Genomic DNA, 114,704 nt, shown 5'->3' with positions numbered 1-114,704 from the left:
GCTGGACAGCCACTTTTGAGCGGCGACTTTCCAATTAGCGGTATGACGATGTCAGGCCACGATTTTCTTGATGCAATCCGCGATCAAGGTGTTTGGGACAAGACTAAAAATCGCCTCAGCAAGGCAGGTGGCTGGACGCTCGACCTCGTTCTTGCTGTTGCAAAGGAGGAGTTAAAGCGGCGGCTTGGTTTAGGTCTTCAGGATCTGTGATTTACACTACCTTCATCCTGCGTGCCCCGCCTCTATGATCGACATGAACGGCCCTTTGCTGCCGTTCGTCAGTCATTCGGGACGCTGCGTTGCGGCCCGTCGAAGCGGCCATTCGTGCAACTTGCAGCATTTGCAGGGGACGAGTGGCGGCTCAGCGGACAATGCAGCGATCTAAATAATTCGACTGAACGTCTGCTTTTGCGGCTTGGGGGTCTATGCCCAAGCACTTCGATACTTAGCTGGCCCCCAATTTTCGATTTCAGAGAGGGAAGGTACAGCAAACACCGCAGCGTCCACCTTTGCAGCAGAACTTGCATCCTTGAGGAAGTGCAGAACCGTCTTGTTGCTCGAATGTCGTCGCTTTTGCACTGTCAATATCGAACATTATTTCGACATCGCTATTGCTGCAGCCCGCTTCCATTGCTGCATCAAAAGCTTTGCCAGCGATTTCTAAGAATTCTTCACGTGTCACTACAATTCTCCTCTGTGTAAAGTAGTCTTCGCATAAATTTGGTTAATTGCAAACTTGAAAGCTGCCGTTCGTTGGCCGTGCAGCAATCGCCAGAATGGGCTCCAAGCAGACTTGCGGCGGTGCAGCACTCCATTCTGAGCCATCAGCACCCCTGAGGCGTTGCCCGATGACCGGTTGCAGCCCCAAAGCGGACATGGCGGTAAAGTGGAAGGTCGCTTCGGTACTGAAGAAAATCCTTGTTTAAGTGTCAGAGTTGGGTCGCGCCGGATCAAGCGGGAAAGCTTTCAATCGTGGCACACCAGTAAGAGTGTCATCTCGCGACCTGACTAGGATCTGAGATACCGGATCATATTCAATATTGGCGGGAAGCATCGCTTTGGCAACTGGCGGATGCGAGACCGCAATGGTCTGATAGTTCTTCTTCACCCAATTGGACAAGACTTTCGCAAGCGGCCAAAAATCTCTCTCCAGGGGATCTTTGCGGTGCATTTTCTCATCATAGAACCCTAGAACGTTCAGACAGAAACGGGTGTATCCCGCTCCCTTGTAGTTAGGACCGAATTCGTCCATCCGCTTTACTTCATCCCAAATCATCCGACGAAGCTTTCGACGAACCATTTTCATCAGCTTCGTATCTTGCACCTCATGGCCGTTGATGGGAGACCACACAGTATTGTGCTGGACGTCCCACATTCTGAATTCCTTGGTATTGATCTGAGCGGCGTTGAAAATAACTTCGAAATAAAGAGATGCAAGATCCGAGGATAGATCACTCCCGTAACGAAAGTCATCACTCCTGTTGAAGTCGACCCAACCATCTGCTTTATCAAATGCCTTAACTAAATCTTTCAAAAAGTCATTTGCCTCGTTTGCGATCCAGGTTGGGTTATGAGAGCTGAACACATCACTGTATTTTTCTTCGGAGCCGATATTTTCAAAGGCTTTTTCCGTCGTTGTCAGAATGTAGCGGATACCTTGAGCATGCCAGTTCGCTCTCCCCTTGGACGTCAAACCATCTACGTATAGCCGCGCCATACCAAAGTACGTTCTCCAAGTATCCTTGTCCCAGTCGCGGGCGTAAGGGTAGTGTAGGTCTAGCGGTGACTCCAAGCCCAGCTCGTAACTTTCGAGCAAGTGCCAATTCCAAAATACTGAGCGCGTGATTGGTTTCGCTTCTCCAATGTAGCCCTGGCCAAGCCACTCATTCTCTACCCTCAAGGCCGATCCGGGTTTGGATAACATTGCCACGACTGTACGCTTCACCATGAGGTGTATTGGAACATCCAGCCTTTCTAGATCGACCGCCACCTCCACCAAATGTGCTGGAAACGAGGGGATTTCTTCCGCAACAACTTCGCAAAATCTTGTGTCTGATAGAAGCCCGTTGAGAAAATGAGCTTCAGTTTGTAGCTTTGAAAATTTGACCGGTTTTTTGCTATCTATAGGATGTCGCTTTCTGCGCGGCGTATGGCGTATTAGTCTCGGTGCTTCGCGCATGAGTTCGCGTGCCAATGCCAGCATTTCTTCTCTGCTGCCGTTCGCAATGTAGAAATATGTTTCCCGAAAGAATCGATGGGCAGTAAATCGAGAAAAACGTGGAGGGATGATGAAGCAGATCTTCATCCAATACAGTATCAGCAGCGCGATAACCGTTGTAATCAGATAGTTTACGGTATTCGGGTTCATGAATGATGGAATTCGGATGCCATACAAAATGAGACCTTCAATTACGAACATGATAATGCCCGACAAAACGAGCGTTCCGAAGAACACAGGTCTAAATGGCACCATTGCTGTGGCTTGTCTGATTTGAAATTTGGGGCTGCTGAGTGTGAACACCGCAACTGAAAACGCAAGGATTCCCAGAAAGCCGCCTACATCGAGAAACGGATCGTAATTATCACGCGTGTAATGTGTGAGGTTTTCAAGCCACCAGGTCTTTAAGCTGCTGAACCAAGTAGAGATACTAGATTGAAAAGTATCGGGCATTTTCGGTCCATTTTACTAGGTGCTGCTCACAAGCATACTAACCACAACGCTGATCGGGTTCTATAATCTTGGCGGCTTGCAGTGAAACAAGCAGTTCCGCTTTGAGCCGATACGACATCAATCTGTGATGAAAGCTCACAACTTTGCAAAATCTGCTTCCTGCGCGCAGCCAACCTTGGTGCGCAGCGCAGCTTAGGTCTTCGGTCGGCTACAGCTTGAATGGCCGCTTTTTCAATTCTGCCACAGAATCTTCGCAGACGCAGCTAAGGACCGGTTTCCGCCCCTTGCGGCGGCCGAAGAGAACGGCCCATACCGGACATTGGTGGTATCTAATGGTGCTGCGGCGCAGCTTCATCAATCCGGTCATTCGCTGCGAGCGCACTGTCCATGCGAAGGCGAAAGCGCAGGGCTGGAGGCGGTCCTGTATTCAAAAGAAAAGTGCAGCCTTTCCGTGATCTTGTGGCCCTGCCCGGAAGAAGAACACGCCGTCATGGGTCATCTGCTTTGACTTCTTAAGATAGAGGAAGATCGCGCAGTCGGTCATTCCCTCGAAATTGCTCGAAATCTCCATGGCAAGCATCCGCGCTTCGTTTCTGAGGTCATCCTCGGCCAAAATGGGCTTGTTCAGGAACATGGTCGCCACAACGTATTGCTGCGAGCCGACGGCGTAGTTGGAAACTCGCGGCTCTTTACCGCCGCCTCCGCGCCTCCAACTTCGGATGCGTTTCTGGAGTTCGAGCAGCGAGGGTGGCGGCTGGTTCAGAATCGCGCAGATGATATCAAACCTATGGCGCACGGTGCCGACCGTGCTTGTGTAGATTTCTTCGACTGTCTTGGTCCAAATCGGTGGCAGGCTTATCCCGATAACTTCAGCTCTGGCTCTCTCCGGATTCGGCGTCCGGTTAACCCTTACCGTATCGTCGGAATCGCGGAACATGATCCGCTTATCCGGCGGCGCTTCTCCGAAAAGACAGAAACCATTGGTCAGGTACATTGACAACAGGTCCTGCTCGTCGCCGTCGAAGTCAAATTGCTCTCCGATCCGGAACCGTCTGGTCAGGTAGTGAACAAACGAGACTTCCGAATCCAGGAACTTCGAGAGCATGAACAGTTCGCCAATGGAAAGGACCGGTGCCCAGATGTAGTTATTGCTCACGAGTCCGGCTTCGAGAAAGAAGTGCTTGCTGCTTGACAGGGCGGCAAGATGTTCCAAGCACACGCTGTAGCTGAATGCGATTTTCGGTTTGTCCAGGTCGATCTTCACGGGTCGCCCGCCGACTTTTTCCCAAAGCTTCGCGGTCTTGCCATGTTCGTTCAGGTATCTTTGAAGCCTCTGCGACTGCTGCCAAGGTTCAACGAACAACGATTTAACGTTTTTCAGCAGGCTCTTTTCCGCGCCGCGTCGTGCCGCCGGGCTGATCTTGCCGGACTTCGCCTCAAATGCAAAAATGAAATTTCCGACAACTGCAACAACGTCGTTCTCGTATCTAATACCTGTGTCCGGATCATCCCATAGCACGCTGCGGTATATCTCAGCGCTTGGCATCGCCTGTTTCAATGTTGCAGCTATCGCATCCTCAAGGAAGTCAGAGCGGGCGTCGCTGTACGCACCCAGCAAGTCCGTCTTGCCATCAACAATAAGCCGCTCAATAATCCTGAATGGGTAACTGAACGGAAAATACTGGATTGCAAGAAAGAAGTTACCATCAGGGCGTGCGATGAACGGCTTATCCCATACCGGGTTGTCCATGACGAAATGCTCAAAATTCTTTCCCGCCAACTCGCCGGGGCGAAGGGACAGCGATTTAATCAACGGAACGCATTCCGTCCCAAACTCCCTGATCAGTTCATCCTTCTTAAGAATGAACAACCAAGGCGTCGAAAGCTCGGAGAGCTGGTAGCCCAGGTGTTTCATGTCATCAAGGGGCCGCTGCTTCAGTTTGCAGCGTTCCCACATTCGATTTGTGGCTGGGCTGAGAGAGCAGAAATACTCAATGTGAGCGATTGTTTCTTCCTGAGAGACAGCCCTCATCATCTGGCCAATGTGTGACATGAAATCATGAAGGCGCTTCGCGACCAGCTGCGAAATCCCGATCAGCATTTTGAACTGGGTAGCGAAGTCTGTAGCGACGTTTCCCTTCCTGTCGATCCGTCCGAGAATATCAGCGGCGATTTCTGCACAAACGTCCTGGTCGAAGGGAAATCTGTAGTAGATCGTCTGCAACTTGGTGCGCCACGTTAGAACCTTGATGGGGTCTTTCGGGTCCACCAGATTAGATTGCTTCTTTGAGAACGCCTGGAACAAGCGGGCCAAGGCCTTCCAGTGCCTGGAGAAATTCCCGGGCGACGTAGGCACACTGCTGGAATGGATGGGCATTGTCAGGAACAGCGCCTGAAATGCTTCCAGCGCGGCAAGTTCGATAGTCGGATATCTGTTCTTGAATACGAGGGTTTCTGTAAGGCACTGATGAGCGGTTTTTCCGAGAGCAATATCGATATCGCGGCAACCCAGGAAGGTCTCAAGTTTGGTCTTCTTAGCTTGGAATTCCGCGTCCCAGTCGACAATGCCTTCGTCTGTATCCTCGTCCTGATCGTGCCATTGGTCAGTCAGATCGTATCCGTGGATGTAAAGCTCGTTTTTCACCATCGCCACGCAATAATCCTTGTTGCAGTATGCTTTTAGCTTATCGATTGGATACACCGGCGGATAGTGCCCCGCTGCGCATGGTCTTTCATTTGCAGAAAACTCAATGAAACGCCCGCACCGGACATTTTTTGGTGTAAGAAAACTTGTCGTTCGATGACCGCTTTGACACTGTTAGCCGTGTTTTTCGCACATGCAGCCAATGGCTTCTTTCCGCCCTTGCTGTCAATGCTATCGCCTCCAGGTCAGTTTTTCAGCGGTTGCCGCGAACGGCGGAAAAGTCCCGCACTGGGAACTTTCGGACGTAGTGCAAAGAAGGTTCGCATCTCCATCGCCTTACCTCACCACCGGCAGATCCGTCAGTCGCGTCGTATAGCGCGGGCTGCGATGATCTGCGCGCAACTGCCATGACCTCTTCATGCCTTCGCTGGCGAGCACCATCGTCTTTTTTCCGAACCGCCCGTTCACATCGTCCAACGCTGACATGAGTGCCGGGGACGTCGGTTTGACGCTGTCGAACAGCGTGCGCGGCCGGTCCTCGAATGGCAGAAGGTCATCCAGCATGATCCCGGCTTTCGTAAATCCGAACCTCTGGGTGTCGATCTTCGGCCAGGCCGCGAGCGCACAGCGCTTGGCTGCGGCCACGAGGTCAAACGTGTCCGACGACATCGGCGTCAGCCGCGTCGACCGCGATCCGGCATACTGTGGACGGTCAGGCCGGTGCCGGTTGGTGTGGTAGAACACCGTCAGGGTGCCCGCGACCAGACCATGCTGTCGAAGCTTTTCGGCCGCGCGCGTTGCGTGGGCCGTGATGGCTTGGAACAGCGTGTCGAAGTCAGTCATAGGTGTGCCGGCCGACCGGGTAACGGCCATGCCCTTGCGTTGCGGTTCGACCTTGTCGAATGCGATGCAGGCCTCGCCTTGCAGTTCGAGAACCGTCCGCTCCAGCACGACGGTTCCCAGCGCCCGCGCCTGGCGCAGCGGCATGTCGCGAAGATCGCCAGCGGTATTGAACCCGATACCGCGGAGCTTGGCTTCGGTCTTGCGGCCGATGCCCCAGATGTCACCGACCGGCACCATGGGCAGCAGCCAATCCGCCAGCGTCGGGTCCATTATGTCCAACACGCCCGCAAAGATCGGATTCTTCTTCGCGATGTCATTAGCGCACTTTGCCAGCGTTTTCGTCGGGGCAATGCCGATCCGCACCGGAACACCCACACGCCGCAGCACATCGCGGCGCAGCGCGCGTGCATGCGCGGTGCGATCCCGGAATCCAGCGAAGTCCAGAAAGCATTCATCGATGGAGTAGATCTCGACGTTTGGCGTGTAATCCTCGTAGACCTCGACCACCCGGCGGCTGATGTCGCCATAAAGCGTATAGTTCGACGAGAACACGCGGATCCCATGCGCTTCAACCTTGTCCCGGATAAGGTGCAGCGGTTCGCCCATCTTGATACCAAGTGCCTTGGCCTCGTCGCTGCGGGCCACCGCACAGCCGTCGTTGTTTGACAGCACGATGACCGGAACGTTCTTCAAGGTGGGGTCAAAGATCCGCTCGGCGCTCACATAGAAGTTCGCGCTGTCGCTGATCGCGATGCGCCGTGTCACGCCAGATCATACCGCCGCACGATCCCGGCGATGACGCCCCAGATCTCGCTATCTTCCGACAGCTCGATTTCCGGAAATGGCTCACGACTGTTGGCCGGTGCCAGAAAATACTTACCTTCTCGTTTGCGCAGGATCTTTGCCGTAACAGCCCCCTCGACTACGGCCAGAACGGCTCGTCCAAGGCGGCGTTTGCCAGCGCGGTCCACTGCGATGATGTCACCGTCACGTATGCCGACATCCCACAGACAGTCGCCCTCAACACGCCACCAGAACGTTGATGCCGGATGGCGCACGACCCAAGCGATGGGGTCGATCTCGTCTTCGAGATCGTCTCCCGCAGGCGACGGAAACCCTGCGCTGGCCCGAAGGAGCGGCAATGGAATGACGTGACCCTCCGCCAGAACGGGGGCGTCGATTTGGAAGACTGGCATCTGCGAATCCTTGCATGTTCTACTTCTGTTCTACATATCTGCTACCGGTGTCGGACCTGTCAACCGAGCCGCGGCCGACCGTCTCGGAATCTTTGCCGGACCCCTCAGTAGATCGTGAGCTTGTTCAAAATGACGCAGAGGCTATGATGACCACCCACTTCCGGAGCAACGGGATGAAACACGACCCGCGCGGTCAGGCGCGTGGCATCGAGCGGCTGTATCTTGATTTCGACAGCTTCTTTGCCTCTGCCGAACAGCACTTCAATCCCGACCTTCGCGACCGCCCGCTGGGCGTAGTCCCCTTGGATTCACCGCATACCGGATGCATCGCGGTCAGCCGTCAGGCCAAGGCCCTCGGCGTAAAGTCCGGTGCGACCATCGCGAAAGCGCGAGAGATCATCCCAGATATGATCTTCGTCGTGGCCCGGCACGATGTTTATGTTCGCCTGCACAAGCGTATCCTCGACGTCATCGAGACGGTCGTGCCAGTTGCGCACGTCAGATCGATCGACGAGGTCGTCTGCAACCTACTGCCATCAGAAGGCAACCGCGCCGAGGATCTGGCGCGACAACTGAAGACCGCGCTCGCGTCAGCGTTCAGCGAGGTGCTGACCTGCTCGATCGGAATGGCACCGACGGAATTGCTGGCCAAGATCGCGGCGGAGATGCACAAGCCGGATGGTTTTAAGCTGATCCATGCGTGCGACTTGCCGCAAGCCCTCTCATGCGTTGACCTTGGAGATCTGCCCGGTATCTCCAAAGGCATGCGCGCACGGCTGGACGCAGCACATGTGCGCGACTTTGACGGTCTTTGGGCATTGGCACCGAAACAGGCGCGCGCGATCTGGGGTAACGTCGAAGGCGAGAGATTCTGGAACGGGCTGCATGGGTATCATTTGGAGCGTCCTCCGACACAAAAGAGCATGTTCGGGCATAGTCGCATCCTGCCGCGGGACTGGCGCAATCCGGAGAAGGTCAAGATCTGCGCCCGGATGCTGACGGAAAGCGCTGGTCGCCGGGTGCGTCGGGCTGACGTGCGCGCAACGCGACTGACGCTGAGCTTTAAAGGGGGCGCAAGGACGGCGTCAAACAAGCGGTCCGCCGGTCAGCGCTGGGACTGGGAGACATCGTTCCTGCCCGCCCGTGATGACCATACGTTCTTGGTCGCACTTGCCGGTGGTCTGTCAGAGGCAGAGCGCAGGATGCCGTTTCAGCCGCGGTCAGTCAGCGTGATGATCCACGGCCTGATCGGCAAAAACGAGGTGATGTCAGATCTGTTTGCGGAGTCGCCCAGCGATTCAGGTGGCACGTGCCATACCGCGGACCGGAAAAGGTGGGAACAAGTCAGCGATATGATGGACGGCTTGCGTGCCAAGCTGGGCCCCCAGGCCCTCTCCATCGGACCGCAAACCGAAATCCCGGGCGGTTACGTTGGCGCCAAAATCGCGTTCGGTCGGATTCCGGACGATGCAGATTTCAGCGGGAGGCCCGTGGCCGATCAGGACACGCACTTTGCTTCGTTCTGATTGCGGCATGGCGTAAGGTCTACATTGCTGCCGGACCTCAGCAGACTTTCAGACAACGCGCGGCGAAGGTCTGGAACGAGCCCAGACTCACCGATGCTGCGGTGCGCACGAATGTCGGCTTCCGTCCGACCGCGTCACGCCTTGATGGAGTTAGTCAGCTTCCACCAAGTCACTTCGGGCATCCCGAATAATCATCCAAGATGAATGCAGAAACAGCCCTGCAATGGCGAACGCGACAATAAGATCAGGCCAGGCACTGCCAAGCCACGCGACCAGCCCGGCGGCGATTACCACGGCAAGGTTGCCGATGGCGTCGTTGCGCGAGAACAACCAGACCGCCCGCATATTGGCATCGCCGTTGCGGTGCTTCAGCAACGGCAGGACCGCGAGTATGTTCACGATCAACGCCCCCACAGCGAAGGCTCCCATCAACCCGGCTTCGGGCGTCGTCTGATTGAGAACGCGCCAAAAAGTGCTGCCGACGACGCCAAGGCCCAGAAGCCCCAGAAACACTCCTTGGATCATCGCGGACCGCGCCCGCCACGTCAGGCTCCAACCGATGGCGAGAAGGCCCAAGAACGTGATCGCGCCGTCACCCAGAAAGTCGAGCGCGTCCGCCTTTAGCGCCTGTGACCCGGACAAAAAGCCGCCGAACATCTCGACGACGCCATACCCGAGGTTCAGCGCGACCACGATCCAAAGGGCGCGGCGATAAAGTGGGTCCTTGTAGGCTGGATCGGACGATGTATCGCCGTCCTCCATCTTCTCGAACCCATAGCCAGTCGCGTCGAGCGCGGGCTGCACTTTCGGCAAGTCTTCCGCTGCGATCTGCAACGTGATGATATGGGTCGCGGCAGACACTTTCACATCGCCGGTCGCCACGCCCGCCGACCGGGCCGCGCGCTCGATCTCGGCCGCATCCTTAGCGCAATCCATGCCCTGCACCCGCATCCGGATGGGCGAGGATGCTGTCGGCAATGTGCTGTTGTCGGGCTGGCTCATGTGCGATCCTATTCGAGGTGGCGGGCGAAAGAGATCGCCTCTAACGTATCAGTGGATAATGATATGACAGCGCAAAATATTCAAGACGATCTTTCGGCACCCGATCCCTTGGAACTGCGGGCAAAGCTCTTCCGGGGTCTCGGCGATCCCAGTCGTTTAGCAATCCTGGACGCATTGATATCAGGTGAAAGCAGCGTGCAGGAAATCGTCGGTTATACCGGGCTGGGGCAGCCCAACGTCTCGAACCATCTGCGCTGCCTGCTGGAATGCGGGCTGGTCAGTCGCCGCAGCGAGGGCCGGTTCGTTAGATATAGTCTGGCGGACAGGCGGGTCGCTGGGCTGATCCGTGATGCGGATCAGCTTCTTGCCTCGACCGCTACCGGTATCGACAACTGCGAGCGCTACACCGAGTAGTCAGGGTCCTGTCGGCTGGGAAACCCGAAAAACCTCGGCCTCCGTTTCCGATACGTGCGGTAGGGCGCGCCATAGATCTCTTCCAGCCACGGCTCTTCGGCGAACGCAGCGAGCGCAAAGGCAATCACACCGCCTATCGCGATGATCCATGCTGCGGGAGAGGCCGACAAGATCGCCCATCCAACCAGAATGCCCATGTCTGCCACGTATTGCGGGTTTCGCGACCAGAGGTAGAAGCCATCGGTCTTTAGCTCGGCCGCCGCGCCACTGGTTGCATCGAGGCCGATGCCCAAAGCCGCAGGCCAGACAACGGCGTTGCCCGCCAGGATCAGGGGCAGGCCCGCGCCCCAACGAAGCCAGAGCGGCCAATCCAGAGCATTCCATTCGGCGAGGCCCACGGCAATGCCAGCTCCGAAAACCGCGAGGGTGGGTAGCCAGACCATGAGTTGGCTGAGCCAGTTCACCCGTTGGGGGGGCCAGAGACGACGCTTTGGGAAAAGGATCGACCAGATCAGCATCACGATCAGAGCGACTTCGCAGACGAGCGCGACGATTAGCGCGGTGGAAGCGAAGTCGCTCATCCGTATCGCTCCTCGCCATGTCCGCGCCCGCCGAACTCGGACGGGTTGTCGCAGGCGTGACGCGCGCATTCCAATTCCAGCGTCGTGTGCGTGATATCGAACCGTTCAGCCAGTGCCGCTTTGATCTGGTCCTTGACGGCATCGGCATCACTCCAGCGACCCTCGGCAATGACGATATGCGCGTCCAATGCGGCGCTGTGTTCATCCATCTGCCAGAAATGCGCGTGGTGAATGTCCGTTACGCCGTCGATCCCGCGCACGGTTTCGAGAACCGCGTCCATTTCGATCTCCGGCGGCGAGCCGAGCATCAGGATACGGATCACCGGGCCGATCTCCCGGAACGATTGCCACAGGATGTAGCCCGCAATCAGCACCGTCACGAGCGGGTCGATCAGCCGCCAGTCGTAGAGCAGGATCAGTGTCCCCGCGACGATGACCGCGACGGAGCCGAGCGCGTCGGCCACGTTGTGCAGGAAAGCGGCGCGGATGTTCACGCTGGATTTAGACATGGCGTAGGTCAGCGCCGCCGTCGCTGCGTCCACGACCAGCGCGATGCCCGCAATGATGACGATCAGCCAGCCCTCAACCGGCTGCGGGTCGGCAAAGCGCATCGCGGCCTCGTAAAGTAGGTAAAGGCCGATTACGATCAGCGTCGTGTAGTTGATGAGTGCTGCGACAACCTCGACCCGACCGTAGCCGAACGTCATGTCCGCGTCCCTTGGCCGCCGCGCGATCTTGCGCGCGCCGAACGCGATGATGAGCGATATCGCGTCGGAAAAATTGTGCAGCGCATCCGCGATCAGCGCCAGCGAGCCGGACAAGATGCCGCCGACGATTTGCGCGACCGTCAGACCCATGTTGACCGCAATGGCGGCGATGAGCCGGCGGTCGCCCGCTTCTGGATCGATGTGGTGGTGGTGACCGTTGGCCATGACGGCGCCTTTCGATTCGTGTCATTGCAGATTAGATACGATCTACAGCGACTGTAGGTTCAAGGGGTGGCATGAAAGAATATTCAATCGGACAGATGTCGCGCCGGACCGGTGTAAAGGTGACAACGATCCGCTACTACGAAAGCCGGGGGTTGATCCCGCCGCCCGCGCGCACTGGCGGCGGGCAGCGGCGCTACGACGCCGCCGCGCTTGAACGGCTGGCCTTCCTGCGTCACGCGCGGGAACTTGGCTTTGGCCTCGATGATATCGCCGACCTGATGGCGCTTGCCGCAGCACCGTCACAGGACTGCGCACCCGCCAATCAGATCGCGCGCAAGCAACTGATGGCCGTGGATCGACGGCTTGCCATCCTGACACAACTGCGCACCGAACTGGCGCGGATGGCCGATGCGGACGATCCGGGCCACGCCGGTGATTGCCGCGTGATCCAGGTTCTCGGCGATCACCGACACTGCATCGGCGCGCATAGCGTGTAGGGTCCCACTTTGAGTTTGTCAGCTCGCTAAACGGCATTTTCCCTGCAGAGATGGGAAAGCTCAAGATCTCTGGGACCGCCGGCAAATTTCGTTCTCGGCGTTCTGAAATCGAGTTGAGGAAAAGGTGCTTTTGGGGGATAGCGGATCGGGGCCTGGATACTCCAAGCCCCGATTACTTGTTCACATCTCCGGCACGAGTGCGGCAACGCTATACATACCGTCTTCGCCCTTGATCAGCATCATCGTTACAGCCTGACCATCCGCGATCTCGTCCATGACTTCGGCGTTCTCTACCAAGGTCATGTCCATCGTCATTGCGGGCCAGCCAATCTCGGGGATTGGCTCGTGGCTGACGTTGACAGTTCCTTCGCCGAACGAATTGACGACTGCTTTCACGTGAACAGCGCCCTCAAGCATCGCCTCGTCCATTGCCATGTCGCCGTGGTCCATCTCGCCGTGGTCCATCGACATCGTGCCGTGATCCATGCCGGTTGTCTCGGTGGTCTGAGCAAAGGCCATGCCTGCGCTCAGGGTCAGTCCTGTGGCCAAAATCAGTGTCTTTTTCATCGTCGTTTCCTTCTTGGGGTTGGGGTTTGGGTTACGGAACTGGGCGGTCATTCGCCCGGCACCGCTTGGGGTGGGACAGCGGACGCGTCATGCGCTGCGGTCCGTCGTTCGGCATTGACCCGGTTCAACGCAAAGCGTTTCCAGATCACAAAGACTGCGGGAATGACCAGCAGGGTCAGCAGGGTCGCGGTCGCCATACCGCCGACCATCGGGGCGGCGATGCGCTGCATGATCTCTGAGCCGGTGCCATGGCCATACATGATCGGGATGAGCCCGGCGAAGATCGTGGCCACGGTCATCACCTTGGGCCGAACGCGCAGCAGCGCGCCTTCGAACACGACCTGTTCGACATCCATCGGCGTCAAATCACGCTGCTGGGTTGCGGCCAGGTTCCTGCGCTTGTCCCACGCGAGATTGAGGTAAAGCAGCATGACGATGGCGGTCTCTACAGCGACCCCGGCCAGAGCGATAAATCCGACCAACACCGCGACGGAGATGTCGAAGCTGAGATACCAGATCAGCCAGACCCCACCCGCCAAGGCCACTGGCAAAGCGGCAAGGATGATGGCCACTTCCGTCACGCGGCTGAAGGCCATGAACAGCATGAGCGTGATGATCAGCAGCGTTGCCGGCGCTACGAGCGTCAGCCGGTCCTGCATCCGTTCGATGTATTCGTATTGTCCCGACCAGGCGATGGAATACCCCGACGGCAGATCGACGGTGCGGGCGACAAGATCGCGCGCCTCGTTCACGTAGCCGCCCAAGTCGCGCCCTGCGATATCGATAAAGACGAACCCGGTGCGCCGCGCGTTTTCGGAACGGATCATGCCGGGACCGTCGACGATGTCGACCTCTGCAATCGATCCCAACGGGATATGGGCACCTGACGGCGTGACGACCGGCAGATCGCGCAGACGTTCGGGGCTGTCGCGCCATTCCTGTGGATAGCGCAGGTTGATCGGAAAGCGTTCAAGTCCTTCGACGCTTTCTGACACCTGCATGCCGCCGATCGCGGTCTGCACGACATCCTGCACATCCCGGACGCTCATCATGTATCGGGCGGCCGCATCGCGATCGACGTTGATTTCGATAAAGCGACCACCAACGGGGCGCTCGGCATAGGCAGAGGCTGTGCCGTCGATCCCAGCGACAGCCTGTTCCACCGCGATGCCGATGGTTTCGATCACGGTCAGGTCAGCGCCAGATATTTTGACGCCGACGGGGGTTTTTATGCCGGTCGCCAGCATGTCGATGCGGTTCTTGATCGGTTGTATCCAAACGTTGGTGACACCGGGGATCTGCACGGCGCGGTCCAGTTCGGCGCGGATGCCGTCCATCGTCATACCATCGCGCCATTCTGCCTCTGGCCGCAATTGGACAGTAGTCTCGATCATCGTCAGGGGCGCAGGGTCGGTGGCGCTGTCGGCGCGGCCCAGCTTGCCGTGGACGGTCAGCACTTCGGGCACTGTGGCGATCAGTCGGTCGGTCTGTTGCAGCACCTCGCGCGCTTTGCCGATGGATACGCCGGGATAAAGCGACGGCATGTAAAGGAAATCACCCTCATTCAGTTCGGGCATAAACTCTGTGCCGATACGCTGCAGGGGCCACGCCATTGACCCTACCAGCGCTACGGCCAGCAATGTCGTCGCATAGGGCCAAGCAACTGCGGCATCCAGAAAAGGTCGGTAGATCCAGATGACAAAGCGGTTCAGCGGGTTCTTGTGTTCCGGTAGGATCCGGCCACGCACGAAGTAGCCCATCAGCACAGGGACCAATGTGATCGACAGGATCGACGCGGCGGCCATGGCGTAGGTCTTTGTGAACGCAAGCGGCTTGAACAGGCGGCCTTCCTGGCTTTCCAGCACGAACACGGGCAGGAAACTGACCGCGATGATAGCCAGCGAAAAGAACAGGGCCGGGCCGACTTCCTCGCAGCATTCGGTGACGATCCGCCACCTGTTCTGCGGCGTCAGGGGCTCTTTTTCAATGCGCCTGTGCATCGCCTCGATCATGACGATGGCGGCATCGACCATTGCGCCGATGGCGATGGCGATGCCACCAAGGGACATGATATTGGCGTTCACCCCCTGCAGCTTCATGATGATGACGGCGGCGAAAATACCCAATGGCAATGAGAGCACGATCACCAGCGATGACCGGATGTGCAAAAGGAAGGCCGCACAAACCAGAACAACGACGATAAACTCTTCCAGCAGCTTGTCGGACAGGTTTTCGATGGCGCGTTCGATCACACCGGCGCGGTTGTAGGTCGTGACAATCTCGACGCCCTCGGGCAGGTTGGGGCGCAGCTCCTCGATCCGCGCCTCGACGGCCTTGATCGTGGACAGCGCGTTGCCCCCCCAGCGCAGGATCACGACACCGCCGACGGCGTCGCCCTGACCGTCGAATTCACCCACACCGCGCCGCAGTTCCGGCCCCAGCCGGATGTCGGCCACGTCACCCAGCGTGACGGCCGCACCGCGTGCATTGACGATAAGCGGCGCACTGGCCAGATCGGATAACTCGTCCACGTATCCGGTCGAGCGGACCATATATTCCGCCTCGCCCATTTCGATCACGCTGCCGCCGGTTTCGCGGTTCGCGCCCTGGATGGCATCGCGCACTTGCGCCAGCGTCAGGTCGTAGGCGCGCAGCTTGTTAGGGTCGATGACGACCTGATACTGCTTGACCATACCGCCGATGGTCGCGACCTCTGATACGCCATCGACGGTCTGAAGTTCGTATTTCAGGAACCAGTCCTGAAGCGTGCGCAACTCGGCCAGATCGTGATTCCCGGTCCGGTCGATCAGCGCATATTGGTAGATCCAGCCAACGCCCGTCGCGTCCGGCCCCAGTTCCGGCGACACCCCTTCGGGCAGGTTCGACGTGATCTGACCAAGATACTCCAGCACGCGGGTCCGCGCCCAGTAAAGGTCCGTGCCATCCTCGAACACGACGTAGACGTAGCTGTCGCCAAAGAACGAAAATCCGCGCACATCCGTGGCACCCGGCACCGCCAGCATTGCCGTGGTGATTGGATAAGTTACCTGATCCTCGACCACCTGCGGGGCTTGGCCCGCATAGGGCGTCTTGATGATGACCTGCACATCGGACAGGTCGGGGATTGCGTCGACGGGGGTCGCGCGCACGGCCCAGACGCCCGCGATGGCGATCATCACGGAGATCGCAAGCACCAGAAACCGGTTCGCGATCGACGCGCGGATGATGGCGGGGATCATTGGCCGACCTGCCGGTCATTGGCGATTCCGACCAACGTCAGACTGAAATCCGCGTTGCGCGCCATCAGAAGCGTCACGTCCTGCCCTGTCGGCAGATCCACCGCCGCCAGCGTCGATGCCACGTCAAAGTCCATTGTCATGCCAGGCATCCCAATGGCTACCATCGGACCGTGGGTGATGTTGGCCATGCCTGTATCGGGGTCTATGGCGTTGATCGTGCCGGACACTTCCATTGGAGGTTCCGGTGCTTCGACTTGCGCCAGCACCATCGTCAAACCATCGGGACGGTCGAATGTCAGGGTGGTCTCCACGCCGATAGGCAAGGTTGCGGGGTCAACAGCGTCAGTTAGATCGAAATCCATCGTCATACCGGGCATGCCGGTTTCGGTGATATTGCCATGGGTGATGGTGGCGCGTCGGGCGGCGACATCGACGGCGTCGATCGTGCCCGTAACTGTTATCGCTGCGGCGGACTCTGGGTCTGGCGAGGCTGCCGGGGTTTCTGCCATGGCCATTTCCATCGAACCATCCGCAGGGCGGACGTCGACGATCAGATAGGTATCCCCATCTTTTGCCAGATCAAATTTTACGGGCGTGCCGACCGTGACGCCGGCCGGATCTATGCCCATCACGGGCATGTCCATCACCATCGCGGGCCAGCCCAAGTCGGGGATCGGGTCGTGGTTCATCGTTAACTTGCCGTCGGCGGTGACGGCTTCGACCACGCCCGTCCCGGTCGCGGCGATGCCGTCGTCGCGACCCAGATCGGAGAGATACAGCAGTCCGCCAGCGCCCCGAGCGATCTGAAAAGCCACGTCCTGTCCGTTTGTCATCCGATCCACATCTACGTCGGCGCGAACCGGAAAGTCAGTCGTCATCGCTGGCCAGCCGATTACATCGAGCGCTGCGTGTTTGATCGTCGCCATTCTGGTGTCCGGATCGAAGGCCATCAGAGTTCCAGCACCCTTTGCGGGCGCCGCGTCCGTCGGTGCCATACGCATTAAGCCCGCACTGAGGGCACTTTCGCTGTCGATCAGGAACTGAGCAGAGGCCACGACTTCGTCGCCGGCCGCCAGTCCCTGCACGATTTCCGTGCGGCCGCCTTCGTCGAAATCGTCGCGCAGGCCGGTGGTGACCAGGCGTGGTGCAAAGGTGCCTTCGCCGGTTTTCAAGATAACACGCTCCGCGCTGCCCGTGCGGATAATCGACTCTGTCGGGACGGTCAGTGCAAGGCGCGAGGCGTCGGGTGACAGCGCGACAGAGGCAAACATGTTGGGCTTCAACAATCCTTCGGCGTTGTCCACGACCAGTCGCACGGGCAGTGTTCGCGTCTTGGCGTCGAGCTCTGGATAAATGTAGTCGACGCGGCCTTCGAAGACGCGCCCATTCATATGGTCGAACCGGATTGCGGCAGTCATATCGTCGGTCAGGCGGTCGATATCACGCTCGAACACATCGACGACCAGCCAGACGGTCGCGAGGTCGGTCAGAGAAACCGCACGCGTATTGGGTTGCAGAAACATGCCATCCGCTGCCTCGATCCCGATGACGACGCCGTCTTGCGGGGCATAGACCGCCAGGTTGCGGGCAACTTCGCGGGTGGACTCGATCTCTTCGATCTGGCGGTCGGACATGCCAACGCTGCGCAGGCGGTTGCGCGAAATTTCGACGATACGGCTATTCCCGTCCTCAAGGGCGCGAATGTGGTCCGCGCTGGCTGATCCAATTTCAGGAGAGAACATCGAGAACAGCAAATTTCCCGCTTCCACAAGATCACCGATCGCACGCACCTCGAGGTCCTCGATCCAACCTTCGACGCGGGTGTGAACATGGCTGGTCAGGTGCTCGTCATAGCCGACATAGCCGACAGTCTGGATGGTCTGCGAAATGTCCTGCGCGGTGGCAACGGCCGTGCGCACGCCGATGGCGTTGATTTCCGCCGGGGATAAGGTGACTGTTGACGGGTCCGCCGCGGGTGCGTCGCCTGCGTAAACCGGGATCAGGTCCATGCCCATGGGCGATTTGCCGGGGGTGTCCATGCGAAAATTCGCGTCCATCGGTGCGACCCAATACAGGATCTCTGGCCCTGTGTCGTCCGTGGCATCATCGCGGTTGAAGTAAAATCGTTCGGCCGAAAGACCGCCGGCCAGTCCAGCCGCAAGTGCCAGAATGCTAAGTGCTGCGTAGCGTCCGCTCATCGTCATGCCCCTTCGCGGCCCATAAGTTCGGACCGGTGATCAAGATCTATTTCAGAGGTGGCGCTGCCCAACGGGACAGCACAAACCCAAGTTTCTGATCAGGCGTGTTTGGGGGGTTTGCGCAGCGTCGCAGGGTCGATGCCGACAGGTGCTACATTCTGGGGCAGCACGTTTTCGACAAGGATTACGATAGGATGCGCTTCGCCTTGCAACATAGTGAGAGGCATAGCGTAAAAGCAGATCATGCCCGCGCAGGCATCGCTCGTGCCATGGTCCATCGTCGTTGCCTCTCCGACGCTTGCATGGTGTCCGTCCGCAATCGTGTCGGCCACGACCTCCTCAGCGTCCATGCTCATTCCAGCATGGACAGCTTGCGGAGCAAGCAGGCTCACGACGGCAAACAGCACCGTAAAGTGCCGCAGGATCGCGAACGCGCGTGATAGCAGTGACAACGACATGCCTTTGAGATGACTGCGGCGGCGAAAAACTGCAAGTCACAAAATCAACAGATGTTGTTTCAAATGCCATCACGATGCAAACCCAGGCTTCTTCGCGACGACTCAAAAAAAGGGGCGTCGCTATGCTGGGCAAGGATATTGTGCCGGACGCAGGCATTGCCCCGACGCCGCGGATCACGACCACGGTCCGTTAATTTGCACTTGAGCGATCTTGCGCTGCACACGAAGGACAGTGGCTCGCTTCTGGACAAACGGTTTTACGAGAGAGGGTGTGTTTTCATAGAGTAGGTTCGTTCGAATAGACATGATGCAATTCATACAGCCTTCTGGATATGCCCGTATGGGCAGCACCCGACTTGAAGCAAGGTTTGCAGATGCGTCTGAAAGTTATCGTTTTCATTTTCGCCATCGCTGTCTTCCGCGGTTCGGCCCCTTTTATTGGTTCAAACGATGCATTCCGTTGATGGCGAACGGATGACCCACGCGGCGCATGATCACGATCGCCCGTTAAGGGACGCAATGTTGACAGAGCCGGGGCCAGGCGCTTTTGAGGCTCTTTCCGAAACCGTGCACGTGATGGAAAATGACCCGGCAACGGACTGGGCTCGCGTCGATTTGGCAGTTTTCGTGCTCATCCGGTCGAAATGGATGGACTGGTAGCAGACACTGTCGTGACAGAGACAACTTTGCCCGAGGGGCTGCCCGCGTTCGTGACCGGTAATGCAGAGACGCTGGAAACACGTCGCTGAATGCCCGTCGCACACGCCGCATAGCGTGCGAAGGACGCCCGTGGGACAGTGGTGGCCGAGCCCATCAATTACGGATGGATTCTACGGTAACGGGCGATGATTCCGACGTCGTCTTCCGCATCAACAGGCTGGGCTTTCTCGATCTGATGGCGGGCCAAGACCACCACCTTGAACATCGCCTGATGATTGCCCTCGGGGACGGTGCGCACACACATTGAGTCCCGCGACAGGATGCAACTCAGTTTGCCACTTGCAAATTCAAGCATACCCCATGTAGGTATCGTGCATGGGTTTGATCCGGCTTCTCCTTGTCGTAATGCTTGCGTTGTCCGCTTCGGTCTCCGGGGCGATGGACGCGGGCCACTCGGCTGCGACTGAGCATCGCCACGCGACGGTGAACGAAATAGCGGACGATCAACCGGTCTGTTGTTCGGACAGCGCGGAGCGCAGCCAGACCTGCCATGCCCTTCCCGCACTGCTGCCCGTCGCGGGCTTGCAGGATACCGCTCCCGCGACCTGCGGGGATGTCTTTGTCACCGCAAGCCTGCGTCTGACGGGGATCGCGCCTTCCGGTCCGCTCGACCCTCCGCGCGCGGTGTGATGTGCGCCGCGTCTCTCGGGGCGCGGTTTTCAAATCTGCAATCACATCTGAACGGGCTTTGCCCGCGCGATTTTCTGTCGAGAGGACATGACATGAAACCGATCAAGACACTTCTCACCTTCGTTCCAGCCGCTGTTATCACGATGAGCTTTGCCACCTTTGGCGCGGTCGGGTTGGCCCACGCCGACAGTCATGGCGGCATGATGGACCACGGCACGATGGACGTCACGAAAAGTCCGACCTGCGGCTGCTGCGGCGCCTGGGTCGCTCTGGCCCGCGAAGAGGGCTACGACATCGCGGTCACGGATACTGCCGATGTGGCCAGCGTCAAAGTGGACAACGCCGTGCCCGGCCCGATGTGGGCCTGCCATACCGCAATGATCGACGGCTACGTGGTCGAGGGCCACGTGCCGTTTGCAGCCCTTGCCAAGCTGCTGGAACAGCGCCCGGATATCACCGGGATCGCCGTGCCAGGAATGCCCGGCGGGTCCCCCGGCATGGGGAACGATCCCGCGGCCCGATATGACGTGATGGCGTTCGGCGGCGATGCGGGCCAAGGCGACGTCTTTTACCGGGCCGGTCTATGAACCGGATCGCCGTGCTGGGCGTCGGGACAGCGGTTCTTGCGGGCGCTGCTGTCCTTGCCTTTGGCTGGGGCACGTCCGCACCGGCCGGGACCGAACTGGATGATCTGGACCCCGACGTGGTGGCCGTTGGGCAGGACGTTTACGCAGACAACTGCGCGTCCTGCCACGGTGCTGACCTCGAAGGTCAGCCGAACTGGCGCTCGCCCGGTGCGGACGGGAGACTGCCCGCGCCGCCGCATGACGAGACCGGACACACCTGGCACCACGACAGCGACACGCTGTTTCGGCTCACGAAATACGGGACAGGCGCGCTGATCGGCGATCCTGACTACGAATCCGACATGCCCATTTACGAGGGTATTCTAACGGACGCCGAAATCTTCGCCGTTCTCAGCTACATCAAATCGACATGGCCCGCGGGCATTCGCGCGGCACACAGCGAACGGGACTCATCAAAATGATCACGAAACGAAATATGCTCCTCGGCGCAGGGCTTGTCCTGGCAGCGCCGGCATTCGTGCACCGTGCACGGGCGCAGGGAATGATGGATGGCGGTATGTCCGGGGAAACGATGGAGGGCTCGCACACATCCGCTGCGGGCACGTTGCAGGCGGGTGAACCTTTCCGTCACTTGCCGGAAATCGACGCACGTGGCGGGACCCTTCGCCTGCGGGCCATGTCGGGCGAAACCCGCTTCGGCAGCGGAGCGCTCACACCGACGATGGGCTTTGAAGGATCCTATCTGGGACCGACCGTCAGGGTGCGACGTGGAAAAACCGTGGATGCGATGGTCACCAACGGCACGGGTGGCCCCGTTTCCACGCATTGGCACGGGCTGAACGTGCCCTCCAACGCGGATGGCGGCGCGCCGCAGTCGGTGATCGCCCCCGACGCCAGCTGGCGCGCGACACTGCCGGTTGCGCAACCCGCCGCAACGCTTTGGTATCACACGCACGTTCACGGACGGACCGCGCCGGACCAATGGGCGGGCCTTGCCGGGGCGCTGATCGTCGATGACGACGACAGCGACGCGCTGGGACTTCCATCGACGCCCGGATTGGACGATTTCGTTCTGATCCTTCAGGACAAGCGGTTCGATGAGGACGGTCGGGCCGTATACCAACCCGACATGATGACGATCATGCACGGTTATCTGGGCGACGCCGTCCTCGTGAACGGTCAGTTCGCGCCGGCCGCACGGACGCCCGAGGGCCCGGTGCGGCTGCGCTTCATCAACGCGTCGACTTCGGCTCAGCACCGGATTTCATTTCCGCGACCGGCAACACTGATCGGCGTGGATCAGGGCCTTCTTCCGCGACCCATCGAGATCGACGAGGCGACGATCGCGCCAGGCGAACGGATCGAGGTGGTCGTCGATATGAGCGACGGCGGCAGCGCGCCGATCTCGGTGACTGCGTCGCTGATGGGCGGCATGATGATGGGCATGATGGGAAACGACGGCGTGCAGCATACGTTGCTGACGCTCACCGCCGATCCCGATGCACCGGCGACGGGTCGCGTCCCCGAACGATTGACCGCAGATCTCGAACCGCTGTCGGCACCGGTCGCCGAACGGTCTTTCGTTCTGCAGGAAAACATGGGGCCGATGCAGCACGTGCGCGGCATGATGGGGCGCGGCCCCACAATGGCGATCAACGACGAACCCTACGATCCGGACCGGATTTCCTTTACCGCGCGGATCGGAACGGTCGAGCGCTGGACGATAACGGCCGAAGACATGGCACATCCGTTCCATGCCCACGGCGTAAAGTTCCTGATCCCCGACCCCCAACGCCCCGAGGAGACCGGTTGGAAGGACGTTGTCGCTATCGATGGCACCCGCGATCTGCTGGTCGCCATCGAGGCACCGACCACAGGCGACGTGCCTTTCATGTTTCATTGCCACATCCTTGAGCACGAGGATGCCGGCATGATGGGACAGTTCCTGACCGCCTGATCACTCGAACCAAACGAAAGAACCTTTTCATGACACTTAAAAAATATGCCTTCACCACATTGTTTGCATCCGTGTCGGCGACAAGCGTGCTGGCCCACTCAAAGGCTGAGGACACGACACCGGCGCACGAGACGACGGTGGAGACGGTCGAAGTGATTGAGTTGCGCTTCGACGATCCGATGCGCATCACCATGATCAGCCTCACCGGGCCGGATGGCAACGTGGACATCACCCGTGAAACCGGCCTCGACCCGGTGACGGAGTTTCGCGCGATCCCGCCCGAAACCATGCCCGAAGGCGCCTACACCGTAGACTGGCGCGGGCTGTCGAAAGACGGGCACCCGATGCAGGGCGGTTTCGGTTTTATGGTCGCGGACTGATCGGTGGACGGGTTGGCACCGGTCGACGGCTGGGCGCTGCTGGCGATAGTAGCGAAAGCGGCTGGGTATGCGGCGGCGCTCGTTGCCATGGGCGGGCCGGTCTTCGTCGCGGTCTTCCGGTCCGCTTCTGACGACGTGTCGCGTCTTGCACGCCGGCTCGCCGCAGTTGCCGCTTTTGTCGGCATTGCGGTTCTCGCCCTGAGCTTCGGCATTCGATCGGCGCGAATTTCAGGAATGGGATTAGCGGGCGCTGTCAATCCCATGATGCTGGGCCTCGTCTGGGACAGCCCCCTCGGCACAGCGGCGGTATGTCGGTGGGCAGGCAATCTGCTGATCCTCATGGTGCTGTTCGAAGGGACCATCGGCCTGACGGTAAGCCTTTTAGGCGCTTTGCTGGTGGCTGTCTCCTACACGCTGGTCGGTCATTCTCTCGGCGATCCACACTGGCTGCTTGCAACTCTGGTAGGCACGCATCTGGTAGCCGGGGCGTTCTGGGTCGGCGCTCTGGCACCGTTGCACCGCGCGGCAGCGACAACGGGCGGCGCTGCCCTGCTTCACCGCTTTGGCACGATTGCCAGTGGAACGGTGGCAGTGCTCATCGTCGTTGGTCTGATATTTGCCTGGGTGATGATCGGCTCGATTAGCGATCTGTTCGGGACGGCCTATGGCTGGACGCTTATTACCAAGCTCATTGTCGTCGCAAGCCTTCTGGGGCTGGCCGCAAAGAATAAACTCCGGCTCGTGCCGGCACTCGCGTCCGGCGAACCTTCGGCTGCCGGGGGGCTGCGCCGATCAATCCGCATGGAAATTATTGCCGTCGCCCTGATCTTGCTGGCGACAGCTACGTTAACCTCGATCACCACGCCCCCGGTGAACCTGTGACTGGGAAACCAAGAATGACACAAAGCTCACGACGCTCATTTCTGACCGGCGCTGCCGCTTTTGGCGGAACCGCGTTTCTGCCTCGCGCCGTAAGGGCCGATACAAGTCTGCCGGTCCTGCGCGCTGCACCGTCCACGGCACAGCTCGCGCCTGCCGGATACCCGTCCACGCCGGTTTGGGCATATGCAACGGAGGGCGCAGGCGTGATCCCCGGACCAGAAATCCGTATCACGGCGGGCGAGCGCGTCCGGCATCGCCTGGTCAACGATCTACCGCAGCCGACAGCCGTGCATTGGCACGGCATCCGCATCGAAAATGCGATGGATGGGGCTGCCCCCTTGACGCAGGCCGCGGTGCCGCCAGGCGGGACGTTTGACTATGACTTCGTTGCCCCCGATCCTGGCACCTACTGGTATCACTCCCACGACCGTGGCTTCGAACAGGTCGCGCGGGGGCTGGCCGGTCCCCTGATCGTGGACGACCGCGCGCCGTGGCTTGGCGAGCAGGGGGCCGCGACGCGTGAGTTGACGCTGGTTCTGGACGATTGGCTGCTCGATGCGGACGCCGCCATTGTCGAGGACCGGTGGGACGATCTTCATTCAGCCGCACATGACGGTCGGATGTGCAACACCGTCACAGTCAACGGCAGCGCCTATCCGGAACTGCACATGCAACCGGGCGAGCGCGTGCGGTTGCGCCTCATGAACACCGCAACGGCCCGCATTTTGGCGTTGGCCTTGCCGGGTCTCTCACCACATCTGATTGCCCTCGATGGCCATCCGGTTCCGCCACGTGCGGTTGAAACAATCCTGTTGGGACCAGCGCAGCGTGCGGATGTCGTGATCGACATGCCGCTGGCTGCAGACGCCCCGACCGCTCTGCTCCTCGATCCCGGCAACGGGGAATGGGTGGATGTCGCGGCCTTCGTTGCAACAGGCGAGCCACTCGCACCGGTTGAGGATGATGTGCGGCCGCTGCCTGGCTGGGGCACCCTTTCGGCCCCAAACCTCTCCGACCCGCAGCGCGAGGTGCTGCTGATGGAAGGCGGGGCGATGCGGGGAATGAGCGAGGCCGTCTATCGCGGTGAGACGATGGACTTCCGCGAACTGGCCTCGAACGGCATGGTATGGGCCTTCAACGGCGTAGCGCACGGCATGGATGCGCCGATGTTCCGCGCGGCCCTTGGCCGGACGGTGCATCTGGAAATGACCAACCGCTCCGTGTTTCCGCACGCCATTCACCTGCACGGCCATCATTTCGAGGTTCTGGCCCGCAGCGGCGCCCTGAATACACCCGGCGATGTGCGCGACACTGTGCTGATCGGCGCGGATGAAACGCTGGAAATTGCCTTTGTCGCGGACAATCCGGGGCAGTGGATGCTGCATTGTCACATGCTCTCGCATCAGAAGGCGGGCATGATGGGCTGGTTCGAGGTCGCCTGATGTTCTGGCTTCCCCTTTTTGCCGGGGTTGTTCTGGGCGGTGCCACGGTTGCACTCATGGCGATTGGCGACGTGACGAACCAGCGTGGAACCTGGGCCACCACAATGGTGGCTATCGCATCCTTCTATGTGGTTTTCGCCATTCAGTCGGGCGACACGCTGGAAATCGTCGTCCATACCGGACTTGCGACGGGCTTCGCGGCACTGGCGATCGTCGGGGCGCGCATCTCGTCATGGATTCTGGCCGCTGCCCTGCTCGGACACGGGGTATTCGATGTGTTCGCCGGACAGGTGATTGCCAATCCCGCGCCGGGGTGGTGGGGACCGTTCTGCCTCGGGATCGACGTGGTTTTGGCGGCGGCACTTGCCGCGATGCTCTGGCGGGGGCAAGTGCTCGATTGAAAACCCTACCGCGACGCCTTCTGCAACAATCCGATCAATTCATCGAACTTGGCGCGTTGTTCTTCGGGGTCGCCGCTTGCGATCGCGGATTCGACGCAATGGTCCGCGTGGTGTTCGAGGATCAGCTTTTCCACCCCCAGCACGGCGGACCGGATCGCCGCCGTCTGCGCCAGAATGTCCATGCAGTAGCGGTCGCTTTCGACCATTTTGGCGACACCGCGCACCTGTCCTTCAAGCCGTGACAGTCGGTCCAGCGTCTTTTGCTTGTTCGCTTTCATGCGGCGATACTCCTTTTCGGGAACCAAAGGGCTGAAATTCCCGTTGCATACCCCATATGGGTATAGCAAGGAGACAGACAATGGCACATCGGAACGACACTACAATGAACCGATCCAACACGCATCAAGATAGCAATGGCAGCGGCTATGGCCGGTTCCTTGCGATGATCGCCACCTCGACGGTCGTGATGTATGGCCTGATGTATCTGAATACCTATGCCCTTGATCACATCTTCTTTTCGCAGACGCGGATGTGGATGGCGCTCTATATGGGTGGGATGATGGCGATCGTCATGCTCGCCTTTATGCTGGGCATGTATTCCGACCGCAGGGCCAACATCGCCATTTTTGCGGGTGCGGCCATTGCGTTCGCCGCCGGCGTCTACCTCGTGCGGTCACAGGACACTGTGGGCGACGTCGCCTGGATGAAGGCGATGATCCCGCACCATTCCATCGCGATCCTGACCAGCGAACGCGCCGACATATCCGACCCGCGGGTCCGCGCGTTGGCCGATGCGATCATCGAAGCGCAGCGCAGCGAGATCGCCGAAATGAAGCGCTACATCGCGGATATCACAGCCACTGGCGATGCGCCCGCTGGCACCCCCCGTTTTGAACCCTGAAAGTAAAGAGATTCACAATGCCCAAGGACACCCGCAACGCAGCAGACGTATCGTCCGATCCCGCAACCGGCGCGACCGGTAAAACCGCCGTCCTCTATCGCATGGCCCTGCCGAACCACCTGTGTCCGGCAGGGCAAAAGGCGCGCTGGCTTTTGCACAGCAAAGGCTACGAGGTCGACGACCGCCTGTTTCGTGCACCGCCGGAGGTCGATGCGTTCAAGGAAGAATTCGACGTGCCTACCACGCCGCAGGTCTGGATCGAGGGCGCGCGCGTCGGCGGCTATGACGCGCTGCGCCAGAAACTGACAGACTACGACCCGGCCGCCACGACCTATAAACCGGTGATCTATCTCTTTGCCGTGGCCGCCGCGACGGCACTCGCGCTGTCCATCGGCTTTCTGGGCGCGATCACGTGGCAGACGCTTGGCTGGTTCATCTCCATCTCGATGATCCTTCTTGGGATGCAAAAGCTGCGCGATATCGAGAGTTTCTCCACGATGTTCCTGAACTACGATCTGCTGGCGCGCAAATGGGTGCCCTACGCCTACATCTACCCCTGGGTCGAAACGGGTGCGGGTATTCTGATGACCGGCATGCTGCTGACCCCGCTTGCCGCGCCTGCGGCGCTCTTTATCGCGACGGTGGGTGCGATCAGCGTGTTCAAGGCGGTCTACATCGACAAACGAGAGTTGAAATGCGCCTGCGTCGGCGGCAATTCGAACGTGCCCTTGGGATTTGTCAGCCTGACCGAAAACTTGATGATGATGGGAATGGCCATTGTCATGCTGGTCAGACTGATTGCTGGCTGATGGAAAGGAAAGCCGATTGAAAGCGACGGGCACTGCTGGCTGGCGGTGTCCTCGCCGTGTTCGGATGGGTCAAAGGCGTGCCCTATCTGGCCTCGCTCGATCAACCGGATTTTGTATTTGAGGACATTTCCGACCTTGCGCCCTTTCGGCGTTTGCAGGGAGCCGGGGCATCTACGCCGGGCGCGGCGGTCTTTGCTGGTCTCGATATGGGTGAAGCTAAAGCTGAGGATAACAACGAGCTTGGACAGTTTATCAGGTCAAATCAATGCGTTGCCTTCTTTGGTGGCACTACGACCAATACTGTTCCCGTTGCTATGTTCTCGGACTTCGCCTGTCCGATCTGTCGCGTGATGGATGATCGTCTTACTGATCTCGAAGAGAGTGATCCTGGGTCGTTTCAGATTATCCGGCATCAGCTCCCGCTCCTTGGTGTCGCGTCGGCTACTGCCAGCCGCGCGGTCCTTGCTGCCGATCTGCAAGGCCGATACCGAGATATGCATGCGCGACTGATCCGCACCCCGGTAGTAACGGATGAAAGCTACGTCGCGGCCATTGCGGAAAGCCTCGATATCGATGCGGCACGTCTATGTGCCGATATGCAGTCGGATGCCATAGATACACGTCTTAGCACGTCAGCGGCCATCGCCGATGTCTTCGGCTTTTACGGGACACCAGCTTTCGCCGTAGGCAGGACCGTTTTCATGGGCTTGATGGACTCTCGATCACTGAAGAAACTGATCGACGCCGAAAAAGAAAACCCCTGTATGGCGGCGTATAATTCGCTGCAAGGCTCCAATCTCAACAAAAAGCACGACACGACGTGGCTTCAAACTTAACGGATAAATTCATGGACAGCTCTTTTCTTGCAACCTGGCACCAGTCATCAGTGACCGCCCTCGGCCTCTTCTGGACGGCCTTCTGGGCCTTCGGGCTGGGTTATCTAATCTCGGCGATGATCCAGGTCTTCGTAACCCGAGAGAAAATGCAGGACACCATGGGCGAGGATGGCCCACGTTCTGTGGCGCTCGGCACGTTCTTCGGCTTCATCAGCTCCTCGTGCAGCTTTGCCGCACTTTCCGGCGCGCGGGCTTTCTTTGCCAAAGGTGCGGGGCTGGTGCCATCGATGGCCTTCCTGCTTGCCTCCACCAATCTGGTGATTGAACTGGGCATCATCATCGGCATCTTTCTCGGATGGCAGTTTGTTGTTGGTGAATACATAGGTGGCATCCTTCTGATCCTGCTCATGTGGCTGGTCATTCGCATGACGCGCGGTATGGCACCTATCGAAGAAGCACGTAAGAAAGCACAGGAAAGCCAGGCCGACGAAGAGGGCGATACTGACGAAAGCAAAAGCTGGTCCGAAAAACTACGCTCTCGCGAGGTTTGGGCCGAAGTGGCGAAACGCTATTTCATGGAATGGCAGATGGTATGGAAGGACGTGACTGTCGGATTTACCATTGCGGGCATCATTGCGGCCTTCGTGCCAAAAGAGTTCTTCGAGTGGCTGTTCATCGGTGGAGAAGATCCAAACTTTCTGGAGCTGGTCGCACAATCTCTCGTCGGCCCTATCGCTGCGTTCTTCACCTTCATCGGTTCAATGGGAAATATTCCTCTCGCCGCCGTTCTATATGGCAATGGGGTAGCCTTCGCCGGAATCATGGCTTTTATCTTCTCCGATCTCGTGGTCATTCCAGTCCTGCGCGTGCATGCCAAATACTACGGTTGGAAGATGGCGCTCTATATCCTCGGTGTCTTTCTTGTTATTATCGTCGCGACCGCGCTGCTTCTGCATTACGGTTTCGCTGCTTTGGGGCTTCTGCCGTCTGCCGATCAGGTAAAAGCTGTGACGGATCGTGAGTTCTTCGTGATTGACTACACGTTCTGGCTCAACATGGCCTTCCTCGCGCTGTCTGCCGCCTTCGTCGGTTGGAAGGTTAAGAAAAGCGGTTTCGATGCATCACTCGGTAAAGGCTTCCTAGAAAAGCTACTCTTCTGGCTCGCGCTTGTTGCCTACGTCTGGCTCGGCATCGGACTGTTCATCGGATGATCCTCGCGCTGATCATAGGGATTGCCCTCGTGAATCTGGGGGCACTTCTCCACTTTTATGCGCTGAAAGCCGGCGCGCGTGCGATTAACCCAGATCGCCATCCGGTCAAGTGCTTCATGTTCTCGATTCAGATCATAATCGTGTCGCATCTGTTGATTGCCGCAATTTTTGCGGGATCGTTCCACGCTGCCGAGACGTGGTGGCACCTCGGCACTCTATCCTCGGCTAATAACATGGCCGATCCGCTTACATTCATGGATCGCTTCTATTTTTCGCTGGTCAACTACACGACGCTCGGGCGCGGGGATCTTATTCCAACCGGCCATTTGCGCGTTTTGACCGCAATGGAAGCTTTGCTCGGTTTTCTCGTAATAACCGGTTCTGGTGCATTTCTGCTGCGCGTAATTTTCGGGAGGAACCCTTGACGATCAGCGTGAGCTGGCCGTTCTTCATTTCCGACTTTCCTACTGTGAACACGAGATCTTCAAAAGTGTTACTCTAAGATTAGCTTTGCTCTGCATTGCGGTTATCTTACCGCCACATCTTTACGTCGGCTTCAATTGAATGAACGGTCAAAACCCGACTTTTATATTGACAGCATAAATCACCGTTTGTCGGACGACTTACCAAACCAGACATCTGTGCCCCTGCCGCAAACGGCAGTAAAGTCCCCATAGCTGACCTTGTTGCAGATTGCAGCGAACGTCCGGTTTCTGCGCTCGTGCGTTCGACAGCAGAAGCGACATATCTCACCCAACATCCCCCAGCCCACCGCGATCAGACTTCAGTCCTTCGCCGCTCTGGTGGATCAACATGCGATCGGCAAGATACGGCTTGATTAAGTCGAATGCCTCATCCGGTGTGCCCTCCAGCCACTGCGCATAGTCCTCCGGTGCCAAGATCATCGGCATCCGGTCAGGATGGGTGTCCCTAACCAGATCGTTCGGCGTCGTTGTGACCATGGAAGACGTCAGCATCTCACGTGCTTCGCCGCCGTAGTTGCCCTCGAAGGCCCGCCAGATGCCCGCGAATGCGAAGGGTGGCCGAGGCCCATCTCCTCTGACGCCGAACCAAACATAGGTCGCGGGATTGCGGCCCTTGGCCTCGCAAAAGCTCGTGGCCGGGATCAGGCAGCGCCGCTCCTCAAAGCTTTTCCGCCAGAAGGACGACGTGCGCAGCTTATCATCGCGCGCGTTGTTCACAGCTTTCGGCTGGATCGGCTGTCCGGTCTTCTTCGAGACCTGCGGCATCACGAAACCCCAATGTGCATTTTGTAGCCACCGGGAGCCGTCGGTATTTCGTCCCACGACCGGTGCCATGCCTTTTGGAAAGATGGCCGGTAGCGGCTCGGCATTGCCGAGGCCATCGTGTCCCGCGTCGACCGCGAACAGCTGCCGCATCGCGTCCTTGGCCATCGTATTGGAATAGAGATTGCACATGAGCGCACGATAGCCACCCGACACGGGTCAGGCACCTTAAATCGGCTGCAACTCATCGCGTGTGGCGATCTTTGCGGCAGCAGCGGTTATATGCTGAGACGACCACCCACGGAACTTCGATCGCCGCATTTGCTATACTGACCGCAACCACACTTTCACAGGACCTATGACATGGACATCACGACGGCCTCTTTTCCCAGTCGCCTCCTGCCAGGTGCTATTGATCCGAGCCTCGAGGTCTTCGCCATTGGTGATGTGCATGGCCAGGCAGCAGTGCTGGCGGCGATCCTGTCGGAAATTGCTGACATGCCACGTCAGGCTGACACGCGGCGCATGATCGTGTTTCTTGGTGATCTGATTGATCGTGGCCCGGACAGTATCGGCGCAGCTCATCTGGCGATGCAGGCGACGACTCTCACCCAAGCTGACGAAGTCGTTCTGTTGCCCGGCAATCACGAGTTGCTGCTGCTGGAGGTGCTGGACGGCCATGATCCCGACCTTTGGCTAATCAACGGTGGCAAGACGGTCATGGCAGAGATCGACCCCGCCTGGACCGACCGGCCTTGGGCAGAGACACTGGCCGAGTTGCGCGCAGCATTCCCGGCGGAGTGGTTTCTGTCGATTGATATTGCGCCATCGCATCTGCGTGTTGACAGCTTGATCTTTGTCCATGCCGGCCTGGATCCCGAGCAAGACCGGAAATCCTTTCTCAGTCGCGGGCGCGAGATGGATGATACGCACTGGGCCACCATCCGGCACGAATTCACCACGTGGGATCGCGGCTGGGACCGCGATGCAAACGGACAGCCGACAAAGGGACCCACGGTCGTCGTGCATGGCCACACGCCCGCCATCCGGACATCTCTGTCGGAAACCAAGGCAGAGCTGACCCAGATGGACGGGATCGACGGCTACCGGGCGATCTGCCTTGATGCCGGGGCCGCCTACCGTCCCCAGATCGGCTGGGCGCGGTTCTGGTCGGACGCCACAGGCAGTCACGTGCAGATCAGCGCGACATTCACAGCGTAAATTGCCTGCGCTGTTCAATCTTTACCGCTGGATTGATTGCCAACGCGCCACACCGGATCATTGCAAAGCCGATCAGGCTGAGGAAAAGCATCTGTGAATCATCGACCTGGTCAGCAGGGCAGAACGTCCTCATAGGTGAAATCCATGACGATCCCGACCGACAGATTGATCTTCATCGACTTTGAAGCCTGCAGTCTGTCGGCGGACTCTTGGCCGGTTGGCCGAGACGACCGACGGTCTTTTCAGGGCTGAGGTAATTCACCGCCGTGGGACATGGCGCAGCTTCGACGCCGTGGAATACGCCACTCTCGAATGGGTGGATTGGTTCAACAACCGACGCCTGCTGGAGCCTATCGGGAACATCCCATCGGCAGAGGCCGAGGCAAACTTCTACGCAGCTCTAGAAAGATCAGACATGGCTGCGTAACTAAGACAAATCAGCCTCCAGCAAACCCGGCGCGGTTCACACGGCTTGGTCAGCGCTCGATTTAGCGCAAGTTGAACGCAAGTTGAGCGTGCAGTATCTGAGGTATAGCATTTATAATATTGAACTTTATGCGGCTGGCCTGCCCGCTTTTGAGCAACATTATCGCTTTTGACTTTTCCCATCCTCAAAAAGGACGAGGCCTGTCTCCATGTCAAAGCCCAAGCCATACCATGCCACACCGCTGGCAGATTTCCCACGCGCTGCGCTGTGGGCCTCCCAGTCGATGATGGACGCCACAAGACATGATGACGCGTCTGGGCAACTGATCTCGAATGTTCCTGGACGTGCGGCGTAGCGGCGCTCTGGCCAGCGTTCAGCGAAGGTAATTTTTTCGGACATCAGTGCGTCTTTGGTCATCTCAGCGCCATAGAAGTCCAGAACGTCGCCATATCGCGCATTCATAAGTGGCAAGGCCAATTCATTGGGCTTAGACCAAGCTGCAAGGTAGTCGTTGTAGAGCGTTACTGCCATCTCTTCTGGCGAAACGGCCACATCAGAACCCTCGGATAGCGGTTGACCGCGACGCGCGGCACCGAGCGATGCCGCAACGAACACAGGTGATAACGTCGTCTGCGTGTCCTGCAGGCCTTCAAGGCGCGATGCAGGATGCCGCGACAGGTCCACGCAGCTCTCGACCATGTCCTTGATCTTTCCATCACTGACATCAAAGCCAGCGCCGATGAAGGCCCCAGATTTTTCCACAAGACGCACATCGACAAGATCTGATGCCAGTATTGCAGCAAGTTGATCGGCCGGCAGTCCAAAAACCGTAGTGATGGCTTGATCTGCATATGTCTGTGTTTCATGCAGGATGGGCGCGGTATTGAAGCGATCAATCATCACGTTGAAGTCGAAACGTTGCGGAATTTCGGCACCGTCGCTCTGGCCACTCCCCAAGTCAAGCGGGTCCGACAGCAGGATCTCGGATGAGAAGATGACATCGCTGTCGAGGCATTGGACCGTTAGGCGGTTGATGCCGTAAAGGCCGATATGGGTCATGACCAGCTTTATCGCGCCGCCTTTGAGCGTGAATGCGTTATCTTGGTAAGCCCGCTCACGATTGACCACGTTGAACCGCTCCAAGGTGGTAAGATCAACCCAGGTCATATCATCCGGCGCAGTTGCGCCCATCAGGGAGAAAAAACCCGGATCGACATTGGCATCAGACAGCAAAGCCGTAATGTCGGCCGATCTGTTCTGAACGTCCCGCGTCACCTCAGAAAGCCTTACCAAGTCGTCATCAACGAAGCGGAACTGATGCACGCCCAGTTGCGATCCTGCGCTTAGAAACCGGTATGTCCCGCCAACGAAAACATAGGAACATGCCGAGGCGCAAATGCCCGGGTCACCGTCGCGCGTCATCACATCCACAATCACATTGAGATCCATCGCCTGCAGTGTGCGCGCAATGTCCAGTCCCTCCTGAACGCTGCCTCCCGGCGAATTCAGAGACACAACCAGCATCTCGTCACGGCCCGCCGGAAGCGAGGCCGTCAGTGCTCGAACGCGCGCAGTATCGCCCGGCTCGATCCGGCCTTCGATATGCATGTGGTGGGTTCTGCCGTCGAAGACGTCGAACTTGTCCAACGTTATTTCAGCGGCTGAGGCAGCCCCTGCAGCAGACAGAAGCCACGTGGCGACAATGCACGAACGGACCAGCGGCATGTAAATCCCTTAATTATATGGTCCCACTTACTATCATTCATGGATTACAGTCTGACAACCTGCGGAAATGCAAATCCGCTATCTGAGTGCGACTTTGCAAATGCGATCCAAAAGTTAACAAGGTATTTCATGATCAATTCTCGACTTATATCAACCTTCGCTGCGCTCATATGGATGACCGCCCCAGCCAGTGCACAGTCGGTAGCATCAAACTGTCCCACTCCGTCGGCTCTACAGATGGATGCCTTTGAGCGCCCAATGACATTTTCCAGCGCAACTACAAAAGGCAACATGACGACATCGGAGTGGATCGCAGCGACCGGGAAAATCGGACCGGAGACACCGGAGCGTTTCAGAGTCTTCCTTGAAAGTGAGGGTCGGAACTTTCGACAGATCGTCCTGCACTCGCCCGGTGGAAATCTGGCGGCTGGCCTTGAGCTTGGACGAATGATCCGTAGGGCAGGACTATCGACGCATATCGGGCAGACTGCGCGCATCTTCGAGAGTTACAGCGCAAACTGCGACACGTGGTGGGATGAGGTGAACTCCGGCATGTGCGCCAGCTCCTGCGCTTATGCGTTTCTGGGTGGCCGAGAGCGGTTCGTGAATTCGCCCTACTATCCAACCAGCTCGAGCTTGCTCGGCTTCCACCAGTTCTATGGCAGCCCGGACAGGGGAGCAGAGATGCTTTCAGCCGATGAGGTGGCTGCAATCGAGACAAGCACTCTCTCCGTGGCTCAGGCCATCACAGGTCAGATCGTTCTATACGCGATCGAAATGGGGGTGGACCCGCGGATCGTCGCGCTTGCATCGTCGACACCAAGCGATGACCTTTACTACCCGACATCTGCCGAACTCGACGAACTGTCTATCGCATCAGGAGAGGGTCTGAGCGCTTGGTTCATGGAACCCTATGCTGATGGCCTGGTAGCAGCTGCGAGACCTCACCGATCCGATTCCATGCTGGAACAGGTTACGGCGTATTGCCGCGCCGGAAGTGGTGAGCCAAGATTGTTGGTGACGATGAGCTTGCAAACTCCGTCCTACCCGAACCCGGACGATCTTCCACTCAACGCGCTTGAGGTGACGATCAATGGGCAGATGAGCAGCCTCCCCCGACGCGACATGGATGTTCGATACGGCGACGGCACAATCCTCGTCACCGCGTCGATGGGTGGTTTGAAGGACCGGGTTCTCAATGCCAAAGAGATTAACTTCCGGCTTGATGCCGCCCGCGTCATGGGTGGCTTTAATGAAGGCGGAGAACTCGATGACGCGGCACGACAATCCATCGCGCTTGCCTGGAGAAACTGCATTTGATGGTTCTCCAATGGCCGCAGGAAGCAATGGCGAAGCGCCCGTTGCGCGGTCGGCATTCATTTTCTCACATCCGATGGAAACCAATGCTCGGCCGTATCTCAACAAAGCCAGCCTGATTACCGTGGTCTGTGCCAAGGGCAAAACAATTCGCTATGCGAACCAAGTCGAAGCAAAGCCAGCTCGGTGTCAGCAAGCATATAAATCAACTGGAGGTCACCCGGGCTGCGCCATCTGAGAGCTCCGCGCGGATTTCGATTTCTCCAAATGCGCCAATCGGGCGCGTCATTCCTACGATACATCCGAAAAAACATGTATGGGACGCCGGAACGGCTTTGCTGACGGCCAGTATGCGACGATACCTTACAGGAAGCAGAACCTATTTTAGAGATTGCCACATGAGACCATACTTTGTGATCGCTGCTGCTGCCCTTTCCCTTAGCGCGACTGGCCTATCGGCCTGCGAGGCCTCGCTTCAGTTTTTTGAGACGAGCTCGGTCGAAATACTGTCGGATTGCATGACCGAAGAATTTCTGGACAGACGCGCAGAAGACCAGTCGTCAGTCCTGCACCTTGCCGCAGCTGCCGGCACCGATGCGACAATTGTCGATATGATGCGCGACACATTGGCGTTGGAGTTTTGGGAGACCTTGATCGATCGCCAAACCAGTGCCAATGAAACAGCATTGCACATCGCATCCACATACGCGGACGCGCGGTTCGTGACGAGGCTGCTCAGCTACGGGGCTGATGCAAACGCTGTCATCGATTACGAAAACAATCGGTTGAACCCACTTCGCGGAAATCGTGGGACAACGGCCCTTCACCTGGCAGTCGAACGTCCGGATGCAACCGGTGTCGTAACCGCGCTGTTGGCAGGTGGGATCGATCAGACGTGGCGCAAGCGTGACGGTGGCGAAACGGCGGTCTATCTGGCGGCCGGGAATGCGACTGACGTTGATGTCCTTTCGGCGCTGTTGTCCGATGAGAGAGGCGTGCAGGCAATCAACCTTGCCAATGACGAGGGGAACACGCCGCTCATGGTCGCACTTGCGCGAGACCGGCCAATCGAAGCCGTCCGGTTCCTATTGGCGATGGGGGCCGACGCAAACATCGCCAACGCCGACAAGGTCACCCCGCTCCATTTCGCGACCACATACGCTTCTGATCCGGCCGTTGTGATGGCGGTCATGGATGCGACAGATGACGCCTGCGTGGCCGACGCTCAAAACCGGACTGCGGGTCAACTGCTCGATCTTCCAACGTCGCCCCTGACGTCGGATCGCGCGCTCGCAAGACGATTCCATGAAACATGTGTAGAGGCGGCACAATGAGCATAGGGGGCAGGATCGTTTGGAGAATTGGCACATTTGCCATGCGGATGAGTGTCCGCGTGGCAATCCTCATCGCCTTCTTGGCATTCTCTCTGTTCACCAACGCAGCCTTGTTGGTATCGGACTCGATCAGGGACGCGATCCGCAGTGCGGTTGTTCGCCCTCTATCGTCCTTGGACACGCCGGACAGGCGGCGGACGCGCGCACCGGATATCGAAGAGCTTCGGACCCGCAACGTGGTGCTTGGTCAGCAGCTGGATGACCTGAAGCTTGATAATGATAGCCTACAGACGCGCAACGCGAGGCTTGCGAGCCAACTGGATGATGTGGCACTCGACAATCGTCGGCTGAACGCCGAACTGCGACGCACCGCCAGTGATTTAGCGGAAAACCGCGTCGCGCGGGCTCGGGCCGCTGACATTGCGGCAGGTATGGCCCAGAGGACCCAGCGCAGCATTGCCAAGAACTTTGGTAGCATGGCTGCCGAAACGCTTCCGTTCATCGGAGCGGCGGCCGTCGTTGGTTTCACCGCGGCAGAGGTCTACGACGCCTGCCAGTCGCTTCGAGATGTTCGCGAATTGAATGCGCTGTTCGACGGCACAGTGATCGAAGAAATTCCAGCTTGTGGGTATTCGTTGAAGGAGTTGCAGCACGTCATGCTTGGGAACACCGGTCTTGCTGACTGCTCGGTCGGTGCAGAAATGCGAGACCCGATCTGTGATGAACCACCTTCGTTAAACAATCCGGTGCCGACCGAACAGACCAAGCCCGCGATAGAACCCCCTGCGCGTCTCTGACAGAAAGAGACGTTCCGACTGTGATTTTGTCTGACGTCAGCACCCATGGGACAGATTTGTGGATTTGAATAAGGGAGGATTTCTGGTTCACCTATTCGATTAGGAGATCGAGATGGCAAAGAAACCCCAGACGTCGAAAGACGCCGCCGAGAAGGTGGTTAAAAATATCCGCCGTAAGACCCAGCAGACATACTCAGCTGAAGAAAAAATCCGCATTGTAACGGCATGCCTGCGCGGCGAGGAAAGCATCTCGGTGCGATGCCGCCGGAAGGGCATTGCTGAGAGCCTGTATTATAGCTGGTCGAAGGAATTTCTCGAAGCTGGCAAGCGCCGGTTATCTGGCGACACGGCGCGACAAGCCACATCGCCTGGAACGGTATGAGAGTGAACAGCAAATTTACCGCGATGGAGATGCGAACTATGCAAGATGAAGTGATTGTTGGGGAGGCACTGAACGCCGAAAACGAAGTCGTTGCCGCCGAGTTTGAAGAGGTAAAAGCCGACGTCGCAGCGGGCCGAGAACCTTCGCGCAGTGTAAGGGAGTTGCTTCGCTGGTTTGGCGCGCGCCGCAGACGTGGCGGAGTAGTCGAGCGCATCGAAGCAGAACTTGAAGCCGCGGGACTTCAGACCGTTCCTCATTTCACGACGACATGGATCGATGCGCCGGTGATCTTCAAAAAGCAAGAGGCGGAAGCACTTGCAGTTGAGGCCGATCCTATCGTTGCTGCCCAGCCAGACGCCGAGGCCTTGGAGGCTGCCAAACCAGCAGATGTCGCGGACATGACTCATCTCGTGCGCATGCTCGAGGCTGCAAACCGTGCGGTGATTTCGGTCAATCCGCAGGACCCGATCGAACGGGCCGTCACGCTGATGCTGGCCTATGACTTTTCGCAACTGGCCGTCATGACCGGCCCGCGCGATCTGAAAGGTGCAATCAGCTGGAAATCAATCGGAAGCAGGCTCAGCCAACGCAACGAGTTGACCAATGTCAGTGATGCCATGGAGCAAGCGATAGAGGTCTCTGACGCGGGCTCGCTTTTTGAGGTCACGAAAACCATTATTCAGAGGGACTATGTCTTTGTCCGAGCGGCCGCAGACAGAAAAATCACGGGGATCGTGACGGCTACCGACCTCAGTGAGCAGTTCCAAGGTTTGTCGGAGCCGTTTCTTTTATTGGGTAGGATCGAGAACCAAATCCGGAGGCTTATTCAGGATGTGTTCGACGTCGATACCCTGCGCGCGGCCTGTGATGACAATGATCCAGATCGCAAGGCAGTAGTCACCAAAGCGTCCCAGCTGACCTTTGGTGAGTATCAGAGGATTTTTGAGAAGGAGGAAAACTGGGCTCAGCTCGGGTTCGTCGCTTGCCGGAAAACCTTCTGCAAGGAGCTGGATGAGGTTCGCAAGCTTCGCAACGAGATCATGCATTTTCACCCCGATGTGATAGAAGACGGCGATTTCGAGCAGCTTCGCAGGTTTTCGCGTCTTCTTGAGCAGCTTGATCAACTGGCTGGCTGAGGAAAAGCATCTGTGAATCATCTATCTGGTCAGCAGGGCAGAACGTCCTCAATAGGTGAAATCCATGACGATCCCAACCAACAGATTGATCTTCATCGATTTTGAGGCCTGCAGTCTATCGGAGGGCTCTTGGCCAATTGAGGTCGGGCTGGCCTGGATTGAGGATGGCACGGTCCAGAGTTGGTCTTCCCTAATCCGACCTGACCTCGGGTGGGATCCGGATGCGTGGTCGGACGATTCCGCCCATATCCATGGCATTTCCCGGAGCATGCTCAACAAAGCACCCTTGGCAAGTGATGTGGCGCTCCAAGTAATGGACCAACTGCACGGAAAGCTGGCTGTCAGTGACGCGCCCGCGTTCGATCACGCCTGGGCAACGCGTCTGACCGAGACGGTCGGCATTGTCCCAACCACGTTTGTCGACTTCGACAGCGTGCTTGGCGCTCTCTGTCAGGGGGATATGGCGCGTTTGAATGATGTTTTTGCGCATCTCGAGACGATCCATACGCCGCATCGGGCGGGACCGGATGCCGCGCGGCTGGCTCGCGCGGTCCTGCACGGAACGACGGCTGGCAGGACTGCTCCGTAAACGGTGGAGCTTTCACTATGTCAGTCTGTGTAAAGGCTCAACTGGGGTCCACAGCGACCTACCGGCACTGAAACGCTCCGCATGATAGTATCCGCGATCTTGCCTAAAAATTTGAGATATGTTTTGGCTGCACTGCGTATCCTTTAAAATCCAAAGCAATTCGTATGGAGTTTCAAGAGACAGACTGTCGGCCTCTAATCCTGATCTAATACAACTATGGTTTGCGCATTCAGGCCGCCCGCCCAGCACCCCGCACCGCCCGCTGGAACATAAGCCCCATCAGCATATCCCGCGCCTCCTGATCCTGCATGAACGCGTTGCGCATCGCGCCGTCGCGCTTGAATGCTGAGATCGCTCGCCGCATGAACTCGGCGTCAAACCGCGGCCGCACATCGCGCGGGTCATTGTTGCGCAGCATTTCGGCCCAGTCGTCATCGCCAAGGATGTCGTCGTTCACCGTCTCGAACCTGATGTAGTCTTCTTCCGAGAACTCGGTCCCGTGACGGGCATTGAAAGCCTGGATGATCTCCGTGAGGGTCTTGGACTCCTCTTCGGTATAGGGATTGGCCCCGAACCGATCGATCGGGCTCAGCGACTGAGCATCATCTTTCGACAGACTGGCATCCTGCGGATCGCCATCTTTCTGTAGGCGGTAGGCCGCCATCTCCAGCATGTCGTCGGTCACATCTTCCCCCTGCGGGGCCTGGCGCGTCGGCAGGATGCGCTTCAGCCACGATCCATAGACATGCAGCTTTTCGAGGCTCGTATCACCCAAGCGCACGACCTGCGCGATGAACGAGTAGAAACGCAGGAACGACGCCAGCACCTGCCTGAATTCCTCTTGGTCCTCCTCGCCAAGGTTCGTGCTGAAACGCGTCACCGCCTGGCGCACAATCCCTTCAAGAACGGGGCGCTCATCGACGCGTTTGGCTGCCGCCATGAACCGCTCCGTGAACCGGTCAATTTCAGCCTGATCCAGAACGCCGAACGCTTTCAGGCGGGCTTCCAAATTGTAGACTTGGTTCGGATCCGAGATGTCCTCGAGTGTCGTCACATTGTAGTAGGGCTTGAAGGCCGTCTGGATGTCTTCGATCGTATTGCGGAAATCCAGAATGTAAGTGCGCTCCTTGCTCGGATAGATCCGGTTCAGGCGCGCCAGCGTCTGCACCGCCTGCAGACCGCTCAGGCGGCGGTCGATATACATCGCCACCAGTTTGGGCTGATCGAAGCCGGTCTGGTATTTATCAGCCACGACGAGCACATTGTAGTCCCCGCTGTCGAACCTTTTGGGAAGTTCGGTTTCGCCAAAGCCGTTGATGCCCGGCTCCGTATAGCTTTGGCCGTCAACGGTCAGCTCACCGGAGAAGGCCACAAGGGCGCGCACGTCGGTATAGCCGTTATTTGCGATGTAGGTGCTGATGGCTTGGTGCGTGCGCATGGCATGCTCACGGCTTCCGGTCACCACCATGGCCTTACCCTGTCCTGAGATTTCAGGCAGAACATGCCGGCGGAAATGCTCGACAATCACTTCGGCCTTCTGGATCATGGCCGTCTCGTGAAAATCGATGAACCGGGCCACTTTGCGGGACGATTTGCGCTCCAGAAGCCGCGGATCTTCGTCGATCGCTTTTTCCAGCTTCGCATAGGATTGATAGGTCTGGTAGTTGCGCAGCACGTCGAGGATGAACCCCTCCTCGACCGCCTGACGCATCGAATAGAGGTGGAACGGCTCAGGGCCAGCTGGCCCTGTCCGGCCAAACCGCTCCATGGTCACGTTTTTCGGTGTCGCGGTGAACGCCAGATAGGACAGGTTGGCCTGCGGGCCACGCAGACGCTGCAGCTCCAGCAGGGCCTGTTCCGTGGCGTCGATCTCGGCTTCCTCGTCTGTCATGCCACCGTCGGCCAGCACACGGGCCATACTGTCAGCGTGCTTGCCAGACTGGGAGCTGTGCGCCTCGTCGACGATGATCGCGAACCGCTTTCCATCCTCATTGCGCAGCACGGAGAGCTGATCCGTGGCGAACTTGTGGATGGTGGAGATGATGATCTTCGCGCCACGTTCGATGGCGGCCTTGAGCTGCCGCGACGTGCCGTCGATGGCGGCGACGTAGCCCGCTGTGCGCGCGAAGGACTTTACCGTCTGCTGCAACTGGCGATCCAGGATCACCCGGTCGGTCACGATGATGACCGTATCGAATATATGGTTGTCCGCATCATCGTGCAGTGAGGCCAGATGATGGGCGGCCCAGGCGATTGTGTTTGACTTCCCGGATCCGGCGGAGTGCTGGAACAGGTAGTTCTGGCCGGCGCCGTTGGCTTTGGCATCCTGCACCAGCATGCGCACGGCATCGAGCTGTTGGAAGCGTGGCCAAATCGTGGTGCGCTTGACCTGACCACCCGGCTGCTCGACCTCATCGACCAGGACGAACGTGTTCAGGATGTCAAGAAAGACCTCGCGCGAGAAGACAGCCTTTCGCGCACCGATGTCCCGGTAGAGGTAGGCAATGCGGAATTCGTCCTCGACGTCCGGGTTGCCGGCACCGCCGTCACGGCCGCGGTTGAATGGCAAGAACCGCGTCTTGCCGTTGTTCAGCTGCGTCGTCATCGAGACGTTGTCCTGATCGAGCGCGAAATGCACCAAGGCGCCGCGCTTGAAGGTCAGCAACGGCTCTCCGTTCGGCGACCGGTCCTTGCGATACTGCTTTTCTGCCGTCTGGTAGGTCGATCCTGTCAGCGTGTTTTTCAGCTCGAGGGTTGCGATAGGCAACCCGTTGACGAAGAGCACCACGTCAATGGCGTTCTCGTTGCTCACCGCATAGCGCACCTGGCGCATGACCGTCAGCAGATTACCCTCATAGGCGCGCTGGCTCGCAGGGTTCAGGCCGGACGCTGGCTTGAAGGCGCAGAGCGCGATCTTGATGCCCGGCACGATGGTGATGCCCTGCTTGAGGACCTCGAGCGTGCCAACGGCCTTCAGGCGGGCTTCGACCTGGCGGGTCAGGGTTTCTCTCTCCTTGCCCGGATACTGGTCGCAGAGGCGCTTCCACGCGTGTGGCTGCGTGCTCTGCACGAATGCCATGATCATCTGGGGGTCGAGGGCAGTCCGACGGTCGAAGGCCGTGTAGGGGCGTTCCTGCCAGCCTTGGCGCGTGACCAGCTGGTCGACGAGGTAGATCTCGACGGCTTCTTCTGTATGGAGCTTTTCGCGGGAGATGGCGGGACTGGTCATATTTGTTACTCTCTTTTCAAGCGAGGCGCTTACGGAATTGCCTGAAATGGAAATCGAGCGGCCTGGGATGCAATTGATGCACCACTACTCGACCGCGAAGCTTACCGTAGGGACCGTCTGCAAGTTCGGGTGCGACGCAGATCGTCCCGTCGACTGGTCGGATCGACAGGAGGAATCGATCGAACAGCGCATGAACATCGCGGCGCAGCAGCAGGCTATTATCGGCGCGCTCAAATTGGGGATGTCCCGTATGAGGAACAACGTGGGCTGCCTCAAGTGCGTGCAGGACGGGCGTTCTCGTGAAGACGCATCGCCCACCGTGCCTGGCGATGGCCATCCTCCTGAACTGATCCTGATCTGGCCTTGTCCGCCGCAATACCAGGGCGGCTTTGATGGCGTCAGAACCTTCGTGCATTGCCGTAGCCCAAGGATCAGAGCTCAGAAGACTATCTGCTTGCGAAGCACGCTCTTCCGATGGCGCACTGCCAAACTCGGCAATGAGCGCATCAAGGATGGAACGTTCATCGTCCGAAACAACCCACAGGCGTGGCGATCGATCATCGTCGATCCGCTTGAGAACCTCCGACCTCGATTGCTGTCCATCAAGGCGGCGAAATCCGAAAGGGTTCTTCAGCAAAGAGACGTCGTTGAGTGAAATGGCCAGATCATCCCCGCGCGGCAGAACCGATTTTACCGTCGCCGTTGCAGTTAACCCCCGACCATCTCCCCAGTCTGGATGTTCGTGCGCCCAGATGTAGAGCATGTCACCTGCTTCAGGATCGGGCCCGCGCGCCTTGTCGGCGTAGGAGGAAGGCCTTGGGCCGGTCCACGGCATTATGATCGTGTCGTTGTCCCAGTCCCCGGCGCGCGGTTTTGAAATCCCGCTTTCAGGATGAAGCTTGCCATTCATCTGGAGGAGGAACGTCGTCAAGCACCCATCTCCTCTTCAATGGCGTCGAGGCGGCGATCGGCGGTGCCGGACTTGGCGTATGTCTGCACGTCGATCTGGCCAGTGACAGCGGCGGAGATCAGGGCGGCGCGGTATTCGCGGAGGCGGTCAATGGATGTTTGGATACTCCTATGAACCATACGATAGGTGCCAATTGATGCATCCAGTTCATTAACGATCTGGTCTTGCTCATTCAAAGACGGCAGCGGCGTGCGGAACGCCCGAATGTCAGGCATATAGATCGTCTGATGGGTGGATCCCATCATCAAGCGACGGAATTCCGGCTTCATAGCGCGAAGCACATAGTAGAGGAATTTCGGCCGGATTGTCGGCCCGCAGATCCAGCCTGCAAAATCCTGCGTCGTCGCCATAGGCTGCCCCATGATCGCCGCGAAGCCAACTGAAGCAGTTCTCGACAAAACAACCGTATTCTTTGGCAGCAGCCGCGCTGAGGAATTCGCCATACCGAATTCACTGATTTTCTCTGAAGTGTCATAGAGGTAGACATTCTCGCCACTTCTCAATTGCCACACATCTGCAAGTGACAGCCAAGGAATGACGCAGTCTTCCGGCACCCAGTAATCTGGCTCTTTTCTACTTGGCGTGTGGCCGGTCTCCTGACGGGCGACCATCGTGAACTTCGGCGCAAGCCATCCTTCAGGAATGTCGCCGATCCAATCCACGCCAGACCACACCTTGGGACCCGAATGCGAGCGTCCTGTCACTGCCGCGAGGAAAGAGGCCTCTTCTCGGGCCAAGATTAAGTCTCCGAATGTAGCCTTCTTCGCGATCAGCTCATCAATTCGTGCTGTTTCGCGGTCGAGGAAGGCGGCGATCCGTTTTTGGGTAGGGAGGTCAGGAATACGCACGACTCTGTTGAGAGCTTCGGTCCGTTCCAGTCCGGGCACCCCAGTGTCCCGTGTGTTCCGATCCAGCTCGAGAGAAAGCAGAAGGAAATATGAGAAACGCAAATCCCCTTTGCAGGTTCTTTCATCCACATAATATGCAGTGTCTATGCAGAAACTTGGCCTGCTTGCCCAAACAACTTTTCCATGCGAGCCCTTTCGGCCAACGATGATCGCTGGTCCGAGCGTATTTGCCTTCGAATGATTGCCCACAATGCCGTTTGAACCATAAACGGGCACCACTCCTTCTTCCCTTACATCAACGCTCAAGGCATCGCCATAAGTCATTTGTAGATAATGCTTTAGACGCATCACGCCACCACCTCTTTCAGCAGCCCGGCAATCTCCGCCTCCAGCGTCTTAAGCTCCGCATCGATCTCAGCCAGCGGCCGCGGCGGCACATACTGGTAGAAATACCGGTTGAAGTTGATCTCATACCCCACGCGACCGACTTCACCGTCGCGCGGATCTATGTGCGAAACGTCCACCCAAGCATCTGGCACGAAAGGCATGACCTCACGTTCGACATATGCCTCCCAATCCTCATCCAGCGGCACAAGTTCGTGGTCGCGCAGCTTGGGGTCCGCTACAATCCTGCCTCGCGCATCACGCTGAACTTCGCCCTCTTCACTTGGAACCTCGGCACTTGAAACGATCAAAGCGACAAGTTTAGCGTCAAAGTCCCTGCCATCTGCTTCCAGACAAAGCCGAATATGTTGCGCGAACTGCTCCCGGCTGGAGAACTCCACATCATTGCATTTGTCGTAGAGCGTATCGGTAATGCGATTTTGCTGCTCAAGATCGTATTTCTGGAATACTTTGGAAGCTTCCAGTGCTTTGCGCTGATCCGAACTCCCACGAAAAATGACTCGCTTGGGTCGCTCCACCCGGATCTCGCGATACCCAAAATCGGTTGTCTTGAAGATCTTCGACACGTCGCCGTAACCGGCATCGCCGTTCAGATACTCGCCGTAGATCCGCACAATCTCCGCCCGGGCATCATCGCTGATCTGCCGCCGCTTCGATCCCAGCGACTTGCGCATGGATTGCCAGAACCGCGCGCTGCTGGCGTCAATCAGCTGCACCTTGCCACGGCGCGCCGCAACTTTCCGGTTCGTGAGGATCCAGATGTAGGTCTGGATGCCGGTGTTATAAAAGATGTCCGTTGGCAGCGCGATGATCGCCTCCACCAAATCGTCTTCCATCAGCCAGCGGCGAATTTCGCTCTCGCCCGACCCGGCACCGCCAGTGAAAAGCGGCGAGCCATTCATGACGATTCCGATGCGAGAGCCATTCTCGTCGTGGCGCATTTTTGAGATCATGTGCTGCAGAAAGAGGAACTGACCGTCCGAAATCCGAGGTAGCCCGCCGGCAAACCGCCCCTCGTCGCCTTGTTCTTCGCGCTCTTGGCGGATGACGTCGGCATATTTCTTCCAGTCGACCCCGTAGGGCGGGTTCGACAGCATGTAGTGGAATGTCTCGTTCGGATGAGCGTCTTGCGTCAGCGTGTTGCCGTAGGCGATACGCGATGCATCGTGGCCCTTCACCAGCATGTCCGACTTGCAGATCGCGTAGGACTCGCCGTTCAGCTCCTGGCCGAACAGATCGACATTCAGGCCGGGGTTGAGCTCTTTCATGGCCTCTTCCGCCACTGACAGCATGCCGCCCGTTCCGCAGGCCGGGTCATAGACGCGCCTGATGATCTGCTTGCCTGACAAGGCATCGTCGTCATTTGCCAACAGCAGATCGACTAGCAGGCGCACGACTTCCCGCGGGGTGAAGTGCTCACCAGCCGTCTCGTTCGACATTTCCGAGAAACGGCGGATCAGCTCCTCGAAAAGGTAGCCCATTTCGAGGTTGGACACCTCGTCGGGGTGGATCGACAGCTGAGCGAAGCGGTCGAAGACCAGCCAAAGAGATCCCTTGTCGTCGAGGTCTTTCAGAATCTCGGTGAACTTGAACTTCTCAATGAAGATGTCGCGCACGTTGGGGCTGAAGCCGGTCAGGTAGTCCACAAGGTTCGTGCGCAGCTGTGCCGCGTCCTGCTGACGCAGACTGGCAAACGTGAACTGGCTCTGGTTGTAGATCTGCCCGCCGGCCTGTGCTGCATCCGTGAGAATGGTCATCCGCATCTGGTCGTCCATTTCATCCGGCAGGTCTGCCGCCGCATCGAGAACGTCCTGCTTTGTGGATTCCAACAGGAGATCAAGACGCCGCAAGATCGTGAAGGGCAGGATGATCTTGCCATATTCGGACTGCTTGAAATCACCACGCAGAAGATTGGCGATAGCCTCAATGAAGGAGGCGTGTGTGTTGATGGTCTCGCGGCTCATGCCTGATCTCCAGATTCATCTTTTGGACCCAGCCCTGAAGCGTCATCCTGATTTTCGAGATGATTTCTCAAAAGCGCCGCCGCCATACGAAAGCCGTCAACCTGGCTCATGCGATGACGCACGCAGAGTTCCTTAAAAGCCCACCGCTCATCTTCGGTGATCTTCAGGTTGAGGTTGGCCAGTTTGGTGGTCGGCTCTGTCAAAATATCATCCTATCCTCCATGAAAGATACAGCTTTGCAGGATGGAAGAAAGAACGAAATCGTCTAAAAGCGACTTTTTTTGCGGATACTGCAACGAAAAACGCCACCCCTCAGGGTGGCGTTTCATCTTCCAAAAATTCTTCAGCGTTTTCAACGGCTGGCAAAATTAGACCAGCAAAGTGGCAGCCGATTAATGCGAAATGGCAGAGAAAAGCCGCCATTTACATTCACATCACCGGTCCACGGCTAGCCGCACTTTGAAAACCCGCAGCTGGCGCAGGTCATGCAACCCTCCACCATGCGCAGCTCGTAGCTGCCGCAGCTGGAACAGGCCTTGCCGCGGGGGGCGTCGGACAGGTTGATCACATCGGCCTGCGGGTCGCTTTTCAGACCTTGGCCTTCGCCCGTCAGAAATCCGGTCGCGATCATGTGACGCTCGATCACACCGCCGATGGCGGCGAGAATGCTGGGGACGTACTTGCCTTTGACCCAGGCGCCGCCACGCGGATCGAACACGGCCTTCAGCTCTTCGACCACGAAAGTCACGTCGCCGCCACGGCGGAACACGGCAGAGATCATGCGCGTCAGCGCAACCGTCCAGGCAAAATGTTCCATGTTCTTGGAGTTGATGAACACCTCGAACGGGCGGCGGTGACCTGCGATCACCAGATCATTTACCGTGATGTAAATCGCGTGCTCGCTGTCGGGCCATTTCAGCTTGTAGGTCGCGCCTTCCAGCTCTGTCGGGCGGTCCAGCGGTTCGGTCATGTAGACGACCTCGGCGGTTTCGCCGTCGGTCTGAACCTGCACCGGCTTGTCCTCTGACACGCTCAGCACCGAACCCGTGACCGCGTTGGGGCGGTAGGTGGTGCAACCTTTGCAGCCCTGATCCCAGGCCGCCATATAGACGTCCTTGAAATCATCAAAGCTGATGTCCTCGGGGCAATTGATCGTCTTGGAAATCGAGCTGTCGATCCACTTTTGTGCGGCGGCTTGCATACGGACGTGGTCCAGCGGGGCCAGCGTCTGTGCGTTGACGAAATAATCGGGCAGCGGGGCGTCGCCCTTGAGTTCGCGCCACATCTGCACGGCGTAATCCACGACCTCTTCTTCGGTCTTGGTGCCGTCCTTTTGCAGAACCTTGCGGGTGTAGGCATAGGCGAAGACCGGTTCGATCCCCGAGCTGACGTTCCCCGCGTACAGGCTGATTGTGCCTGTGGGCGCGATGGACGTCAGGAGCGCGTTGCGGATGCCGTGGGTGCGAATCGCATCGCGCACATCGTCGTCCATGTCCTGCATGGCCCCCGACGCAAGAAAGGCATCGGCGTCGAACAGCGGGAACGCGCCTTTTTCCTTGGCCAATTCCACCGACGCCAGATAGGCGGCGCGGGCGATCGCGTGCATCCAGCGGTCGGTCTGACGCGCCGCCTCCTCAGAGCCATAGCGCAGGCCGACCATCAGCAGCGCATCGGCCAGACCCGTCACACCCAGACCGATGCGGCGTTTCGCCTGCGCCTCCTGGCGCTGTGCCTCCAGCGGGAATTGGCTGGCATCCACGACGTTGTCCATCATCCGCACGGCGGTCGCGACCAGATCGGTCAGTGCCGCCTCGTCGAGTGCTGCCGCATCGCCAAAGGGATCAGAGACCATGCGCGCCATGTTGATCGACCCCAGCAGGCAAGCGCCGTAGGGCGGCAACGGCTGTTCACCGCAGGGGTTCGTCGCGGCAATGGTTTCGCAATAGTTCAGGTTGTTGGCCGCATTGATGCGGTCGATGAAAATGACACCCGGTTCCGCCACCTCGTAGGTGGATTTCATGATCGCGTTCCAAAGGTCGCGCGCCTTGACGGTGCGGTAGACCTCGCCTTTGAACACCAGATCCCAGTCGGTGTCGGCCTTGACCGCATCCATGAAGGGATCGGTAATCAGCACGGACATGTTGAACATCCGCAGGCGTGCGGCGTCGTGTTTCGCGGTGATGAAATCCTCGACGTCGGGGTGGTCGCAGCGCATCGTGGCCATCATCGCGCCACGCCGCGACCCGGCGGACATGATCGTCCGGCACATGGCGTCCCAGACGTCCATGAACGACAACGGCCCGGATGCGTCGGCGGCCACACCGTGCACGGTCGCCCCCTTGGGCCGGATGGTCGAGAAATCATAGCCGATCCCACCACCCTGCTGCATGGTCAGTGCGGCCTCTTTTAGCATGTCGAAAATGCCGCCCATGCTGTCGGGCACGGTGCCCATGACGAAACAGTTGAACAACGTCACCGCGCGCGCGGTTCCCGCACCGGCGGTGATGCGTCCTGCGGGCAGATATTTGAAATCCGCCAACGCGTTGTAAAACCGGTCCTCCCAGACCTTTGGCTCTTTTTCCACAACGGCCAGCGCGCCCGCGATACGGGCCCATGTATCCTCGACGGTTTCGTCGATGGGGGTGCCGTCTGCTGCCTTGAAACGATACTTCATGTCCCAGATCTGCTCTGCAATCGGGGCTGTGAAACGGGTCATGACGAATCCTTTGAGGTGTGGTGAAGGTGTGCAGGAATAGGTCCCGCGGCGGGCGTGGTCAATTGAAACACCGGTCACCGACCCTACCTGTTCGTCAGGTAAAGAATCGGTTAAACCGGATCTGCATACTACATCTGGGGTGACACATTGGGCAACCACGTAAATCTGGTAAAGCTGTCGGTCGGCACTGAATCCATCGAGAACATGCTTGATTGGCAACGCCTGCGGTCCCAACAGGTCCGGGACGGACGATATTACCACGTGACCCGCATGTGGCCCAAGCGCGAAACGGAACTGCTGAACGGTGGGTCGATCTATTGGGTCATCAAGGGCGTGATCCTGTGCCGCCAGCCGATCATGGACTTGCGCGAAATCATCGGCCAGGACGGCGTGCGCCGTTGCGGGCTGGTGCTTGAACCCGATGTCATCCGCGTTGCCGCTACCCCGAAAAAGGCGTTCCAGGGATGGCGCTACCTGTCCCCCGCCGATGCGCCGCCCGATCTGGCCGAGGGCCGTCAGGCCGAAGAACCGCTGCCCCCCGAACTCTCCAAGGCGCTGGCCGATATCGGCGTCAGATAACCTTGCGTCAGCACAGGTGACAGGCCGCCCCGAGCCGTGCGACGATTTGCGCGAATTGGGAGGTTCACCATGCATATCTATCCGAACAAATTCGATGACGTGCCGCTGCGGGACGTGTCGATCACACAGGCGATCTTTGCCGGGCTGGAAAACCGCAGGTCAGAGGTCGTCCTGACCGATGGACCGACCGGGCGCGCCCTGACGGCGGGCGATGTGATCGACCAGATCCGTGCGCTGGCGGGTGGTCTGCGCGCGCATGGTTTCGGCCCCGGCAAGACGCTGGCACTGATGGCGCCGAACATGCCCGAATACTGCGTCATGTTTCATGCTGCGGCCTATGCCGGTGGCACCGTCACGACGATCAACCCGACCTATACTGCGGCAGAGGTGCGCCATCAGCTGAACGACAGCCGCGCCGATCTGCTGGTCACGGTCGCGATGTTCGCGGACACGGCCAAGGAGGCCGCAGTCGACACCGGCGTGACCGCAATCTACAGCATCGGTGATGCCGTGGGACTGCCCCCCATCACCGATCTGACAGGCGACCCGCTGGCCGATCAGGTGCCCGTCGATCTGGACCGGCATACGGTCGTGCTGCCCTATTCGTCGGGAACAACCGGCCTGCCCAAGGGCGTGATGCTGTCGCATCGCAACCTGGTCGTGAACGTGGATCAGATCATCCACGGCGCGGATTTCAGCCCGGGCGAGGTCGCAGCCGGTTTTCTGCCGTTCTTCCACATCTACGGCATGACCGTATTGATGAACGTCCACCTCGCCGGTGGCGGTGCGCTGGTGACCATGCCGCGGTTCGATCTGGAAATGTTTCTGCGTATCTCGCAGGATCACAAGGCAAGGCGCATGTGGGTCGTGCCCCCCGTGGCGCTGGCACTGGCCAAACACCCGATGGTTGCCGATTTCGACCTGTCCAGCGTCCAGCAGACCTTTTGCGGGGCGGCACCGCTGGGGGCCGATCTGTCCAATACCGTGGGTCAGCGCCTGCAATGCGTCAGCCTGCAGGGCTACGGCATGACCGAATTGTCACCGGTCAGCCATCTGTGTCCGATTGATGACGCAAAACCCGGATCATCGGGCATCGCGGCCCCCAACGTGCAATGCCGCATCGTGGATTCCGAAACCGGGCAGGACGTCGCACCGGGGGCCGAGGGCGAATTGTGGATCAAGGGCCCCAACGTGATGCAGGGCTATCTGAACAACGCAAAGGCCACGGCGGACACCATCGTCGCGGATGGCTGGCTGCGCACCGGCGACATCAGCCGGATCGACGCGGACGGCCATATGTTTGTCGTGGATCGGCTCAAGGAGCTGATCAAGTACAAGGGATTTCAGGTCGCCCCGGCAGAGCTGGAGGCCGCGATCATCGCGCTGGACGGGATCACCGATGTGGCCGTCATCGGCATCCCCGATCCAGAGGCGGGCGAATTGCCGATGGCCTTTGTGGTCGGCGGCGACAATGCCCCTGACGATGACGCGATCCGCGCGCATCTGGCCGCAAACCTGTCGTCCTACAAGCAGGTGCACCGCATCGACCGTGTCACGGAAATCCCCAAGAGCGCGTCGGGCAAGATCCTGCGCCGTTTCCTGCGCGACCGCATTCAGGCAGCGGGCTGAGGCTCACTCGATCCAGCGGTTCCAATCCGCCAATGACCCGGCAAAGGCATTGATATCCACCGGACGTGCCACCCCCGGCACGATCCCGGTGGATGTGTACTGCCAGAACGACCAGCCCTCGCCCGGATAGGTGGTGGCAGGGTGCGCGGCCACCGAGCGCAACCAGAACTGGGTGCGGGGCAATGCCCCCAGCCCCGCGTCGCGGTAGATATCAGGTGCGGTGTAAACCAGTGGACGCCGACCGTAGTGGCGTTCGATGATATCCATAAAGACTTGCGCCTCGGCCCGGACGGTAGCTCCGTCGGGCCTGCGCCGACAGGTCCGCGACCCGTGATTCCATTCCAGATCCAACACATGCGGCAGCGCGTCCCGGTCACGCGGCACATTCGCGATGAACCATGCCGCCTGTTCCTGCGGCGACCGGCAAAAATAGTAGAAATGATAGGCCCCGTAGCGCACGCCCGCCACCTTGGCCCCGTTGCGGTGGGCCGCGAACATCGGATCGACCAGATCACCGCCCTCGGTCGCCTTGATATAGACGAAACGGATGCCCGCCGCCCGCGCGGCACGCCAGTCGATGGCCGTCTGATAGCGCGACACGTCCAGACCGTGCACCGGGTAAAACGCAGGCTGTGTGCCGATGGCGGGATGCGGATCGGCATCGGCAAATCGTGGATTGACGGGCGCATCTTTCAGCCCAGCGCCACCGGTGCCGCCACAAGCGACCAGGCCCGCACATATCAACGAAAGAGACAAAACGCGCAAAGCTGCCATGACACCATCCCAAGAGGTATCAGGCGACTGTGACCTGTCTGCTTGGCTGGCGCTATGACCTGCCGGTCAAACAACCGTGTTGAACTGGCACCTAGAGCCCCAGCGTATGTTCAAGCGCGCGGAAGGTGTCGCGCTGCGCCATGGTCCACCCGGACCGCGACGACCGGAACAACGTCGCCTGACTGGCGTGGATCATGCCGTCGCTGAGGATCTTCAGACCATTGGCCCGCAGGGTTTCCCCGGTCGAGGTGATGTCGGCGATGGCTTCGGCGGTTTCGTTCTTGATCGTGCCTTCGGTCGCACCCTGACTGTCGACCAGCGCATAATCCGCGACGCCTTCGCGGGCGAGGAATTCCCGCACAAGGCGATGATACTTGGTCGCGATGCGCAGGCGGTGCCCGTGCGTTGCACGGAACGCAGCGGCAACCGCATCAAGGTCGTCCACCGTATCGACATCGACCCAGCCTGTCGGCACGGCGATGATCAGATCGGCACCACCGAACCCCATCGGGGTCACCTGGCGCACGGTGCTTTCCCAGTTGGCGAGCTTTTCCCGGACCAGATCGGACCCGGTGACGCCCAGCTGGATGCGTCCAGCGGCCAGTTCGCGCGGAATTTCACCGGCGGACAGCAGCACAAGATCGACACCGTCGATCCCGTCAACGGCCCCGGCATATTCACGGTCAGACCCGGATTTGCGCAGTGTCACGCCCCGTTTGCCGAACCACTGAAACGTCTTTTCCATCAGCCGCCCCTTGGACGGCACACCCAGTTTCAGCATCACATCTGTCCCCTGACGGCCAGCACCAGATCGGGGCGGATCACGCCGCCGACCGCAGGCACATCGGTATCACCCAGCCGGGCGGTCAGCGCGTCATAGCGCCCGCCCGTGGCGACCGGGGGCTGGTGCCCCTCTGCCGCGTAAAACCCGAACACGAAACCATCGTAATATTCCAACGAGGTGCGGCCATAGCTGCCTTCGAATTCCAGCGCGTCCACATCGATCCCGCGCAGATGCAGCGCGTTCAGCCGCGCATGCATCCGGGTCACCGCCGGTTCGATCGCGGGCATGTCGATGGCGATATCGCGCAGACGACCCAGCGCCTGCGGCGCGGTCGCGCGCAGATCGAGGATCACATCCAGCAGTGCGATTTCACTGGCCGAGATGGGGGCCGCAGCCGCGTCTTCGCGCAGGGATGCGATCCTTGCCGCGATTTCAGCACGGGTGCGGACACCTGCAAGTGCGGGTGCGCCGTCCAGCGGATCGGCCAAGGCCAGCAGCGCGGTCCGCGACGCAGGCGGCGGCGTGCGCCCGCCGAACCGGTCCAGCAGCGCGCGAAACCGCCGGGGCCGCCAGATGTGACGCATCAACGCATCCTTGCGCGCCTGCGTGGTCCGCAACCCACGCACGGCCGCCATCAGCACGCCGATATCGCCGGTCGCCGCCCGCAGCGGCAAATCTCCAAGGGCCGCACGGATCGTGGCGAAAACCTCGGCCTCGGCGGCGGCAGGATCGTCACCGCCCATGATCTCGAACCCGACCTGCACGAATTCGGTCGCGCGGCCGGGGTTCACGTCCTGCTTGCGAAACACGCGGCCCGCGTAGGTATAGCGCGCCGGATTGGCGTGGGACTGCATGTGCATCTGCACCACCGGCACCGTGAAATCGGGCCGCAGCACCATTTCGCCCAAGGCCGGGTCGGACGTCAGATAGGACCGCCCGCGAATATCCTCGCCATAGAGGTCCAGCAGCGTATCCGCCGGTTGCAGCACATCCGTATAGACCGTCTGCGCGCCAGCCTTGGCAAAGCAGGCGGACAGGCGGTCGGTTTCAGCCTGTATCGCGCGGCCGTTCACGACTGGTCTTCCAGCATCTGACGGATCCGTGCCAGCATCTCGGTGCGCGGCACCTCGACCTGCTGGGGGCGGTCCTTCCATTCCTCGGCGGTGGCGTCCTTGGCGATCTCGGCCCCCAGGATCAGGTCCTTGATCTGCACGACGTCACGGTCGAATTCGTCGCCGCCTGCGATCACCGCGATGGGGCTGTCGCGTTTATCCGCGTATTTCAGCTGGTTGCCGAAATTCTTGGGGTTGCCCAGGTAGACCTCTGCCCGGATACCCGCCTGCCGCAGTTCTGCGACCATGTTCTGGTAATCGGCCATGCGCGCCTTATCCATCACCGTGACGATGACCGGACCGCTGGCCTTGGTGTCCAGCCGCCCCTTGGCGTGCAATGCGGCCAGCAGGCGATCGACGCCGATAGAGACACCCGTCGCGGGCACCTCTTGCCCGGTAAAGCGTTTGACCAGATCGTCATAGCGCCCGCCCCCTGCGACAGAGCCAAAGTTGCGCGGACGCCCCTTTTCGTCGGTCACCTCAAATGTCAGTTCCGCCTCGAACACCGGGCCGGTGTAATAACCAAGGCCGCGGACGACGGAGGGGTCGATGACGATGCGGTCAGGGCCGTAGCCTTGGGCCGCGAGAAGGTCTGCGATCAGCTCCAGCTCATCGCAACCGGCAACCCCGATCTGGCTGTCACCGACCAATTCGCGCAAGCGCGCAACCGTGGTCGCACCGTCATCACGTTTTGCGTCCATGAAACCGACGATCACCTCGGCAGACGTATCATCCAGCCCAGCACCCTTGGTGAAATCCCCGCTTTCATCCTTGCGCCCTTCACCCAGCAGGGCACGCACGCCTTCGACGCCCAGACGGTCCAGCTTATCAATCGCGCGCAGGACGATCCCGCGTTCGGCGTCCTTGTCGTCGCCTGACAGGCCCGCGACCTCCAGCACACCGTTCAGGACCTTGCGGTTGTTGACCCGGATCACATAGTCGCCGCGCGGGATGCCGACGGCCTCCAGCGTATCCGACAGCATCGCGCAGATTTCGGCATCCGCTGCGACCGACGGCGCGCCCACGGTATCCGCATCGCATTGATAAAACTGACGGAACCGCCCCGGTCCGGGCTTTTCGTTGCGCCAGACCGGTCCCATCGCATAGCGGCGATAGGGCGACGGCAGTGTGTCGCGGTACTGCGCCGCAACCCGCGCCAGCGGTGCTGTCAAGTCATAGCGCAGCGCCAGCCAGTCGCTGTCCTCTTCCCATGCGAACACACCCTCGTTCGGGCGGTCCACGTCGGGCAGGAACTTGCCCAGCGCCTCGACCGTTTCGACCCCGGATGTTTCCAGCGGGTCAAAGCCGTAGCGGTGATAGACCTCTGCGATCCTGGCGAGCATCTCGTTGCGATGCGTGACCTCTGCCCCAAAGTAGTCGCGAAAGCCCTTGGGCGTCACGGCCTTGGGGCGCGGGGTCTTTTTCGGCTTTGCCATCGGATCACCTGTGGGTCTGTCAGTCGCGCGCGACATACCCCGCACGGGCCTGCGGGGCAATGGCTTGGCATGGCGGGCGCAATGACCTAACTCTGGCGCATGGATAACACTGACCTCGAAATACAGATCGCCCACCTGACCCGGTTGGTCGAGGACCTGTCAGACGTGGTCGCACGTCAGGACAAGGATCTGACCATCGCCCTGCGCCGGATCGAAATGCTGATGCAGCGCGAGGCAACCCGCGAGGCCGAAAGCAGCGGCACCGTGCCGCTGGGCGACGAACGTCCGCCGCACTGGTAGGACGGCGATCAGGGCGTTTCGGTGCCGCTGGCCGCGACCGTGCCCTCGTGCAGCAGAAATTCCTTCCATGACTTGCTGCCCGAAAACTGCGGATAGGCGGTCACGAACACGGTCCGACGTGACAGCGCGTCGATCCTGCTGCCGCAAGGCGCGCCCGTGCCGACCCCGCAGAATGCACGTTTGATCGCCTCATAGGCCGTGTCGGTTTCGGAATAACGCTGCTGCGCAGGCGTCCGGGCATAGCGCACACCTTCGTGGGTGCTGACATCGCCGGTCAGCACGAGGGCGGCCGTGAACTGTCTGGCGCAACCGTCGCTGAACCCGTCGATGTAATGCGTGCGCACTGCAGTGCTGGTCGGCGCGGTGTCGTAGACCGTATAGCCAGAGGCCGCGACAACCGGCATGCCCATATCCGCCGTGGCGATGCCACATGTGGTGGCGATTTCGCCAAAGGGCAGCGCGGCCCCCGGCCCCACCTGCAAAGCGTCCACGTCCGACGTGACCAAAGGCGTGCCTGTGCCCAGACCCGCGCCCGCACAGCCGACCAATGCATAGCACCCAAGTGCTGCTATAATTCTCTTCATCATGTCGACCGTCCTCACCTCGATAATGCCGCAGGCCAATCACCCACGGTTACGCATCTTCCACCTCGATCACGCCGCTCAGCGACCGCAAGGCCCCCCTGATCTGCGGATTGACCGGAAAATCCTGTCCCAGATCGACCTCGACCTCGCCGGGCAGGCCGTCCCCCATCAGGCAGAAAAACACCGGACCGCGTGCGCCCTTGACCCGGTCCTTTGTGGCATTGGCCAAGATCGAGGCAACGGACGGGATGGCCTCTGGACCATCGAGGAACACGCGCAAACCGCCACTGACCGCATCGACCACCGCCGTGTCGATCGGGCTGACCGACCTGCCCAGCAGTTTGAGCTGGTCGGATTCCATCGTCGCCTCGCATTGGATCACGACCTGATTGCCGGTTTCCAGATGTTCGCGCGCAACCTCCAGCGTGTCGCTGAACATCGTGACTTCATACTGGCCCGTGGGGTCAGACAGCTGAACAAAGGCAAACCGGTTCCCGCGTGCCGATTTGCGTTCCTGACGCCCCGACACGGTGCCCGCCATTTTCACGATGCAAGCGCCGCGTTCGGCCTTGGCCGTCACCTCGTCCAGCGTCAGCACCTGTTTGCGTTTCAGCGCGCCCATGTAATCGTCCAGCGGGTGACCGGACAGATAGAACCCGATGGCCTTGAATTCCTCTGCCAGCCGTTCGGCAGGCAACCAGTCGTCGCCACCCGCCAGACGCGGTTCGGGCAGATCCTCTCCGGCGTCACCGAACAGACTGACCTGATTGGAATTCTTCTGATCGTGGATCGCCGCCGAATAGCCCACCAACGCATCCAGTGACGCCATCACGCGCCTGCGGTTCGAGTCCAGCACATCGAATGCCCCGGCCCGCGCCAGCATTTCCATCGGGCGCTTGCCGACCCGTTTCAGATCGACCCGGCGGGCAAAATCGAACAGCGTGACGAATTCCCCATCCGCACGGGCGGCCACGATCAGCTTCATCGCCTCGACGCCCACGTTTTTCAACGCGCCCAGCGCATAGACCAGCTTGCCCTCGTGGACATCGAACATCGCCTGCGACCGGTTCACACAAGGCGGGGTATAACCGATGCCAAGCCCCTTTTTCACCTCCTGGAAATAGACACCGAGTTTGTCCGTCAGGTGAATATCGCAGTTCATCACGCCGGCCATGAATTCGACCGGGTGGTTCGCCTTGAGCCATGCGGTCTGATAACTGACGACGGCGTAGGCGGCGGCGTGGGATTTGTTGAAACCGTAGTTGGCAAATTTTTCCAGAAGGTCAAAAACCTCGCGGGCCTTTTTCTTGTCCACGCCGTTGGCGACAGCACCCGATTCGAACTTGGGACGCTCCTTGGCCATCTCCTCGGCGATCTTCTTGCCCATGGCGCGGCGCAGCAGGTCGGCGCCGCCAAGCGAATAGCCCGCCATGACCTGCGCGATCTGCATCACCTGTTCCTGATAGACGATGATGCCTTGGGTTTCCTCGAGGATGTAGTCGATGCTGGGGTGGATCGATTCCAGCTTTTTCTGGCCGTTCTTCACCTCGCAATAGGTGGGGATGTTTTCCATCGGACCGGGACGATACAGCGCCACGAGGGCAACGATATCCTCGATGCAGGTCGGCTTCATCCGTTTGAGCGCATCCATCATGCCGCTGGATTCCACCTGAAACACCGCGACGGTTTTGGCCGCCGCATAGAGCGCGTAGGATTTCGGATCGTCCAGCGGAATGGTGCCGATGTCGTTTTCCGCACCCGCTGGCGGCTGATACAGCGTGTTGCCCTCTGCATCGACGTGCAGCGGACGACCCGATTTCAGGATCAGATCGACGGCGTTCTGGATGACCGTCAGGGTTTTCAGACCCAGAAAGTCGAATTTGACCAACCCGGCCTGTTCGACCCATTTCATGTTGAACTGCGTCGCGGGCATGTCGGACCGGGGGTCCTGATACAGCGGCACCAGCTCGTCCAGCGGGCGATCCCCGATCACGACACCGGCAGCATGGGTGGATGCGTTGCGCAACAGCCCTTCGACCTGTTGGGCATAGGTCAGCAGCCGGTCCACGACCTCTTCGTTCTTGGCCTCTTCGCGCAGGCGCGGCTCGTCCGCCAGCGCCTTTTCGATGCTGACCGGCTTGACGCCTTCGACAGGGATCATCTTGGACAGACGGTCCACCTGACCGTATGGCATCTGCAACACGCGGCCCACGTCGCGCACGGCCGCCTTGGACAGCAGCGCACCAAAGGTGATGATCTGCCCCACCTTGTCGCGCCCGTATTTGTCCTGCACGTAGCGGATCACTTCTTCGCGGCGGTCCATGCAGAAATCGATGTCGAAATCGGGCATAGAGACCCGTTCGGGGTTCAGGAACCGTTCGAACAGCAGGCTGTAGCGCAGCGGATCAAGGTCGGTGATCAGCAGCGCATAGGCCACCAGCGACCCCGCACCGGACCCGCGGCCCGGACCCACGGGAATATCCTGATCCTTGGCCCATTTGATGAAATCCGCCACGATCAGGAAATAGCCGGGGAACCCCATGCCCTCGATGATGCCCAGCTCGAATTCCAGCCGCTTTTCGTAGTCCTCGACAGGGGCCGCATGCGGAATGATGGCCAGACGGGCACGCAGGCCTTCCTGGGCCTGACGCCGCAATTCCGCCACCTCGTCATCGGCGAATTTCGGCAGGATCGGGTCGCGTTTGTAGACCTTGAACGCACACCGCTTTGCGATCTCGATGGTGTTGTCCAGCGCCTCTGGCAGATCGGCGAACAGCGTCGCCATTTCCCGTTCCGATTTGAAATAATGCTGCGGCGTCAGCCGCCTGCGGTCCTCTTGCTGATCGACATAGGCCCCGTCTGCGATGCACAGCAGCGCGTCATGCGCCTCGTACAGGTCGGATTTCGGGAAATACACATCGTTGGTGGCGACCAGCGGCAACCCCTTGGCATAGGCGATCTCGATATGACCACGCTCGGACAGGCGTTCCGCTTCGGGCAGACCGCCGCCGTCAGGGTGGCGCTGCAATTCGACATAAAGCCGGTCGCCAAACAGCGCATGCAGCGTATCTGTCAGTGCCTCCGCCTTGGCGCGCTGGCCCTGCCGCAATAACCGGCCGATGGGTCCGTCAGGCCCGCCGGTCAGGCAGATCAGGCCCGCGTGATGGTGGCTCAGATCGTCGACGGTGATCTGCGGTGCCAGCCCGTCGCCGGATAGATACAGCGCCGAATTCAGCTTCATCAGGTTCATGTAGCCCGCCTCGGACTGCGCCAGCAGCACGATCGGGGCGGGCGCATCCGGCCGCTTGCCCGGTTCGGGCGTGGTATAGCCCAGGCTGATCTGGCAGCCGACGATGGGCTGCACACCGGCCTTGGCCGCGTATTCGCTGAATTCGAGGGCCGCGAACATGTTGTTGGTGTCGGTCATGGCGACCGCGGGCATGCCCGCCGCCTCGACCATGCCCGCCAGTTTCTTGACCGGCACGGCACCTTCCAGCAACGAATATTCGGTGTGGACGCGCAGATGAATGAATCGGGGTGTCTTGCTCATGACGGCAGGTTACGGCGGCGGGCCACCGCGCGAAAGCCCACAAGCGACGTTGACGTGGCATCCCGCCGATGCAATCTGGTGGGGTATGACCCTGCCATTGAACGCCTTTTTCTCGGCCCTTGCCGATCCCACCCGCCGCGCGGTCCTCGAACAGCTGGCGGGCGGGCCAAAGACGGTCACGGCACTGGCGGCACCTCACCCCATCGCGCTGCCCACCTTCATGAAACATCTGGGCAAGCTCGAGGCCGCAGGCCTTGTCCGTTCGGTCAAGAAAGGGCGCGTGCGCACCTGCCACCTGAACACCGATCCCCTGATGGAGGCGCAGGGCTGGCTGGCCTGGCAACGGACAATCTGGGAACGGCGGCTGGGCGAACAGGGCCAGATGGCCCTGATGCTGGACGACACCGATGATCTGGAAAATTCATAAGGGTTTCCGAACATGACCGCAGCGCATGCCCTGTCATTCACCCGCAGCCTGTCTGCGACGCCCGCACAGGTCTGGCGCTGCTGGACCGAACCGGACCTGATCTGTCAGTGGTTCGCCCCGCAACCGGTTCAGGTCACCCATGCCGAAATCGACCCCCGGCCAGGCGGTAGGTTTCGCACTGTCATGGTCATTCCGGATCACGGCGAAATGGCGGCCGCACACGGTTGCATCCTAGTCGCAGAGCCCGGCCAGCGCCTGGTCTGGACCAATGCGCTGGGGCCGGATTTCCAGCCTAACCTGCTGGCCCAGGATGCGACCGATTTCGCATTCACCGCCGAAATCCTGATTGCCCCCGCCCCGGGCGGCTGCACCTACACCGCCACCTGCACCCACGCCACAGCCGCGGCCGCACAGGCGCACGCGGACATGGGGTTTCATGACGGCTGGGGGGCTGCCACCACACAACTGGACACATTGGCCCGGACACTTTGACCCTGCGCCAAGTCCGAAAACAGGAGAACACGATGCGCATCACACTTTGCGCCGCCGCGGCGGCAATGGCCCTGACCGGTTGCGGGCGCGACGGCGACGTCAACCTGCTACCCGGTCTGGGCCAGTTCGAGGTCGTCGGCGTCGAAGACGACGACATGTTGAAAATGCGCGCCGGACCGGGCACGGGCTTTGTCACGGTGCTTGGCCTGCCCAACGGGACGATCGTGAACGTGGAGTCCTGCCAGCCGATGGGCAACACCCGCTGGTGCGCCGTGACACTGGGCGGCATCAATGGCCACGTCTCGGCCGCCTACCTGCAGGAACGCTGACCAGTCAGGCCAAGGGCTGCACGATTTCGATCCGGTTGCCAAAGGGGTCATCGACATAGAACCGCCGCAACCCCGGCAGTACCGTGATCTGCGCGCCCCCAAGGCAGCCTGCGCCGCCACGAGATCATCGACACTCAACGCGGGATGCGCCTTGCGCGCCGGGCGGAATGGGTCCTCGACACCCAGGTGCAGCGACAGCGTGCCACCCGCGAACCAGACGCCGCCCCGCCCGGCAAGGGCGGCAGGCTTTGCCACCTCGGTCAGCCCCAACCGCCCCACATAAAACGCACGCGCCATATCCTCTGCCCCTTCTGGCATGGCCAGTTGGACATGATGCAGCGCCGAAATCCTGAAACCCGTCATCGCAAACTCCTCTGCCGCGCATATTCGCATCCTGCTGCTTCCTGCGCCATGGTGCCGTATCATCTTGCCAAAAATACTCCGGGGGAGGCGCAGCCGGGGGCAGCGCCCCCTCCGCACTTGCCAAATGCAGCCCGATCCGGTTTTCTGTTCACCGGGCCGCGTCTACGCCGCATCGACGCGCCCGTTCCTGCACATCCGGTATCGCGGCGGACAATATTCATGGACATCACCTTTCGCCTCAACGGCGAGGTCGTCACTGCCGACACGACAGCCACGCGCACCCTGCTGGATTGGCTCCGCGAAAATCGCGGACTGACCGGCACCAAGGAAGGCTGCAACGAAGGTGACTGCGGGGCCTGCACCGTCATGGTCACCGACGATCAGGGGGCCCGGGCGCTGAACGCCTGCATCCTGTTCATGCCGCAACTGGCGGGCAAATCGATCCGCACGGTCGAAGGGATCGCAGGTCCTGACGGCACATTGCATCCCGCGCAGCAGGCCATGATCGATCACCACGGCAGCCAGTGCGGGTTCTGCACGCCGGGCTTCGTGGTCAGCATGGCGACCGCACATCTGAACGGCCGCACCGATCATGACGACCAATTATCCGGCAATCTGTGCCGCTGCACCGGCTACGCCCCCATCATTCGCGCGGCCGAGGCGACCGCATCCGCAGAAGTCCCGGTCTGGATGCACGACGCACCCGTAACCGCCGCGGCCCCATTTGCACCGGACAGCGCCGATGCGCTGGCCGCCTGGTATCAGGCGCACCCGGACGGCACGCTGATCGCAGGGGCCACGGACGTGGGCCTCTGGGTCACCAAACAGTTCCGCGATCTGGGCGAGGTGGCGTTTCTGAACCGCTGCGCCGACCTGCAACAGATCACCCAGACCGACGATGCGATCCATCTTGGTGCGGGCGTCACCATGACCCGCGTGCTGGACGCCATCGCACCGCATTATCCATCTTATGCCGCGATGATCCGGCGCTATGGCTCGGTCCAGGTGCGCAATGCCGCGACCATCGGCGGCAATATCGCCAACGGCTCTCCCATCGGGGACAATCCGCCCGCGCTGATTGCCCTGGGGGCTGTGCTGCACCTGCGCTGCGGGGAGGCGACGCGCGACATGCCGCTGCAGGACTTCTTTCTCAGCTACGGCAAGCAGGACCGCGCGCCGGGCGAATTCGTCACCGGCGTCACGATCCCCAAGGGCCGCGCGAACCACCGCGTCTACAAGATCTCCAAACGCTTTGATCAGGATATCTCGGCGGTCTGCGGGGCGTTCGATCTGGATATCGCGGATGGCGTCGTGACGACCGCGCGGATTGCCTTTGGCGGCATGGCCGGCACACCGATGCGCGCCGGGGCGGTCGAGGCGGGTTTGATCGGGCAGCCCTGGACCATCGCAACCGTGGAGGCCGCCCTGCCCGCCTTTGCCGATGATTTCCAGCCGTTGTCGGATATGCGCGCCAGTGCGGCCTATCGCCTGCAAACGGCCCAGAACCTTCTGCGTCGCTACCACGCCGACCTCGCGGGACAGGCCACCAGCCTGCATGCGGTGACAGCATGAGTGTCGCGAAACCCCTGCCCCATGACGCCGCGGCCCTGCATGTGACAGGGGCCGCCCGCTATGTGGATGATATCCCGACACCCGCGAACACGCTGTCGCTGGCCTTTGGCCTGTCGACCTGCGCGCGCGGCACGATCACGGCGATGGACCTTGACGCCGTGCGCGCGGCACCGGGCGTGGTCATGGTGATGACAGCGGACGATCTGGCGCGCGCCTGCGACGTCAGCCCGTCCAACCATGACGAGCCGCTGCTCTCCGACGGCACCGTGCATTATGCGGGCCAGCCCGTGTTCCTGGTGATCGCAGATAGCCATGGTCAGGCCCGCCGTGCCGCGGCGCTGGCGCGGATCACCTATGACGCACAGGACCCGATCCTGACGGTGGAACAGGCCCTCGCCGCCGACAGCCGGTTCGAGGATGGACCGCGCGTCTGGACAAAGGGCGACCCCGACGCCGCCCTGTCCAAAGCGCCCCACCGCCTGCAAGGCCGGATCACCATGGGCGGGCAGGAACATTTCTACCTCGAAGGGCAATCCGCCCTCGCCATCCCGCAAGAGGCGGGCGACATGCTGGTGCATTCCAGCACCCAGCATCCCACCGAAATCCAGCACAAGGTCGCAGAGGCACTGGGCGTGCCCATGCACGCGGTCCGCGTGGCCGTGCGCCGGATGGGCGGCGGTTTCGGCGGCAAGGAAAGCCAGGGCAATGCGCTGGCCGTGGCTTGCGCTGTGGCCGCCGCTGTCACGCGGCGTCCGTGCAAGATGCGCTATGACCGCGACGATGACATGGTCATCACCGGGAAACGGCATGATTTCACCATCGACTACGACGTGGGATTTGACGCAGGTGGCCGACTGCAGGCTGTGGATTTCACGCATTATGCGCGTTGTGGCTGGGCGATGGATCTGTCGTTGCCCGTGGCCGACCGCGCGATGCTGCATGCCGACAACGCCTATTTGCTGGACGCCTGCCGGATCACGTCACACCGGCTGAAAACCAACACGCAAAGTGCCACCGCCTTTCGCGGGTTCGGTGGGCCGCAGGGCGTCGTGGGGATCGAGCGGGTGATGGACCACGTCGCACAGACCCTTGGGCTGGACCCTGTCGCGGTGCGCCGGGTCAACTACTACCGCGCGATGGGCGATGTCGCAGGGGGGCTGTCTGCCCCCCGGCCTGCGGCCCCCCCCGAGAGTATTTCCGGCAAGATGATGCATGCGGACCTTGCATCGCGCGGATCACAGACCGTGGCGGACGATCGGCACGCGGTCGTGGCTGGCGATGTGAATACCACGCCCTACGGCATGGCGGTCGAAGACTTCATTCTGCACGAGATGACCGACCGGCTGCTGGATAAGGCAGATTATGCCGCCCGGCGTGCGGCGATTGCGGATTGGAACGCAGGATCGCCCGTGTTGAAACGCGGCATCGGATTTGCCCCGGTCAAGTTCGGGATTTCGTTCACGCTGACGCACCTCAATCAGGCTGGTGCGCTGGTGCATGTGTATCAGGACGGGTCGATCCACCTGAACCACGGCGGCACCGAGATGGGACAGGGGTTGTTCCAGAAGGTCGCGCAGGTTGCGGCGTCTCGTTTCGGCGTGGATGTGGGTGCGATCAAGATCACCGCGACCGATACCGACAAGGTGCCCAACACGAGCGCGACCGCAGCCTCGTCCGGGGCTGATCTGAACGGCATGGCTGTGGCGATCGCCTGTGACACGATCCGGGACCGGATTGCGGATTGTCTGGCCGCGCTGCACCAGGTCGCACCACAGACGGTGGTGTTCGGGGATAACACAGTGACGGTCGCAGGCGAGTCCATGACTTTTGCGCAAGCGGCCCTGACCGCCTATCAGAACCGGGTCAGCTTGTCGGCCACCGGATTTTACAAGACACCGGACCTGGCCTGGGACCGGATCGCCGGACAGGGACGTCCGTTTTTCTATTTTGCCCAGGGCTGTGCAATCACCGAGGTGGTGGTCGATACCCTGACCGGCGAAAACCGCATCTTGCGCACGGATGTGCTGCATGACGCCGGTGCCTCGCTGAACCCTGCCCTTGATATCGGACAGGTCGAGGGCGGCTATGTGCAGGGTGCGGGCTGGCTGACCATGGAGGAACTGGTCTGGGACGCGGCGGGCACGCTCAGGACCCATGCACCCAGCACCTACAAGATCCCGGCCTGTTCAGATCGCCCGCCGGTGTTCAACGTGGACCTGTGGGACCAGCCGAACCCCGCCGCGACAATCTACCGGTCCAAGGCCGTGGGCGAGCCGCCGTTCATGCTGGGCGTGTCGAACTTTGCCGCACTCGTGGATGCGGTGGCGTCCTGCGGGCCGCATTGGCCGGACCTGCAAGCCCCCGCGACCGCCGAACAGGTTCTGGCAGCGACCCTGCGCGCCAAGGGTCAGCGATGACGGCAATCCGCATCATCGTGCGCCAGACCGCAGGGTCGGTGCCCCGTGAGGCAGGCACGGCCATGCTGGTCTGGCCGGACCGCACCGAAGGCACCATTGGTGGCGGTGCCCTGGAATGGGAGGCCATCGCCCACGCCCGTGCGATGCTGCGTGACGGCCTGGCGCAGAGCCGCCAGACCGTGCCGCTGGGGCCTGCGCTGGGGCAATGCTGCGGCGGATCCGTGACCCTTGCGTATGATGTGGCGGACCGGCTGGAGCCACCCAATGGCGCACCCTTGTGGATCTGGGGTGCAGGGCATGTCGGTCGCGCCATTGCGGCCACGATGGCCCCGCTGCCGGAGTGGTCCGTGACGTTGATCGACGACGCGGCCGACCGGATGCCCCCGATGATGCCATCGCATGTGACCCCGCTGGTGGCCGCAGACATGGTACGGGCCGTGGCCCATGCGCCCGATGAGGCCCATCATTTGATCGTGACCTATTCGCACAGGATCGATCTGGATTTGTGCCATGCCATCCTGTCGCGGCGCTTTACGACGGTGGGGCTGATCGGATCGGCCACGAAATGGGCACGGTTTCGGGGGCGCTTGCAATCCCTGGGTCATGCGCCTGCACAAATTGCACGCATCGCCTGTCCAATCGGCGATCCGGGGCTGGGAAAACATCCGCAGGCCATTGCCATTGGTGTCGCATCCGCGATGATGCGACAGACCGCCGCAAGACAGGACCGCCGCGCATGAGAGATACGCTGCTGAACATCGCGGGCCTGACCAAGGCCTATGGCAGCGTGGTCGCAAACAGGGACGTGTCGTTTTCCGTGGGCGTGGGTGAAATCCACGCCTTGCTGGGCGAGAATGGCGCAGGCAAGTCCACCCTCGTGAAGACTATCTACGGTCTGGTCAAACCCGACAGCGGGACGATGAGCATGCGCGGCGCACCCTTTGTGCCGGCGGACCCCGCTGCGGCACGCAAGGCCGGTGTGGGCATGGTGTTCCAGCACTTTTCATTGTTCGACGCGCTGACGGTCGCGGAAAACATCGTTCTGGGCATGGACAATCCGCCCAGCCCCCGCGCCATCGCGGCCGAGGTGCGGCGCGTGTCGGACCAATATGGTCTGCCGCTGGACCCCGACCAGATCGTGGGCGATCTGTCCGCGGGTGAGCGCCAGCGGGTCGAGATCATCCGCTGCCTTCTTCAGAACCCCAAGCTGCTGATCATGGATGAACCGACCTCGGTGCTGACACCGCAGGAGGTCGAGATCCTGTTCAAGACCCTGCGCAAACTGGCCGCCGAGGGGACGTCGATCCTGTATATCAGTCACAAGCTGTCGGAAATCGCAGCCCTGTGCGAGGCTGCGACGATCCTGCGGCTGGGTCAGGTCGTGGCGACCTGCGATCCCCGCACCACGGCGCCGCGCGAGATGGCCGAACTGATGGTGGGTCAGGTCCTGCAATCGCCCGTGCGCGCCGCCCGACCGGAAGGAACCATGGCGCTGGAACTGACAGGATTGTCAGCCCCCGCACCGCATCGGTTCGGCACGGCGCTGCGCGACATCCGCATCGCCGTACGCGCGGGCGAGGTGCTGGGCATCGGTGGCGTGGCCGGGAACGGCCAGGATGAGCTGGTGGCCGTGCTGTCCGGCGAGACGCCGAGCGACAACGACGCCGTCTTGCTGGATGGCAAACCGGTGGGGCGCAGCCCGGTGAATGCACGCCGCGCACTGGGATTGCTCTGCGCGCCCGAGGAACGGTTGGGCCATGCGGCGGCACCGGAGATGAGCCTGACAGAAAATGCGGCCGTCACGGCCATTACCCGCAAATCACTGACGCAAAACGGATTTGTGGACTGGTCCAAGGCACGTGCCTTTGCCAGTGCAGTCATTGCGCAATTCGATGTCCGCACGCCCGGACCGCAGCACACGGCGGCCTCGCTGTCGGGTGGCAACCTGCAGAAATTCGTGATCGGCCGCGAGATCATGCAAGCCCCCCGTGTGCTGGTCGTCAACCAGCCGACCTGGGGCGTTGATGCGGCGGCAGCCGCGGCCATCCGGCAGGCGCTGCTGACCCTGGCGGATGAAGGGGCTGCCGTGGTCGTGATCTCTCAGGATCTGGACGAGCTGATGGAAATTTCGGACCGGTTCTGTGCCTTGACCGAGGGCCGGCTGAGCGCGCCACGCCCGGCCCGCGGCCTGACGGTCGACCAGATCGGGATGATGCTGGGCGGTGCCCATGACATGGAGGTCGCGCATGTGGCGGAATGAGGGACGCCTGCGGCGGGCGAGTATTTTTGGCAAGATGATGCAAAAGGCTGCGCTGTGATCGTTCTGGAAAAACGCGAGGCGCCGTCGCGGCTGTGGGCCTGGGGCAGTCCGGTCATGGCGGTTTTGCTGACCATGGTGCTGGGCGGTCTGCTGTTTGCAGCCCTTGGGCAGAACCCTTTCACCGTGATCCGCACGATTTTTCTTGATCCGCTGTTTTCGGAATTTGCCTGGTTCTACCGCCCGCAGATCCTGATCAAGGGCGCGCCGCTTGTGCTGATCGCCATCGGGCTGAGCTTTGGCTTTCGCGCGGGGGTGTGGAACATCGGGGCGGAAGGGCAGTACATCGTCGGCGCCATCTGCGGGGCGGGTGTGGCGCTGGCATTGTATCCCATGGACGCACGCTGGCTGATCTTTCCGACGATGGTGCTGGCGGGCGCGTCGGGCGGCTGGGCCTGGGCGATGATCCCCGCGCTGCTGCGTGTGCGGTTCGGCACCAATGAAATCCTGGTCAGCCTGATGCTGGTCTATGTGGCGGAACAACTGCTGGCGGCCATGGCGCTGGGTGCCATGCGCAACCCCGAAGGCATGGGGTTCCCCGGAAGCCGCAACCTGTCGCAATATCCCTCTGCCGCGAACCTTGAGCTGATATCGGGCAGCGGGATGCACTGGGGCGTGGTCGCGGCGCTGATCACCGTGATCTTTGCCTATGTGACGCTGTCGCGTCATGTGTTCGGGTTTCACGTGCGGCTGGCCGGACAGGCCCCGCGCGCGGCGAAATTCGCAGGGGTGAACCCCGCGCGCATGGTGCTGATCTGCATGGGGCTGTCCGGTGCCCTGGCCGGGGCCGCTGGCCTGTTCGAGGTCGCAGGCCCGGCCGGCCAGATCAGCATCGATTTCAACGTAGGCTACGGGTTCACCGCGATCATCGTAGCGTTCCTTGGTCGCCTGCACCCCATCGGCATCATGGCCGCAGGCGCGCTGATGGCATTGACCTACATCGGGGGCGGCATCGCGCAATCGAGCCTTGGTCTGCCTGCGGCAGCGATCAACCTGTTGCAGGGGATGCTGCTGTTTAATCTGCTGGCCGTGGACGTGTTCACCACATATCGCATCCGGCTGCTGCGCAAGGAGGTGACGTGATGCCTTGGATCATGGGGGCCTTTTTCATGGAGCCGATGATGCTGTGGATGCTGCACGGACCGTTGACAGGCCAGGCCAGCACGGGCGGTGCCTGGGCTGCGATCCTGTTTGTCGCGGCGCATGTTGTTGTGGCCGCCCTGCTGATGGGGGGCGCACTGATGGCGGCGCGTCTGTCGCCTCGCGCGCGCGGGTTTCTGTCACGCCTGCACCTTCCGTCATTGCGTCATGTCGGCACGATGTTGATCGCGGCAGCAATGAGCGCCAGCGTCATTCATGTGACCCTGCACGGAGGTATCGTCTGATGGACCTGTCGTCGATCAATCCGATCCTGTTCTTTGCGTCACTGATGGTGGCGGCCACGCCCATCCTGCTGGCCGCAATCGGCGAGCTGGTGGTCGAACGCGCGGGGGTCCTGAACCTGGGCGTCGAGGGCATGATGATCACCGGGGCTGTGACAGGGTTTATCGTCGCCGTGGCCACTGGCAGCCCCTGGCTGGGGTTCATCGGGGCCGCGATCGGCGGCGCGATCCTCAGCCAGATATTCGGATTTCTGACGCAATATCTGCTCTCCAATCAGGTGGCGACAGGACTTGCGTTGACGCTGTTTGGCCTGGGCCTGTCGGCGCTGATGGGACAGGGCTACATCGGGATCAAGGCACCGTCCTTTCCGGATATCCATGTCCCCGTTCTGGGCGATATCCCGGTCATCGGTCCCATCGTGTTCCAGCATGATCCGATGGTCTATATCGGGCTGCTGATTGCCATTGCCGTCTGGTTTTTCCTGTTTCGCAGCCGCGCCGGGCTGGTGCTGCGCGCCGTGGGGGAAAACCACGATGCCGCCCATGCGCTGGGTTACAACGTGCGTCGCACGCGGATGCTTGCGATTGCATTCGGCGGGGCCTGCGCGGGTCTGGGCGGAGCCTATCTGTCGCTGGTGCGCGTCCCGCAATGGACCGAAGGCATGACCGCGGGCGCGGGCTGGATCGCCCTGGCCATCGTCGTATTCGCCAGCTGGCGGCCAGGACGGCTGGTGCTGGGCGCCTATCTTTTCGGCGGCGTCACCGTGTTGCAGCTGAATTTGCAGGCGGCAGGTGTTGCGATCCCGGTCGAGTACCTGTCGATGTCGCCCTATCTTGCCACCATCGCCGTTCTGGTCATCATGTCCGCCGGACGGAGCCCGGGATCACTGGGACGGATATTCCACGCCGCCCGCTAGGGCCGCACCAACAGGAGAGAATGAAATGAAACGCAGAACACTACTTGCCAGCACGGCTGCCGTCATCGCCCTGGGCACCGGCGCATTCGCCGCAGCCCACGCGGAAAAAACCAAGGTCGGTTTCGTCTACGTCGGCCCCGTTGGCGACGGCGGCTGGACCTACGAGCACGATCAGGGACGTCTGGCCGTCGAGGCAGAATTCGGTGACGCGGTGGAAACCGTCTTCGTCGAGAGCGTCCCCGAAGGCCCCGATGCAGAGCGTGTGATCACCCAGATGGCCCTGGACGGCGCCGATCTGATTTTCACCACCTCGTTCGGTTTCATGGACCCGACCGTGAACGTGGCGGCCAAATTTCCGGACGTGAAATTCGAGCACGCAACCGGCTACAAGCAGGCTGACAACGTCAGCGTCTACAGCGCGCGTTTCTACGAAGGTCGCGCCATTCAGGGCCACATCGCAGGCCAGATCACCGAATCCAACATCATCGGCTACATCGCGTCCTTTCCGATCCCCGAGGTCATTCGCGGCATCAACAGCGCCTACCTGCACGCCAAGGAAGTGAACCCCGACGTCGAGTTCAAGATCGTCTGGGCCTACACATGGTTCGACCCCGCCAAAGAGGCAGAAGCCGCAACCGTCCTGATCGAACAGGGTGCCGACGTGGTGTTGCAGCACACCGATTCCACGGCACCGCAGGCGGCCGCACAGGCGGCTGGCAACGTCTATACATTCGGTCAGGCATCCGACATGGCGGAATACGCGCCCATGCCGCGCGTGTCGTCGATCATCGACGATTGGGCCCCCTACTACATCGCGCGCACGCAGGCCGTGATGGATGGCACATGGGAATCGACCAGCACCTGGGACGGCATCGGTCCGGGCATGGTCGGCATCGGTGAAATCACTGACGCGGTCCCCGCAGAGGTCAAGGCATCCGCCGAAGCCATGCGCGACGCGATTGCCGACGGCAGCTACCATCCCTTTACCGGCCCGATCAACCGGCAGGACGGATCGGTCTGGCTGGCCGAAGGCGAGATTGCGGATGACGGCACGCTGGCGGGGATGAATTTCTACGTCGAAGGCATCGAAGGCGAAATTCCGCAATAAGCGGGACAGACCGAAACGAACGAAGGGCGGCCTGCGGGTCGCCCTTTTTGCATTTTTGGGACACGCAAAGTTTGCTGGTTTGCCGAACTTTGCAAATTTTGGCGCGCGGATCACAGCGTAACTTTTACGCGCGACAATATCATCTTCCCAATGTTAAACTCGCCGGAAACCAAGTACTGACGAGGACTGCACGTGCCGCCACGCGAAATTCGCAACATGGATGAATTTGCTGCCGTCAGCGGCATATCTCGCCCGACCGTATCAAAGTATTTCCACAACCCTGACAGCGTGCGCCAGTCCACCCGCGCCCGGATCGAAGCCGCGATCGAACAATATGATTACCGGCCGAACATCTTTGCCATGAACCAGAACCGCAAGCTGACCAAGAATGTCGGCATCGTGGTGCCCCTGCTAGCTGACCCCTATTTCGCGGAAATCGCACGGAATCTGGAACAACGCTGCATTGTCGCCGGATATTCACCGACATTGTTCAGCGCCCATGGCGACCCCGAACAAGAGGTCGCCGTTCTTAACAACTTGCGGGCGCTGAAACCGGCGGGCGTGTTGCTGGCGCCGCTGGGTCGGGCCAGCGACACCGACGTCCTGGCCAAGTTCTGTGAAGATGTGCCGACGCTGATTTTCGACAGCAGCGTTGCCGAACTGGGCATCGCCTTTGTCGGGTCTGACAACCAGCAATTCACCGCGCATATCACCGATTACCTGTGCCGCACGGGTGAACCGCCCTGCTTTTTCGAGATGAAAAACCCCGCAAACCCGAATGCGCATCGCCGCAGACACGCCTATCTGGCCGCAATGGAAAAGTTCGGCCACAGCCCGCACGTCATATCCGTCGCGGGCGAAGGTTGGGGTTTTGAGGAAATCGGGCGGGTCGGTGGCCATGACGCCTTTGCCAGGAACCTGTTTCCCACCAATACGATCCTGTGCAGCAACGACCGTCTGGCCATCGGCCTGCTGACCGCCAGCTACGAGCGCGGAATTACTGTTGGTCGTGGCGACGGCAGCACGGTGCGAATCGCCGGACAGGACGGACACCCCCATTCGCGCTACACCTGCCCACCATTGACGACGATTTCCCACGATTATGACGCCGTGTCCAAACACGCCGCAGACACCCTGTTCGCCGCGATTGAAGGCAACGCAGAGCGTTGGCAAAGCACGCGAATCGAGGGCCGTCTGATCCTGCGCGACTCGGCCTGACACCGCTAATTTACGCGCGTAAATTTTTTATTGACGCCGCGTAGCCTTCATCCCTATGCTCACCCTCAGAACATCGATCTAGGGAGGATACCTGATGTCACTGAAGAGCACTCTGAGTGCTGCGACGGCGCTCGCGCTGGTCACAGCCGGCGGCGCCTACGCCGAAGCACACTCGCCCACCATCACGATCGCGACCGTCAACAACGGCGACATGATCCGGATGCAGGGCTATACCGATCAGTTCACCGAACAGACCGGCATCAATGTCGAATGGGTCACGCTCGAGGAAAACGTTCTGCGTCAGCGCGTCACCACTGACATCACCACCAATGGCGGTCAGTTCGACATCATGACCATCGGCATGTACGAAACTCCGATCTGGGGCAGCAACGGCTGGCTGGTCCCGCTGGACAACTTGTCCGACGATTATGACGCAGATGACATCCTGCCCGCGATGGCCGGTGGCCTGAGCCATGACGGCACGCTCTATGCGGCACCGTTCTACGGCGAATCGTCGATGATCATGTATCGCACCGACCTGATGGAAGCCGCTGGCCTGGACATGCCAGAGGCACCCACCTGGGACTTCATCCGCGACGCAGCCGCGGCCATGACGGACCGTGACAACGACATCAACGGCATATGCCTGCGCGGCAAGGCCGGCTGGGGCGAGGGCGGCGCGTTCATCACCGCCATGTCCAACTCGTTCGGCGCGCGCTGGTTCGACGAAGAGTGGAACGCACAGTTCGACACCGAAGCATGGGCGAACACCGTCAACTTCTTCAAGGACATGATGGATGCATCCGGCCCCGCCGGTTATGCCACCAACGGGTTCAACGAAAACCTGAGCCTGTTCCAGCAGGGCAACTGCGGCATGTGGATCGACGCCACCGTGGCGGCGTCCTTTGTGACCAACCCCAACGACAGCACCGTGGCTGACAGCGTTGGTTTTGCGCTGGCACCCGATACCGGTCTGGGCAAGCGGTCCAACTGGCTCTGGGCCTGGGCACTGGCGATCCCCGCCGGCACGCAGCAGCAGGCAGAAGCCCTGCAATTCATCGAGTGGGCCACGTCCAAGGACTATATCGAGCTGGTTGCCGCCAACGAAGGCTGGGCCAACGTCCCGCCGGGTGCACGGACCTCGCTGTACGAAAACCCCAACTATCAGGACGTGCCGTTCGCACAGATGACGCTGGATTCGATCCTGTCAGCCGATCCGCAGAACCCCACGGTTGACCCGGTTCCCTATGTCGGCGTGCAGTTCGCGGCGATCCCGGAATTTGCGGGTATCGCATCCGAGGTAAGCCAGGAATTCTCGGCTGCCTATGCAGGTCAGCAGACCGTCGAAGAGGCCCTCGCCAAGGCGCAGGACATCACGACCGAAGCCATGGAAGCCGCAGGCTACTAAGGCACCCCTCCCCGTCAGGGGGCAGCATCCGCTGCCCCCTGGCCACCCTTTTCCCGATTGTTTTTCTGGCCTCACCGGTGATGGTTCATGACCACCGCCAAAGGAGACGTGTTCATGGCGACCAAGGCTTCCCGCTCTGCAGCTAGGATGATGATGGCACCCGCAGTGATCCTGCTACTGGGCTGGATGCTGATCCCCCTCGTCCTGACCCTGTTCTTTTCGTTCAAGAAATTTCTGCCGCTGCGTGGCGACCGCTGGGAAAACGGCCTCGAATGGGTCGGTTTCGAAAACTACGTGCGGTTTGTGTCATCCAGCGCCTTCTGGCCGTCGGTCATCACCACGCTGATCATCGTGGGCGGTGTTCTGGTCATCACCGTCTGCCTGGGCATCCTGCTGGCGATGTTGCTGGACCAGCCGATGTGGGGGCAAGGCATTGTCCGCATCCTTGTCATCGCACCGTTTTTCGTCATGCCGACCGTGTCCGCACTGGTCTGGAAAAACATGTTCATGGACGCCAACAACGGGTTGTTTTCGCACCTGTGGCGACTGTTTGGCGCTGAACCCGTGTCATGGCTCAGCGAGGCGTCCCTGCCCTCGATCATCCTGATCGTCAGCTGGCAGTGGCTGCCCTTTGCCACCCTCATTTTGTTGACCGCCATTCAATCGCTGGACAGTGAACAGCTGGAGGCGGCCGAAATGGACGGCGCGTCGCCGCTGGCGCGTTTTGGCCATATCGTGCTGCCGCACCTCAGCCGTGCGGTGACCATCGTGATCCTGATCCAGACGATTTTCCTGCTGTCCGTCTTTGCGGAAATCTTTGTCACCACCGGCGGTGCCTTTGGGTCCCGGACACTGACCTACCTCATCTTTCAGCGCGTGCTGGAAAGCCAGAACGTGGGCCTGGGGTCCGCAGGCGGTGTCTATGCCATCATCCTTGCCAATATCGTTGCGATCTTTCTGATGCGCATCGTCGGCAAGAACCTCGATACATAAGGGAGGATCAGAGCATGGCACGCGCGACCACAACCCGCCGCAAGATCATCACCACAGCCGCGGCCTGGGCCATCGGCTTCACGATCTTCTTTCCGATCCTCTGGACCATCCTGACCAGCTTCAAGACAGAGGCGCAGGCGATCAGCGATCCACCGGTGTTCCTGTTCTTTGACTGGACGCTGGAAAACTATGCGGTCGTGCAGGAACGGTCCAACTACATGCGTTTCCTGTGGAATTCGGTCATCATCGCAGGCGGGTCCACCGTTCTGGGTGTGCTGATCGCGGTGCCGGCCGCATGGTCGATGGCATTCGTGCCCAGCCGCCGCACCAAGGACATCCTGCTCTGGATGCTCTCGACCAAGATGTTGCCGGCCGTGGGGGTGCTGTATCCGATCTACCTGATCTGCATCGAACTGGGATTGCTGGACAGCCGCATCGCGCTGGTGGTCATCCTCATGCTGATCAACCTGCCGATCATCGTCTGGATGCTTTATACCTATTTCAAGGAAATCCCCGGCGAGATCCTCGAGGCTGCCCGCATGGACGGCGCCAGCCTCAAGGAGGAAATCCTGTATGTGCTGACGCCCATGGCGATCCCCGGCATTGCATCGACCCTGTTGCTGAACTTCATCCTTGCCTGGAACGAGGCGTTCTGGACCCTCAACCTGACGGCGGCCAAGGCAGCCCCGCTGACAGCCTTTATCGCCAGCTATTCCAGCCCAGAGGGTCTGTTCTACGCGAAACTCAGCGCGGCCTCGACAATGGCCATCGCGCCGATCCTCATCCTTGGCTGGTTCAGCCAGAAACAACTTGTGCGCGGCCTGACATTCGGCGCAGTGAAATAAGGACCCGGACCCATGGGAAAAATCGAACTCAAGCAAGTGACGAAACGCTTTGGCGACGCCGAGGTCATTCCGCCACTGGACCTGACGATCCACGACGGGGAATTCACGGTGTTCGTCGGCCCGTCGGGCTGCGGTAAATCCACCCTGCTGCGTCTGATCGCGGGACTGGAGGACATCACGTCGGGTCACATCGAAATCGACGGCAAGGATGCGACAACACTGGTGCCGGCCAAGCGCGGCCTTGCGATGGTGTTCCAGTCCTACGCGCTTTACCCACATATGTCGGTGCGCAAGAACATCGCCTTTCCGCTGAAAATGGCCAAGATGGACGCGGCCGAAATCGACCGCCGCGTCGAAGGTGCGGCATCCGTGCTGAACCTGACCGCCTATCTGGACCGCCGCCCGGGTCAGTTGTCGGGTGGCCAGCGCCAGCGTGTCGCAATCGGCCGCGCCATCGTGCGCGAACCCTCGGCATTCCTGTTCGACGAACCCCTGTCCAACCTCGACGCCGCCCTGCGGGTCGGTATGCGGATGGAAATCTCTGAGCTGCACAAGAAACTTGATACCACGATGATCTACGTGACCCACGACCAGGTCGAGGCGATGACCATGGCGGACAAGATCGTCGTGCTGCAGGCCGGTGTGATCGAACAGGTCGGATCGCCGCTGGAACTGTATCGCGCGCCGCGCAACACCTTTGTCGCGGGGTTCATCGGATCGCCGAAAATGAACCTGCTGACAGGACCAGAGGCGGACAAGCACAACGCCCACACGATTGGCATTCGTCCCGAACACATCGACGTCGTGCAATCGGACGGCGTCTGGCAGGGCACCGTCGGCGTGGCAGAACACCTTGGGTCGGATACGTTTTTCCACATCCACAACACGGGGCTGGCCGAAACCATGACCGTCCGCGCCATCGGTGACGTCAGCCTGCGGCATGGCGACACCATCCACCTGTCGCCCCGCATGGACGAATTCCACCGCTTTGACAAAGCGGGGCTGCGGATCGCATGAACCGGCTGGACGGAAAAACGGCGCTGATCACCGGTGCCGCCCGCGGCATCGGACTGGCCTTTGCGCAGGCCTACGTGGCAGAGGGCGCGCGCGTCGCAATTGCCGACATCGACCTAGACCGTGCGCAGGCAGCGGCGGACCAGATCGGTGACGCCGCCATTGCCGTGAAACTGGACGTGTCCGATCAGGCCAGCATCGATGCAGGCGTGGCAGACGCCGTGCAAAGGCTGGGCCGGATCGACATTCTCATCAACAACGCCGCCATTTTCACAGCCGCCCCGATCACCGAGATCACCCGCGCCGATTATGACCGCGCCTTTGCGATCAATGTCAGCGGTTGCCTGTTTACCATGCAGGCTGTCGCGCGTCACATGATCGACCGTGGCATTCGCGGCAGGATCATCAACATGGCGTCACAGGCCGGGCGGCGTGGCGAATCCCTTGTCGCTGTCTATTGCGCGACCAAGGCCGCCGTTATCAGTCTGACGCAATCGGCTGGCCTGAACCTGATCCAGCACGGCATCAACGTGAACGCCATCGCCCCCGGAGTCGTCGATGGCGAACATTGGGACGGCGTCGATGCGTTCTTTGCCAAATATGAAAACAAGGCCCCCGGACAAAAGAAAAAAGAGGTCGGCGATGCCGTCCCCTTTGGCCGTATGGGCACTGCCTGCGACCTGACCGGCATGGCGATCTTTCTCGCGAGTGCCGAGGCAGAATACATCGTCGCCCAGACGTATAACGTCGACGGCGGAAACTGGATGAGCTGATGAAAGACGCACAAGGACACCGCGCCATGAAACTGAGCAATGCGACGCTGGCCGACCTGCCACAGGCCATTGCACGCCCGACCTACGACCGCGCCGCCCTGACTCAGGGCATCGTTCATATCGGTCTGGGCAATTTTCACCGCGCCCATCAGGCATGGTATCTGCACCGACTGATGCAACAGGGGCAGGCCCATGACTGGGCGATCATCGGCGCGGGTGTGCGTCCGGGTGATGCGACGATGCGCGACCGCCTGCTGGCGCAGGACTGCCTCAATACGCTGATCGAACTGGACCCCGCCGGGATATCTGCCGAGGTGACAGGCGCAATGATCGATTTTTTGCCGATCGAGGCGGACAACGCGCAACTGATTGCCACCATGTCCGATCCGGCGATCCGGATCGTGTCCCTGACCGTGACCGAAGGCGGATATTACCGTCGTGCGGACGGCGGGCTGGACACCGACCATGCCGACCTGAAACACGATGCCGCCCATCCTGCGACGCCCCGCACCGCATTTGGTGCGATGGTGGCAGCACTGCGGGCGCGCCGCACGGCAGGGCATCCGCCCTTTACCGCGATGTGCTGCGACAACCTGCAAGGCAACGGCGCGATCCTGCGGCAAACCATTGTGGGCCTGGCCCGGTTGTCGGACCCCGACCTTGCAGACTGGATCGACACACAGGGCGCGTTTCCCGATGCGATGGTCGATTGCATCGTCCCCGCCACCGGAGAGGCCGAGCGCAGCATCGTGCAGGATCTCGGGATTGACGACGCAGCCCCCGTCACCCACGAAAATTTCCGCCAATGGGTGATCGAGGATCATTTTTGTGCGGGCCGCCCCGACTGGGCCGCCGCCGGTGCCACGATGACCGACAACGTGCATCCTTATGAAAGCATGAAAATCCGCATCCTGAACGCGGGCCATCAGGTGCTGGCGAACGTCGGCGAAATCATCGGTCACCAGACCATCGCGGATTGCATGGACGATCCGCGGATCGCCGCCTTCTTTCGCAAGGTGCAGACCACGGGGATCATCCCCTATGTCGATGCCGTCGACGGCATGCCTGCCGCGCAATATCTCGCGCTCATCGAAACGCGGTTCGCGAACCCCAGGATTCGTGACACGACGCGGCGCGTGGCCTTTGACGGATCATCGCGTCACCCCGGTTTCGTCCTGCCGACCCTGCGCGACGCGCTGGCAGCAGGTGGAGACATCCAGGGCCTGGCCCTGACCGAGGCATTGTGGGCACGCATGTGCGCGGGCACCCGCGAAGACGGCAGCCAGATCGCCCCCAACGATCCGCTGTGGGACAGTCTGGTCGATGCATCCCAGGCCGCCCGCCACGATCCGCACATCTGGTTGGCGCAGGACTTGCTCTATGGCAATCTGTGCAACGATCCGCTGTTCGCAGATGCCTTTGGCAGCTGGCTCAATCAGCTTTGGGACGACGGTGCCGCGGCCACGATTGACGCCTATCTGGCCCGCTAGACGATGTCCTGCAGGGCCAGCCACTGGTCCGCGAATGCACCAAGGTCAGGGGCCACATAGGTCGGTTGCGCGATGCCGTCCGATGGCAGCATCGCGTTGCCCGCGCGCGTGATGAATGCACCGCTGGCCCCGGCCCCCTGTGCGCCCATGGTGTCCCACAGATGTGCGGCAACCAGACACAAAGAGGCGATGTGCACGCCCAGCGATTCGGACACAAGCCGGTAGCAATCGGGATGCGGTTTGAATTTTCCGACGCTCTGGACGCTGTAATGCGCCTCGAAAAAATGGGCGATCCCGGCCTTTTCCATGGGGGTCGGACTGGCGGTGGGGGGCGAATTCGTCAGCGTCACCATGCGCACGCCGGCCTCTTGCAACCGGGTCAACGCCGGAATCACGTCATCGCAGGCCGGCATGTTGGTCAGCAGATGCACCAATTCCGCCGTATCGGCATCACCGACAGTCACCCCTTGCGTTTCGCCCATCATGCGCAAGGTGCCTTGGGCCAATGTGCCAAAGGGCGCATATTCACCCGACAGGGTCATCGCCTCTGAATACAGGATAAGATTCGCAAACCATTGCCGCATCATCGCGCGATCACCGAACAGCCGCGCAAACAGCGGTTCCAGCGTCGTCAGGTCCAGCAAGGTCTCATTCACATCGAAAACAAGAATATGGTCAGCCATGTGGTCCTCCATTCAGGAAAACGATGGCATGACACCGGACAAATAAAAAGGCCCGCCCCGAGGGGCGAGCCTTGTGTTCACAATCCGGACAGGCCGGTTGCAGATTAGTACAGACCGTTCGACTGGATCACGGCGTTGTCGTCAGCATAGAGCGCGCGGATCAGCTGTGTCTTGGTCTCGTCATAGATGCCCGAGTTCATGATGCGAACGGCGTCGTCACGCTCTTCACCGGTCAGAACCTCGCCGGGGCGCAGCGCGATGCCCAGCGTCGTCAGGTTGGCGTCAAAATTTGCGCGGTTCTCGTTGGACACGACGAAACGCTCGACCGGCAGCAACTGTGTGGATGCGGCGGATGCAGCGGTTGCGGACAGTGCAACGGTTGCGACGATCAGGGCGGATTTGATTACGTTTTTCATGGTCTTCTCCAAAGTTTTTTCAGTGGCGACATCAGCGTCGTCCTTGTGGAATAGAGATAGGGTATCGTGCATATTTTTGATACCCATCAGTACTGACCATGTTTATGTGCATTTATGAACGGAACTAGTTTCACACCGCCACATCTGTGGACCTTGCCGGCGCGCGCCCGGACAGCAAAAAGGCCTGTCCATCATGGACAGGCCTTTCGCAGACAAACCACCGCGGAGTGACGGGGTTTGTAGACGGCTTAGTACAGACCGTTCGACTGGATCACGGCGTTGTCGTCAGCATAGAGCGCACGGATCATCTGGGTCTTGGCCTCGTCATAGATGCCCGAATTCATGATGCGGACGGCATCATCACGCTCTTCGCCGGTCAGGACCTGGCCGGGGCGCAGCTCGATGCCCAGCGTTTCCAGGTTGGCGTCAAAGTTTGCGCGGTTCTCGTTGGACACGACGAAACGCTCGACCGGCAGCAGCGGTGTGGATGCAGCGGATGCAGCAGTTGCGGACAGTGCAACGGTTGCGACGATCAGGGCGGATTTGATTACGTTTTTCATGGTCTTCTCCTAATTTGAACTGGTCGGCGGCGGGTAGGCCGTCCTTGTGAGTGGCAATTAGGGTCCCTATCGAAAATACGATACCCATCAGTACTGTATGGTGTTGTGTGCAAAAACGAACGGAACAAATTCCCTGTTTTTTGCGACACAGACATGTCACACAAAACCCATGACAGACTTACAAACACGTGATGGAACACCACTTTCCGCGCTGACGTTCGGAACAATGCAATTTGGTGGCCGGGCAGATCCGGCCGCCAGTCGCGGCATGTATGACGCCGCCCGCGACGCGGGCGTGAACCACTTTGACACCGCCGTCCGCTATACCGAAGGGGCCTCGGAGACGCTGCTCGGACCCATGGTCAGCGCCGAACGCGACGCAATTTTCCTAGCAACCAAAGTCGGTTATACGGGCGGATGCGGACGGTCCAACATTTTGCGTCAGCTGGACATCAGCCGCAGTCAACTGAACCTCGACAGCGTGGACCTGTTGTATCTGCATCGCTGGGACCCGGACACCGATCTGACCGAAACCTTTACCACCCTGGCCGAGCTGCAACAAAACGGCGTGATCCGTCACATTGGCGTGTCAAATTACGCCGCCTGGCAAGTGATGAAGGCGCAGGCTGTTTGCGCGCAATTGGGCACCCGGATTGATGTGCTTCAACCGATGTACAACATTGTGAAGCGGCAGGCAGAGGTCGAAATCCTGCCGATGGCGGCCGATCAGGGGATGCTGGCCTGCACCTATTCCCCTCTTGGCGGTGGTCTGCTGACGGGAAAATACGCCCGCGGGGAAACCGGACGCCTGAGCACCGACCAGATGTATGCCGCCCGCTACGGACAAGACTGGATGCACAGCACCGCCGCAGGTCTGTCGGACATCGCGCATGACATCGGCACCGATCCAGCCACACTTGCCGTGGCGTGGGTCGCACGGCGGACCGGCGTTTCACCCATCATTTCGGCGAAATCGACAGAACAACTGGCACCTTCGCTGGCGGCACAGCATTTTGTCATGGATGATGCGCTGTATGACCGCATCACCGCATTGTCACCGACACCACCGCCCGCAACGGACCGGCTGGAGGAAACAACATGACCGATGTGATCGTGATTGGTGGCGGCGTGGCTGGCCTGTCTGCGGCGGCAGCACTGGCACCGCTGTGCAATGTTACCCTGCTCGAACGGGAAAAACAGACGGGATATCACAGCTCTGGCCGGTCTGCCGCTTTGTTCGAAGAAAACTACGGCAAACCCACCACCAGGGCCCTGAACAAGGCAAGCCGTGACATTCACGCGGCACTTGGCGTGCTGTCGCCGCGCGGTCTGATGATCGTGGGCCAGCCACATGAGGACGAACAATTCGCCGCCGACGTCGTCGATATGAAACTGACCGAAATCACATTGGAAGAGGCGCGCAACCGGGTGCCGATCCTGTCCTCTGCCATAACGCGGGCGGCCCATATGGACGGCGCGCAGGACATCGATACCGACCTGCTGATGCAAACCTGGATCAAACAGATCCGTGCGCATGGCGGCACCATCCAGACCGGGGCCGAGGTGACAGGGATCACCCGGACCGCAACAGGCTGGCGGGTGGACACCGGCACCGATGCCCATACCGCGCCGGTCGTTGTGAATGCCGCAGGGGCCTGGGCGGATGTGATCGCCCGATTGGCGGGCGTGACACCGCTTGGCCTGACGCCGTTGCGCAGGTCAATGGCGCGGCTGGCGGCACCGGGCGGTCACGACACCCGTACTTGGCCGATGATCTTTGGCCCCGGCGAAAGCTGGTATGCCAAACCCGACGCAGGTGCGCTGCTGGTGTCCCCCGCCGATGAGGACCCAGTCGCCCCGATGGATGCATGGCCCGACGACATGGTGCTAGCCGAGGGGCTTGCACGCTATCAAGAGGCTGTCACCGTCCCGGTCACGCGTCCCATTGCGACATGGGCAGGTTTGCGGACCTTTGCGCCGGACAGGTCACTGGTTCTGGGGCGCGATACAGCAGAGCCCACCTTCGTGTGGTGCGCGGGCCAGGGTGGTTACGGGGTGCAATCCTCGCCTGCCGCGGGTCTGCATATTGCCGATATCATCGCGGAACGCCCGCCCGCGATCGGGGCGGATATTGCAGCACAGCTGTCACCCGCGCGATTTGACCGCTAGCCGCCCGCGACCGATCAGGCGACGCAGGCCATCAGCTCCCAACTGCGCAACGTGGTGAAATCGGCATCCTGATTGCCGACGCCGATCCGCAATTCGGGAAAGACGGCGAACAGTTCCTGTCGTGCATCAGGGGACAAGGCCGCGATCCCCTCTGATCCGGGACAAAAGCTTTCTGTCGCGGCACCTTCGGCGAAAATGACCTCGTGGCGATCAAAGACCAGATTGAAATAGGTGACCTCGGTCAGTCCGCTGTCGACATAGACCTGCTCGAACGTGGCGGCCATGGATTTGGCGCGGACAAACACCGCATCCTCGCCGAACATCAGCGACACCTTGATATTCTGAAACAGCATCCGGTGCTGCGGAGAGACCCACAGATTGCGATACGGCAAACCGAATCCCAGCGCACCGGCCTGGATACAGACAGGCCAGAATGCCCGGCGGTTGCGCAAATCGTCACCGGCGATGCGGCGCGTGTGGATCAACCGAATGGGCTGCGCCGTACCGTCCCACGTCATCACAAGGTCACCCACGGCCAGATCGTCGATCGGCCTTGCCCCCTCTGGGGTGTCGATCATCGTGCCGCTGGTCAGCGAAACGGGTGCGGCGGCATCGTCATGCGGCATATCCAGACGGTTGCCGTGCCCGTCAAAGGTGATTTTTTCCCCTGTCGCTGGCAAGAGCACAATCGCATCGGTGCCGGCAGCAGGACCATCGACGGCTGTCACGGGACCATCGGGCGCATAAAAGCATACCACCGGGTTCGCGTTGCCTGCGTCGATCAGCGCAACAGCCCGTGCCGCATCACCGGGCACGTGAAGTGGTGCTGCGATGTCCCACGCGGTCCAACCGGTATCGGGGTCGATTACGCCGTCCTGTTCCGACAGCGACAGTCCGGCAGCCAGCGTACCATCGTCGCGGTAAATCGCCAGTGACAGTGCGTCCAGACGTACAAGGTCGGCGGGGGCGGCGGTGATCTGCACCTCGCCCACGGCGGGTGTCGCCATTGGCACGGTGTTGGGATATGTGATCGCCGAAATGAATGCCATGATGCCACGCCCCAGATTTGGTTCGACCTGCATCATCTATGCCCGGCATGGCTCATCATTGTTCCGTATTGGGAAAGAATAAGGCAGCGTGTCCGACCGTCCCCCATCGCAAAAGCCACCCAGACAGATCCGGTTCCTGTCACCGGGGAAAAGAGAGCGCGCACGTCTCGAACGGCAATTCGCCTGGCTGCGCCGCTATAGTCCCGTCCTTGGACGTATCGTGCAGACCCTCAGCCGACCGGGCTGGACGCTGGTGCGCGTACCGGTCGGCATTCTGTTCATTCTTGGCGGATTCCTTGCCATCCTGCCGATTTTCGGGCTGTGGATGATCCCGGTCGGCCTGCTGTTGCTGTCGGTCGATGTGCCACGGTTGCGCAGGCCTGTCGCGGGATTCCTGATCGCCATGCGCAGGCGGGCCGAACGCTGGAAAAACCGCAAAAAACCCTGATTGCCAACTGGCAATCAGGGCTAAAATGAGGCGATTCCAAAGGGTCGGGGTCGATTTAACCCCTCATGAACCTTTGCGGATCAATCCGCGATGTTCTTGCGGATCGTCTTGTTCTCGGGGTCGTAGGGGCTGTCCTCGACGATGTCGCAGGGCCACAGTTGGTCGAACATCTTGACCTGCAAACGCGTGCCCACAGTTGCGTGGTCAGGGTGGACGTAGCCCATGCCGATGCTCTTGTTGAAATGCACCGAATAGCCGCCCGACGTCAGACGCCCCACGCGCGTGTCACCGGCATAAAGCGCCTCGCGGCCCCAAGGGTCGGCATCGTCGGGGCCGTCGATCAGCAGCGTGACGCATTTGGACCGGATGCCCTTGTCCAGCATCGCCTGCTTGCCGTTGAAATCCTTGTTCAGATCGACAAAGCGCGGCAGGTCAGCCTCCAGCGGGGTGGCGTCGCGACCCAATTCGTTGCCAAAGGCGCGATAGGATTTTTCCTGCCGCAGCCAGTTCTGCGCCCGGGCGCCGACCAGTTTCATGCCGTGTTCCGCGCCTGCCTTTTCCAGCAGGTCGAACAGGTAGTTCTGCATTTCGATCGGGTGGTGCAATTCCCAGCCCAGCTCGCCCGTATAGGCCACGCGGATGGCGCGGACCGGGCACATGCCCAGTTCGATGTCACGCACGGACAGCCACGGAAAACGCTTGTTGGACAGAACGGTCGCGGGGTCCGCGTCCTTGATGACAGATTGCAGCACGTCGCGGGATTTCGGGCCGGCGATGGCAAAGACACCCCACTGCGTCGTCACCTCTTGTGCGTTGATCCGGCCAAAGTCGGCCTCTTTGCGTGCCACAGCCTTGTACAGGTAATCCTGATCATAGGCGGTCCAGGCCCCGGCAGAGATCAGGTAATAATCATCCTCTGCGATCCGGGCGATGGTGTATTCGGTGCGCGTGGTGCCGTGGTCGGTCAGCGCGTAGGTCAGGTTGATGCGGCCCACGCTGGGCAGTTTGTTGGTGGTGAACCAATCCAGAAACGCAGTCGCACCCGGCCCGCTGATGCGGTGCTTGGTAAAGGCGGAGGCGTCGATCAGGCCGACGCTCTCGCGGATCGCGCGGGCCTCGTCCACGGCGTATTGCCACCAGCCACCGCGACGGAACGACCGCGCGTCGTGGTCGAAATTCTCCGGCGCATCGAGGGGGCCGAAATAGTTCGGGCGTTCCCAGCCGTTGACCCAGCCGAATTGTGCGCCGCGCGCCTTTTGCCGGTCATAGGCGGGCGTGGTGCGCAGCGGACGGCAGGCAGGCCGTTCTTCGTCCGGGTGGTGCAGGATATAGACGTGTTCGTAGGCTTCCTCGTTCTTGCGGGCGGCCCATTCGGTCGTCATCCAGTCGCCGTAGCGTTTGGGATCCAGCGACGCCATGTCGATTTCTGCCTCGCCCTGCACCATCATCTGCGCAAGGTAGTAGCCCGTGCCACCCGCTGCCGTGATGCCAAAGCTGAAGCCTTCGGCCAGCCACATGTTGTGCAGTCCGGGGGCCGGGCCGACCAACGGATTACCGTCCGGGGTATAGCAGATGGGACCGTTGAAATCGTTTTTCAGGCCCGATTCCTCGCAGGATGGAATCCGGTGTATCATCGCCATGTATTGTTCCTCGATCCGTTCGAGGTCGAGTTCGAACAGGTCCGCGCGGAAACTGTCGGGGACGCCGTATTCGAAACGTGCAGGCGCATTGGGTTCATACACGCCCAGAATCCAGCCGCCGCGTTCCTCGCGCACATAGGATTGGGCGTCGGCGTCGCGAATGACGGGGTGCTCGGGGTTGTCCTTGCGGAAATCAACCAGCGCGGGGTCGGTATCCATCACGATGAACTGATGTTCGACGGGGATTGCGGGAATCTTGATGCCCAGCATTTTCGCCGTGCGCTGCGCGTGGTTGCCTGATGCGGTGACCACATGTTCGGCGGTGATGACGATCTGTTCGTCGGACGGGATCAGGTTGCCGCCCTTTTCCACCATCTTGGTGCAGGTGACCTCCCAGGCAGTGCCGTTCCAGTTGAACGCATCGGCCTGCCACTTGCGCACGATGTCCACGCCACGCTGGCGCGCGCCCTTGGCCATCGCCATCGTCACATCGGCAGGGTTAATGTAGCCGTCCTGCGTGTGATACAGCGCCCCCTTGAGGTCGGATGTTTCGATCAGCGGCCATTTCGCCTTGATCTCGTCGGGGGTCATGAAAACATATGGCACGCCCACCGTTTCGGCGGTCGAGGCATAGAGCTGGAATTCCTCCATCCGTTCCTGGGTCTGGGCCATGCGCAGGTTGCCCACGACGGCAAAACCCGCGTTCAGGCCGGTTTCCTCCTCCAGCGTCTTGTAGAACTTGATCGAATAGTCGTGAATGTGGGTCGTCGCATAGCTCATGTTGAAATAGGGCAGCAGGCCGGCGGCGTGCCATGTCGACCCCGATGTCAGCTCGTCCCGTTCCAGCAACATCACGTCGTCCCAGCCCGCAGCGGCCAGGTGATAGGCGATCGAGGTGCCGACAGCACCGCCACCGACGACCAGAGCTTTGACAGACGTTTTCATGGCAGTATTCCTTGCACGATATTCCCGTCACATATGCCCCAGACGGTCAGGCGGTGCGGGAACCATCCGACAGATTATAGCAGGAAACCGACCTGCGTCGCACAATGGCTGTAGGTGGTGCCTGCGTGCTGCGCTAGACTGGCCAGATGGACCGCGATGCATTCATCAAACTGGCTGGACCAGTGCTGTTTCACGCCACGCTGACCAGCAACCTGCCCGGCATCGCCGCCGCAGGGCTGATGCGGCCTGCCGCCGTGGCGCGTGCGGTGGGGCTGAACCCGGTTGATCTGGCGCTGCGGCGCGACCCCGAAACGATCGTGTTGGGGCACGGCCCCGTGACCCTGAACCACCAGCGCCCCCTGCTGGCGGGCCGCGACAAGGATTTTCTGACCGGCGGAACCCTGCGGGACTGGGCGCTGCAACTGGACGAACGGATCTTCTTTTGGCCGCGCAAGGCACCTGCCGCCTTTGTCGGCAGCCTGTCGCAGATGGGTGATCTGACGCTTTTGCGGATCGACAGTGGTCGGATATTCGATGCCTGCGCCGATCACCTGTTCCTTGCGCCGATCAACACCGGTGCCGCGCGGCGCAAACCCGCCGCAAGGGGGCTGTGGATCTACAGCCCCGTCACCGGAACAGTCGACCGTTTTCGCGGCAACCGGGTCAGGCGCGGGTTGCGCAAGAGCAGCGACAGCGTGTCCGAGGTCAGCCTGACCTGTGATCTGCCGCGCGACGATCTGCTGGCAATGCTGGTCGATCCCGATGTGCTGTCCGTTGTCGATTGACCCGCTTGCCCCGCTGACCGCCGCCGCCTAGAAACGCGGCACGGATGGGGGGCCACAGGATGTTGATCTGCAAAACGATTGCCGAGATGCGCAGCGCCGCTGCCGCATTGCGCGATGCGGGCAGTATCGGTCTGGTCACCACCATGGGTGCATTGCATGCGGGGCACATGGCACTGGTTGCGGCGGCGCAGGCAGACCATGCCAACGTGATTGCGACGATTTTCGTGAACCCCACGCAGTTCGGTGACCCGTCCGATCTGGAAAAATACCCCCGCACCGAGCAGGCGGACCTTGCGATGTTGCAGGCTGCCGGGGTGGCGGCGGTGTTCATGCCGGACGTGGACACGATGTATCCGGCAGGGTCGGAAACGATTGTCGAAACCACGCATCTGGCCCACATCCTGCACGGGGCCGTGCGTCCCGGCCATTTTCGCGGTGTGGCGACCATCGTGACCAAGCTCTTCAACATCATTGGGGCGGACGCCGCCTATTTCGGTGAAAAGGACTATCAGCAGCTCGCCGTGATCCGCCGTATGGCCCATGACCTGTCGATGCCGACAACCGTGCACGGTGTGCCAACCGTGCGCGAGGCGGACGGTCTTGCGATGTCGTCGCGCAACGTGCGGCTGACGCCGGATGATCGGGCAGCGGCACCCGTGCTGAACCGTGCGCTGCTGGCGGCAGAACAGGTCATCCAGGCCGGCGGCACGATCGAGGATGCGACAGACGCCATCCGCACGATGATCGCGGATGTGCCGCAGGCCACGCTGGTTGGACTCGACGTCGTGGACGCTGCGACCTTTACCCCCGTGTCCGGACGGGCCACAGATAGACTTGGCATCATGATCAGCGCCCAGTTCGGGGATGTTCTGCTGATCGACCAAAAGGAGATGACACCATGAGCACCCAAGCCCAAATCCGCCGGACCACCGTGCCGCAAATCGCCAAGCGCAAGGGCGGCGAGCCGATCGTGTCGCTGACCAGCTACCACGCGCATACGGCCGCCATCGTGGACAAATTCGCGGATTTCATCCTGGTCGGTGACAGCCTTGGCATGGTGATGCACGGCATGGAAAGCACGGTTGGCGTACCGCTGGACCTGATGATCATGCACGGCAAGGCCGTGGTGCGCGGCACGCAAAAGGCGCTGATCGTGGTCGATATGCCATTCGGCACCTACGAGGAATCGCCGCAGGTCGCGTTCCGCAATGCCGCCAAGATCATGAAGGAAACCGGCTGCGGTGCGGTCAAGCTGGAAGGTGGCGCGCGCATGGCCAAAACCATCCACTTTCTCGTGGAACGCGGCATTCCCGTGATGGCGCACACCGGCCTGACACCGCAGTCGTCGCATGTGATGGGCGGGTTCAAGACGCAGGGGCGCGACGAATCCAGCTGGGACGCGCACCGCGAGGACGCCCGCGCCGTGGCAGAGGCCGGCGCATTCGCCGTGGTGCTGGAAGGCATGGTCGAACCGCTGGCCGCCAAGATCACCACCGAAATCGACATTCCCACGATCGGCATCGGGGCCAGCAAGGATTGCGATGGCCAGATCCTGGTGCTGGAAGACATGCTGGGCCTGAACCCCTGGACGCCCAAGTTCGTCAAGGTCTATGGCCAACTGGGTCCGATGATCGAGGATTCCGTCCGGCGCTACGCCGAGGACGTCAAAAGCCGCGCCTTTCCGACCGAAGATGAGGTCTATCGCTGAGGCGCAGTTGCCACAGTGATCGGGGGCACAGGCCCGCAAACCCCTGCCCTGCTGGAATTTTACGGCCTGCGCGTTGGGGTGCCGGGCGCGAATGTGGCCGCTTTTTGACCGTGTGCCTTATTTCCGCCGCAGTCTGATGCTAATTCTATCCACAGCACCGCACGTCAGAGGCGGGCTGAGGAGAGCAGTATGAAACGCACCACCCTGATTGCGGTGGCTGCCGTGATGGGCCTGACCGCCTGTGCGCAGCCGATGCCTGTGAACAGTCGCGCCGACAACGACATGTTGCGGTTTTCGACGCGCAACTACGTCGCCATCACCGAAGGCGTGCAGTAACGTCATTTTCAAAAATGCGGCCATGCATGGGCCAATGAAAAAGGGACCGCCTTGCGGTCCCTTTTGCGTCATGCGTCCTCTGCGGGCGGCGGCGGCGGCGGCGGTGCGCCGATCACGCCGATTTCGACGGGCGGTGGTGCCATGCCGTTCGTGCTGGGGCGCGGCACGGCAGGGCCGCCGATCGGGCCCGTGGTGATCCGGTCGGGCTCCGGGATCGCCGACACGGGCGGTGCGGTCAAGATGGGTTGCACGGGTGCCGGGCGCGACGGATTGATCTGACGTCCGTCAAACGGGGTCGGCGGCACCTCTGCGCAGGCGGTGGTCAAAGCAAGCAGGCCAATGGCCGACATCATGCGATACATGGTTTTCTCCGGTGGTTGCAAAACAGGACTATCACATCAGGCCCGGCACGACGAGGTCGGGCGGACGGTGGCCGTCGGCGAAGGTCTTGACGTTGATCAGCACCTTTTCGCCCATCTCGATCCGCCCCTCGATCGTGGCCGATCCCATATGCGGCAACAGGATCACGTTCGGTAGCGCCTTGAGCCGGGGGTTGATCGCATGGCCGCGCTCGAACACATCCAGCCCCGCGCCGCCCAACTCGCCCGCACGCAAGGCGCGGGTCAGCGCGTTTTCGTCGATGACCTCGCCCCGCGAGGTGTTCACGATCACCGCGTTGGGTTTCATCAGTTTCAGCCGCCGCGCGTTCAGCAGGTGAAAGGTGGACGGCGTATGCGGACAGTTCACCGATACCACATCCATTCGCGCGACCATCTGGTCGAGGCTTTCCCAATAGGTCGCCTCGAGAGGGTTCTCGACCTCGGGGCGCAGGCGTTTGCGGTTGTGATAGTGGATCTGCATGCCAAAGGCGCGCGCGCGCTGCGCGACGGCCTGACCGATGCGCCCCATGCCAAGGATGCCCAGCCTGCGACCGCCCAGTCGCGCGCCCAGGTTGGCGGTCGGGGACCAGCCTTCCCAGCTTTCGCCCTGGGCAATGCGCATGCCCTCTGGGATGCGCCGCACGACGGACAGCATCAGCGCAAGCGTCATGTCGGCGGTATCATCGGTCAGCACGCCGGGGGTGTTGGACACCAGGATGCCGCGCTGCCGGGCGGTGGCGACGTCGATATTGTCGACCCCTGCCCCGTAGTTCGCGATCAGTTTCAGCCGTTCCCCGGCCTGCGCCAGCAGGGCCGCGTCGATCTGGTCGGTGATGGTTGGCACCAGCACGTCGGCCCCCTGCATGGCAGCGGCCAGCGCCTCGCGGGTCATTGCCTCGTCACTTTCGCGCAGGGTGACGTCGAACAGTTCCTTCATCCGGGTCTCGACCGGTTCGGGCAACCGTCGCGTGACGACAACACTCAGCTTCTTACCCGGCATCGGACCCCCCTGCCCACTTTCAAATGCACCGCATCGGTGGCAGGTTGCCAGTCAGGGACGCGCGGCACAAGAACCGATGCGCCCGCAGAGCGAATGACAGCAGGCGGATAGCGGATATGGGAACCTTGGGGTGGTTGCGCGGCGTGGCCGGCGCACTGGCAGTATGTCTGGCAACGCAGGGTGCGGCCCAGGATGTGGTGCCTGTTTCGGCCCCCGCCGCTGCGGCACAGACCGGACCCGTCACGAACCTGCCCCTGCCACGCTATGTCAGCCTCAAGGCGTCCGAGGCCAATGTGCGCCGCGGCCCATCGTTGACGCACCGCATCGACTGGGTGTTCCAGCGGCGCGGCATGCCGTTGCAGGTCGTCGCGGAATACGGCCACTGGCGCCGTGTCATCGATCGCGATGGCCAGGGCGGCTGGGTCCACTATACGATGCTGTCAGGTGTGCGCACAGCGCTTGTGACCGAACAGGTCCTGACCTTGCACAGCCAGCCCGATGCAAATGCATCCGAACGTGCCTATCTGGAACAGGGTGTCGTCGCGCGACTGGGTGCTTGTGAACGCAACTGGTGCGAACTCAATGCCGAAGGCTATCGCGGTTGGGCACCACAAGCCGCAATCTGGGGTGTCGATCCCGATGAGACCAAAGAGTAATCAACCATGAGCCGTAGCGACACGCGCCTGAACCTGTCCGCAGGGCTGATGTCCTCTGCTGTCGCACTCACGCTGGTGATCGCGAAACTCTGGGCGCTGGGGGAAACCGGGTCATTGGCGGTGGCGGCCACGCTGGCCGATTCCGCGATGGACCTGATGATGTCGCTGGGCGCGCTGGCCGCGATTGCCTATGCGGCCAAGCCTGCCGACGACGACCATAATTTCGGTCATTCCTCGGCCGAGGATCTGGCAGCGCTGGGTCAGTCGCTGATCATCATCGCCTCGGCCGGCGTGATCGCCACCGTAGCGGTCCTGCGCCTGGTGCGGGGCGATGCGCAGATGCCCGAAAACGAAGGGTCGGGCATGGCAGTGATTGCCCTGTCCATCGTGCTGACGCTGGCGTTGGTGTTGTGGCAGCGACGGGTTGCCGCCCGCACGGATAACGCCGTCGTCAAGGCGGATTCGCTGCATTATCTGGGCGATCTGATCCCGAACGTGGGGGCGCTTGTCGCGCTGTGGGCCTCCTCTGCGCTGGGATTGGCGCAGGTTGACAGTGTCGTGGCCCTGGGGGCTGCGCTGATCCTCGTGATCGGGGCTGTGCGCATCGGCAAGGCGGCATGGGATGCACTGATGGACCGGCAGGCCGACCCTGAACTTATCGCAGGCATTGCTGCCATCGCCGAAAATTTCGAAGGCGTGCACGGGTTTCACGACCTCAAGACGCGCCGCGCGGGCAGTCGCGTTTTCGTCAATCTGCATATCGAACTGGACGGCGATCAGACCCTGCACGAGGCGCATGCCATCGGGGCCGCCCTGCGCCGCGCGATCATCGCAGCCTATCCGCGCGCCGACGTGCTGATCCACAAGGACCCGCGCGGCGTCCAGCCCCATCCCGACGATCCCCGCAGTTGAACACCCCAGAGAGGACATCACCATGTCGCCTGAATCCATCGAAGGCCGCCTGATCGCGCAGCGCCAGATCCTCGCACGGTTGATCCACGCCCATGGCGATGCGATGCGCGGTTTCCTGCGGGACCGGTCCACGGTCAGCATCCCCGAAGAGGACCCCAGCGCCGATGGCCCCGACCCCGCATTCGCGATCGAGGCTGCCCTTGCCGACGAAATGCGACTGATCCTGGCGGCTGTCGAACGTCTGGACTGACCGTCAGGCGGCCAGACCCCGCCCACGCAACAGCGCATCAACCCCCGGCATCCGCCCCCGGAACGCGGTATACAGAACGTCGGGTTCGATCGATCCGCCAGACGACAGCACCGTGTCTTCCAGCCGTTTCGCAAGTGCGGGATCAAACGCGTCCCCAGCTTCGGTAAAGGCATCGAACGCATCGGCGTCCATCACTTCGGACCACATGTAGCTGTAGTAGCCGCTGGAATAGCCGTCGCCGGAAAACACATGGGCGAAATGCGGTGTGGCATGGCGCATGCCAATGGCGTGCGGCATCCCGATCTCTTCGAGGATTTCGGCCTGACGCTGCATCGGATCACGCGGCGCGTCATCTGTTGCGTGAAATTCCAGATCGACCAGTGCGCTGGCGACATATTCAACCGTCTGGAATCCCATGTCATAGCTGCTGGCCGCCAGCAGCCGGTCCAGCATTTCCGCAGGCATCGCATCGCCGGTTTCAGCGTGCGTCGCGTATTTGGTCAGCACCTCTGGCACCTCCAGCCAGTGCTCGAACAACTGGCTCGGCAGCTCGACGAAATCGCGCGCAACGGATGTGCCGCTGACCGACGCATAGGTCACATCCGACAGCATCTGGTGCAGCGCATGACCGAATTCATGAAACAGCGTGCGCGCGTCGTCATAGGACAGTAGCGCGGGTTTCCCCGCCGCGGGCTTGGCAAAGTTGCAGACATTCACGACGATGGGCCGGATATCACCGGCCAGACGCTGCTGACTGCGCATCGCCATGCACCATGCCCCCGACCGTTTCGAGGCCCGCGCGAAATAATCGCCCATGAACACGGCCACGTGCTGGCCGTCGCGCGTGACCTCCCACAGACGCACGTCTGCGTGGTAGGTCGGTGCGTCGATGGGTGAAAATTCCAGCCCGAAAAGGCGGTTGGCACAGTCGAACGCCGCGTCGATCATGCGGTCCAGTTGCAGGTATGGCTTGATCACGGATTCGTCCAGATCATGCTCGGCCTGCCGGCGCTTTTCCGAATAGTAACGCCAGTCCCAGGGTTCCAGCGGACCGGTCGCGCCGTCGTTGTGCATCATCGCCTGCAACTTGGTCTGGTCGGCCTCGGCGCTTGCGCGTGCAGGCTCCCAGACCTGCATCAGCAGATCGCGCACCGCCTGCGGTGTTTTGGCCATCTCGGTTTCCAGCTTGAAATCGGCAAAGCTGTCATAGCCCAGCAGGTTGGCGCGTTCGGCCCGCAGCGCGAGCGTCTCTGCCGCAAGATCGCGATTGTCCGTATCGCCACCGTTCATCCCGCGCGACCTCCATGCGTTGTAGGCACGTTCGCGCAGGGCACGGTTGGGCGAGAATTGCAGGAACGGCACGATGAGAGAGCGCGACAGGGTCACGACTGGGCCACCATGATCGCCAGCCTCTCCGGCCGCCCGGGCGGCGTCGGCCACGAAATCAGGCAGCGCGGCCACGTCATCCTCTGACAATGGCATGAACCAGCTGCGTTCATCCGCCAGCAGGTTCTGACTGAACTGCGTGCCCAGCACCGACAGCCGCGCGGTCACGTCGCGCAACCGGTCGCTGGCATAACCTTCCAGTTCTGCCCCCTGACGCACAAAGGACCGGTGCGTCAGTTTCAGCACCATTGCCTGCTCATCGGTCAGATCCAGCGTATCGCGGGCCTGCCACAGGGTCTCGATCCGCGCGAACAGATCCTTGTTGCTGGACACTTCTGACCCGAAAGCTGACAGCAGCGGCGCGAAATCGCGCTGCAACGCCTCGCGCGCGGGCGTGCTGTCCGCCCCTGCAACGCCGTAGAACGCACCTAAAACCCGGTCGAGATCGCCCTCAGCCAATGCCATCGCTTCAATGGTGTTGGCAAAGCTGGGCTCCTCATCAGAGGCCGCAATCGCGTTGATCGCCGCACGCGCATCAGCCAATGCCTTTTCCACCGCGGGTGCAAAATGATCGTCCTCAATCGCATCGAACGGCGGCAGTCCAAAGGGCGTATCCCAGGCGGTCAGTAGCGGATTGGTCATGTCATTCTCCTTTGCCATCAACATAAGGATTGGGTGCCACGGCTCACACCCCCCTGCATCATCTTGCTGAAAATACTCAACCAGCCGCGTCAGCGGCGCAGTCCACGTTCAAACCGGCGCAGCGCGATGGACAATCCGATGGTCATCGTCAGATAGATCAATGCCACGACGTTATAGGTCTCGAAATATCTGAAATTCCCGGCCGCCGTGATCTTGCCCAGCTGGGTGATGTCGGCGACGCCAACCACCGACACCAGTGACGAATCCTTGACCATCGCCACGAAATCATTGCCCAGCGGTGGCAGGATCGTGCGCAGCGCCTGTGGCCAGACAATGTGACGGAACCGCTGCCACCGTCCCAGACCCAGCGCCTCGGCCGCTTCGATCTGGCCGCGGTCCACCGATTGCAACCCGGCGCGAAACACCTCTGCCAGAAACGACGCATAGGCCAGTGTCAGCGCGATGATCGCGCGCCACAGCAGGCTGAAATCGCGGGTGCGCGCCTCTGGCAGGCCGATGGCATTCCACGCACTGACCAGCGCCGGGGCCAGCACGAATGCCACATAGAGAAGCAGCACAATGATCGGAATCCCGCGCATCACCTCGACATAAAACCGCGCGACCTGCCGCAGGACGCGCGATTTCGACAACGCCATGACCGCCAGCAGCAGGCCCAGCGCGCAGGCCATCAGGTAGCTGACGATCGCCACGAAAACGGTGATCTGAATACCCTTGGCCAGCGTGCCCAGCACGCCGCGATAGGCGTCGTCGGTGGCGACCTGGTAAAACATCCAGATCCCCAGACCGACGACGGCCACCAGCCACCACGGAAAATCCCGGTCGCCGGGCGCCTGCGGTGTCACGCGCGCTGCCCGGCGATCCTTATTCGCCCATCTTGAAATCAAGGAACCACTTGGTGTTCAGCGCATCGATGGTGCCATCCGACTGCATGTCGGCAATGGCGGCGTTCATGGGCCCGACCAGTTCGGACCCCTTGGGAAAGATGAAACCGAAATCCTCGGTCCCGAGTTTTTCCCCGATGATCTTCAACCCGCCATCACTGGCATCGACATAGCCCTGACCTGCCGTGCCGTCGGTCAGGACCAGATCCACGTCACCCGTGCGCAGCGCCTGCACGGTGGCACCGAATGTCTCCATCTTGACGATCCGGGGGTTTGCCTCGTCACCGTCCAGCACGTCATAGACGCCGACATAGAACGGTGTCGTGCCGGGCTGGGCAGCCATCAGCAGCTCTGCATCGGCGGCAAAGCTGGCCGCGTCGGTAAACCGGTCCTCGTCACCGCGCACCAGCATGACCATTTCCGAGGTCATGTAGCTGTCCGAAAAATCGACCACCTCTGCGCGATCCTCGCGGATGGTGATCCCGGTCATGCCCAGATCGAACTGGCCTTCGGCCACAGCGGGGATCATCGCATCCCAGCTGATGGTCTGATAGTCGATGGTCAGGTTCAGACGGGCCGCGATTTCGGCCATGGCGTCGTATTCCCAACCCACGGCCGCGCCGTCCTGCATGAATTGCAGCGGCGGGTAGGCATTTTCGACAGCGACCGTGATCTCTTGCCCTGACAGGTCCGGCAGATGGGCCGCAGCGCTGGCCGCACCTGCAAACAGGGTGGCGGCGATGGTGGTGATGATTTTCATTTGATCCCCCAAGGATGTGATGCCCGACAGTGACAATCCGTCATGTCACGTGCAAGCCCCGTCCCTGACAGACAGGACAGCCGGCGCGCGCTTTGGTCTTCATGTCGCGGGTTTCGGCATAGAGTGCATCATAAATCAGCAACCTGTTGCGCAGGCCGGCCCCGGCATCCACCAGCAGCTTCAGCGCCTCGACCGCCATCATGGATCCCACGACACCGGGCAGCGGGCCCGCGACGCCCGCCTCGGCGCAGCTCGGCACAAGACCGGGGGCCGGGGCTGCGGGGAACACGCAGGCAAAACAGGGCCCACCGCGCGCCGGATCGTACAGTCCCAGTTGCCCTTCCCACTGCGTCAGCGCACCTGCGATCAGCGGCACGCCCGCCGCAACACAGGTATCATTGACCAGGTAGCGCGTCTCGAAATTGTCGCAGCCGTCCAGCACAAGATCGAAATCCCCGATCAGGTCGGCGGCGATTTCCGGCGTCAGGCGGCGGTGATAGGGGCGCAACGTGACATGCGGGTTCAATTCCAGGATCGCCTGTTTCGCGGCCGCCACCTTGGGCGTGCCGATCCAGGCGTCGCGGTGGATGACCTGCCGTTGCAGATTGCTGGCATCCACGTCGTCATCGTCGATCACGCCGATCGTGCCGACACCGCTGGCGGCCAGATACATCAACGCAGGCGACCCAAGCCCGCCAGCCCCCACCACCAGAACGCGCGCCTCCTTGAGCGTCGCCTGCCCGGTCCCGCCGATTTCGCGCAGCATGATGTGCCGGGCATAGCGTGTCAGTTCGGTTTCGGTAAATCCCTTGCGCGGGGCTTGGGTTTCAACGGGCTGCACCCGCGCCTTGAGGCGACGCAGGATCACGGAATAGCCCTTGATCAGGATACCGGCGGCGATCAGCAGCAACCACAAACGGGCATCGCCGCCCGTGGCCTGCCGCAGCGCATTGTCCGCAGGCAGGACCAGATGGGTCAGGATCACCACGCCCAGCAGGACAAAGGTCATGATCCAGCGCCCACGACGCGGGGCCTTCATGACAGCACCGATCCCCCAGATCGCGCCAATCATCGCAAAAACCATGATCATCAGTCAGTCCCCGTCGATCCAAATCCACCCGCGCCACGCGGGGTCTCGTCCAGATCACCTAGGGCGAAATCCGCCCGCACCACCGGGGCCGCGACAAGTTGCGCCACCCGCATCCCATGGGTGACCACAAAAGGCATATCGCCCAGGTTCACCAGCAGCACACCGACCTCGCCCCGGTAATCGCTGTCGATGGTGCCGGGTGCGTTCACCACAGTCACTCCGTGTTTCAGCGCAAGACCCGACCGTGGCCGCACCTGCACCTCGCACCCTTCCGGGATTGCCATGCGCAGCCCCGTGGGGACCACCGCGCGCGCGCCGGGGGCCAGCGTCAGCGTGCCGCGATCAGCAAGGTTTGCACAAACATCCGCACCCGCCGCACCACCCGTCGCATAAAACGGCAGCGGCAGGTCACGATCCGCCCCATCGACAAAGGCAACGTTGATCCTCAAGCGCCGGTCCTACCTTCTTCTGGTCAAAAATATCCGCCCCGCCGGCGAGGCGTCCCGCAGCCTCATGCCAGCGCCTCGGCCAGTTTCTGTGCCAAACGCCGCGCGACCTGCCCCTTGTCCATGCGGGGCCAGTCCTCGGCCCCGGCGTCGGTGATCAGGGTCACGGCATTTTCCGAACCGCCCATGATCCCCGTCCCCTCGGACACATCATTGGCGACGATCCAGTCGCAGCCCTTGCGCGCGCGTTTGGCGGTGGCATGGGCCAGAACATTCTGCGTTTCGGCCGCAAAACCGACGACAAGCCGGGGGCGGTCCTGATCCAGCCCCGCGACCGTGGCAAGGATGTCGGGGTTTTCGGCAAAGGACAGCGATGGCAGGCCGTCCCTGGTTTTCTTGATCTTCTGGTTGCCTGCATTGGCGACATGCCAATCCGCGACAGCGGCGGCAAAGACGCCCGCATCGGCTGGCAGCGCTGCCATGACGGCCGCGTGCATCTGCCGCGCGGTTTGCACGGCCACAACCTGCACACCCTGCGGGGGCGGCACATCCGCAGGACCGGTCACGAATGTCACCTTGGCCCCCAGTGCCGCCAGCGCCACGGCAATCGCCGTGCCCTGCGCCCCGGAGGAACGGTTGGCAATATAGCGCACCGGGTCGATCGGTTCGTGCGTCGGACCGGATGTCACGATCACATGCTTGCCCGCCAATGGACCGTCCGCCAGCTGCGCCCGAATGGCGTCCATGATCGCCTCGGGTTCCGCCAGACGACCGGGGCCGTATTCGCCGCAGGCCATGTCGCCCTCGTCCGGTCCCACAAAACGGACGCCATCGCCGCGCAACGTGGTCAGGTTGCGCCGGGTTGCAGGGTGGTTCCACATGCGCACGTTCATCGCAGGTGCCATCAGCACAGGCGTGTCGGTCGCCAGCAAAAGCGTTGTCGCCAGATCACGCGCCAGACCGCTGGCCGCCTGCGCCATCAGATCGGCAGTCGCGGGTGCCACGACGATCAGGTCAGCCACGCGCGACAGCTGGATATGGCCCATCTCGGCCTCGTCGGTCAGATCGAACAGGTGGTCATAAACCTTTTCCCCGGCCAGCGATGCAACACTGAGGGGGGTCACAAATTCCGACGCCGCACGCGTCATTACGGGCGTAACGCTGGCCCCCGAGGCCCGCAGCAACCGTATCAGCAACAGCGACTTATAGGCCGCGATACCGCCACCGATGATCAAGAGGATTCGTTTGCCATGCAACATGAGGGGCCCCGTCTGTGGTCGATACAGGTGTAGGCAGGCCGCGCGCGTGATGCAACGGCGGCTAGTTCGCCAGCATCAGGCAAGGGTCATCGCGCGGGATCGGTTGGGTCACATGAACCGCATCGAATGGCGCATCGCCGGGGTCGGTCTCGAACTGGCCCAGCGCCCAGACGGTCAGCTCTGGTGCCAGTGTTCCCAGCAGCGCAGGCACCGCCGTATCGTTGCGGGCGTGACCGTTGCCTGTGATCACGACAATCGGCCCGCCGGTGGCATCAAACGCATCGCGCGTAGCCAGCGCCAGTGCCGCATCCCGCAAGCGCTGCGCCTCGACCATGCCTGGCAACATGTCCTCTGGCAGCATCCCGCAATGGGCATCACGTTGATCGGCGATCAGCCCGTCATAGTCGGGTCCGAAGTTTGTCCACAGGTTGAAACCCGTCACGCCAATTCCCAGCACATCGGCTGCACTGCCTTGCATCGCGGCCATCAGGTCATCGCGGTCCACATCGGCCCCGACGATGATGGCATCCGGTGCCGCCAGAAAGATGGGGTGATACATCGCGAAATCCGGCCAGCCTTTTTCCGCCCAGCGCAGGGTCTCCGCCAGCGCTGCGACATCGGTGATCTGCGTCACCGCATCTGCATCCTCCGGACTGATCATTTCGAACACCAGCGCGCTGGGCGCGATCCGGGCCGTCAGCTCCGCCTGCATGGCGTGATGGTCGGGATTGTCATGCAGTTCACCCAACACGAAAACGTCGGCCCGTGGCAACGGACCGACGTCAGCGACAACAGGTGTCGCAAGGCAAATAGCCGCGATCAGCCGGATCATGCGAGGAAGTTCATCACTTCCCGGCTCTGACTCTCGAGGTTCTTGCGCATCTTGCCAAAGGCTGCGGCCTCCAGCTGACGTACGCGTTCCTTTGACAGCCCAAGCTCTGTCCCCAGGCTTTCGAGGGTGCGAGGGTCGTCGCGGATCTTGCGTTCACGCACGATGAATCGTTCGCGGTCGTTCAGATCGGACAATGCCGCCAGCAACCAGCCACGCAGACGTTCGTTGTCATGCGACAATTCCACGTTTTCCGCCGCCTGAGAGCTGTCGTCCTGCAACGCGTCGATCCACTCGCGTCCCTCATCCTCGGAGGATTGGGTCGCATTCAGCGAATAGTCGGACCCGGACAGGCGGCCTTCCATCATTTCGACATCGTGCAGCGGAACGCCCACCTCTGTCGAAATCAACTGGCGCATCACGTGCCCCTCCAGCTTGCGCCCTTCAGCCGCAGCTTCGCGTTCCAGACGCGCCTGCACCCGGCGCATGTTGAAAAACAGGGATTTCTGGCTGGACGTGGACCCGGTGCGCACCATCGACCAGTTGCGCATCACGTAGTCCTGGATGGACGCCTTGATCCACCAGACCGCATAGGTCGAAAACCGCACGCCGCGATCGGGGTCGAATTTTTCGGCCGCCTTCATGAGGCCCACAGAGGCCTCCTGAATGAGGTCGTTCATCGGCGCACCGTAGCGTTTGAACTTGGCCGCCATGGAAATGGCCAAACGCATGTATGCGGTGATCAGGCGGTGCAGGCTTTCCTCGCATCGCTCGTCGCGCCAGGCATAGGCCAGTCTGAGTTCTGTTTCCGCATCCAGCAATTCGGCCTTCATTGCTGTGCGTGATAGTTTCTGATCTGAAAATCCATCAAACGCCATTGGTCATCCCCCTGAAGCTTGCTGTTTGTCATTCCGAACGGGTACAGCTTGAACTTGGGTTGAGAACGCGACGAAAGCATTAAAGTTCCATGAAAAAGTTGGCCAAAGTTACTTTCGTTCTAGGCGGTGCCAACTCTGGCAAGTCTGCCTATGCAGAAACGCTTTTGCCCGACACAGGCATTTCAAGGATTTACGTTGCGACAGCGCAGGCCTTTGACGACGAGATGCGGGCGAAAATTGCGGCCCACCGCAGGCAACGCGGGCCGGACTGGACCACGATAGAGGCCCCGATGGATGCCCCGCAGGTCCTGCGTGCGCAATCGCCGGACGCCGTGGTGCTCCTGGACTGCGTCACGTTGTGGCTGACAAATGTCATATTGGCAGATGCGGATGTGGACCGCGCCTGTGCCGATCTGCTGGATGCGATCGCCGCCTGCCCCTGCCCTGTGGTCGTGGTGTCCAACGAGGTGGGCATGGGTATCGTCCCGGATAACGCACTGTCGCGCAGGTTCCGCGCGGCACAGGGCCGCCTGAACCGCGATCTGGCTGCACAGGCCGATCAGGTGGTCGCCGTGTTGGCCGGCCTGCCCCTGATACTCAAGGCCGCGACATGACAACGCTCTGGCTGATCCGGCATGGGCCGACCCATCAAAAATCCATGACCGGCTGGCGTGATGTTCCGGCGGATCTGTCCGACCGAGCTGCGCTGGCGCGGCTCGCCGACCACCTGCCGACCGGGCCGATCGTTTCGTCGGATCTGATCCGCGCCGTGACCACGGCAGATGCCATCCAGGGTGACCGCCTGCGTCTGCCCCATGACCCGGCATTGCGCGAAATCGACTTTGGCGTATGGGACGGCCTGCACCATACACAGGTCAGTGCCCGCGACCCGGTGCTGTCGCGCCAGTTCTGGGAACAGCCCGGCGACCTGCGCGCCCCCGCGGGCGAGAGCTGGAACGACCTGACGCAAAGGGTCACCGCGGCAATCGACGCGCTGATTGCGACCCATGCCCCGCGCCATCTGATCGTGGTGGCACACATGGGCACGATCATGTCGCAGTTCACCCGCGCCGGGGGCAGTGCCTATCAGGCGATGGGCCACAGCATCGACCCACTGAGCGTCAGCAGGATGGACCGCGGCGCAGACGGCTGGACGCTGGGGGCCGTCAATCACCGCCCTTGATGACCCCCATCACGAATCACCGTTGGCGCGACGCGGCATTTGCCCGCTAAAGTGGATCGACATGAGGGAGATCCGCCATGACCTACGACCTGTTTATCGGAGACCGCACGTTTTCCAGCTGGTCCCTGCGCGGATGGTTGATGCTCGCGGCCTTTGATCTGCCCTACCGCAGCCATATGGTGGGGCTCTATTCCGGAACGATGGCAGCCGACCTTGCTGATCTGGCACCGGCACGCACCGTCCCGGTGTTGCGGACGCCGCAGGGCCATGTGGTGACCGACAGCATCGCCATGGCCGAAACACTGGCCGAGGCGCATCCTCAGGCCGGTCTGTACCCGGCCGATCCCGGTGCCCGCGCGCTGGCCCGATCGCTTGTGGCCGAGATGCATAGCGGATTCGCCGCCCTGCGCGGCGATTGCCCGATGATGGTGGCCCACGGCTGGCAGGGGTTCGCCCCCAAGCCCGGCGTGTTGGCCGATCTGGCCCGGCTGGAAACACTCTGGGCGCTGGCCCGCGCGCGCCACGGGGCAGGCGGGCCCTGGCTGTTCGGACGCTATTCTCTGGCAGATGTTTTCTACGCGCCGGTGGCACTGCGCATCGCCACCTATGACCTGCCGGTGTCGGACGCGGCGCAGGCCTATGTCGCGGCCCACCTGAACGATCCGCTGATCCGGCAATGGCGGGCGATGGGGCTGACGCAGCGCTACGACCCGATGCCCTATGCGATGGACCTGCCCGAACGCCCCTGGCCCGGCCCTGCGCCACTGCACGCCCGCGCTGTTGATCAGGGGACAGCCGAAAACCGGACATGTCCCCATTCGGGGGACCCGGTCACCCACCTGATGACCATGGACGGTCGCACGTTCGGATTTTGCAACGCATTCTGCCGTGACAAGACGGTGGCCGATCCTGCTGCATGGCCGAAATTCATGGCCATGGTCTGATCTTCTTCTGGTCCAAAATATCCCGGGGGGCCGCAGGCGGGGGCAGCGCCCCCTCCAGCATCGAAATCCCCCCCACGTTAACCAATCAGCGACGTTAACCAATTAACAACGATCTCGCGGTCAACTGGCGCGGCAACCATGACAGGCCACCATGACCGCCCTTGCCTATACAGTCGCCTTTGACGGCATCGACGCGCGGCTGGTGCAGGTGCAATGCGCCGTCACACCCGGACTGCCGGCCTTTGCCATCGTGGGCTTGCCCGACAAGGCTGTCTCCGAGGCACGCGAACGGGTACGGGCGGCCCTCGCAGCGCTGGCCATCGCCCTGCCCAGCGCGCGCATCAGCATCAACCTATCGCCCGCCGACATCCTCAAGGAAGGGTCGCATTTCGATCTACCCATCGCCCTCGCGGTGCTGGGCGCAATCGATATTCTGCCCAAGGACGACATCGCCGCCACCGTGGCCCTGGGCGAGCTGTCGCTGAACGGCACATTGGTGCCTGTCACAGGCGCGCTGCCCGCCGCCGTGGCCGCAGGGGCAGAGGATCGCGCGCTGATGTGTCCGCAGCCTTGCGGTGCAGAGGCCGCCTGGGTCGACAGCGTCCGCGTTCTGGCACCTGCCACGCTGTCGCAGGCCATCGACCATTTCACCGGACGCCGCGTGCTGGACCCCGCCGAGGCCGGAGAGGTCACCCATCACAGCGGCGCGCGCTGCCTGTCCGAGGTCAAGGGTCAGGAACGTGCAAAACGCGCGCTGGAAATCGCGGCGGCCGGGCGGCACCACCTGATGATGGTCGGCACGCCGGGATCGGGCAAATCCATGCTCGCCGCGCGCCTGCCCGGTCTGTTGCCGCCTCTGACGCCGGTCGAGGCGCTGGAAACCTCGATGATCCATTCGGTCGCGGGATTGCTGACCGAGGGCGGCATCAACCGCACCCGCCCGTTTCGCGAACCGCATCACACCGCCTCCACCCCCGCCATCGTCGGTGGCGGGCGCGGTGCCAAACCAGGGGAAATCAGCCTGGCGCACAACGGTGTGCTGTTCATGGACGAATTCCCGGAATTTCCGCGTCAGGTGCTGGAAACGCTGCGACAACCCATCGAGACCGGCGAGGTGGTTGTCGCCCGCGCCAATGCGCATGTCCGCTATCCTTGTCGGTTCATGCTGGTGGCGGCCGCGAACCCGTGCAAATGCGGATATCTGCCCGATCCGGCCCGCGCCTGCGGGCGCGCACCCGTCTGCGGCGACGATTACCTTGGACGCATCTCCGGGCCACTGATGGATCGTTTTGATTTGCGGGTCGAAGTGCCGCCCGTGGCCTATTCCGACCTCGACTTGCCCGCGACGGGCGAAACATCACAGGTGATCGCGCAGCGCATTGCAGGCGCGCGCCGCATCCAGACGGATCGCTACGCCGGGGAACCCGCGATGTGGTCCAACGCCGATGCACAAGGCGAGATGCTGGAGTCTGTTGCCACCCCTGATGATGCAGGCCGCGCATTGCTGCGCGACGTGGCCGAACGCTTTGGCCTGTCGGCACGGGGGTATCACCGCGTGCTGCGCGTCGCCCGCACGATTGCCGATCTCGAATCCAGCGATGACGTGTGCCGCGCCCATATCGCCGAGGCCGTCAGTTTTCGACTGACCCTGACCAAGGAGGTCTAGGACCCCGACAAATTGACCCTGCGCCTAGGTCACCTTTTTCACGAATTGTGATTTCAGTCCCATCTGGCCAAAGCCGGGGACCTTGCAGTCGATATCGTGATCACCGTCCACCAGACGGATATTGCTGACCTTTGTACCGACCTTGACCACACCAGCCCCCCCCTTGAGGCGCAGATCCTTGATCACGGCGACCGTGTCGCCATCCATCAGCGGGTTGCCCACCGCATCGCGCACCACATCAGCGGCGGTATCCCCGGCTGACCACGCATGGCCGCAGGCGGGACAATTCAGCAAGGCATCGACCGCATAGGTCATGTCGGCAGCACATTCGGGGCACGGTGGCAGGGTATCATCCATCTGCACCGCCTAGACCACCGGCGTGCCGCGCACAACAAAACACCCGCCACGCAGATGCGGGCGGGTGTTGTTTCGATGTCCGCTATCGCGGGTCAGATCAGCCCTTGGCCTCCAGCGCCTCGATCCGTGCAAGCAGGGCCGCGTTCTCTTCGCGTGCCTTTTGCGCCATGGCGCGGACGGCGTCGAATTCTTCGCGCGTGACAAAATCGCGGTCGGCCAGCCAGCGATCCATCATGCCCGAGATGGCATTGTTCGCCTCGTCCTTGGCCCCCTGGGCCACGCCCATCGCGTTGGTCATCAATTGGCTGATGTCGTCGAAAATCTTGCCGCGTTGTTGCATGGTATCCACCTGCGCTGAGGAATTTGTTACACCGTATATGGGCGGCGGCGCGCCTGTATTCAAGCGCGGCTGGTTGACTTCACCCGCGCCCGATTACACAGATGGCGGCATGTTGGCCGCCCTTCCCTTTCCCGACATCTCCCCCGAGGTGTTTTCGATCGACCTGTTCGGGCGCAGTTTTGCCCTGCGGTGGTATGCGCTGGCCTATATCGTGGGCATCGCCATCGGCTATCAGATGATCAAGCAGGCACTGAACCGCCCCGCGCTGTGGCGCGGTGAACCCCCGGTCCCGGCGGCGCGGCTGGAAGATTACCTGACCTATATCGTGGTGGGCGTGATCGCGGGCGGGCGTCTGGGCTACTGTCTGTTCTATCAACCAGCCTACTACCTGGCCAATCCGCTGGAAATTCCCGCGATCTGGACCGGCGGCATGTCGTTTCACGGCGGATTTCTGGGAGTCGTTCTGGCGGTCTATCTGTTCAGCCGCCGCAACGGCGCGTCGTTCGGGTCGATGGCGGATGTGACCTGTCTGGCCGCGACACCCGCGATCCTGCTGGTGCGTATCGCGAATTTCGTCAACGCAGAGCTCTGGGGGCGCCCGACCGACGTGCCCTGGGCTGTGGTGTTTCCGGGGGCCGCGGCACAGGACTGTGGCGACATCGTGGGACTGTGTGCCCGGCACCCCAGTCAGTTGTACGAATCCGCACTCGAGGGGTTGGTGCTGGGCGCGATCCTGCTGTTCCTCGTGTATCGCCGGGGCGGGTTGAAAACACCCTGGTTCATCACGGGCGTGTTCTGCGCAGGCTATGCGCTGGCGCGGTTCATGGTCGAATTCGTACGCCAGCCCGATGCGCAGTTTCAGGGCCCGGGCAACCCGCTGGGCTGGGCGCTGGATTTCGGCGCATGGGGTCTGACGATGGGCCAATTGCTCAGCCTGCCGATGATCCTGTTCGGCGTGACGCTGATCGTGTTGTCGCGCCGATGACGCTGACGGATCGTCTGATGGCGCGCATCGCCACCGACGGCCCGATGACATTGGCCGACTACATGTCCACCTGCCTGCTGGACCCCACCGACGGCTATTATGCGACCCGCGACCCGTTCGGGGTGGCGGGCGATTTCATCACCGCACCCGAGATCAGCCAGATGTTCGGCGAACTGATCGGCCTCGCGCTGGCGCAGGCGTGGATAGATCAGGGATCACCTGCACGTTTTTCGCTGGCTGAGCCGGGACCGGGGCGCGGGACGCTGATGGCGGATATCCTGCGCGCCACGGCACGGGTGCCGGGGTTCCGCGATGCCGCAGAGGTCCACCTGATCGAGGCGTCGCCGGTGCTGCGCGCGGCACAGGCGCAGCGGGTGCCTGATGCGATCTGGCTGGATCATCTGGATGCCCTGCCCGCCCAGCCGCTGTTTCTGGTCGCCAACGAATTTTTCGACGCGCTGCCGATCCGGCAGTTCCAGCGCGACGGTGAAGGCTGGCGCGAACGTGTCGTGGGCCTGTCGGATGGCGTACTGGCGCTGGGACTGACCGACCCCGCCCCGCTGGCAATGCTGGCGGACCGCCTGGACGACACCCGCGACGGCGACGTGGTCGAGGTCAGCACGCCCGCGCAGGATGCCGCCCGCATCATCGGTTCGCGCATTGCAGGTCATGGCGGTGCGGCACTGATCGTGGATTACGGCGGCTGGACCAGTTTCGGCGACACGTTTCAGGCGGTGCAGGCGCACCAGCCCGTCGATCCCTTTGCCACGCCGGGGGCGGCGGACCTGACAGCGCATGTCGATTTCGCGGCATTGGCACAGGCAGCACAGCCTGCGCTGCACAGCAAACTGACGCCACAAGGCGTGTTTCTCGAACGCCTCGGGATCAGCAACCGGGCGCAGGCGCTTGCCAAAGGTTTGAGCGAACCCGCACGCGAAACCCTGATTTCGGCCCATCGACGGTTGACCCACCCCGCCGAAATGGGCGACCTATTCAAGGTATTGGGCCTGTATGCCGCAGGCAGCACGCCGCCACCGGGACTGACCGCATGACACTTGCCCCGATTACCGACGATGCCCTGGCACCCTTGCGCCACGGTTTTTTCACCCGCAAGGGCGGTGCGTCCTCTGGAATCTATGCATCGCTAAACTGCGGCATCGGCAGCGCCGATCAGTCGGAAATCGTGGCGATCAACCGTGAACGGGTCGCAGGTCACATGGGGGTCGACCCGGATTGGCTGGTAGGTGTCTATCAGGTGCATTCGCCCGATGTGGTGGCCGTCACGGGGCCATTGACCACATTGCCCAAGGCCGACGGGATCGTTACGGCCACCCCCGGCGTCGCCCTGTGCACCCTGAGCGCCGATTGTCAGCCCGTGCTGTTTGCCGATGCGCAGGCGCGGGTGATCGGCGCGGCCCATGCCGGCTGGAAAGGCGCGCTGTCGGGGGTTTTGGAGAACACGATCGACGCAATGGTGGCGCTGGGTGCTCACCGGGCGCGGATCAGCGCCGTCATCGGACCATCCATCAGCCAGGCCGCCTATGAGGTCGGACCGGAATTCATGGATGCCTTTTTGACCGAAGACAACGCCAACAGCCGGTTCTTTGCCAATGGGGCCGGCGACAGGCTGCATTTCGATCTGCCCGCCTACGGGTTGCACCGCCTGCGCGGTGCCGGGATTGGTCATGCGTCATGGACGCGGCACTGCACCTATGCGGACCCTGCGCGATTCTTCAGCTATCGCAGGTCCACCCATGCAAATGATGCAGATTACGGGCGCATGATTGCGTCCATCGTGCTGGATTAGGGCCGCTTTGCGGCGACAGGCCGCCGCCGTTCTGCCACAAAATGCGAAACAATGCGTGGGCCACGGGCGGCATTGGCGTAGAAATCAGCACAAAAACACTGAAAACATAGTGTTTCGCATGCAGCAACAACGCTGCCAAATTTCACCCGCCAGTGATGACAAAAAAACTGAAAATCCCGATCCATTGTCCAATTGCTGCCCATTCCCGGGGTGAAACTGTTTCCAATCCCGCAGAAAAGCGCGGGCATTTTGAAACAGAGGACCGAGACAATGAGCAAAGCACGCTGGATGAAGAACACCATCGCCGAAGCCGAGAAATGCACGACCAAAATGCCTTGGGAGCGCGGATTGCGCCGTCAGGCCATGATCGCGCGCCGGCTTGAAACCGAAGGTCGCGACAAGAAGATCTCTCTGGCACCGCTTCCCGAAGGCATGTCGCTGGCAGGCTAGACCCCCGCACCGTTTTCCCGACGACCGGCTGCTTCCCCTCCGCCGGTCCACTGCCCCCGTGCGGACCACCTCTGGCCGCACGGGCTTTTTCCACCACACCAGAGGGACGCACTGGCCCGTCAGATGGCGGTAAAATCATCCGCCAGCGCGCGCACGACAGCGCAAAGCGCGTCATGGGTGTCAGCACCCCCATCCATTGCAGATTGATACAGCGCCCTTTGGCGATCCGCATCGGTTCCGGACCTTGCGATATCTGCAATCCGCGACGCCTCGGCCACGCTGTTCAGTGCCGACATATCCTCTGAAATGAGGTCCAGCAGTTCATCCATCAGCTGCGGCATGGGCACGATCCGATCGGCTGCACTGTCGATCAGGCCAGCAGAGACGCCGTATCGCTGCGCGCGCCAGCGGTTTTCCTGCACCATGATCGGGTCGGCGTCGCGCCAGGGCTGTCCATGACGGGTGCGCCGCCACAGCATTCGGGTCAGCGCCTGAACGACCGCCGCGATGGTCAGCGTATCCGCAAGGCGCGGCGAGACATCGCAAATCCGCGTCTCGAGCGTCGGAAATTTACCGGATGGACGCAGATCCCACCAGATCTTGGACGAATCCTCGATCACGCCAAGTCCGACCAGACGCTGCACGCGCGATTCCCAGTCCGCCCAGTCCCGCAGGCGCGGCGGCAGCCCTGTCCGCGGCATGGAATCGAAAACGGCCATGCGATAGCTGGCAAGCCCGGTGTCCCTGCCCTGCCAGAACGGCGAAGATGCGGACAAGGCCAGAAGATGCGGCAGAAAATAGGACAGCTGATTCATCAGCGCGATGCGACTGTCCTGGTCGGGCAACCCCACGTGAACGTGCATGCCACCGATCAACATGCGGCGTGCGACAGCCCCCAGATCATCGTCCAGCTGATCATAGCGCGGTTTGTCCGTGCGACCCTGCTGTTTCCAATCACCAAAAGGATGGCAAGACGCCGCGACAGGCCGTAGCCCATGGTCTGCGGCCAGTTTCGCGACGGTTTTGCGTAATTGCGCCAGATCGGCGCGCGCCTCAGCGATGGTGGCGCAGATACCGGTTCCGACCTCGACCTGGCAGTTCAGAAATTCTGTGCTGACCTGATCGCCCAGCGCCGCAGTCAGCGCCGCCATCAGCGGATCCGGTGCCGCGGCCAGCTCAAACGTCTCTGCATCGACCAGCAGATATTCCTCTTCGATCCCGATGGTGAATTCAGGCAACTGTGTCACGTCTGTGCTTTCCCTCGTGATTCCCGCCGCGTGCAGACCTTTGATTCGGCCAAATATGGCAAAATCTCCCGTCATTTCCTGAACAATCGCCGCCAGGAAAGGGGACTATCGCCAGTCGCAATTCAATCTTGCGAATAGTTTGACGAAATGCGGCGAATGACGCCTTAATCAACCCAACAGCAACGATCTCCTCAGATGTTGTCGGTGGGGCCGACAGATGATGTGACAAGCCAGATGGTGCGACACATGCTAAATCAGTCCCTCCCGCGGTCCGCGTCCCACGCGCCGCAACGGAATACGACCCCGGTTTCCTCAGACCGGACAGCTGGTCTGGATGGACAATCTCGACGCGTGAAGCCTCTCATGCGTCGCTACGAGATTGTCCATCTGACTCCCTCCTCTGACATTGATGATATGACCCGGATTGCCCCGGCCATACCTCTGTTTGAAAACTGCTTTGCCGCGATTGGGCGCGGCGCGATCGTCACCACGGACGCCGGCCCCTGCGCGGTCGAGGATCTGTGGCCCGGCGATCGTGTGATGACGACCAGCCACGGCATGATGCAGCTGTTGTGGAAAGGCTGCATGCAGATCGTACCCGGTACGCAGAATGCAAATCCCGAAATGGGAACAATGACGCGATTGACGCAGGACGCACTGGGCTACCGCAAACCGAATGCGGACGTCGTGCTGGGTCCGGCTGCACGCATCGCCCACCGCCACAACATGAGCAAGCGTTTGTCCGGGGACGAGGTATCGTTCATCCTCGCGCGTGATTTCATCGACCAGTCCGCCATCGTCGAATTGCATCCCGCCACGGCGGTGGACGTCTATCAGTTGGGGTTCCGCGAACACGCGAGCATCATCATCGGCGGCGGTCTGGAGATTGAATCGCTGCACCCCGGCCTGCCGCACCTGCTGAAACTGCGCAACGATGGCCGGGAACTGTTGATGTCGATGTTCCCGCACATGGAGCAACTGGGCGATTTCGGCCCGCTGCTGCATCCCCGCCTGCATCTGCGCGATCTGGACCTGTCATCCATCACATGACACCTATGTCGCAGGACATGTCATCCGGCGCACAGGCATAGACCCATGACGGATGGTATCAGGCGTCTTTTGCCAGCCGTGCCTCAAGCACATCGAACGGCACGCCGGGTTCATCCTTTGCGCCACGGATCACGAGGGATGTCTTGACGCTTGCCACGTTGGGCGCGCTGGTCAATTCCTCGGTCAGGAACCGCTGAAAGCTCCGCAGGTCGGGGGCCACGCATTTCAGGATGAAATCGACTTCGCCGTTTAGCATATGACATTCGCGTACCAGCGGCCAATGTGCGCAACGCCCCTCGAATGCTGACAGATCAGCCTCGGCCTGGCTGACCAGTCCGACCATGGCAAAGACCTGAACCTCGAACCCCAGTTCGCGCGGATCGACATCGGCATGATAGCCCAGGATGTAGCCCTGCTCCTCCAGCGTGCGGACACGGCGCAGGCAGGGCGGCGCGCTGATGCCGACCCGTTTTGCCAATTCCACATTTGTCATCCGGCCGTCGGCCTGAAGTTCTGCAAGAATCATCCGGTCGATTTCGTCCAGCTTTGCACCCGGCATTTTGGGGGGTCTCTCCTTATTGTTGTTTTGATTACTACGACCAAAGGCAAACCTGCGCAACAAAGTTTCATTGACGCGCAACTTTCAGAAACGCAGTTGACCTTTCGCTGCCAGCCCGGCCCGACTATATGGGGAACAACACCGACAGGAGGTCCCATGTCCACACCCCAGCACACCCGTGTCCTGATCGTAGGCTCTGGCCCGGCAGGCTATACCGCAGGCGTCTATGCATCCCGCGCGATGCTGGAACCCATGCTGATCCAGGGGATCGAACCGGGCGGTCAGCTGACCACCACCACCGAGGTCGAAAACTGGCCCGGCGATACCGAAGTGCAGGGCCCCGACCTGATGGTCCGGATGGAGGCCCACGCCCGCGCGATGGGCTGCAACATCGTGCATGACATCGTGACGGACCTGGACCTGTCCAAACGCCCCTTTACCGCGACCTGCGACAGCGGGTCGGTTGTGACGGCTGACGCGGTGATTTTGGCCACCGGTGCGCGCGCCAAATGGCTGGGCCTGCCCTCTGAAGAGAAATTTAAAGGGTTCGGCGTCAGCGCCTGCGCGACCTGCGACGGATTTTTCTACCGTGGTCAGGAAATCATCGTGGTTGGCGGCGGCAACACGGCCGTCGAAGAGGCATTGTTCCTGACGAATTTCGCATCCAAGGTCACGCTGGTGCACCGCCGCGACGAATTGCGCGCCGAAAAGATCCTGCAAAACCGCCTGTTGAAGAACCCCAAGATCGAAACGCTGTGGTTCCACGAGATCGACGAGATCGTCGGCACCGAAAACCCCAAGGGGGTCGAGGCGGTGCGCCTGAAACACGTCGAAACCGGCGAGATCACGGAAATCGCGGCCAAGGGCGTGTTCATCGCCATAGGTCACGCACCGGCGTCCGAACTGGTCAAGGACAAGCTGGAAACCCACAATGGCGGCTATGTGGTGGTTGAACCCGGCACGACGCGCACGGCGATCCCCGGCGTCTTTGCCGCTGGTGACCTGACCGACCACGTCTACCGTCAGGCCGTGACCAGCGCCGGGATGGGCTGCATGGCGGCACTGGACGCGGAACGGTTCCTGGCCGAACAGGACGACAGTGATGTCGAGGCCGACACCACACTTCCGCTGGGCTATGGCGCACCTGTCGACGCAGCAGAGTAAACGGCACAGGCCAGTTTGATGCGAAATCGGGGCCGGGCTGCGCAGTGCAGGCCGGCCCCCTTGTTTCTGCACCACCGCGCAATGGCGCGCAGGGCGGCGCATTGGCCACGCACCTACCCTGTTTTCAGCGCAAATCCGCGATTTTCAACTTTGGACACATGTTTGTTCTTTTGTGAACGCAATTTTCCTGTATGCGTTCACGCGTGAACAAAGATTGAGTCGTGATCGTGGCCGTCCAGACCATAGCACCCATATCTGACGAAGAGGTCGCCCTGTTTCGGCTGCTGCGTCAAGTCAACCTTGCGCCCGAGGCGTCGCAGCGTGCGACGGCTGTGGCGCTTGGGGTGTCGCTTGGACGTTTGAACGCATTGCTCAAGTCGGCGGTTGCCGCCGGATTCATCCAGATCAGCGACCGCGCCAGCGCCGACCGGCGACAGCGGTTTTCCTATGTGCTGACCCATCGCGGGGCAGCCGAAATGGTGCGGTTGAGGGATCAGTTCCTTGCCCGAAAATTCGCTGAATACGACGCCCTTCATGCCGAACTGACCGGAACGACCAGCGGCTACATTCCAACCACCCACAGGACCCAAATGATGCAAAACAACCTTGCCCCCATCCCAGAGCTATACGTGTCGTTCGAGAGCGCACAAAAGATGAAGCATGAGGCCGGGAATCTGACCAGCCACGACCTGACGCCACGCCAGATCTGCGATCTGGAACTGCTGATGAACGGTGGCTTCAACCCGCTCAAGGGGTTCCTGTCCGAGGCAGATTACAACGGTGTCGTGGAAAACATGCGCACCGCGGACGGCCACCTGTGGCCGATTCCGATCACGCTGGACGTGACCGACGCCTTTGCCGATACGATCGAACTGGGTCAGGACATCGCGCTGCGCGACCAGGAGGGCGTGATCCTTGCGACCATGACGGTTACGGACAAATGGGTGCCCAACAAGGCCCGCGAGGCCGAAATGGTGTTCGGTGCCGACGATTCCGCGCACCCCGCCGTCAACTATCTGCACAACACCGCAGGCAACGTCTACCTGGGTGGCCCGGTGACCGGCATTCAGCAGCCGGTGCACTATGATTTCCGCGGCCGCCGCGACACGCCCAACGAACTGCGCGCCTATTTCCGCAAGCTGGGCTGGCGCAAGGTCGTGGCGTTCCAGACCCGCAACC

113 protein-coding genes and 2 pseudogenes (2 of these 115 cut by a window edge) are annotated in these 114,704 nt (G+C 61.0%); 68 read left to right on the top strand and 47 right to left on the bottom strand.

Going from position 1 to position 114,704, the window contains the following annotated elements; translation table 11 throughout:
• A protein-coding gene (locus AN189_RS06420) for a DUF2513 domain-containing protein (RefSeq protein ID WP_056032813.1) crosses the window boundary here: on the top strand, positions 1-210 show its 3' portion. It extends 168 nt beyond the left edge of the window; 210 of the gene's 378 nt are visible here — the last part of the coding sequence; the start codon falls outside the window, past its left edge; its stop codon occupies positions 208-210.
• A 259-nt stretch (positions 211-469) separates the two neighbouring features.
• Here the strand turns inward: AN189_RS06420 and AN189_RS19110 are convergent, their stop codons facing one another.
• The 5 genes from AN189_RS19110 to AN189_RS06400 all read right to left on the bottom strand — a co-directional run bounded on the left by AN189_RS19110 (position 470) and on the right by AN189_RS06400 (position 7,354).
• On the bottom strand, positions 470-682 hold the full coding sequence (locus AN189_RS19110) for a hypothetical protein (RefSeq protein WP_157057403.1): 213 nt from the start codon (positions 680-682) through the stop codon (positions 470-472).
• A gap of 240 nt (positions 683-922) precedes the next feature.
• Positions 923-2,671, bottom strand: coding sequence for a hypothetical protein (locus tag AN189_RS06415; protein ID WP_157057402.1), 1,749 nt, complete (start codon positions 2,669-2,671; stop codon positions 923-925).
• 427 nt (positions 2,672-3,098) lie between these two features.
• The gene (locus AN189_RS06410; protein ID WP_172794866.1) at positions 3,099-5,372 is read right to left on the bottom strand and encodes a hypothetical protein; all 2,274 of its coding nucleotides are present in this window, start codon (positions 5,370-5,372) and stop codon (positions 3,099-3,101) included.
• Positions 5,373-5,651: 279 nt separating this feature from the next.
• Positions 5,652-6,923, bottom strand: a complete 1,272-nt coding sequence (locus AN189_RS06405) for a Y-family DNA polymerase (protein WP_056032805.1) — start codon at positions 6,921-6,923, stop codon at positions 5,652-5,654.
• The gene (locus tag AN189_RS06400) at positions 6,920-7,354 is read right to left on the bottom strand and encodes a LexA family transcriptional regulator (protein ID WP_056032802.1); all 435 of its coding nucleotides are present in this window, start codon (positions 7,352-7,354) and stop codon (positions 6,920-6,922) included. The genes AN189_RS06405 and AN189_RS06400 overlap by 4 nt, the downstream gene beginning before the upstream one ends.
• 14 nt (positions 7,355-7,368) lie before the next feature.
• On the opposite strand from AN189_RS06400, the gene AN189_RS06395 reads away from it, so the two are divergent.
• On the top strand, positions 7,369-8,880 hold the full coding sequence (locus AN189_RS06395) for a type VI secretion protein ImpB (RefSeq protein WP_253279567.1): 1,512 nt from the start codon (positions 7,369-7,371) through the stop codon (positions 8,878-8,880).
• Positions 8,881-9,030: 150 nt separating this feature from the next.
• Here the strand turns inward: AN189_RS06395 and AN189_RS06390 are convergent, their stop codons facing one another.
• Positions 9,031-9,882, bottom strand: coding sequence for a cation diffusion facilitator family transporter (locus tag AN189_RS06390; protein WP_056032796.1), 852 nt, complete (start codon positions 9,880-9,882; stop codon positions 9,031-9,033).
• 63 nt (positions 9,883-9,945) lie between these two features.
• Here AN189_RS06390 and AN189_RS06385 point away from each other — a divergent pair, with 63 nt between their 5' ends.
• Positions 9,946-10,296 (top strand): helix-turn-helix transcriptional regulator, encoded by a 351-nt coding sequence (locus tag AN189_RS06385; RefSeq protein WP_056032792.1) that lies wholly within the window; start codon positions 9,946-9,948, stop codon positions 10,294-10,296.
• Here the strand turns inward: AN189_RS06385 and AN189_RS06380 are convergent.
• The gene (locus AN189_RS06380; protein ID WP_157057400.1) at positions 10,284-10,877 is read right to left on the bottom strand and encodes an isoprenylcysteine carboxylmethyltransferase family protein; all 594 of its coding nucleotides are present in this window, start codon (positions 10,875-10,877) and stop codon (positions 10,284-10,286) included. The genes AN189_RS06385 and AN189_RS06380 overlap by 13 nt on opposite strands.
• Complete coding sequence (locus AN189_RS06375; RefSeq protein WP_056032790.1) at positions 10,874-11,809, bottom strand: cation diffusion facilitator family transporter; 936 nt, start codon at positions 11,807-11,809, stop codon at positions 10,874-10,876. Before AN189_RS06375 ends, AN189_RS06380 begins: the two co-directional genes overlap by 4 nt.
• A gap of 71 nt (positions 11,810-11,880) precedes the next feature.
• Between AN189_RS06375 and AN189_RS06370 the strand changes: the two genes are divergently transcribed.
• A complete protein-coding gene (locus AN189_RS06370; protein ID WP_056032787.1) occupies positions 11,881-12,306 on the top strand; it encodes a helix-turn-helix domain-containing protein in 426 nt (141 codons plus the stop codon).
• Between the two features lie 180 nt (positions 12,307-12,486).
• Here AN189_RS06370 and AN189_RS06365 read toward each other — a convergent pair whose 3' ends face one another.
• The 5 genes from AN189_RS06365 to AN189_RS19335 all read right to left on the bottom strand — a co-directional run bounded on the left by AN189_RS06365 (position 12,487) and on the right by AN189_RS19335 (position 19,783).
• Positions 12,487-12,873 (bottom strand): copper-binding protein, encoded by a 387-nt coding sequence (locus AN189_RS06365; protein ID WP_172794865.1) that lies wholly within the window; start codon positions 12,871-12,873, stop codon positions 12,487-12,489.
• Positions 12,874-12,920: 47 nt separating this feature from the next.
• Positions 12,921-16,112 carry an efflux RND transporter permease subunit gene (locus AN189_RS06360; protein WP_056032785.1) on the bottom strand — a complete coding sequence of 1,064 codons (3,192 nt, stop codon included), beginning with the start codon at positions 16,110-16,112 and terminating at the stop codon, positions 12,921-12,923.
• Positions 16,109-18,310 carry an efflux RND transporter periplasmic adaptor subunit gene (locus AN189_RS06355; RefSeq protein WP_056033254.1) on the bottom strand — a complete coding sequence of 734 codons (2,202 nt, stop codon included), beginning with the start codon at positions 18,308-18,310 and terminating at the stop codon, positions 16,109-16,111. The genes AN189_RS06360 and AN189_RS06355 overlap by 4 nt, the downstream gene beginning before the upstream one ends.
• 98 nt (positions 18,311-18,408) lie before the next feature.
• On the bottom strand, positions 18,409-18,768 hold the full coding sequence (locus AN189_RS06350; protein WP_056032782.1) for a hypothetical protein: 360 nt from the start codon (positions 18,766-18,768) through the stop codon (positions 18,409-18,411).
• An 817-nt stretch (positions 18,769-19,585) separates the two neighbouring features.
• The gene (locus tag AN189_RS19335) at positions 19,586-19,783 is read right to left on the bottom strand and encodes a hypothetical protein (RefSeq protein WP_172794864.1); all 198 of its coding nucleotides are present in this window, start codon (positions 19,781-19,783) and stop codon (positions 19,586-19,588) included.
• A 20-nt stretch (positions 19,784-19,803) separates the two neighbouring features.
• Here AN189_RS19335 and AN189_RS06340 point away from each other — a divergent pair, with 20 nt between their 5' ends.
• The 8 genes from AN189_RS06340 (at position 19,804) to AN189_RS06305 (ending at position 25,767) form a co-directional block, all read left to right on the top strand.
• Complete coding sequence (locus AN189_RS06340) at positions 19,804-20,118, top strand: hypothetical protein (RefSeq protein WP_056032775.1); 315 nt, start codon at positions 19,804-19,806, stop codon at positions 20,116-20,118.
• 92 nt (positions 20,119-20,210) lie between these two features.
• Positions 20,211-20,705 (top strand): DUF411 domain-containing protein, encoded by a 495-nt coding sequence (locus tag AN189_RS06335; RefSeq protein WP_056032772.1) that lies wholly within the window; start codon positions 20,211-20,213, stop codon positions 20,703-20,705.
• Complete coding sequence (locus AN189_RS06330) at positions 20,702-21,166, top strand: cytochrome c (RefSeq protein ID WP_056032769.1); 465 nt, start codon at positions 20,702-20,704, stop codon at positions 21,164-21,166. The genes AN189_RS06335 and AN189_RS06330 overlap by 4 nt, the downstream gene beginning before the upstream one ends.
• Before the next feature lie 14 nt (positions 21,167-21,180).
• Positions 21,181-22,662 (top strand): multicopper oxidase family protein, encoded by a 1,482-nt coding sequence (locus AN189_RS06325; RefSeq protein WP_172794863.1) that lies wholly within the window; start codon positions 21,181-21,183, stop codon positions 22,660-22,662.
• A gap of 29 nt (positions 22,663-22,691) precedes the next feature.
• Positions 22,692-23,042 carry a copper resistance CopC family protein gene (locus AN189_RS06320; protein WP_056032763.1) on the top strand — a complete coding sequence of 117 codons (351 nt, stop codon included), beginning with the start codon at positions 22,692-22,694 and terminating at the stop codon, positions 23,040-23,042.
• Positions 23,043-23,045: 3 nt separating this feature from the next.
• Positions 23,046-23,924 carry a copper resistance D family protein gene (locus tag AN189_RS06315; protein WP_056032760.1) on the top strand — a complete coding sequence of 293 codons (879 nt, stop codon included), beginning with the start codon at positions 23,046-23,048 and terminating at the stop codon, positions 23,922-23,924.
• A gap of 14 nt (positions 23,925-23,938) precedes the next feature.
• On the top strand, positions 23,939-25,366 hold the full coding sequence (locus tag AN189_RS06310) for a multicopper oxidase family protein (protein WP_056032757.1): 1,428 nt from the start codon (positions 23,939-23,941) through the stop codon (positions 25,364-25,366).
• Positions 25,366-25,767 (top strand): hypothetical protein, encoded by a 402-nt coding sequence (locus AN189_RS06305; RefSeq protein WP_056032754.1) that lies wholly within the window; start codon positions 25,366-25,368, stop codon positions 25,765-25,767. Before AN189_RS06310 ends, AN189_RS06305 begins: the two co-directional genes overlap by 1 nt.
• 5 nt (positions 25,768-25,772) lie before the next feature.
• On the opposite strand, the gene AN189_RS06300 is transcribed toward AN189_RS06305, so the two are convergent.
• On the bottom strand, positions 25,773-26,045 hold the full coding sequence (locus tag AN189_RS06300; RefSeq protein WP_056032751.1) for a metal-sensitive transcriptional regulator: 273 nt from the start codon (positions 26,043-26,045) through the stop codon (positions 25,773-25,775).
• Positions 26,046-26,149: 104 nt separating this feature from the next.
• Here AN189_RS06300 and AN189_RS06295 point away from each other — a divergent pair, with 104 nt between their 5' ends.
• Genes AN189_RS06295 through AN189_RS06275 form a run of 5 tightly spaced genes read left to right on the top strand, consistent with a single transcriptional unit; the run spans position 26,150 to position 29,949 of the window.
• Positions 26,150-26,668 (top strand): DUF305 domain-containing protein, encoded by a 519-nt coding sequence (locus AN189_RS06295; RefSeq protein ID WP_056032749.1) that lies wholly within the window; start codon positions 26,150-26,152, stop codon positions 26,666-26,668.
• Between the two features lie 17 nt (positions 26,669-26,685).
• Positions 26,686-27,477 carry a MauE/DoxX family redox-associated membrane protein gene (locus AN189_RS06290; RefSeq protein WP_083484275.1) on the top strand — a complete coding sequence of 264 codons (792 nt, stop codon included), beginning with the start codon at positions 26,686-26,688 and terminating at the stop codon, positions 27,475-27,477.
• Positions 27,478-27,533: 56 nt separating this feature from the next.
• Positions 27,534-28,313 carry a DsbA family protein gene (locus AN189_RS06285; protein WP_172794862.1) on the top strand — a complete coding sequence of 260 codons (780 nt, stop codon included), beginning with the start codon at positions 27,534-27,536 and terminating at the stop codon, positions 28,311-28,313.
• A gap of 11 nt (positions 28,314-28,324) precedes the next feature.
• Entirely contained in the window at positions 28,325-29,524 is a 1,200-nt protein-coding gene (locus AN189_RS06280; RefSeq protein WP_056032744.1) for a permease, read from the top strand.
• Positions 29,521-29,949, top strand: coding sequence for an ion channel (locus AN189_RS06275; RefSeq protein ID WP_056032741.1), 429 nt, complete (start codon positions 29,521-29,523; stop codon positions 29,947-29,949). Before AN189_RS06280 ends, AN189_RS06275 begins: the two co-directional genes overlap by 4 nt.
• Positions 29,950-30,273: 324 nt before the next feature.
• On the opposite strand, the gene AN189_RS06270 is transcribed toward AN189_RS06275, so the two are convergent.
• A complete protein-coding gene (locus tag AN189_RS06270; RefSeq protein ID WP_253279565.1) occupies positions 30,274-30,987 on the bottom strand; it encodes an SOS response-associated peptidase in 714 nt (237 codons plus the stop codon).
• A 147-nt stretch (positions 30,988-31,134) separates the two neighbouring features.
• Here AN189_RS06270 and AN189_RS06265 point away from each other — a divergent pair, with 147 nt between their 5' ends.
• Complete coding sequence (locus tag AN189_RS06265) at positions 31,135-31,992, top strand: metallophosphoesterase (protein WP_056032736.1); 858 nt, start codon at positions 31,135-31,137, stop codon at positions 31,990-31,992.
• A gap of 217 nt (positions 31,993-32,209) precedes the next feature.
• A pseudogene (locus tag AN189_RS06260) lies at positions 32,210-32,419 on the top strand (IS3 family transposase); the annotation flags it as partial.
• Positions 32,420-32,578: 159 nt separating this feature from the next.
• Here the strand turns inward: AN189_RS06260 and AN189_RS06255 are convergent.
• Positions 32,579-34,144, bottom strand: coding sequence for an ATP-dependent Clp protease proteolytic subunit (locus AN189_RS06255; RefSeq protein WP_056032734.1), 1,566 nt, complete (start codon positions 34,142-34,144; stop codon positions 32,579-32,581).
• A 237-nt stretch (positions 34,145-34,381) separates the two neighbouring features.
• Between AN189_RS06255 and AN189_RS06245 the strand changes: the two genes are divergently transcribed.
• From AN189_RS06245 to AN189_RS06220, 7 genes and pseudogenes are all read left to right on the top strand, one after another.
• Complete coding sequence (locus AN189_RS06245; RefSeq protein ID WP_157057398.1) at positions 34,382-35,464, top strand: hypothetical protein; 1,083 nt, start codon at positions 34,382-34,384, stop codon at positions 35,462-35,464.
• Positions 35,415-35,699 (top strand): hypothetical protein, encoded by a 285-nt coding sequence (locus AN189_RS19465; protein ID WP_216597722.1) that lies wholly within the window; start codon positions 35,415-35,417, stop codon positions 35,697-35,699. Before AN189_RS06245 ends, AN189_RS19465 begins: the two co-directional genes overlap by 50 nt.
• Before the next feature lie 175 nt (positions 35,700-35,874).
• Positions 35,875-36,795 (top strand): ankyrin repeat domain-containing protein, encoded by a 921-nt coding sequence (locus AN189_RS06240; RefSeq protein WP_216597721.1) that lies wholly within the window; start codon positions 35,875-35,877, stop codon positions 36,793-36,795.
• Positions 36,796-36,854: 59 nt separating this feature from the next.
• Positions 36,855-37,592: a hypothetical protein gene (locus tag AN189_RS06235; protein WP_157057397.1), complete on the top strand. Its 738-nt coding sequence runs from the start codon at positions 36,855-36,857 to the stop codon at positions 37,590-37,592.
• A 112-nt stretch (positions 37,593-37,704) separates the two neighbouring features.
• Positions 37,705-37,959 (top strand): annotated as a pseudogene (locus tag AN189_RS06230) (transposase); the annotation flags it as partial.
• 17 nt (positions 37,960-37,976) lie between these two features.
• Entirely contained in the window at positions 37,977-39,110 is a 1,134-nt protein-coding gene (locus tag AN189_RS06225) for a CBS domain-containing protein (protein WP_157057396.1), read from the top strand.
• Positions 39,111-39,174: 64 nt separating this feature from the next.
• On the top strand, positions 39,175-39,699 hold the full coding sequence (locus tag AN189_RS06220) for an exonuclease domain-containing protein (protein WP_157057395.1): 525 nt from the start codon (positions 39,175-39,177) through the stop codon (positions 39,697-39,699).
• 229 nt (positions 39,700-39,928) lie between these two features.
• On the opposite strand, the gene AN189_RS06215 is transcribed toward AN189_RS06220, so the two are convergent.
• The 6 genes from AN189_RS06215 to AN189_RS06190 form a co-directional block, all read right to left on the bottom strand.
• Positions 39,929-42,928 (bottom strand): type I restriction endonuclease subunit R, encoded by a 3,000-nt coding sequence (locus tag AN189_RS06215; protein WP_056032713.1) that lies wholly within the window; start codon positions 42,926-42,928, stop codon positions 39,929-39,931.
• Between the two features lie 16 nt (positions 42,929-42,944).
• Entirely contained in the window at positions 42,945-43,859 is a 915-nt protein-coding gene (locus AN189_RS18730; protein WP_083484272.1) for an HNH endonuclease signature motif containing protein, read from the bottom strand.
• Positions 43,856-45,094, bottom strand: a complete 1,239-nt coding sequence (locus tag AN189_RS06205; protein WP_083484271.1) for a restriction endonuclease subunit S — start codon at positions 45,092-45,094, stop codon at positions 43,856-43,858. Before AN189_RS06205 ends, AN189_RS18730 begins: the two co-directional genes overlap by 4 nt.
• Positions 45,094-47,115: a class I SAM-dependent DNA methyltransferase gene (locus tag AN189_RS06200; protein WP_083484270.1), complete on the bottom strand. Its 2,022-nt coding sequence runs from the start codon at positions 47,113-47,115 to the stop codon at positions 45,094-45,096. The genes AN189_RS06205 and AN189_RS06200 overlap by 1 nt, the downstream gene beginning before the upstream one ends.
• Positions 47,112-47,318: a hypothetical protein gene (locus AN189_RS18725; RefSeq protein WP_083484269.1), complete on the bottom strand. Its 207-nt coding sequence runs from the start codon at positions 47,316-47,318 to the stop codon at positions 47,112-47,114. Before AN189_RS18725 ends, AN189_RS06200 begins: the two co-directional genes overlap by 4 nt.
• A gap of 245 nt (positions 47,319-47,563) precedes the next feature.
• Positions 47,564-49,831, bottom strand: coding sequence for an adenosylcobalamin-dependent ribonucleoside-diphosphate reductase (locus AN189_RS06190; RefSeq protein ID WP_056032698.1), 2,268 nt, complete (start codon positions 49,829-49,831; stop codon positions 47,564-47,566).
• A 147-nt stretch (positions 49,832-49,978) separates the two neighbouring features.
• Between AN189_RS06190 and AN189_RS06185 the strand changes: the two genes are divergently transcribed.
• Together AN189_RS06185 and AN189_RS06180 are read left to right on the top strand one after the other, a co-directional pair.
• The gene (locus AN189_RS06185; protein WP_056032696.1) at positions 49,979-50,410 is read left to right on the top strand and encodes a DUF1489 family protein; all 432 of its coding nucleotides are present in this window, start codon (positions 49,979-49,981) and stop codon (positions 50,408-50,410) included.
• Positions 50,411-50,479: 69 nt separating this feature from the next.
• Entirely contained in the window at positions 50,480-52,039 is a 1,560-nt protein-coding gene (locus AN189_RS06180; protein ID WP_056032693.1) for an AMP-binding protein, read from the top strand.
• Between the two features lie 3 nt (positions 52,040-52,042).
• On the opposite strand, the gene AN189_RS06175 is transcribed toward AN189_RS06180, so the two are convergent.
• The 4 genes from AN189_RS06175 to hisS all read right to left on the bottom strand — a co-directional run bounded on the left by AN189_RS06175 (position 52,043) and on the right by hisS (position 56,145).
• A complete protein-coding gene (locus AN189_RS06175) occupies positions 52,043-52,813 on the bottom strand; it encodes a GH25 family lysozyme (protein WP_056032690.1) in 771 nt (256 codons plus the stop codon).
• A gap of 91 nt (positions 52,814-52,904) precedes the next feature.
• Positions 52,905-53,597 (bottom strand): ATP phosphoribosyltransferase, encoded by a 693-nt coding sequence (hisG, locus tag AN189_RS06170; protein ID WP_056032687.1) that lies wholly within the window; start codon positions 53,595-53,597, stop codon positions 52,905-52,907.
• Positions 53,594-54,670, bottom strand: coding sequence for an ATP phosphoribosyltransferase regulatory subunit (locus tag AN189_RS06165; protein ID WP_056032684.1), 1,077 nt, complete (start codon positions 54,668-54,670; stop codon positions 53,594-53,596). Before AN189_RS06165 ends, hisG begins: the two co-directional genes overlap by 4 nt.
• Positions 54,667-56,145, bottom strand: a complete 1,479-nt coding sequence (gene hisS / locus AN189_RS06160) for a histidine--tRNA ligase (RefSeq protein WP_056033244.1) — start codon at positions 56,143-56,145, stop codon at positions 54,667-54,669. Before hisS ends, AN189_RS06165 begins: the two co-directional genes overlap by 4 nt.
• Before the next feature lie 99 nt (positions 56,146-56,244).
• Between hisS and AN189_RS06155 the strand changes: the two genes are divergently transcribed.
• Complete coding sequence (locus AN189_RS06155) at positions 56,245-56,445, top strand: SlyX family protein (protein ID WP_056032681.1); 201 nt, start codon at positions 56,245-56,247, stop codon at positions 56,443-56,445.
• An 8-nt stretch (positions 56,446-56,453) separates the two neighbouring features.
• Here the strand turns inward: AN189_RS06155 and AN189_RS06150 are convergent, their stop codons facing one another.
• Together AN189_RS06150 and dnaE are read right to left on the bottom strand one after the other, a co-directional pair.
• On the bottom strand, positions 56,454-57,032 hold the full coding sequence (locus AN189_RS06150; protein WP_157057393.1) for a hypothetical protein: 579 nt from the start codon (positions 57,030-57,032) through the stop codon (positions 56,454-56,456).
• Positions 57,033-57,078: 46 nt separating this feature from the next.
• Entirely contained in the window at positions 57,079-60,579 is a 3,501-nt protein-coding gene (gene dnaE, locus AN189_RS06145; protein WP_056032675.1) for a DNA polymerase III subunit alpha, read from the bottom strand.
• An 85-nt stretch (positions 60,580-60,664) separates the two neighbouring features.
• Here dnaE and AN189_RS06140 point away from each other — a divergent pair, with 85 nt between their 5' ends.
• The 18 genes from AN189_RS06140 (at position 60,665) to AN189_RS06055 (ending at position 79,644) form a co-directional block, all read left to right on the top strand.
• Entirely contained in the window at positions 60,665-61,006 is a 342-nt protein-coding gene (locus AN189_RS06140; RefSeq protein ID WP_056033241.1) for a helix-turn-helix transcriptional regulator, read from the top strand.
• Between the two features lie 12 nt (positions 61,007-61,018).
• The gene (locus AN189_RS06135; RefSeq protein WP_056032672.1) at positions 61,019-61,498 is read left to right on the top strand and encodes an SRPBCC domain-containing protein; all 480 of its coding nucleotides are present in this window, start codon (positions 61,019-61,021) and stop codon (positions 61,496-61,498) included.
• A gap of 32 nt (positions 61,499-61,530) precedes the next feature.
• Complete coding sequence (locus AN189_RS06130; protein ID WP_056032669.1) at positions 61,531-61,827, top strand: hypothetical protein; 297 nt, start codon at positions 61,531-61,533, stop codon at positions 61,825-61,827.
• A 582-nt stretch (positions 61,828-62,409) separates the two neighbouring features.
• On the top strand, positions 62,410-63,762 hold the full coding sequence (xdhA, locus tag AN189_RS06125) for a xanthine dehydrogenase small subunit (protein ID WP_056032666.1): 1,353 nt from the start codon (positions 62,410-62,412) through the stop codon (positions 63,760-63,762).
• Positions 63,759-66,179: a xanthine dehydrogenase molybdopterin binding subunit gene (gene xdhB, locus AN189_RS06120; protein ID WP_056032663.1), complete on the top strand. Its 2,421-nt coding sequence runs from the start codon at positions 63,759-63,761 to the stop codon at positions 66,177-66,179. The genes xdhA and xdhB overlap by 4 nt, the downstream gene beginning before the upstream one ends.
• Positions 66,176-66,919, top strand: coding sequence for a xanthine dehydrogenase accessory protein XdhC (gene xdhC / locus AN189_RS06115; protein WP_056032660.1), 744 nt, complete (start codon positions 66,176-66,178; stop codon positions 66,917-66,919). Before xdhB ends, xdhC begins: the two co-directional genes overlap by 4 nt.
• Positions 66,916-68,439, top strand: coding sequence for an ABC transporter ATP-binding protein (locus tag AN189_RS06110; RefSeq protein WP_056032656.1), 1,524 nt, complete (start codon positions 66,916-66,918; stop codon positions 68,437-68,439). Before xdhC ends, AN189_RS06110 begins: the two co-directional genes overlap by 4 nt.
• A gap of 54 nt (positions 68,440-68,493) precedes the next feature.
• Positions 68,494-69,579 carry an ABC transporter permease gene (locus tag AN189_RS06105; RefSeq protein WP_056032653.1) on the top strand — a complete coding sequence of 362 codons (1,086 nt, stop codon included), beginning with the start codon at positions 68,494-68,496 and terminating at the stop codon, positions 69,577-69,579.
• On the top strand, positions 69,576-69,881 hold the full coding sequence (locus AN189_RS06100) for a hypothetical protein (RefSeq protein ID WP_172794861.1): 306 nt from the start codon (positions 69,576-69,578) through the stop codon (positions 69,879-69,881). The genes AN189_RS06105 and AN189_RS06100 overlap by 4 nt, the downstream gene beginning before the upstream one ends.
• Complete coding sequence (locus AN189_RS06095; protein ID WP_056032647.1) at positions 69,881-70,795, top strand: ABC transporter permease; 915 nt, start codon at positions 69,881-69,883, stop codon at positions 70,793-70,795. Before AN189_RS06100 ends, AN189_RS06095 begins: the two co-directional genes overlap by 1 nt.
• A gap of 25 nt (positions 70,796-70,820) precedes the next feature.
• Positions 70,821-71,903: a BMP family ABC transporter substrate-binding protein gene (locus tag AN189_RS06090; protein WP_056032643.1), complete on the top strand. Its 1,083-nt coding sequence runs from the start codon at positions 70,821-70,823 to the stop codon at positions 71,901-71,903.
• A 192-nt stretch (positions 71,904-72,095) separates the two neighbouring features.
• Positions 72,096-73,121, top strand: coding sequence for a LacI family DNA-binding transcriptional regulator (locus AN189_RS06085; RefSeq protein WP_172794860.1), 1,026 nt, complete (start codon positions 72,096-72,098; stop codon positions 73,119-73,121).
• A 94-nt stretch (positions 73,122-73,215) separates the two neighbouring features.
• Positions 73,216-74,529, top strand: coding sequence for a sugar ABC transporter substrate-binding protein (locus AN189_RS06080; RefSeq protein WP_056032638.1), 1,314 nt, complete (start codon positions 73,216-73,218; stop codon positions 74,527-74,529).
• A 114-nt stretch (positions 74,530-74,643) separates the two neighbouring features.
• Positions 74,644-75,522: a carbohydrate ABC transporter permease gene (locus AN189_RS06075; protein ID WP_056033239.1), complete on the top strand. Its 879-nt coding sequence runs from the start codon at positions 74,644-74,646 to the stop codon at positions 75,520-75,522.
• Positions 75,523-75,536: 14 nt separating this feature from the next.
• On the top strand, positions 75,537-76,367 hold the full coding sequence (locus AN189_RS06070; protein WP_056032635.1) for a carbohydrate ABC transporter permease: 831 nt from the start codon (positions 75,537-75,539) through the stop codon (positions 76,365-76,367).
• 12 nt (positions 76,368-76,379) lie between these two features.
• Positions 76,380-77,384, top strand: a complete 1,005-nt coding sequence (locus AN189_RS06065; protein ID WP_056032630.1) for an ABC transporter ATP-binding protein — start codon at positions 76,380-76,382, stop codon at positions 77,382-77,384.
• Complete coding sequence (locus tag AN189_RS06060; protein WP_056032627.1) at positions 77,381-78,154, top strand: L-iditol 2-dehydrogenase; 774 nt, start codon at positions 77,381-77,383, stop codon at positions 78,152-78,154. Before AN189_RS06065 ends, AN189_RS06060 begins: the two co-directional genes overlap by 4 nt.
• Complete coding sequence (locus AN189_RS06055) at positions 78,154-79,644, top strand: mannitol dehydrogenase family protein (protein WP_253279564.1); 1,491 nt, start codon at positions 78,154-78,156, stop codon at positions 79,642-79,644. The genes AN189_RS06060 and AN189_RS06055 overlap by 1 nt, the downstream gene beginning before the upstream one ends.
• On the opposite strand, the gene AN189_RS06050 is transcribed toward AN189_RS06055, so the two are convergent.
• The 3 genes from AN189_RS06050 to AN189_RS06040 all read right to left on the bottom strand — a co-directional run bounded on the left by AN189_RS06050 (position 79,641) and on the right by AN189_RS06040 (position 81,303).
• Positions 79,641-80,327, bottom strand: coding sequence for a haloacid dehalogenase type II (locus AN189_RS06050; protein WP_253279563.1), 687 nt, complete (start codon positions 80,325-80,327; stop codon positions 79,641-79,643). The two genes, AN189_RS06055 and AN189_RS06050, sit on opposite strands and share 4 nt — an antisense overlap.
• A gap of 104 nt (positions 80,328-80,431) precedes the next feature.
• Positions 80,432-80,743: a hypothetical protein gene (locus AN189_RS06045; protein WP_157057392.1), complete on the bottom strand. Its 312-nt coding sequence runs from the start codon at positions 80,741-80,743 to the stop codon at positions 80,432-80,434.
• A 248-nt stretch (positions 80,744-80,991) separates the two neighbouring features.
• On the bottom strand, positions 80,992-81,303 hold the full coding sequence (locus AN189_RS06040; RefSeq protein WP_056032615.1) for a hypothetical protein: 312 nt from the start codon (positions 81,301-81,303) through the stop codon (positions 80,992-80,994).
• 169 nt (positions 81,304-81,472) lie between these two features.
• On the opposite strand from AN189_RS06040, the gene AN189_RS06035 reads away from it, so the two are divergent.
• Together AN189_RS06035 and AN189_RS06030 are read left to right on the top strand one after the other, a co-directional pair.
• Positions 81,473-82,405, top strand: a complete 933-nt coding sequence (locus tag AN189_RS06035; RefSeq protein ID WP_056033234.1) for an aldo/keto reductase — start codon at positions 81,473-81,475, stop codon at positions 82,403-82,405.
• A complete protein-coding gene (locus AN189_RS06030) occupies positions 82,402-83,472 on the top strand; it encodes an FAD-binding oxidoreductase (protein ID WP_056032605.1) in 1,071 nt (356 codons plus the stop codon). The genes AN189_RS06035 and AN189_RS06030 overlap by 4 nt, the downstream gene beginning before the upstream one ends.
• Positions 83,473-83,486: 14 nt before the next feature.
• On the opposite strand, the gene AN189_RS06025 is transcribed toward AN189_RS06030, so the two are convergent.
• Positions 83,487-84,557 carry a Hint domain-containing protein gene (locus AN189_RS06025; protein ID WP_056032602.1) on the bottom strand — a complete coding sequence of 357 codons (1,071 nt, stop codon included), beginning with the start codon at positions 84,555-84,557 and terminating at the stop codon, positions 83,487-83,489.
• A gap of 52 nt (positions 84,558-84,609) precedes the next feature.
• Here AN189_RS06025 and AN189_RS06020 point away from each other — a divergent pair, with 52 nt between their 5' ends.
• Complete coding sequence (locus AN189_RS06020) at positions 84,610-84,969, top strand: hypothetical protein (protein ID WP_253279562.1); 360 nt, start codon at positions 84,610-84,612, stop codon at positions 84,967-84,969.
• Between the two features lie 80 nt (positions 84,970-85,049).
• On the opposite strand, the gene AN189_RS06015 is transcribed toward AN189_RS06020, so the two are convergent.
• Positions 85,050-87,554 carry an FAD-dependent oxidoreductase gene (locus AN189_RS06015; RefSeq protein ID WP_056032598.1) on the bottom strand — a complete coding sequence of 835 codons (2,505 nt, stop codon included), beginning with the start codon at positions 87,552-87,554 and terminating at the stop codon, positions 85,050-85,052.
• Positions 87,555-87,700: 146 nt separating this feature from the next.
• Here AN189_RS06015 and AN189_RS06010 point away from each other — a divergent pair, with 146 nt between their 5' ends.
• The 4 genes from AN189_RS06010 to AN189_RS19105 all read left to right on the top strand — a co-directional run bounded on the left by AN189_RS06010 (position 87,701) and on the right by AN189_RS19105 (position 90,383).
• Positions 87,701-88,339 carry a hypothetical protein gene (locus AN189_RS06010; RefSeq protein ID WP_056032596.1) on the top strand — a complete coding sequence of 213 codons (639 nt, stop codon included), beginning with the start codon at positions 87,701-87,703 and terminating at the stop codon, positions 88,337-88,339.
• A gap of 59 nt (positions 88,340-88,398) precedes the next feature.
• Positions 88,399-89,241, top strand: a complete 843-nt coding sequence (gene panC, locus AN189_RS06005; RefSeq protein WP_056032593.1) for a pantoate--beta-alanine ligase — start codon at positions 88,399-88,401, stop codon at positions 89,239-89,241.
• The gene (panB, locus tag AN189_RS06000) at positions 89,238-90,047 is read left to right on the top strand and encodes a 3-methyl-2-oxobutanoate hydroxymethyltransferase (protein ID WP_056032590.1); all 810 of its coding nucleotides are present in this window, start codon (positions 89,238-89,240) and stop codon (positions 90,045-90,047) included. Before panC ends, panB begins: the two co-directional genes overlap by 4 nt.
• Positions 90,048-90,236: 189 nt before the next feature.
• Positions 90,237-90,383 (top strand): hypothetical protein, encoded by a 147-nt coding sequence (locus AN189_RS19105; RefSeq protein ID WP_157057391.1) that lies wholly within the window; start codon positions 90,237-90,239, stop codon positions 90,381-90,383.
• A 68-nt stretch (positions 90,384-90,451) separates the two neighbouring features.
• Here the strand turns inward: AN189_RS19105 and AN189_RS05995 are convergent, their stop codons facing one another.
• Positions 90,452-90,745, bottom strand: a complete 294-nt coding sequence (locus AN189_RS05995) for a hypothetical protein (protein ID WP_056032587.1) — start codon at positions 90,743-90,745, stop codon at positions 90,452-90,454.
• Between the two features lie 31 nt (positions 90,746-90,776).
• Positions 90,777-91,763 carry a D-glycerate dehydrogenase gene (locus tag AN189_RS05990; RefSeq protein ID WP_056032584.1) on the bottom strand — a complete coding sequence of 329 codons (987 nt, stop codon included), beginning with the start codon at positions 91,761-91,763 and terminating at the stop codon, positions 90,777-90,779.
• A 116-nt stretch (positions 91,764-91,879) separates the two neighbouring features.
• On the opposite strand from AN189_RS05990, the gene AN189_RS05985 reads away from it, so the two are divergent.
• Genes AN189_RS05985 through AN189_RS05975 form a run of 3 tightly spaced genes read left to right on the top strand, consistent with a single transcriptional unit; the run spans position 91,880 to position 93,581 of the window.
• On the top strand, positions 91,880-92,419 hold the full coding sequence (locus AN189_RS05985) for an SH3 domain-containing protein (RefSeq protein WP_056032581.1): 540 nt from the start codon (positions 91,880-91,882) through the stop codon (positions 92,417-92,419).
• Between the two features lie 6 nt (positions 92,420-92,425).
• The gene (locus tag AN189_RS05980) at positions 92,426-93,331 is read left to right on the top strand and encodes a cation diffusion facilitator family transporter (protein WP_056032578.1); all 906 of its coding nucleotides are present in this window, start codon (positions 92,426-92,428) and stop codon (positions 93,329-93,331) included.
• A gap of 22 nt (positions 93,332-93,353) precedes the next feature.
• On the top strand, positions 93,354-93,581 hold the full coding sequence (locus tag AN189_RS05975; protein ID WP_056032575.1) for a hypothetical protein: 228 nt from the start codon (positions 93,354-93,356) through the stop codon (positions 93,579-93,581).
• A gap of 3 nt (positions 93,582-93,584) precedes the next feature.
• Here AN189_RS05975 and AN189_RS05970 read toward each other — a convergent pair whose 3' ends face one another.
• The 8 genes from AN189_RS05970 to AN189_RS05935 all read right to left on the bottom strand — a co-directional run bounded on the left by AN189_RS05970 (position 93,585) and on the right by AN189_RS05935 (position 101,773).
• A complete protein-coding gene (locus AN189_RS05970; RefSeq protein WP_056033228.1) occupies positions 93,585-95,609 on the bottom strand; it encodes a M3 family metallopeptidase in 2,025 nt (674 codons plus the stop codon).
• Positions 95,610-95,698: 89 nt separating this feature from the next.
• Positions 95,699-96,472, bottom strand: coding sequence for an amino acid ABC transporter permease (locus AN189_RS05965; RefSeq protein WP_056032572.1), 774 nt, complete (start codon positions 96,470-96,472; stop codon positions 95,699-95,701).
• A 19-nt stretch (positions 96,473-96,491) separates the two neighbouring features.
• Positions 96,492-97,271 carry a transporter substrate-binding domain-containing protein gene (locus AN189_RS05960; protein ID WP_056032569.1) on the bottom strand — a complete coding sequence of 260 codons (780 nt, stop codon included), beginning with the start codon at positions 97,269-97,271 and terminating at the stop codon, positions 96,492-96,494.
• A 40-nt stretch (positions 97,272-97,311) separates the two neighbouring features.
• Positions 97,312-98,361 carry a HesA/MoeB/ThiF family protein gene (locus AN189_RS05955; protein ID WP_056032565.1) on the bottom strand — a complete coding sequence of 350 codons (1,050 nt, stop codon included), beginning with the start codon at positions 98,359-98,361 and terminating at the stop codon, positions 97,312-97,314.
• Positions 98,361-98,810: a dUTP diphosphatase gene (gene dut / locus AN189_RS05950; RefSeq protein WP_056032561.1), complete on the bottom strand. Its 450-nt coding sequence runs from the start codon at positions 98,808-98,810 to the stop codon at positions 98,361-98,363. The genes AN189_RS05955 and dut overlap by 1 nt, the downstream gene beginning before the upstream one ends.
• Before the next feature lie 62 nt (positions 98,811-98,872).
• A complete protein-coding gene (gene coaBC / locus AN189_RS05945; protein WP_056032558.1) occupies positions 98,873-100,066 on the bottom strand; it encodes a bifunctional phosphopantothenoylcysteine decarboxylase/phosphopantothenate--cysteine ligase CoaBC in 1,194 nt (397 codons plus the stop codon).
• Between the two features lie 61 nt (positions 100,067-100,127).
• Positions 100,128-100,898: a ChaN family lipoprotein gene (locus tag AN189_RS05940; protein WP_056032557.1), complete on the bottom strand. Its 771-nt coding sequence runs from the start codon at positions 100,896-100,898 to the stop codon at positions 100,128-100,130.
• Complete coding sequence (locus AN189_RS05935; RefSeq protein ID WP_056032555.1) at positions 100,895-101,773, bottom strand: RNA polymerase factor sigma-32; 879 nt, start codon at positions 101,771-101,773, stop codon at positions 100,895-100,897. The genes AN189_RS05940 and AN189_RS05935 overlap by 4 nt, the downstream gene beginning before the upstream one ends.
• 89 nt (positions 101,774-101,862) lie before the next feature.
• Between AN189_RS05935 and cobU the strand changes: the two genes are divergently transcribed.
• The 4 genes from cobU (at position 101,863) to AN189_RS05915 (ending at position 105,566) form a co-directional block, all read left to right on the top strand.
• A complete protein-coding gene (gene cobU, locus AN189_RS05930) occupies positions 101,863-102,387 on the top strand; it encodes a bifunctional adenosylcobinamide kinase/adenosylcobinamide-phosphate guanylyltransferase (RefSeq protein ID WP_056032551.1) in 525 nt (174 codons plus the stop codon).
• The gene (locus AN189_RS05925) at positions 102,384-102,956 is read left to right on the top strand and encodes a histidine phosphatase family protein (RefSeq protein WP_056032548.1); all 573 of its coding nucleotides are present in this window, start codon (positions 102,384-102,386) and stop codon (positions 102,954-102,956) included. Before cobU ends, AN189_RS05925 begins: the two co-directional genes overlap by 4 nt.
• A 77-nt stretch (positions 102,957-103,033) precedes the next feature.
• Complete coding sequence (locus AN189_RS05920; RefSeq protein WP_056032545.1) at positions 103,034-103,900, top strand: glutathione S-transferase; 867 nt, start codon at positions 103,034-103,036, stop codon at positions 103,898-103,900.
• 151 nt (positions 103,901-104,051) lie between these two features.
• On the top strand, positions 104,052-105,566 hold the full coding sequence (locus tag AN189_RS05915; protein ID WP_056032542.1) for a YifB family Mg chelatase-like AAA ATPase: 1,515 nt from the start codon (positions 104,052-104,054) through the stop codon (positions 105,564-105,566).
• A 24-nt stretch (positions 105,567-105,590) separates the two neighbouring features.
• Here the strand turns inward: AN189_RS05915 and AN189_RS05910 are convergent, their stop codons facing one another.
• Positions 105,591-105,923: a zinc ribbon domain-containing protein YjdM gene (locus AN189_RS05910; RefSeq protein ID WP_056032539.1), complete on the bottom strand. Its 333-nt coding sequence runs from the start codon at positions 105,921-105,923 to the stop codon at positions 105,591-105,593.
• A 97-nt stretch (positions 105,924-106,020) separates the two neighbouring features.
• Complete coding sequence (locus AN189_RS05905; RefSeq protein ID WP_056032536.1) at positions 106,021-106,263, bottom strand: accessory factor UbiK family protein; 243 nt, start codon at positions 106,261-106,263, stop codon at positions 106,021-106,023.
• A gap of 109 nt (positions 106,264-106,372) precedes the next feature.
• Here AN189_RS05905 and lgt point away from each other — a divergent pair, with 109 nt between their 5' ends.
• The 4 genes from lgt (at position 106,373) to AN189_RS05880 (ending at position 109,505) form a co-directional block, all read left to right on the top strand.
• Positions 106,373-107,248 carry a prolipoprotein diacylglyceryl transferase gene (gene lgt, locus AN189_RS05900; RefSeq protein WP_056033226.1) on the top strand — a complete coding sequence of 292 codons (876 nt, stop codon included), beginning with the start codon at positions 106,373-106,375 and terminating at the stop codon, positions 107,246-107,248.
• Positions 107,245-108,300, top strand: a complete 1,056-nt coding sequence (locus AN189_RS05895) for a class I SAM-dependent methyltransferase (RefSeq protein ID WP_056032533.1) — start codon at positions 107,245-107,247, stop codon at positions 108,298-108,300. Before lgt ends, AN189_RS05895 begins: the two co-directional genes overlap by 4 nt.
• Positions 108,297-109,055: a peptidoglycan editing factor PgeF gene (pgeF, locus tag AN189_RS05890; protein ID WP_056032530.1), complete on the top strand. Its 759-nt coding sequence runs from the start codon at positions 108,297-108,299 to the stop codon at positions 109,053-109,055. Before AN189_RS05895 ends, pgeF begins: the two co-directional genes overlap by 4 nt.
• 270 nt (positions 109,056-109,325) lie before the next feature.
• Entirely contained in the window at positions 109,326-109,505 is a 180-nt protein-coding gene (locus tag AN189_RS05880) for a hypothetical protein (protein ID WP_056032524.1), read from the top strand.
• Between the two features lie 119 nt (positions 109,506-109,624).
• On the opposite strand, the gene AN189_RS05875 is transcribed toward AN189_RS05880, so the two are convergent.
• Positions 109,625-110,752 carry a carboxylate-amine ligase gene (locus AN189_RS05875; protein WP_056033223.1) on the bottom strand — a complete coding sequence of 376 codons (1,128 nt, stop codon included), beginning with the start codon at positions 110,750-110,752 and terminating at the stop codon, positions 109,625-109,627.
• A gap of 414 nt (positions 110,753-111,166) precedes the next feature.
• Between AN189_RS05875 and AN189_RS05870 the strand changes: the two genes are divergently transcribed.
• Positions 111,167-111,802, top strand: a complete 636-nt coding sequence (locus AN189_RS05870; protein ID WP_056032521.1) for a Hint domain-containing protein — start codon at positions 111,167-111,169, stop codon at positions 111,800-111,802.
• 58 nt (positions 111,803-111,860) lie between these two features.
• Here AN189_RS05870 and AN189_RS05865 read toward each other — a convergent pair whose 3' ends face one another.
• Entirely contained in the window at positions 111,861-112,361 is a 501-nt protein-coding gene (locus AN189_RS05865; protein WP_056032518.1) for an Lrp/AsnC family transcriptional regulator, read from the bottom strand.
• A gap of 156 nt (positions 112,362-112,517) precedes the next feature.
• Here AN189_RS05865 and trxB point away from each other — a divergent pair, with 156 nt between their 5' ends.
• Positions 112,518-113,525, top strand: a complete 1,008-nt coding sequence (gene trxB / locus AN189_RS05860) for a thioredoxin-disulfide reductase (protein WP_056032515.1) — start codon at positions 112,518-112,520, stop codon at positions 113,523-113,525.
• Positions 113,526-113,752: 227 nt separating this feature from the next.
• Positions 113,753-114,704, top strand: partial view of a bifunctional sulfate adenylyltransferase/adenylylsulfate kinase gene (locus AN189_RS05855; RefSeq protein ID WP_056033220.1) — the 5' portion only. The gene runs 1,124 nt beyond the window's last position; only the first 952 of its 2,076 coding nucleotides appear in the window; it begins with the start codon at positions 113,753-113,755; its stop codon lies off the right edge, out of view.

The sequence above is a fragment of the Loktanella sp. 3ANDIMAR09 genome (assembly GCF_001420005.1).
Lineage (GTDB): Bacteria > Pseudomonadota > Alphaproteobacteria > Rhodobacterales > Rhodobacteraceae > Loktanella.
Note: the sequence above shows the minus strand (reverse complement) of the source record. Positions and strands in the feature narration are given on the sequence as shown.

Excerpts from the sequence above, each read along its gene's own strand:
- AN189_RS06025 (WP_056032602.1), bottom strand. The coding sequence starts at position 84,557 with ATGATGCAGGTCGAACCAAATCTGGGGCGTGGCATCATGGCATTCATT.
- AN189_RS06330 (WP_056032769.1), top strand. The coding sequence starts at position 20,702 with ATGAACCGGATCGCCGTGCTGGGCGTCGGGACAGCGGTTCTTGCGGGC.
- AN189_RS06265 (WP_056032736.1), top strand. The coding sequence starts at position 31,135 with ATGGACATCACGACGGCCTCTTTTCCCAGTCGCCTCCTGCCAGGTGCT.
- AN189_RS19335 (WP_172794864.1), bottom strand. The coding sequence starts at position 19,783 with ATGCTTGAATTTGCAAGTGGCAAACTGAGTTGCATCCTGTCGCGGGAC.
- AN189_RS06380 (WP_157057400.1), bottom strand. The coding sequence starts at position 10,877 with ATGAGCGACTTCGCTTCCACCGCGCTAATCGTCGCGCTCGTCTGCGAA.
- AN189_RS05870 (WP_056032521.1), top strand. The coding sequence starts at position 111,167 with ATGACCCGGATTGCCCCGGCCATACCTCTGTTTGAAAACTGCTTTGCC.
- AN189_RS05980 (WP_056032578.1), top strand. The coding sequence starts at position 92,426 with ATGAGCCGTAGCGACACGCGCCTGAACCTGTCCGCAGGGCTGATGTCC.
- AN189_RS06365 (WP_172794865.1), bottom strand. The coding sequence starts at position 12,873 with ATGAAAAAGACACTGATTTTGGCCACAGGACTGACCCTGAGCGCAGGC.
- AN189_RS06360 (WP_056032785.1), bottom strand. The coding sequence starts at position 16,112 with ATGATCCCCGCCATCATCCGCGCGTCGATCGCGAACCGGTTTCTGGTG.
- AN189_RS06015 (WP_056032598.1), bottom strand. The coding sequence starts at position 87,554 with ATGAAAACGTCTGTCAAAGCTCTGGTCGTCGGTGGCGGTGCTGTCGGC.
- AN189_RS06375 (WP_056032790.1), bottom strand. The coding sequence starts at position 11,809 with ATGGCCAACGGTCACCACCACCACATCGATCCAGAAGCGGGCGACCGC.
- AN189_RS05990 (WP_056032584.1), bottom strand. The coding sequence starts at position 91,763 with ATGCCGGGTAAGAAGCTGAGTGTTGTCGTCACGCGACGGTTGCCCGAA.
- AN189_RS05880 (WP_056032524.1), top strand. The coding sequence starts at position 109,326 with ATGAGCAAAGCACGCTGGATGAAGAACACCATCGCCGAAGCCGAGAAA.
- AN189_RS05920 (WP_056032545.1), top strand. The coding sequence starts at position 103,034 with ATGACCTACGACCTGTTTATCGGAGACCGCACGTTTTCCAGCTGGTCC.
- AN189_RS06355 (WP_056033254.1), bottom strand. The coding sequence starts at position 18,310 with ATGAGCGGACGCTACGCAGCACTTAGCATTCTGGCACTTGCGGCTGGA.
- AN189_RS19465 (WP_216597722.1), top strand. The coding sequence starts at position 35,415 with ATGACGCGGCACGACAATCCATCGCGCTTGCCTGGAGAAACTGCATTT.
- AN189_RS06040 (WP_056032615.1), bottom strand. The coding sequence starts at position 81,303 with ATGAAAAACGTAATCAAATCCGCCCTGATCGTCGCAACCGTTGCACTG.
- AN189_RS06290 (WP_083484275.1), top strand. The coding sequence starts at position 26,686 with ATGCCCAAGGACACCCGCAACGCAGCAGACGTATCGTCCGATCCCGCA.
- AN189_RS05865 (WP_056032518.1), bottom strand. The coding sequence starts at position 112,361 with ATGCCGGGTGCAAAGCTGGACGAAATCGACCGGATGATTCTTGCAGAA.
- AN189_RS06150 (WP_157057393.1), bottom strand. The coding sequence starts at position 57,032 with ATGATGAAGAGAATTATAGCAGCACTTGGGTGCTATGCATTGGTCGGC.
- trxB (WP_056032515.1), top strand. The coding sequence starts at position 112,518 with ATGTCCACACCCCAGCACACCCGTGTCCTGATCGTAGGCTCTGGCCCG.
- AN189_RS05925 (WP_056032548.1), top strand. The coding sequence starts at position 102,384 with ATGACAACGCTCTGGCTGATCCGGCATGGGCCGACCCATCAAAAATCC.
- AN189_RS06300 (WP_056032751.1), bottom strand. The coding sequence starts at position 26,045 with ATGAAAGCGAACAAGCAAAAGACGCTGGACCGACTGTCACGGCTTGAA.
- AN189_RS05975 (WP_056032575.1), top strand. The coding sequence starts at position 93,354 with ATGTCGCCTGAATCCATCGAAGGCCGCCTGATCGCGCAGCGCCAGATC.
- AN189_RS06045 (WP_157057392.1), bottom strand. The coding sequence starts at position 80,743 with ATGAAAAACGTAATCAAATCCGCCCTGATCGTCGCAACCGTTGCACTG.
- dnaE (WP_056032675.1), bottom strand. The coding sequence starts at position 60,579 with ATGAGCAAGACACCCCGATTCATTCATCTGCGCGTCCACACCGAATAT.
- xdhA (WP_056032666.1), top strand. The coding sequence starts at position 62,410 with ATGGACATCACCTTTCGCCTCAACGGCGAGGTCGTCACTGCCGACACG.
- AN189_RS06035 (WP_056033234.1), top strand. The coding sequence starts at position 81,473 with ATGACAGACTTACAAACACGTGATGGAACACCACTTTCCGCGCTGACG.
- AN189_RS05905 (WP_056032536.1), bottom strand. The coding sequence starts at position 106,263 with ATGCAACAACGCGGCAAGATTTTCGACGACATCAGCCAATTGATGACC.
- AN189_RS05940 (WP_056032557.1), bottom strand. The coding sequence starts at position 100,898 with ATGATCCGGCTGATCGCGGCTATTTGCCTTGCGACACCTGTTGTCGCT.
- AN189_RS06060 (WP_056032627.1), top strand. The coding sequence starts at position 77,381 with ATGAACCGGCTGGACGGAAAAACGGCGCTGATCACCGGTGCCGCCCGC.
- AN189_RS05960 (WP_056032569.1), bottom strand. The coding sequence starts at position 97,271 with ATGAAAATCATCACCACCATCGCCGCCACCCTGTTTGCAGGTGCGGCC.
- AN189_RS06065 (WP_056032630.1), top strand. The coding sequence starts at position 76,380 with ATGGGAAAAATCGAACTCAAGCAAGTGACGAAACGCTTTGGCGACGCC.
- AN189_RS06415 (WP_157057402.1), bottom strand. The coding sequence starts at position 2,671 with ATGCCCGATACTTTTCAATCTAGTATCTCTACTTGGTTCAGCAGCTTA.
- AN189_RS05970 (WP_056033228.1), bottom strand. The coding sequence starts at position 95,609 with ATGACCAATCCGCTACTGACCGCCTGGGATACGCCCTTTGGACTGCCG.
- AN189_RS06390 (WP_056032796.1), bottom strand. The coding sequence starts at position 9,882 with ATGAGCCAGCCCGACAACAGCACATTGCCGACAGCATCCTCGCCCATC.
- AN189_RS06130 (WP_056032669.1), top strand. The coding sequence starts at position 61,531 with ATGCGCATCACACTTTGCGCCGCCGCGGCGGCAATGGCCCTGACCGGT.
- AN189_RS06075 (WP_056033239.1), top strand. The coding sequence starts at position 74,644 with ATGGCGACCAAGGCTTCCCGCTCTGCAGCTAGGATGATGATGGCACCC.
- AN189_RS06135 (WP_056032672.1), top strand. The coding sequence starts at position 61,019 with ATGACCGCAGCGCATGCCCTGTCATTCACCCGCAGCCTGTCTGCGACG.
- AN189_RS06030 (WP_056032605.1), top strand. The coding sequence starts at position 82,402 with ATGACCGATGTGATCGTGATTGGTGGCGGCGTGGCTGGCCTGTCTGCG.
- AN189_RS05910 (WP_056032539.1), bottom strand. The coding sequence starts at position 105,923 with ATGGATGATACCCTGCCACCGTGCCCCGAATGTGCTGCCGACATGACC.
- AN189_RS06370 (WP_056032787.1), top strand. The coding sequence starts at position 11,881 with ATGAAAGAATATTCAATCGGACAGATGTCGCGCCGGACCGGTGTAAAG.
- panC (WP_056032593.1), top strand. The coding sequence starts at position 88,399 with ATGTTGATCTGCAAAACGATTGCCGAGATGCGCAGCGCCGCTGCCGCA.
- AN189_RS06110 (WP_056032656.1), top strand. The coding sequence starts at position 66,916 with ATGAGAGATACGCTGCTGAACATCGCGGGCCTGACCAAGGCCTATGGC.
- AN189_RS06055 (WP_253279564.1), top strand. The coding sequence starts at position 78,154 with ATGAAAGACGCACAAGGACACCGCGCCATGAAACTGAGCAATGCGACG.
- hisS (WP_056033244.1), bottom strand. The coding sequence starts at position 56,145 with ATGGCAAAGCCGAAAAAGACCCCGCGCCCCAAGGCCGTGACGCCCAAG.
- AN189_RS06325 (WP_172794863.1), top strand. The coding sequence starts at position 21,181 with ATGCTCCTCGGCGCAGGGCTTGTCCTGGCAGCGCCGGCATTCGTGCAC.
- AN189_RS05955 (WP_056032565.1), bottom strand. The coding sequence starts at position 98,361 with ATGATCATGGTTTTTGCGATGATTGGCGCGATCTGGGGGATCGGTGCT.
- AN189_RS06215 (WP_056032713.1), bottom strand. The coding sequence starts at position 42,928 with ATGACCAGTCCCGCCATCTCCCGCGAAAAGCTCCATACAGAAGAAGCC.
- cobU (WP_056032551.1), top strand. The coding sequence starts at position 101,863 with ATGAAAAAGTTGGCCAAAGTTACTTTCGTTCTAGGCGGTGCCAACTCT.
- AN189_RS06070 (WP_056032635.1), top strand. The coding sequence starts at position 75,537 with ATGGCACGCGCGACCACAACCCGCCGCAAGATCATCACCACAGCCGCG.
- panB (WP_056032590.1), top strand. The coding sequence starts at position 89,238 with ATGAGCACCCAAGCCCAAATCCGCCGGACCACCGTGCCGCAAATCGCC.
- AN189_RS05895 (WP_056032533.1), top strand. The coding sequence starts at position 107,245 with ATGACGCTGACGGATCGTCTGATGGCGCGCATCGCCACCGACGGCCCG.
- AN189_RS06385 (WP_056032792.1), top strand. The coding sequence starts at position 9,946 with ATGACAGCGCAAAATATTCAAGACGATCTTTCGGCACCCGATCCCTTG.
- AN189_RS06180 (WP_056032693.1), top strand. The coding sequence starts at position 50,480 with ATGCATATCTATCCGAACAAATTCGATGACGTGCCGCTGCGGGACGTG.
- AN189_RS06010 (WP_056032596.1), top strand. The coding sequence starts at position 87,701 with ATGGACCGCGATGCATTCATCAAACTGGCTGGACCAGTGCTGTTTCAC.
- AN189_RS06395 (WP_253279567.1), top strand. The coding sequence starts at position 7,369 with ATGTTCTACTTCTGTTCTACATATCTGCTACCGGTGTCGGACCTGTCA.
- AN189_RS06190 (WP_056032698.1), bottom strand. The coding sequence starts at position 49,831 with ATGACCCGTTTCACAGCCCCGATTGCAGAGCAGATCTGGGACATGAAG.
- AN189_RS06200 (WP_083484270.1), bottom strand. The coding sequence starts at position 47,115 with ATGAGCCGCGAGACCATCAACACACACGCCTCCTTCATTGAGGCTATC.
- AN189_RS06305 (WP_056032754.1), top strand. The coding sequence starts at position 25,366 with ATGTTCTGGCTTCCCCTTTTTGCCGGGGTTGTTCTGGGCGGTGCCACG.
- xdhC (WP_056032660.1), top strand. The coding sequence starts at position 66,176 with ATGACGGCAATCCGCATCATCGTGCGCCAGACCGCAGGGTCGGTGCCC.
- AN189_RS06280 (WP_056032744.1), top strand. The coding sequence starts at position 28,325 with ATGGACAGCTCTTTTCTTGCAACCTGGCACCAGTCATCAGTGACCGCC.
- AN189_RS06205 (WP_083484271.1), bottom strand. The coding sequence starts at position 45,094 with ATGCGTCTAAAGCATTATCTACAAATGACTTATGGCGATGCCTTGAGC.
- AN189_RS06310 (WP_056032757.1), top strand. The coding sequence starts at position 23,939 with ATGACACAAAGCTCACGACGCTCATTTCTGACCGGCGCTGCCGCTTTT.
- AN189_RS06220 (WP_157057395.1), top strand. The coding sequence starts at position 39,175 with ATGACGATCCCAACCAACAGATTGATCTTCATCGATTTTGAGGCCTGC.
- AN189_RS05995 (WP_056032587.1), bottom strand. The coding sequence starts at position 90,745 with ATGTATCGCATGATGTCGGCCATTGGCCTGCTTGCTTTGACCACCGCC.
- AN189_RS05985 (WP_056032581.1), top strand. The coding sequence starts at position 91,880 with ATGGGAACCTTGGGGTGGTTGCGCGGCGTGGCCGGCGCACTGGCAGTA.
- xdhB (WP_056032663.1), top strand. The coding sequence starts at position 63,759 with ATGAGTGTCGCGAAACCCCTGCCCCATGACGCCGCGGCCCTGCATGTG.
- AN189_RS05915 (WP_056032542.1), top strand. The coding sequence starts at position 104,052 with ATGACCGCCCTTGCCTATACAGTCGCCTTTGACGGCATCGACGCGCGG.
- AN189_RS06340 (WP_056032775.1), top strand. The coding sequence starts at position 19,804 with ATGGGTTTGATCCGGCTTCTCCTTGTCGTAATGCTTGCGTTGTCCGCT.
- AN189_RS05935 (WP_056032555.1), bottom strand. The coding sequence starts at position 101,773 with ATGGCGTTTGATGGATTTTCAGATCAGAAACTATCACGCACAGCAATG.
- AN189_RS06155 (WP_056032681.1), top strand. The coding sequence starts at position 56,245 with ATGGATAACACTGACCTCGAAATACAGATCGCCCACCTGACCCGGTTG.
- AN189_RS06140 (WP_056033241.1), top strand. The coding sequence starts at position 60,665 with ATGACCCTGCCATTGAACGCCTTTTTCTCGGCCCTTGCCGATCCCACC.
- AN189_RS06275 (WP_056032741.1), top strand. The coding sequence starts at position 29,521 with ATGATCCTCGCGCTGATCATAGGGATTGCCCTCGTGAATCTGGGGGCA.
- AN189_RS06050 (WP_253279563.1), bottom strand. The coding sequence starts at position 80,327 with ATGGCTGACCATATTCTTGTTTTCGATGTGAATGAGACCTTGCTGGAC.
- lgt (WP_056033226.1), top strand. The coding sequence starts at position 106,373 with ATGTTGGCCGCCCTTCCCTTTCCCGACATCTCCCCCGAGGTGTTTTCG.
- AN189_RS06095 (WP_056032647.1), top strand. The coding sequence starts at position 69,881 with ATGGACCTGTCGTCGATCAATCCGATCCTGTTCTTTGCGTCACTGATG.
- AN189_RS06335 (WP_056032772.1), top strand. The coding sequence starts at position 20,211 with ATGAAACCGATCAAGACACTTCTCACCTTCGTTCCAGCCGCTGTTATC.
- AN189_RS06245 (WP_157057398.1), top strand. The coding sequence starts at position 34,382 with ATGGATGCCTTTGAGCGCCCAATGACATTTTCCAGCGCAACTACAAAA.
- AN189_RS06400 (WP_056032802.1), bottom strand. The coding sequence starts at position 7,354 with ATGCCAGTCTTCCAAATCGACGCCCCCGTTCTGGCGGAGGGTCACGTC.
- AN189_RS06255 (WP_056032734.1), bottom strand. The coding sequence starts at position 34,144 with ATGCCGCTGGTCCGTTCGTGCATTGTCGCCACGTGGCTTCTGTCTGCT.
- AN189_RS06080 (WP_056032638.1), top strand. The coding sequence starts at position 73,216 with ATGTCACTGAAGAGCACTCTGAGTGCTGCGACGGCGCTCGCGCTGGTC.
- AN189_RS06295 (WP_056032749.1), top strand. The coding sequence starts at position 26,150 with ATGAACCGATCCAACACGCATCAAGATAGCAATGGCAGCGGCTATGGC.
- AN189_RS06350 (WP_056032782.1), bottom strand. The coding sequence starts at position 18,768 with ATGTCGTTGTCACTGCTATCACGCGCGTTCGCGATCCTGCGGCACTTT.
- coaBC (WP_056032558.1), bottom strand. The coding sequence starts at position 100,066 with ATGTTGCATGGCAAACGAATCCTCTTGATCATCGGTGGCGGTATCGCG.
- AN189_RS06320 (WP_056032763.1), top strand. The coding sequence starts at position 22,692 with ATGACACTTAAAAAATATGCCTTCACCACATTGTTTGCATCCGTGTCG.
- AN189_RS06090 (WP_056032643.1), top strand. The coding sequence starts at position 70,821 with ATGAAACGCAGAACACTACTTGCCAGCACGGCTGCCGTCATCGCCCTG.
- AN189_RS06175 (WP_056032690.1), bottom strand. The coding sequence starts at position 52,813 with ATGGCAGCTTTGCGCGTTTTGTCTCTTTCGTTGATATGTGCGGGCCTG.
- pgeF (WP_056032530.1), top strand. The coding sequence starts at position 108,297 with ATGACACTTGCCCCGATTACCGACGATGCCCTGGCACCCTTGCGCCAC.
- AN189_RS19105 (WP_157057391.1), top strand. The coding sequence starts at position 90,237 with ATGAAACGCACCACCCTGATTGCGGTGGCTGCCGTGATGGGCCTGACC.